The organism is Tropicimonas sediminicola, from assembly GCF_900188335.1.
Classification (GTDB): domain Bacteria; phylum Pseudomonadota; class Alphaproteobacteria; order Rhodobacterales; family Rhodobacteraceae; genus Tropicimonas; species Tropicimonas sediminicola.
The window spans coordinates 1-114678 of record NZ_FZOY01000008.1 but is presented as its reverse complement, the minus strand read 5'-3'; the positions used below and the strand labels follow the sequence as shown (position 1 = coordinate 114678).

Here is a 114678-nt window from a genome sequence, read left to right as displayed (position 1 = left end):
CACCTCGGGATCGGTGGGCGGCTTGCCGGACTTGTAGTCGTAGATCGTGAAGCAGCCGTCGGTCAGCCTGTCGATCCGGTCGGGTCGGGCGGTGAGCCGGAAGTTCAGACCGGGCAGCTCCACCGCGCCCTGCCGTTCGGTCAGAACCGGCGCGCCGGCGGCCAGCCGCTCCAGCTCGCCCTCGACGATCCGGTCCGCCACCGACATCAGCCGCGCGTGCCAGAGCGCCTGCATCGAGGGCAGCGGTGTCGCCTGCCTGAGTTCGGCCCAGGCAAGTTCCGACAGCCGCTCCCGCGCCGCGGCGGCATCGTCCTGCCACTCGGCGCGGCAGGCGAGGAAGGCCTCCATGATCCGGTGCAGCGTGGTGCCGCGCAGCCGTGCGTCCGGGCTTGGCGCGAGCGGCGCCAGCGGGCGCAGGCGCAGAATCTGGCTGGCGTAGACGGCGTAGGGGTCGCGGATCAGCTTCGTGATCCAGGTCACGGCCAGCTCGTGCGGGCGCTTCTCCACCGGCGGCATCGGCGAGGGGCGTGGCTCCGGGTCGACCCGGTCCGCGGGGCGGTCCACCTCCGCTGCCAGTGACAGCCAGTGCCGCCCGCGCCCGCGCATCGCCTCCAGCGCGGCCTTGCTCTCCGGCCCGATCCCGTCGAGCAGGTTCACCAGCCGGTTCAGCCAGCGGGAGGGCACGGTCTCGGCTTCCTCGTTGCGGGTGGCGCGAGTCAGCATGACCTCGGGGGCGGCAATCGCGATCTGGAAGTCATGGGCGGCCAGGCCGATCCGCCGGTCGGGCAGCAGCAGACCGGCGTCGGCCCGCATCTGCCGGTTGAGCCAGGTGTCGGGCCCCGGAAGGTCGGGCCAGGTGCCGTCGTTCAGGCCGGCGAGGATCGTCAGGTCGGCGCTCTGCACCCGCGCCTCCAGCGTGCCCCAGATCATCACGCCGGGATGGGAACGCGCCGGGTCCTGCACCGTGTAGCCGCCGAGGTGGCCGTTGAGCAGGCTGGCGAAATCGCGGGCGGCGAGCGTGCCGCCGCGCGCGCCTGCAGCGCCGAGCGCCTCGACGGCGGCCAGGGCCTGCTCACCGGACTTGCCCTGCCAGAGCCGTCCGCTGCCCGCCCCGCCGGGCCCGGCGGCGAGCGCCTCGGCCAGCATCCGAAGCTGCGCGACGTGTGTGCCCACCTCCATCGGCTGGCCCCGGTCGATCCCGTCGAGAAGCGTGCTCAGCCAGTCGGCCCAGGCAGCGCGACCGTCCTCGACGCGGCTCTTCGCCACCCATTCCGCGAGGTCGTCCCGCCCGGGCTGGGCAATCGCCCTGCGGCGCAGGCGGATTTCCAGCTCGCGGGTCCAGATCAGGTGCTGGCCGCGCGTCTCCGGCGCGGAATGCGCCAGCGGATGCTTGAGCAGCGACAGCAGCAGCGGCAGTTCGGCCGGAGCGAGGCGCAGCTCGTTGACCAGCCGCAGGAACCGGCCCGGCGCGCTCTGGTGCAACGGCTCGCCGGCGCTGTCGTCGGGCTCGATGCCCCAGCGTTGCAGCGCGGCCGCGACCCGACGGGTCAGCATCCGGTCGGGGGTGATGAGCGCGGCGACCTGGCCGTCCGCCACCGCCTGCCGCAGGCGCAGGGCAATCGCCGTCGCCTCCATCCGCTGGTTCGGCGCCTCCAGCAGCGTCATCGGGGCGGTGGCTGTCTCGATGCCTGTGAGGTGCCGGCCCTCGGCGCGCCACTGGTCGGTGACCGGCGCGGGGCGCAGGGCGAGCGAGACCAGCCGGTTGCGCTCGGGCGCCGGAGCGGGGGCCTCGGTCCAGGGGCGGATGTCGCCGGGAGCGAGGTCGAGCGCGCGCATCAGCGCGCGGAACCGGTACTGCGGGTGGTCCTCGCCCTCCATCGACCGGTCGAGCGCCGCCCAGACCCTCTCCGGCTGGTCGAAATCCACGCCGGGCAGCACGACGTAGCCCTGCGGCAGCCGCGCGACCGCTTCCATCAGCATCCGTGTCGGGCCGCGCGAGCCAGTGGAGCCGGCGATCACGATGGAATCGGTCGGCGGCTCGGTCTGCCAGCGCGCGATCAGCGCCTCCACCACCCGCCGTTGCCGCGCCTCCGGCCCGGCCAGTGCTTCCGCCCGCGCGCCGAAATGGGCAAAGGCGGCCTCGACGATGGTGCGCCCGCGCTTCCAGTGTTCGGCAAAGGCGCCGACGTCCAGATCCGCGAGCGCCTCGGCATCGACGCCCTCGCCGTGCATCTCGTCGATCAGCGCGGAGAGCGAGTCGGCCAGGTCGAACGCCGCGCCGCGCGGGGCAAGGCCCGCATCCCGTTCGATCAGGGTGAGCAGAAGCTCCGCGAGGTCGAGCTTCTGGTAGAGCGGCGGCAGGACCGGCGGGATCTCGGGAAAGCCCGGATCACTCGCCAGATCGCCGACCAGCCGCAGGCGTGGCAGCAGGCGAGGCGGGCCGGCGTCGAACACCTCGCGGATCCGCCGCCGCATCCGTCCGCTGTTGGCAAAGATCGTGACCCGCGCCCAGGCGAGCGGATCGTCGGAGGCTAGCCGCTCGGCCAGCCCCTCGACCAGCGCCTCCGCATGGGCCACGCCCGGTGCCAATCCGAACAGGCGCGCCTGCGCCGCCTCAGGCATCCGCGGCCTCGGCCAGAAGCGCCTCGGCGGTGGCAATGCTCTCGGGCCGGCCCACGTCGCACCAGGCGCCGGAATGCAGCACACCGTGCAGGCGGCCGCGCGCCAGCATCCGGTCCCACAGCAGGTTGAGCGAGAACGCCGTCTCGGGGATCTCGTGCAGCATGTCGGTCCGCAGGATCTGCGCGCCGGTATAGATCGCGCCGGGCCCGCGGCGGATGCGGCCATCCTCGCCCTGCAGGAAATCGCCCTTCCCGGCATGGCCGTGGGCGCTCTCGGGCCGGACCAGCAGCAGCAGCCCGTCCATGCGCTCCGGCTGCCAGGCGGCGCGGAGCGTGTCGAACGGGTTGGCGCCGGTCCAGATGGCGTCCGTGTTGAGGGTGAAGACCGGACCGTCGCCGAGCAGCGGCAGTGCCTTGCGCAGCCCGCCGCCGGTTTCGAGGATCTCCGGCGCCTCGTGCGAGATGTCGAGCCCGGGCCGGCCGGCCAGGTGCGTGGCGATCTGGTCGGCCAGGTAATGCGTGTTGACCACCTGGCGCGACGGGCCGGCGGCCTCCACCAGGTCCAGCGCGTGATCGAGCAGGCTGCGCCCGGCGACGGGCAGCAGCGGCTTGGGGCGGGTTCGGGTCAGCTCGCCCATCCGGGTGCCGAACCCGGCGGCAAACAGCATCACGGCGTCGGGCATGTCCCGCATAGGCTCTTGATCCTTTCGAGTCGGTCCGGGTCGGGTGCCGGCAGCACCCCGTCGAGGAAGTCGCGCAGGTCTGCGAGGGCGGGATCGGCGAGATCGGCCTGCAGATGCGCCCAGACGCGGGGAATGAGCGCCACGTACTGCGGCTTGCCGAAATGCATCGAGAGCCGCGCAAAGACCCCGAGGATGCGCAGGTTGCGCTGCGCGCCGCTGGTGGCGAAGGCGGTGCGGAAGGCGGCGGCGTCGGTGCCGCTGCCCGCGATGTAATGGGCGACCATCGCCTCGCGGACCTCGGGGTCCACGTCGCGGCGGGCGTCCTCGAGCAGCGAGACGAGGTCGTAGGCGGGGTGGCCGGCGAAGGCGTCCTGGAAATCGAGCAGCCCGACACGCGCCGCGCCGTCGCGCTCCGGCAGCCAGATCAGGTTCTCGGCATGGAAATCGCGCAGCGCCAGCACCGGGCGGGCCGGGGCCATGGCGTCCAGCGCCGTGCGCACCAGCGTCTCGCAGCGGCCGACCGCGTCGGGGCCGGGGGGCATGCCGCAGCCCTCGGCGTACCACGTCAGGGCCAGGTCGACGGCCTTTGCCATCTGCGGCGGGCCGAAGGCGGGCAGGCGGTCGGGGGCGGGGTGGCGGTGCAGCTCCAACAGCGCATCGGTCGCGGCGCGGTAGAGGCCGGTCTCGCGGCTCGGGTCTTCAGCGATCAGCCGGGCAAAGAGGGCGTCGCCCAGATCCTCCAGCAGCAGGAAGCCCGTGGCCTTGTCCTCGGCCAGCACCCTCGGGGCGGAGAGGCCCAGGCCGGACAGATGCGCGCCGATCCGCAGGAAGGGGCCGACATCGTTGCCGGCCTCGGGCGGGGCGTCCATCAGCACGGCGGTCCGGCCATCGGCGCGGGTGAGCCGCTCGTAGCGGCGGGCAGAGGCGTCACCCGCAAGCGGAACGGTGGTGGCCGCGCCCCAGCCGGCGCGGTCGAGGAACGCCTGGCGGTGATCGGCGCGGCTCACCGGCTCGCCCCTGCGTCGGCGAGGCGGCGCGCGAGGGCGGTCCAGCGCGGCCCGGTTGCGGTGAGCTTCGCGATCCGCCCGTCCGATGCCGGGTCGGCCGAAAGCGCGATCTCCAGCGCGCCCGGCGGCGTCGCTTCGCCGAGCCGGTCGGGCCATTCCACGAGGCAGATCGCGGTTTCGAAAGCCGCGTCGAGGCCAAGCTCGAACACATCATCCGGCCCGCCGAGGCGGTAGAGGTCCGCGTGCCAGACCTCGGTCTCGCCCAGATCGTAGGTCTGCACGAGCGTGTAGGTCGGCGAGGGGATGTCTTCCGGCGGCCGGTCGTGCGCCGCGAGCAGGGACCGGATCACGGCGCGGGCGAGGTGGCTTTTGCCGGCGCCGATCGGGCCGGACAAAAGCACCACGCACCCCGGCCCAAGCGCCCCGGCAAGGGCGGTGCCGAACGCCTCCGTCGCCTCGGGATCGGCGAGGGCGAGCGACAGGTCCAGACGGGGAGGGGCGGGGCTCTGCATGCCCGCACACTAGCGTTCTCGCAACCGCCCGCAACCGGAACAGTGCGCCTTGCACTACGACATCCGGGCGGGGACCTTGGGCCAGACCTTGGTGGGAGTGCGGAGCGTTGCAGCGTTCACCTTCGTTGCGAAAGCCGCAAGCGTCGCATGGCCGGCAAGAGGCGAGAACCGGCAGGCGAGCAACCGGCCGTCCACCAGCTGCACCTCGGCCGTCCATTCGGCCCTTTCGCCGTCCTGGTGCACGAAGTCCCGCAGATCGCCCCAGACCGGCGTCGGCCGGCAGCGGATCTGCCAGATGCCGGTGGCGTCGGTCACTGCCGTCTCGCCCAGCTTGGCCTCGGGGTCGTGCTGCCAGAGCTCGCGGTAGCTGCGGTTGCAATAGGCCAATGCGCCGGACGCGTTGAAGACGACGATGGCATCGTCGAGCGTGTCGAGTACGGACCGGCCGAGGTCCAGCTCGGCCCGGAACCGCCTGGTGGCCGAGATCTCGGCGCTGATATCCTCGAACAGGAACGCGATGGCGCCATTCGGGTGCGGCCGGCCGGTGACGCGGTACGTCTGGCCGGAGGGCAGCGACCAGGTTTCCTGGAAGGTGCCCGAGGCGGCGGCGCTTTCCAGTTCGGTGATTTCCTTGCGCCAGCTCCGGTAGTTCTTGGGCTCCGGCATCCGCCGGTGTTCCCGCAACTGGTCGAGGAACTCGAACAGCGTCGGCTGGGCGCTGAGGAACGAGGGCTCCAGTGCCGACAGGTCAGTCATCGCCGGGTTGAACAGCGCGAGCCGGCGCTCCTTGTCGAAGATCGCGAGGCCGGTGGGCAGGTGGGCGAAGGTCTTGGTGAGGGTCTGGACGAATTCGCGCAGCGATCCTTCCGCGCGCACCAGCTTGTCGGCGGGCAGGGCAAAGACCAGCGTGTCCTCCTCCTGCGCCTCGTCGTAGCTGTCGAACCAGAGCGGCGCGCTCTCGCCCGGCACGGTGATCGACAGCCGTCGCGGCGGTTCGGCCATGTCCGGCCCGACGGGACGCTGGTGGAACAGGCGGGGCAGCGGCCAGCCGACCGTGTCCGGCGTCTCGGACATCCGCCGGACGAGGTTGACATAGGCGGCGTTGGCCCAGCGGACGGCGCCGGTGGCGTCCTCCTTCCAGACCAGCATCGGCGCATCGTCGATGACGCCGCGCAGGGTCGCCAGCTCCTCCGCGATCGCGGCCTGGCTGAAGCGGTCGGGCACCGGGCCGGTTTCTGGGACAGTGTCGTGGCCCTCGCGGAACACGATCCGGGCCAGCCCGCCGCGCCACTCGGCCTCCACCCGGTTGCCGGACAGCGGGTCGCAGAGCTCGATCCGCTGGCGTTCCGCAAGGTCGCCGACCTCGGCGGCGAAATCCGGGAAGCGGGCGCTCAGGACCGCCACGGTGCGCGGCCAGTCCTCGAGAAAGGTCGGCCCGGTCTCGAGCATGGCGCGGGCGTCGGCGGTGGCATCGACGAGCCGGGTGTCCTCGAAGAGGAAGACCACCCTGTCCCCCATCTGCTCCATCGGCGTCCAGCTCACGCGGCGGGACGGGAGGAACGTGCCCATCGCGACGAGTGCCAGAAGCGCCGTTCCCATGGAGGAGATTGCGAGGACCAATCCCAGCGATAGGTCGAATGTCTGCATGGGCTGCTCGGTCCCCTTGACGCTGACTGCGTCGGGAAGCGTGAGACCCAAATGGTTAAGCGGGCGTTAACCGTGCGATGTTCAACCGACGGGAATCTGGAGGTTTTCGCCCAATCCGGCGCTGGTTTCGTCGTCTTCTGCGGCGATGAGGTTTCTCGGCCACACCACTTCGACAATGGCGCCGCTGCGGGCGGGGCGTTCGGACTCGGTCAGGAAGGGGTCTGCGCCGTTGGAAAAGGTCAGCTGCCCGCCGGAGCGTTCGAGCAGCGTCTTGGCGATGAAAAGGCCGAGGCCCATGCCGTCGTATTCCGGCCGGCTGGCCCTCTCGGCCTGCGATTTCCGGATGCGCATGAACGGGTCGCCGATACGGCCGATGGCATTGGGCGGAAACCCACGGCCGTCGTCGGAGATGCGGATGATCACCTTGTCCTCGGTCCACTTGGCATCGACCCAGACCGTCGAGACCGAGAAATCCACCGCGTTCTGCACCAGGTTGCGCAGGCCGTGGATGATCTCCGGACGCCGCCGGATCGAGGGCTGCCGGCTGCCACCGCCGGAGCCGGGGGCGACGTCGAATTCGATCTGCTTGCCGCGGTCCTCGTGCGGCTCGGCGGCTTCCCGGATCACCGTGTCGAGCGGCGCGTGCCGCATGTGCAAGTCGTCCTTCCCGGCCCGGCCCATGGAGCGCAGGATGTCGCGGCACCGGTCGGCCTGCTCGCGGATCAGCTCTGCATCAAGGCGGAGGTCCTCGTCGTCTTCCAGCTCCTCGATCAGCTCCGAGCTGACCAGCTTGATCGTCGCCAGCGGTGTCCCGAGCTCGTGCGCTGCCGCGGCGACGACGCCGCCGAGGTCGGTCAGCTTCTGTTCCCGGGCCAGCGCCATCTGCGTGGCGACCAGGGCGTCGGACATCGAGTTGATCTCGCCGGCGACCCGGCGGGCGTAGAGTGCGAGAAACGCCACGCCGATCACGATCGCCACCCAGAACCCGAAACGGAAGATCTCGGGCATCTGCAGCAGCTCGCCGCGGTCGGTCTGCAGCGGGATGTGCACGAAGAGCAGCATGGTGATGAACAGCACCGCAAGCCCGCCGAGAATGAGCGTCGAGCGCGCGCCCAGGGCCGTTGCCGCGATTGTGACCGGCGCGAGGACCAGCAGCGCGAAGGGGTTGTCGAGCCCGCCGGTGAAGTAGAGCAGCATGGTCAGCAGCGTGAGGTCGAACGCCAGCGTCAGCAGCGTCTCGTTCTCGGAAAGCCGCTTGTTCTGCGGATAAACGAACACTGCCAACAGGTTGGCGATGATCGCGAGCCCGATCGCCGCGAAGCAGGGGCCAAGCGGCACCTGCACGTGGTAGACCGACATCGCGATGAAGATCGCCGCAATCTGCCCGCTGACTGCGACCCAGCGTAGCACGATCATCGTGTGCAGACGGACCCAATGGCTCCTCGACATTCCGTCAAATACCGGAAATGAAGTGTCGGCCATGCGCGCTCCTGAATCTGGACTGGGCAGTTCGACCGCCTTGATAACCCGGGTTCAAAGCCTCGGCAAACGACACCGCACCGGAGGATTGGATAAATGCCCAAGCGAACCCAAGTCATTGTCGCGACTGCCGTGGTCGCTGCCGTCCTCGCCGGCGCCGCCGCTTTCATGCTGGGTCAGAGGGGTGGGCAGGACGATCGCTTCGCACAATGCATCGGAGGTCAGGTCGCAGGCGGCACGGACGTGATCGGCGGGCCGATCGAGCTGGTGAGCGAGACCGGCGAGACCGTGACCGACAAGGAGATCTTCACCCGCCCGACGCTGCTCTATTTCGGCTATACCTACTGCCCCGATGTCTGCCCGCTCGACACGGTGCGCAACGCCGAGGCCGTGGACATCCTCGCGGAGCGCGGCTTCGACGTGCAGCCTGCCTTCGTCTCGGTCGACTGGGGCCGCGATGATCCGCAGACGATGGCCGATTTCACCGAGAACCTGCATCCCGACATGCTCGGGCTGACCGGCTCGGAAGAGCAGATCCGGGCCGCGTCCAAGGCCTACCGGACCTATTTCAACATTCGTGACCCCGAGGACGAGTATTACCTGATCGATCACTCGACCTTCACCTACCTGGTGGTGCCCGAAACCGGCTATCTGAGCTTCTTCCGCCGGGAGCTGACGGGCGACCAGCTGGCCGACCAGGTGCAGTGCTTCCTGGAGAAGCTCTGATCCGGGTGTTGCGCGGAAAGCAATGCCGCAACGCAACCGTTTGACGCTGCGGCGCAGTGACACTAGGCTCCGTCGAAACCGAGTGGATTTTTCCGGAGGACGCCCGTGGCGGAGCGAGAATTGCAGGATATCGGGGAAGACAGGTCGCTTCTGATCGTCGATGACGACGAGCCCTTCCTGCGCCGTCTGGCGCGGGCGATGGAGAAACGTGGCTTCGAGCCCGAGATGGCCCAGTCCGTGGCGGCCGGCAAGGCCGTGGCGACGGCGCGGCCTCCGGCCTACGCTGTGGTCGATCTGCGGCTCGAGGACGGCAACGGCCTCGATGTGGTCGAGACGATCCGCGAGAAACGCCCGGATGCACGGGTGGTCGTTCTGACCGGCTATGGCGCCATCGCCACGGCGGTCGCCGCGGTCAAGATCGGCGCCACCGACTACCTTTCCAAGCCGGCGGATGCCAACGACGTGACGGCCGCCCTGCTGGCCGATGGCGATGCCCTGCCGCCGCCGCCGGACAACCCGATGTCGGCCGACCGGGTGCGGTGGGAACACATCCAGCGGGTCTACGAGCTCTGCGACCGGAACGTCTCCGAGACGGCGCGGCGGCTCAACATGCACCGCCGGACGCTCCAGCGCATCCTCGCCAAGCGCAGCCCGCGCTGACGCCCGTGCCGGGCCTGCGCATCTGCCTCTACCAGCCGGCCCTCGTGGCCGGTTGTGTCGTTCTGGCGGCCTGCGGTGCGCCGCGAGGGCCAGATGCCCCCGCCAGCGCGACGGGCGGCGGCCCGGTCGTGAAGGTCGCCGATCCGGTTTTCGCCGCCGATCGCATCCGCGCCGGCACCACGGGGCAGGAGATCGATTTCGGCCGCGCCGAACCGGGCGCCGTCGCCGCGATGGCCAAGCTGATGGGGAGCCACGCTTCCTCGGTCGGGCCGGCCTGTCCCGGGCTCAGGGCCGCGCGCTGGCCGGACGGCACCACGCTCTTCTTCGCGCCCCAACCCTACGACCCTCCGGCGCTCGTCGGCTGGCAGACCAGCGACGCATCCTCGGGCCGGACCTGCGGCGCCTGACCAGATCCTGCCGCGACGATGCCCAAGTCTTGTCCTGACCGCATCCCGAAATCAGTCGCAAATCGTTCGTAGATCACGATTGCCGGCGTGAGCCCGCATTCCGCTTGAAGCCCTTGCGGAGCGGTGCGAAAGCCCGCTGCCTGCCGCAACTCCGGCATGGCAAAGGTCGCAGGATTCGAAAGGCGCATGATGGCTGTCAAAGCCCGCACGACACTTATGATGACCCTGATCGGGATGATCGCGGCCGCGTTGCCGGCGGTGGCGCAGACGGTTGCGTTTCCGTCCAATAGCGAGCGCCGGGCGTGCAATTACAACAATCCCGCGCTGGACGCCCTGAATGCCCTCAACAACCTCTACCAGAACCAGGCGCCGACTCCCGAGGACAAGAACCTCATCGCCAGCTACGCGAACACGCTGATCGCCTGCTGCGAGTCCGACAAGGCCGGTGGCATCAGCAACAACAACTGGAAAGAGTCGACCTGTCTCTGCAACAGCCCCACCCAGGCCAGCGCGGTGACGACAGCCTGCGGCTGACGCGGGCACCGGGTCGGTTCCTTGTCAGAGCCCCTGCAACAGGGTGGCATGGCGAAGCGTGAAGGCGCGGCGCACCTCGACCGGGGGGCGCAGGTGAAGCGTCAGCCCGTCGATCAGCTCGGGTTTCGGCTTTCCGAAGAACCGGTTGGATTCCGCCACGGAGAAGCCCGCGATCTGCGTGGCCTCCAGCCAGGCGCTCACCTTGTCGGCCTTCTTGATCTGCTTCTTCACCGTTGCCGGGATCTGGGCGGGCAGACCGAAACGCAGGTGGATCGCTGCGGTCAGACGCTCGTCCAACGCGCCGTAGTTTGGGCCGACCGCCGCCTTCACGGGTGAGATCATGTCGCCGATCACGTATTCCGGCGCGTCGTGCAAGAGCGCCGCGAGGCGCCATTTCGTCGCCGCGCCGGGCTGCATCCGCCCGAAGATCTCTTCGACCAGCAGCGAATGCTCGGCGACGGAATAGGCGAAATCCCCCTTCGTCTGGCCATTCCAGCGCGCGACGAAGGCGAGGCCGTGGGCGATATCCTCGATCTCGATGTCGACCGGTGTGGGGTCGAGCAGGTCGAGCCGCCGCCCCGAGAGCATGCGCTGCCAGGCGCGTACCGGTTTTGCCACCCTCAATCCCTCCGATTCTTTTCCGGTGCCTGTCCTTGCCGGAGTGCACCCGCGGTGCTACGTCACCGCGCATCGAAAATCTACCTCTTGGAATACCCCTGAAGGAGCCGACCATGTCGCAGGACTATATCGTAAGGGACATCGCCCTTGCCGACTTCGGTCGCAAGGAACTGGACATCGCCGAGACCGAAATGCCGGGTCTGATGGCCCTGCGGGAGGAATTCGGCGCGGCGCAACCGCTGAAGGGCGCGCGGATCGCCGGGTCGCTGCACATGACGATCCAGACCGCCGTGCTGATCGAGACACTCGTGGCGCTCGGCGCGGATGTCCGCTGGGCCTCTTGCAACATCTTCTCCACCCAGGATCACGCCGCAGCCGCGATCGCCGCCGGCGGCACGCCGGTCTTTGCCGTGAAGGGCGAAACGCTGGAGGAGTACTGGTCCTACACCGACCGGATCTTCCGCTTCCCCGAGGGCGGCGCCAACCTGATCCTCGACGACGGCGGCGACGCCACGCTCTACATCCTGCTCGGCGCACGCGTCGAGGAAGGCGAGGAAGACCTGATCGCGGTGCCGAAATCGGACGAGGAGATCGCGCTCTTCGCCCAGATCCGCAAGCGCATCGCCGAGACCCCGGGCTGGTTCGTCAAGCAGCGCCACATGATCCGCGGTGTCTCCGAAGAGACGACGACCGGCGTGCACCGGCTCTACGAGCTGATGAAGAAGGAGTTGCTCCCCTTCCCGGCGATCAACGTCAACGACAGCGTCACCAAATCGAAGTTCGACAACAAGTACGGCTGCAAGGAATCGCTGGTCGACGGCATCCGCCGCGCCACCGACACGATGATGGCCGGCAAGACCGCCGTCGTCTGTGGCTACGGCGACGTGGGTAAGGGCTCGGCCGCCTCGCTGCGCGGCGCCGGCGCCCGCGTGAAGGTGACCGAGATCGATCCGATCTGCGCGCTTCAGGCCGCGATGGACGGCTACGAGGTGGTCCGCCTGGAAGACGCGGTGGCCACCGCCGACATCTTCATCACCACCACCGGCAACAAGGACGTGATCCGGCTCGAGCACATGCGCGAGATGAAGGACATGGCCATCGTCGGCAACATCGGCCACTTCGACAACGAGATCCAGGTCGCCGCGCTCAAGAACATGAAGTGGACGAACATCAAGGACCAGGTGGACATGATCACCATGCCCAATGGCAACCGGATGATCCTGCTGTCCGAAGGCCGTCTGCTGAACCTGGGCAACGCCACCGGCCACCCGTCCTTCGTGATGTCCGCCTCGTTCACCAACCAGGTGCTGGCGCAGATGGAACTGTGGCAGAACGGCGATAGCTACGCCAACGAGGTCTACATCCTGCCCAAGCATCTCGACGAGAAGGTCGCGCGGCTGCACCTGGAGCGGATCGGCGTCCGCCTGTCGGAGCTGTCGCCGGAGCAGGCCGAGTACATCGGCGTGACTGTCGAAGGCCCGTTCAAGCCGGAACACTACCGCTACTAACCGGCCAGAGAGCCCGAGAAAGAGGCCGCTGGGGAGCGATCCCCGGCGGCCCTTTCATGTCCGGCGTGTTCAGCAGCCCGGTCGAAACCGGGGGAAGGGTTGCTGCGCGAGAATGATGACTCACGGCGGGAATCCGGGGATAAGGACATCATTGATCGTGACGGGGAGCGGGGAGACCCGTCGCCCCACAGATAGGGGAAGTTCGAAATGGGTTTGTTCAGTTTTCTGAAGGGCAAGGGAAAGAACCTCGGTGCTGCCGAGGCTTCGGAAGCGCCGCCGGTCGATGCGCTGAAGAAGGAAGTCGAGGATCTTGGCCTTGACGCAAAGGGCGTCGAGATCGCGGTCGAGGGGGACAAGGTCACCCTGTCCGGCGAGGCCGCGGACCAGGAGACGAAGGAAAAGATGATCGTCGCAGTCGGCAACGTGCAGGGGGTGGCGACCGTCGAGGACCAGACGGGCGGCGACGACCCGATCCTCCACACCGTCGAGGAGGGCGACACGCTCTGGGCCGTGGCCGAGAAGGCGCTCGGCAGCGGCAGCCGCTACATGGAGATCTTCGAGGCCAACCGGCCGATGCTCTCCGATCCCGACAAGATCTATCCGGGCCAGGTGCTGCGCATTCCCGCCGCCTGACCGCGATGCAAGGATCGAGCGGCGCCCCGTCCGGGTGACGGGGCGCCGATGCCGCGATCAGGCGATCGACAGGGTCACGTCGATGTTGCCGCGGGTGGCGTTGGAATAGGGGCAGACGGTGTGGGCCTTCTGGACCAGCGCCTCGGCCACGTCGCGCTCGAGCCCCGGCAGGGAGATCTCCAGCGCCACTTCGAGCGCGAAGCCTTCGCCGTCGCCCGGGCCGATACCGACGGTGGCTTCGATGGACGCATCATCCGAGACGTCGATCTTCTGCAGGTTCGCCTGGTATTTCAGGGCGCTCAGGAAGCAGGCGGCATAGCCGGCGGCGAAGAGCTGCTCGGGGTTCGTGCCGGAACCGCCCGGCCCGCCGAGCGCCTTCGGCGGGGTCAGGGCAACGTCGAGCGCGCCGTCGGACGAGGTGGCGCGACCGTCGCGCCCGCCTGTGGCGGTGGCTTTCGCTTCGTAGAGGGTCTTGATCGGCATGGGAGGACTCCTTTGATCTTTTCCCGAACAGCTATTGTCAGTGCCACGAATGTCAATCGCTTGATAAAAGATCGTGCGATAATTATTCTGGGGGCATCCCGCTGGAAAGCCCATGACCCACGCCACCGACACCCCGAGCCTCGACCTGTCCGACCTGCTGTGCTTCGCGATCTACTCGGCGAACCACGCGATGAACCGGACTTACAAGCCACATCTGGACCGGCTCGGGCTCACCTATCCGCAATATCTCGTCCTTGTTGTGCTGAATGCGCAGGATGGCCTGTCGGTCGGCGCGATCGGGCGGCAGCTTGACCTCGAGAGCTCGACGCTCACACCGCTGCTCAAACGGATGGAGGCGGCGGGGCTGGTGACGCGCCGGCGCGATCCCGAGGATGAGCGCCAGGTCCGGATCGCGCTGACCGCGGACGGGCGGCGCACCTGTGGCGAGCTCGCCGACGTCACCCGCTGCGCCTTTGCCGCGACGGGCCTGTCGCTGGAGGAGGTCGTCGATCTGAACCAGAAGATCCGCGACATGACCCGCAGGCTTCGCGAGGCGTCGACGCCCGACGACCCGGTATAGGCAGGTTTGCCCTTGTTTATCGGGGGATGCGCGGTAACGTGACCCGCACGTTCGCGTCATTCCAACACGGCGCGGGAAAATCGCCAACACGTTGCAGGGGAGAGCCAATGAGCAAGCGTGACGAGCTGATCCAGAAATACGCCGAGGATCTTCGTGGGAAATGCGGTGTCGAGCCCGACATGGATCTTCTGACCAAGGTGGTCATCGGCTGCGGGCCGTCCATCTACAATGACGATGCCGCGACGGTGGCCAGCAGCCAGGAGAGCGAGCTGGAGACGGTGAAGGCGAATTTCCTGATCAAGAAGCTCGGCCTTGCGGACGGTCCGGAACTTATGGACGGGATCAACAAGGTGGTCGAGACCTACGGCAAGTCCGAGCGCAACAAGTATCGCGCGGTGGTCTACTACCTGCTCACCAAGCATTTCGGCAAGGAAGCCGTCTACGGCTAACCTATTCCCCGGAACTCCCGGATTTTCCTCAAATGCCAGACACTTGGAGTTTGCAGGGAATCGGATGCCCGGCTAGTCATGGGCTTGCGGGCCAGGAGGGCCCCGGAGTTTCTGAGACACACGTGTGGTGCGACTAGGGCACGTGGGGCAATGGAGGGTTCCGGGGTGGGACCCTCCATTCACGTTCTGGGCGTGCGACGTGCCAGGCACCCGCGCAATTCCCGACATCCTTGCCAGGCCAGTCCTGAAGCGCTCCGCGCCGGCATCGATCCGGCGCGCGGCACAGAGCGTTCGGGCACGGACCCAGGCTGTCGCCGGTTGCTGCGTCTCCTGCAGGCAAATGAGGGCGCAGTGCCCTCGGTGTGGCGCCTGACGTCAGAACAGCCCGAGCACGCCGCCGATCAATGCGCAGCCGACGGCCGCGTAGATCCCGTCGATCACAATGAGTGCCGGCCGGCGTTGCGCGAATAGGTAGTTCGTGGCGATCCATGGGCAGGCGATGAAAAGCCCGAGCCCGAGACCGGACACCAGCCCGCCGCCAAATCCCGTCACACCGGAACTGGCGAGGATATGGCGGGTCATGCCGGCCACCAGAACCGCGCAGAGGAAGCTGAGAACATACGGAACCGGGTTTGCCCGGTCGATGCTGTCCTCGGTCAGCCCGGCGGCATCGAGCCATTGCTGCGACATGACGCTGTACCACACCGCGCCAAAGATCCAGGCGGCCGCGGCGGCGATCAGAACGGCGAGAATTCCCATGGTCGTCTCCTCAGGTCAGGGCGCGGTGCCGCCCATGTCGCACACGATCTTCCACTCTGCCTCGGTCACCGGCTGCACGGAAAGGCGCGTGTTCTTCACCAACGCCATCTCGGCCAGTTCGGGATGCTCCTTGATTTCGGCAATCGTGACGGCGCGGGCGAACGGCGCCACGGCGCGGATGTCCACGCATTCCCAGCGGGGATCGTCGGTGGTGCTGTCGGGGTGGCTTTCGGCGCAGACCTCGACGATGCCGACGACCGCCTTGTCCTTCTGCGAATGGTAGAAGAACCCGCGGTCGCCCAGCTTCATCAGCCGCATGTTGTTGCGAGCCTGGTAGTTGCGCACGCCGTCCCATTGCTCGCCGGCCGCGCCCTTCGCCACCTGGTCCTCCCAGGACCAGGTCGAGGGCTCCGACTTGAAGAGCCAGTACGCCATCAGCCGACGACCTTCTTCCAGGCCCGGATCTCGACGCTCTCGAACAGCCCCGCCTTGGCATAGGGGTCGTTCGCCGCCCAGGCTTCGGCGGCGGCCAGCTCCTCGACGTCGAGGACGACCAGCGAGCCGCACATCTCGCCGGCGGCATCGAGGAACGGGCCCGCCTGCAACACGACGCCGGTGGCGGCGATGTAGTCGAGATGAGCGGTCCTGTTCGATTTCCGGGTCTCCAGCGCGCCGGGCTTGTCCTGGCAGATCAGGGCATAGAGCATGGGGGTCTCCTTGTCGGTTTTGCTGGCACAATCTTGTGCGCGGTCAGGCCTGACAAGTCCCTAAACGCCCAATCAGGCCTTGGCGCCCTTCTTTCCCGAGCCGAGCATCCCGGCCTGCGAGGTGTCGAGCGGCCAGCGCGGGCGGGCGGCGAGCGCCATGTCGTCCGCCGGCCCGACCAGCCCGCGTTCGATCCCCGCCCAGGCGATCATCGCGGCGTTGTCGGTGCAGAGCCGGAGCGGCGGCGCGGTGAAGCGCAGGCCGGTTTCGTCGCAGAGTGCCTGCAGCCGGGTGCGGATCAGCCGGTTGGCGGCGACCCCGCCAGCCACGGCGAGCGCGGGGTCTGCGGGGGCGCTGTCGAGATAGATCGCGATGGCGCGCCGGCTTTTCTCCTCCAGCACGTCCGCCACGGCGGCCTGGAACCCGGCACAGAGATCGTCCCTGTCGCGGCTCCGCAGGCCTGCGCCGCCGGTCTCGGCGATGCAGGCATCCCGGGCGCGCAGCAGCGCGGTCTTGAGGCCCGAAAAGGACATGTCGCAGCCCGGACGGTCGAGCAGCGGGCGCGGAAAGGCGAAGCGGGCCGGGTCCCCGTCGGCGGCGGTGCGCTCCACGTGGGGCCCGCCGGGCTGGGGCAGGGCGAGCAGGCGCGCCGTCTTGTCGAACGCCTCGCCCGGGGCATCGTCGATGGTGCCGCCAAGCCGGCGGAAGCTGTCTGCGCCCTCCACCAGCAGGAACTGGCAATGCCCGCCGGAGACCAGCAGCATCAGGTAGGGAAAGGCCAGACCGTCGGTGAGACGCGGGGTCAGCGCATGGCCTGCGAGGTGGTTGACCCCGATCAGCGGCAGGCCGGCGCCCGTCGCGAGCCCCTTGGCGCACATCACGCCCGAAAGCACGCCGCCGATCAGCCCCGGCCCGGCCGTCACCGCGATCCCGTCGAGCGCATCGAGCGTCAGCCCGGCCTCGTCCAGTGCGGCCTCGACGATGATGTCGAGCTTCTCGGCATGGGCGCGCGCGGCGATCTCGGGGACGACCCCGCCAAAGGCCGCGTGCAGCTCGGCCTGACCGGCCACCCGGTTCGACAGGATCTCGGCCCGCCCGTCGGGGTGCCGGCGCACGACGGCCGCGCCGGTGTCGTCGCAGCTGCTCTCGATCCCCAGCAGGGTGATCGGCCGGTCGGCGGAGAAGGCGGGCGGTTGCAAGGCAGAGGTCCCTGGGGCAAGGAAGATCAGGCCCAGATAGTCCCGCAGGCGCGAAAAGTGAACATCTCCCGCACCACACTGCTGCTGACGCGCCCGGAAACCGCGTCGTTGCGGTTTCGGGACGAGGCCGAAGCGCGCCTTGGCGCCTTTGGCGCGGTGGTGGTCTCGCCGCTGATGGAGATCGTGCCGGTGGCCTTCGATCTGCCCGAGCCCCTGCCCGCGAACTGGGTGTTCACTTCCGCCCATGCGATCCCGGAGATCGCGGCACGGATCGACGTCCGGGGCCGGAAGGCGTGGTGCGTGGGCGTCCGAACTGCCCAGACAGCGGACAGCGCAGGGTTCGAGATATGCTCTGTGGAGCCTGACGTGACGTCGCTTTGCGCCCGGATCCGGGCGGCGCGTCCGGCTGGCCTGATATTGCACGCGGCGGGCCACCACCGGCGGGGCGATCTGGCCGGCGACCTGAACGCCGCCGGTCTGCAGGCGCAGACGGTGACGGTCTATGACCAGCAGGCACGCGCCCTGTCGCAAGCCGCCCGGGACTGCCTTATGACCCCCGGAGACGTGCTGGCGCCCCTGTTTTCCCCACGTTCGGCGCGGCTGCTGGGGAACTCGGCCAGCGGCCGCGTCGCCCGTCTGCACGCGGTCGCGATCAGCCAGGCGGCGGCAGAGGAATGGGAGGCGATGCCCGGCGAGAGGCTGGCCACCGCCCGAACACCGGATGCCGACGCCATGCTGAAAGCAATGGTCAGTCTGTTTGACGCAGATCGCTCCGCTTGAGGCATTGCATTCCCCAAGCTAAGTTCCCTGCGGGATAAGTTCCGCTGCGTTTGCCCAGATTCGGGGAGTGATTTCATTGGCCGACAAGAAAAAGTCCGAAACGGCTTCGAACCAGACCGATCCTTCAGACGAGAAGCCGGTCGACGAGTCCCGGGTTCCGGAGGACATTGCCGCCGAAGAAACGGCGGAGTCGGTCGAGGCGGACGCCACAGAGGAGGTGGCGGAGCCGGTTGAGGAAACACCCGAGGCGGAGGATCTGCCGGAGGTCGATGCGACGGAGCCGGAGGAGGCGCGGGAAACCGGCCCTGCATCCGACGAGATCGTCGATGCCGAGGTGCTCGAAGAGATCGCGGCGGCCGAGGATACGGCAGACGCCCCAGAGGCCGACCCCGATTTCACCGACGAAGCCGGCGAGACGGATGCCGCGCCGGCGGAGGAGGTCGAACCGGACTCGGTCACAGACCAGGATGTTGCCGATCTGGAGGCGCTCGACGGCGCAACTCCGGAGCAGGTCGAAGAGGCCTCCGGCGAGCGCAGCCGTTTCACCTTCGAGCCGGACCAGATCGCGGAAGAGCAGCCGCTCCCGCTGGCCGGGAAGGAAACCATCGTCGTCGAGAAGCGCGGTGGCGTGCTCCCCGGCTTCCTTGGCGGCGTGATCGCGACCCTTGGTCTTGCCTTCGCGGCGCCCTTCGTGATCCCGCAGAGCATGATGCCCGATTTCGGCACCACCGAGCTCAAGGAAGAACTTGCGGCGCTCGAAGGCGAGGTCGCGACCTTGCAGGGCAATCTGGCCGAGGCGGTGAAGCAGGCCGATCTCGAAGCCGCCCAGGCCGAGACCGGCAGCGCCCTGACCGCGCTTGAGGAAACGATCTCCGGCGTGCAGTCCGAAACCGCCACCTTCGGGGAGACCCGCTCCTCCGTCCAGTCGCTGCTCGACGAGACGGCGGCAATGAACGGCCGCATCGATGAACTGGAGAAGCGTCCGATCGCCGAGGCCACGGATCCCGCCTCGATCGCCGCTGTGGAAGCCTATGGCCGCGAAGTCGCGCAGATGCGCGAGGAGCTTCAGGCCATGCTGAGCCGGTCCGAGGAGATGGTGGCCCAGGCCGCCGCCGCCGCGGAAGAGGCCGTGCAGGTGGCCACCAGCGAGTCGCAGGAAGCGATTGCTGCCGCTGAGGCGGAGGCCGCCGCCGCCGCCGAGCGCGCGGAGCGCGCCGCCCGGGCGCAGGCGATGGTGGACATCCAGGCCGCGTTGGAAACCGGCGCGCCCTATGCCGAGACCCTTGCGGAGCTCGAGGGCATCGAGATCCCCGGCGCGCTCAGCGCCGCGGCGGAGAACGGTGTCTCGACTCTGGCCGAGCTGCAGGAAGCGTTCGCACCGGCCGCCCGCGCCGCCCTCGCCGCCTCTCGCCAGGTGTCCGAGCAGGAGAGCATGGAGGGGCGTCTGACGACCTTCCTGAAGGCGCAATCGGGTTTCCGTTCGCTCGCCCCGCGCGAGGGGAACGATCCTGACGCGGTACTGAGCCGGGCAGAGGCCGCCACCCGCGAAGCCCGCCTGGTGGACGCAATCGCCGAACTTTCCGCCCTGCCCGAGGTTGGGCAGCAGGAAATGACGGATTGGGTGGCGCTCGCCACCGAACGTGCCGAGGCGGTCGCCGCCGCAGATGAACTTGCCGCCACCCTGGCCACCAACTGAGGACGCCCGCGATGCTTTGGTCCCTAATCAAGATTTTGTTGTTTGTTGCGGTGGTTGTGGCCCTGACCATTGGCGCCGGATACATCATGGAGACCGGACCCAGTGTCCTGATCTCGGTCGGCGCCTACGAGTTCGAACTCGGCCCGCTGCAGGCGGTCCTGGCGGCGTTGGCCGGTCTGGGGCTGCTCTGGCTGATCTTCAAGCTGGTTGGCCTGCTGCTCGCTTTCTTCAAGTTCCTGCTCGGCGACGAAACCGCGCTGTCGCGCTATTTCGACCGCAATCGCGAACGCAAGGGCTACCGGATGCTCGTCGACTCGCTGCTGGCGCTGGCCGCCGGCGAGGGCAAGGAAGCGATGGCAAAGGCCGCGAAGGCAGAGAAGTACCTCCAGCTTCCGCAGGTGACCAACGTGATCACCGCCGAGGCCGCCGAGATGATCGGCGAGCGCAAGAAGGCCGAGGAGGCCTACAAGGCGCTGCTGACCAACGACAAGACGCGCTTCGTCGGCATCCGCGGGATCATGAAGCAGAAGCTGTCCGAAGGTGACACCGACACCGCGCTGGCGCTGGCCCAGAAGGCCTATGCGCTGAAGCCGCGGCACGAGGAGGTTCAGGACACGCTGCTCAAGCTCCAGGCCGAGAAGCACGACTGGAGCGGCGCGCGCAAGACGCTCGGCACCAAGCTCAAGACCGGCACCATGCCGCGCGACGTGCACCGCCGCCGGGATGCCGTCCTGGCCGTCTCCGAGGCCAAGGACATCCTGGATGCCGGCAAGTCGATCGAGGCGCGGGAAGCGGCGATCGAGGCCAACAAGCTGTCGCCGGACCTGATCCCGGCGTCGATCATGGCCGCGCGCGGCTACATCGACAAGGGCAAGCCGCGCCACGCGGCCCGGGTGCTCAAGAAGACCTGGGAAATGAACCCGCATCCGGAACTGGCCGTGGCCTTTGCCGAGATCGTGCCGGACGAGGATCCGAAGGCGCGTCTGAAGCGGTTCATGGAGCTGACCAAGATCCAGCCCGAAAACCCGGAAACCAAGATGCTCCTCGCCGAGCTGAACATCGCCGCCGAGGATTTCCCCGCCGCGCGCCGTGCCCTCGGTGATCTGGCCACCACCACGCCGACCGCCCGGTCGCTGTCGATCATGGCGGCGGTGGAGCGCGGCGAAGGCGCGGACGACGCCATCGTGCGCGGCTGGCTGGCCCGCGCGGTTACGGCGCCGCGCGGCCCGCAGTGGATCTGCGACAATTGCCAGCACACCGAGCCGACCTGGACGCCGGTCTGCTCCCATTGCGGCGGCTTCGACACGCTGAGCTGGCGCGAGCTGGAGACCTCCGAGCTGACCATGCCCACCGGCAGCGAGATGCTGCCGTTGATCGTCGGAAAATCCGCTGAGGAAACCGTCGCCGAAGCGGAAACCGAGGCGTCGGATTCAGTCGAGCCGCCGGTGGAAGCGTCGGCGGACACGGTGCCTGACGGATCTCCGGAGGACGAGACCGTTCTCGAGGGCAAGGTCGCAAAATAGGGCTACACACCGCCCGAAATGCGGTGTATGCCACGCCGGCGTTCCGGGGAGAGGCGTCACGCCCCCCGCCGGAACGCCCCGCCAAGCTCCCTCGCGGGCTCGCGAACCCAAGTGTTCGGGCGGTTCAGAGAAGGATGCCGGTGTAGCTCAGCTGGTAGAGCACGTCATTCGTAATGATGGGGTCGGGGGTTCGAGTCCCTTCACCGGCACCATCCTTCTCAACAACTTGAACGGCTTACGCTGTTTCGGTTTGTGACAATAAGCAGAACATCCCAGACCAACACGGATAGCGCGGTGAGTCCTCGCGGGCTTTCCTTGGCGCATCCCCTTTGCGGCGAGACAGGACCCGGCGGCAGCGCCCGACGGCTCCTGCTCATCGATCTCCGCGACAAGAGGCGCGTCCCGGTGGTCAGGGCGTGTCTGCTCCGCGCTGAGGCGGAAGGGCTCGTCACCAGCGCCCCTCTTCCGATCGCACGCCCAGCCCGGTTGTCATCGGTAGAACATCTCCGGCAGGAACAGGGCGATCTGCGGGAAGAAGACGATCAGCATCAGCACGGTGATGAGCGGCACGAGGAACGGCATCGTGGCTTTCACGCATTTCTCGAAACTCACGCCGGAGACCTCGGCCAGCACGTAGAGGACCATGCCGATGGGCGGGGTCAGCAGACCGATCATCAGGTTGAGGATCACGATGATGCCGAGGTGAACCGGATCGATGCCGACCTGGGCCGCGATCGGCAGGAGCACCGGCACCAGGATGGTGATCGCGGCGATCGTCTCCATGAAGAGTCCGATCACCAGCACCATTGCCATCATGATCAGCAGCACCATCTGCTTGTTCGTTGTCAGCCCCAGCAGGGCATCGCCGAGCGTTGTGGCGACCTGGTTCGCGGTCAGGATCCAGGCGAAGATCGCGGCTGCCGCGACGATCATCAGGATCGCCGCCGTGGTTTCGATCGTGTCGATAGAGACCCGGACAAGGTGCCGCCAACTCAGGGAGCGATAGACGACGAGGCCTAGAAACAGCGCATAAACCACCGCCGCGACGGCGGCTTCGGTCGGCGTGAAGGCACCGGTGACGATGCCACCGATGATGATGCCGGGGGTCAGCAGCGGCAGGAAGGCCTCCTTGAACGTGGTCCAGAGCCGACAGAGCTCGAAACGCTCGTCCTTCGGATAGTTCCGTTTCCTGGCGAGCCAGGCCACCATGACCATCAAGGAAACGGCCATCAGCAATCCGGGCACCAGCCCCGCCGCGAACAGCTCGCCGATCGAGACCGAGGCCATGACCCCGTAGATCACCAGCGGCAGCGAGGGCGGGATGATCGGGCCGATCGTCGAGGACGCGGCGGTGATCCCGACCGAGAAGTCGGTGTCGTAGCCCGCGTCCCGCATCGCCTTGATCTCCACGTTGCCAAGCCCGCCCGCATCGGCGACGGCGGCACCGGACATCCCGGCGAACAGCACCGAGGCGCCGACGTTGACGTGCCCGAGCCCGCCGGGCAGCCAGCCCACCATCGCGCGGGCGAAGTTGAAGATCTTGGTGGTGATGCCGGCGGTGTTCATCAGGTGTCCGGCAAGAATGAAGAACGGGATCGCGAGCAGCGGGAAGGAGTTGATCCCGTTGGTCATGTTGTGGAACACCACCACGTCCGGCAGGTCCGACAGCAGGACATAGATGAGGGAGGCCAGCCCGAGCGAGACGGCCACCGGCACGCCGATGACCAGCATCACCGCCAGCGAAACGAACATGATCGTGAGTTCCATCGGGCCTGCCTCAGAAATTTTCGAGTTTGTTGTGGGCGACATCCTCGGCATCCGTATGGATCAGCCGGACGATGTTGCGGATCGTGTAGAGAACCATGGCCACGCAGGCCGCCATGACGACGTACCAGATGATCGCCTTGGGCCAGGGCACGGTGATCATCTTCTGCCCGGCGGTGCGCTCGACCATCGCCAGCCCGAGATAGCCGAGGTAGCCGAAAAAGAAGCCGGTGATGATCTCCACCGTCACGGCCATCGGCTTGATGGCTCCGCGCGGGACGTAGCGGTAAAAGAATTCCAGATAGATGTGCGATCCCTTGCGCACACAGGTGACCGAGCCGACGAACCCGAGGACGATCAGCAGGTACCGGGCCATTTCCTCGGTCCAGCCGAGGCTGTCGTTCAGGACGTATCGGGTGAAGAATTGCGTTGCCACGATCAGGATCAGGACGACGAAGAGGATGATCACCGGAATGTCGAGCGGTGAAACGTCCGACAGATCTTCGCTCGCGGTGTCCATCTGGCTGAGGTCGATCTCCGGATGGGAGAACTCTGGGGAATCTTGCATGTAGGCCAGCTTTCAAAGGGCGTCCGCCCCCGTCGTCTTGCGGGAGCGGACGTGTGGCGGGCGGATCAGTTGTTGCCAGGCAGGGCCTGCAGCGCCTCGAAGTCTTCCTTCGAGAACGGCACCCCGTCGCCGGTCAGCGCCGGCGCGACGGCTTCCATGAACGGGCCGCGGTCGACCACGTTGACGGTGATGCCCTGGTCCTCGAACCAGCTGGCCAGCTCGTTCTCGGCCGTCTCGATCGTGTCGGTGACGTAGTCGGCGTTGTCCTTGAGCGCCTGCAGAAGGATCTCGCGGTCACCTTCGGAGAGCTTGTCGAGCTTGGCTTTGGAGACCAGCGTCAGTGTTGAGTTCATGATGTGGCCGGTCAGGTTGATGTTCGACTGGACCTCGTGGAACTTCTTGGCCTGGATCGTCGTCAGCGGGTTCTCCTGCGCATCGACCACGCCTTGCTGGAGCGCGAGGTAGACTTCCGAGAAGGCCATCGGCGTCGGGTTGGCTCCGGTGGCCTCGGGGAAGATCAGGTAGGCCGGCGCGTTCGGGACGCGGATCTTCAGCCCTTCCATGTCTGCCGGTTCGAGGATCGGCTTGTTGGAGGTGACGTGACGCGAGCCATAGTAGCTGAGCGCCGCGACGACGTTGCCGTTCATGTTCTCGGAGAGCTTGGCAGATTGTTCCTTGAACAGGTCGCTGTCACGATAGGCGCGCCAGTGGTCCATGCCGCGCAGGGTGAACGGGTAGTCGGCCATGCCGATGGGTGCGTAGAAGGCCGAGACGAAACCGATGCCAGTATAGATGATGTCCACGGTGCCGAGCGACAGCCCTTCGGACAGTTCGAGCTCCTTGCCGAGCGAGGAGGCAGGGAAAACCTTGATCTCGACACGGCCCTCGGTCTTCTCCGCCACGTCCTTCGCCACCTGTTCGGCGCCGATATGCAGCGGGTGGTTCACCTCGTAGACATGCGCGAACTTCAGCGTCTCCGCGGCCTGCGCAACACTGGCGGCCGCCACGGCCATCGCCGAGACCGCAATCCCGCGGAACAATCTGTCGAGCTTCATGGTCTTCTCCCTTTTCTGGTTCGGGGCACCTGCCCCACACCGTGCCCGGCACGGCATTGGAAGGCGGACCAGGTCGACCCGCCCGGGGTACTTGGGCGCTAGATCGCGCCCAGGATCATGTCGGCGCAGCGATCGGCGATCATCATGGCCGGTGCATTGGTGTTGCCGGCCACGATGTCGGGCACCGCCGACATGTCGCAGACCCTGAGGCCATCGATGCCGCGCACCCGGAGGCGCGGGTCGAGAACGGCCATGGGGTCGTCGTCGTGGCCCATCTTGGTGGTCGCGCAGGGGTGGTAGTTCGTCTTCACGAAGCGCCGGCAGTGTTCGCGGATGCCTTCATCCGTCGCCCGCGCCTCCGCATCCGGCAGAACCAGCCGGTCGATCTTCGACGCCAGCGGCTCCCTGGAGAAAACCTCGCAGAAGAATTTCTGCCCCGCGACCATGGTTTCCATGTCGTCTTCGTGGCTCAGCAGATTCGGGTGGACCAGCGGCATGTCGCCGGGGTTGTCCGAGGCAAGGCGGACCCAGCCGCGCGACTTGGGCTGGATCACCACGGTCGTCACAGTCATCCCGTGCCGGTCCTGCACCAGGTGCTGCGCGTCGCGGTCGATATAGACCATGCCGACGCAGAAGGTCTGGATCGACGGCGGCGCATCGCGATCGATGGGATTGACGAAGGCGCCGCATTCCACGCCGGTCGAACAGACCCGTCCGGAGCCGAAGAGCTTGAACTGCACCCCGTTCAGGATCATCCGCCAGCCCTCGCCCTGCTTGAAGTAGCCGTAAGGGCCGTTCGTGTAGGCGGTGATCGGGACTTCCGGGTGGTCGATCAGGTTGTTGCCCACTCCCGGAAGGTCGAGCTCGACATCGACGCCGACCTCGCGCAGGTGGTCCGCCGGGCCGATGCCGGACAGCATCAGGATCTTCGGCGTCACTAGCGCGCCGGCGGTCACGATCACCTCGCCCTCGGCGCGGACCTCGTGCAGGGAGCCCTTGCTGTCGGCATAGACGACGCCGACGGCGCGGCCGGCGTCGATCAGCACCCGATGCACCTCGCTTTGCAGGCGCACCGTCAGGTTCGGATTTTTCTTCAGGGGCTCCACGTGGGAATAGGCCGAGGAGGACCGTTTCCCGTCGCGGTTCATGAACTGGTAGTAGCCCGCGCCGCGCTGCGAGGGGCCGCAGAAGTCGCAGTTGAACGGTTCGCCCATCGCCTGAACCGCCTGCACCCAGTCGCGTGACAATTGGTCGATGTAGCCCGGGTCGGACACCTTCAGCGGACCGCCGACGCCGTGGTACTCGTTCAGAAGCCGGTTGTTGTCCTCCATGCCGGTGAAGGACGGCAGGACATCGTCAAACCCCCAGGGCACGTAATCCTGGCTGCCGCGGAGCGCGGCGTCCCAGCGGTCGTAGTCGGAAGGACGGCCGCGCATGTAGACCTGTCCGTTGACGGTCGATCCTCCGCCCAGCACGTGGCCCTGCGGGATATCGTGCTGGCGGCCGTGGAAGTGCGCCTGCGGCACCGTCTTGTGGTACCGCATGTACTTCGAGCCGTTGATCATCTTGAAGATGCCCGGCGGCATGTCGAGCAGCGGATGGTGGTGGGAATAGCCCGCCTCCAGCAGCAGCACGCGTGCGCCCCCTTCACTGGCCAGCCGCGCCGCAATCACGCAGCCGGAAGCACCACCGCCGACGACGATGTGATCGAAGCTCTCCATCGATGTTCCTCCCTGCCCGGGGCCCTAGCCCACGTCGCCGAACGTCTGTCTGACGTGCTCCCAGGCTGTGTTCAGGTGATCCACGAGCGCCTCCTCCGCGGCATCGGGATCGCGTTCTAGAATGGCCATGTAGATCGTTTCATGGCTGGCATAGTTGACGCGGTTGCGTTCCGGCGATCGCAGCATCCGACTCCAGTGCGGCGCCAGCCAGGTGGCGTAGGCGTTGTGAAGGGTCGGAAAGATCGGGTTGCGCGGGATCTGGTAGAGAACCGCGTGGAACGCCACGTCGGTCGCGTAGAAGACGTTGGAATCCTCGATCGCGTCCTGGTTCCTCTGAAGGGCGTCCTTCAGGTTGGCGATGTCGCTCTTGCCGGCCGAGACCGCAGCGTCACGCACCAGGCCGCGCTCGACGAACACCCGGCTTTGAAACAGTGACCCGACGCCGCCCTTCTGCTCCAGAAGCAACTCGACGATGCTTCCGACCGATGCCAGCGCCGTGTCGTAGCCGGGCTTGCGGACGATCGGGCGAAAGCGCGGCTTGGCATCCAGCAGCCCGCGACTGGCCAGCGTCGCCACGGCCTCGCGAATGACGGTACGGCTGGCCGAGAAACGCTCCATCAGGTCGCGCTCCGAGGGGAGTGGCGACTTGTCGGGCAACTCGCCCGACAGGATCTGGTGCTGGAGCCTGTCGACGATGGTGTCCGATGCGCGGCCACCCGAGTGCGCGGCCTCCAGAACACCCCGGCTGTCCTCCTGACTCACGCCGGCCTCCCATCATTTGGTCTAATCATAATACAGCCACTACTCGCGATTCGCGCCATTTTCAATCCAAAATCTTTCGTTTCTGACCAATTATCAGCAATTCTGCAAAATTTCTTGACGATCGGTCTGAGCAAGGAGTAGCGTGCCGAAAAGTTTGGTCCGACCAAGAGGAATTCTGAATGGACTTGTTCGACCTCAGCCCCGGCACGATTTCCAACGCCAGCATGCTCATCGATGGCGCCTGGGTTGCAGGTGGCGGTGATCGGATCGAGGTCGACAACCCGGCGGACGAATCGATCATCGCGACGATCCCCGACGGGACCGCCGAAGACGCGATCGCCGCGCTTGAGGCCGCTCGGCGGGCGCAACCTGCCTGGGCGGCGCTGCCGGCGATCCGCCGTGGCGAGGCGGTTCTGGCGCTTGCCGCCGAGGTCGAAGCACGCGCCGAGGAGCTGGCGCGTATCATCACGCTCGAACAGGGAAAGCCCATCGGCCAGGCCCGCGGCGAGGTCGGCGCCGTGCTCACCTTCCTGCGCCATGCGGCCGGCGGCGTCCGGCGTATCGAGGGCGACATCGTCGCCTCCGACAATCCCGACGAGGAGATCCACGTCCGACGGCACCCGCACGGCGTCGTCGTGGGGCTGACGGCATGGAACTACCCCGCCGCGCTGTGCGCACGAAAACTTGGCCCGGCCCTCGTTACCGGAAACACCTTTGTCCTGCTGGCGCATGAGATCACGCCGCTCTCCGGGCTCTTCATATGCGCCCTGGCGGAGCGGGCAGGCATTCCGAAGGGCGTGGTGAACGTGGTGACGGGCCGGGGCGCCGTCGTGGGACAGGCGCTGGTCGAGAGCCCCTTGTCCGACCTCGTGACGATGACCGGCAGCACCCGCGCAGGCAAACAGATCTACACGACCGGTGCGCAAACCATGAAGGTCCTGCGGCTGGAACTGGGCGGCAAGGCCCCGTTCATCGTGATGGACGACGCCGACATCGACGCCGCCGTCGAGGCGGCGGTCGTCGCGCGCTACACCAATTGCGGCCAGATCTGCACCTGCAACGAGCGGATGTACCTTCACAGCGCGATCGCCGAGGAGTTCCTCGAGAAGTTCGTCGCGCGCTCGCGCGCCCTGACGATCGGCGATCCGATGACGGATCCGGACATGGGGCCGAAGGTCAGCGCCGTCGAGGTCGACAAGGTCGCCGCGATGATCGCGACGGCGCGCGAGGAAGGTGCGGAGGTTCTTCTGGAGGGCGGACCGCTTCGGGACGGCGCCCATGCCAGGGGCTACTGGATGGCGCCGACCGTCCTTTCGGTGAAGGACAACGCCTCGACTCTGGTTCGAAACGAGGTCTTCGGACCCGTCGTCCCGGTGCTCACGGTCGACAGTTTCGAGCAGGCCGTCGCGCAGGCCAATGACACGGACTACGGGCTCTCCGCCTATGTCTTCACGCGCGACTACAAGCGCATCGCGCAGACGCCTTACGCGCTGAAATTCGGCGAGATCTACCTGAACCGGGCCAATGGCGAGCAGGTCCAGGGTTTCCATACGGGATGGAAGGAATCCGGGCTTGGCGGCGAGGACGGCAAGTACGGCTTTGATGGGTACCTGCGGAAGCAGACCACCTATCTCAACTGGGGTTGACCCCAATACCGTTCCGCTCCGGGAGGACGTGGCGGACATTTACAGTGGAGGAGACAAAATGAAACGCAGAATTCTCATGGGAACGGCCATCGCTTTCGGCCTCGCCCTGACGACGGTATCGGCGATCGCCGAGCCGCCCCCGCTCGCTCAGAAGGACCGTTACAAGGTCGGCTTCAGCCAGATGGAGTCCAACAACCCCTGGCGGATCGCGGAAACCAAGTCGTTCCACGACACGGCGGAAGCCTGCAACTGGGATCTCATCGCCACCGACGCCGCCGGCTCCGCCGCGAAACAGGTTGCCGATGTCGACTCGATGATCGCCCAGGGCATCGACGTGCTCTTCCTGCCGCCGCGCGAGGAGAAGCCCCTGATACCCGCCGTGATGAAGGCCAAGGCCGCCGGTATCCCGACCTTCCTCGTCGACCGCTCCGTCGACCCGAACGTCGCCAAGGCCGGCGAGGACTACGTCGCGTTCCTGGGGTCGGACTTCATTGACCAGGGCCGTCGCGTGGCGGAATGGACCATCGAGAACTTCAAGGGCGACAAGGGCATCATCGTCGAGCTCGAAGGCACCACCGGATCCTCGCCCGCCAACGACCGCAAGAAGGGCTTCGACGACCGTATCCTGCAGGACGACCGCTTCGAGATCGTCGCCAGCCAGACCGGCGATTTCGCCCGCGACCTCGGTCGCCAGGTCATGGAGACCCTGCTGCAGGCCCATCCCGACGTGAACATCGTCTATGCCCACAACGACGAGATGGCCATCGGCGCGATCCAGGCGCTGGAACTCGCCGGCCGCAAGCCGGGCGAGGACGTGCTCGTCGTATCCATCGACGGCACCCGCGATGCGCTCCAGGCGATCATCGACGGCAAGATGGGCGTGACGGTGGAGAGCTCGCCGTTCTTCGGTCCGCTGGCCTGCGAAGTGATGAAGCGCTACGCCGCCGGCGAGACGATCGAGCCGTGGGTGCAGGTCAAGGACCGCATCTTCACCCAGGAAAATGCCGCCGATCACATCGACGAGGCATACTGATTCCTCCCTGCCGGGGGACGGCTTCGGCCGTCCCTCGTGCGGACCTGGCGAAAGGCCTCAGATGCAACCGCTCCTGAGAATGCAGGGCATCAACAAGTCGTTTGCGGGCGTCGTGGCGCTCTCATCTGCCGGACTTGAGATTGCCGCTGGCGAGGTTCATGCCCTCATCGGGCAGAACGGCGCCGGAAAATCCACCCTGATCAAGATCCTGACCGGCGTTTATCGCAAGGACTCGGGAGACATCGAATTCGAGGGCGCTCCGCTCAACGCCCAATCCCCTCGCGAGGCGCAGGACAACGGGATCGCGACGATCTACCAGGAACTCAGCCTGGTTCCTCTGCGCTCGGTGACCGAGAACGTCATCATGGGCTACGAGCCCCGAACCCGGTTCGGCTTCATCGACTGGAAGGCCGCGCATGACCGCACGCGCGAGATCCTGTCCGGTTTCGGCATCGACATCGACGTGACCCGGCCGCTCGGCAGCTATTCCACCGCGATCCAGCAGCTCACCGCGATCGCGCGCGCGGTGTCGCTCAACGCCCGGCTGGTGATCATGGACGAACCGACCTCCTCGCTCGACGACCGCGAGGTGGAGACGCTCTTCGGCGTGGTGCGTGGCCTGAAGGCGCGCGGCGTGTCCGTGATCTATGTCTCTCACTTCCTCGACGAGCTGTTCCACATCTGCGACCGCGCCACGATCATGCGCGACGGTCAGACCGTGGCGGTGCGCGAGATCGCGTCCACCACGAAGCTCGGACTGATCGCCGACATGCTCGGTCGCGACCCGGAAGAGATCGCCGCGGCCGGCATGACCGATCTCGGCGGCGGCAAGGGCGAGGCCGGCGAATTGCTGCTCGACGCACGGAACCTCTCGACCCGGCGGATGCTGCGGGACGTCTCGGTCTCCGTCCGCAAGGGCGAGATCGTCGGGCTTGGCGGGCTGCTCGGGTCCGGACGGACCGAAGCCGCACGGGCGATCTTCGGCCTCGACAGGCTGAGCGCCGGCACCGTCAGTACGCATCGCACGCCGGCCGGTTTCTCCGATCCCGCCGAGGCGATCCGCGGCGGCGTCGGCTTCCTGACGGAGGACCGCAAGGCCGAAGGGATCGTGCCGGAAATGTCGGTCCGCGAGAACATGACGCTCGCCCTGTTGCCGGCGCTGGCCGGGAAATTCTCGCTCGACCGCGCCCGCGAGGAGGAGATCGTCAAGAAGTTCGTCGACGCGCTCGGCATCAAGCTTGCCAGTATCGAGCAACCGATCCGCGAACTGTCGGGAGGCAACCAGCAGAAGGTGCTGCTCGCCCGGTGGCTCGCGCTGGAACCGGACCTGCTCATCCTCGACGAGCCGACGCGCGGCGTGGACGTCGGCGCCAAGTTCGAGATCCAGTCGATCATCCGGGAATACGTCGAGAAGGGCGTCGGCGTGCTTCTGATCTCCTCGGAGTTCGAGGAACTCGTCGAGGGTGCGGACCGCATCGTGGTGCTACAGGACGGCGTCTCGGTCACCGAGCTGCGCAACCCGGGCATCACCGAGGAGAAACTGATCGGCGCCATCGCGCAATCCCACGAGGGGGCGGAGGCATGACCGATCAGGCCCAGACGCCCTCCCCCCAGAGCAGGAGCCTCGCCATGAACGGGTTCGACTGGAAACGGCTCTCGAGGCATGGCGGCCTCATTGCGCTCGCGCTGCTTCTTCTCATCAACATCCTGATCACGCCCAACTTCCTGCAGCTGCAGACCCTGTTCGTGAACATCAGCCAGGTGGCCACCATCGCCATCGTGGCCGTCGGCATGACACTGGTGATCGCGACCGCGGGGATCGATCTCAGCGTCGGCGCGGTGATGGCCGTGGCCGGCGCGCTGGCGCCGCTCATCTTCCTGTCGGACTTCGCCCAGGCGAACCCGTCGCTCGGACTGGCGCTGTCGATCGCCGTACCCATTCTCGTGGCGCTGGTCTGCGGGCTCTTCAACGGCGTGCTCGTGGCCTATCTCGGCGTCCAGCCGATCATCGCCACGCTCATCTTCTTCATTTCCGGGCGCGGGATCGCGCAGGTGCTGACCAACGGCAACCTGCAGACCTTCAGCCACCCGGGCTTTTCCTACATCGGCACCGGAAAGATCCTGGGGCTGCCGTTCCAGGGCTGGCTGGTGCTGGTGATCGCGGTTGTCTTCTGGTGGGTCGTGAACCGGACGATGTTCGGCCGCCGCATCCTTGCCGTAGGGGGCAACGAAAAGGCGGCGCGGCTGACCGGAACTCCGGTGCGGCGCGTGAAGATCGGCGTCTATGTCATCTCCGCCGGGCTGTCCGGGATCGCCGGGCTGATCGTCGTTGCGATCAACTCCGCCTCCGACGCCGCGCGGATCGGCAACCTGATGGAGCTCGACGCCATCGCGGCGGCCGTCGTCGGCGGCACCCTTCTGATGGGCGGCAAGGCCCCGATCTTCGGGGCGATCCTCGGCGCGATCATCATCCAGCTGGTGAAGTACACACTGCTGGCCAACGGCGTTGCCGACGAGGTCGCGCTCATCGCCAAGGCAGGCATCATCGTGCTCGCCGTCTACGTCCAGCAAGGCCGGAAGGAGTGAACGGCATGCTCGATACCAACGCGTTCGATCTCCGGAAATACCTGCAAGGCAATGGCCAGTCCGTCGGCGTCTGGATCGCGCTCGTGGCGATGATCCTGTTCGGTGCGCTGCGCTACGACAACTTCACCGGCGCCTACAACATCAGCTCTTTCCTGAACTACAACTCGATGTTCATCGCCATCTCGCTCGGCATGTGCTTCGTCATCATGACCGGCGGCATCGACCTCTCGGTCGGGTCGGTGGTGGCCTTCACCTCGGTCTGCGTGGCCTACCTGTCGCCCTACGGCATCCAGGTGGCGCTTCCGGGCGGCATCCTGGCCGGCATGGCGATCGGCGCGCTCAATGCGTTCTTCGTCATCAAGATGCGCATTCCGCCATTCATCGCCACCCTGGCGACGATGCTGGGCGCCAAGGGCGGCGCGCTGGTGATTTCCGGCCGGCAGACGATCTCAGTCGACTGGGGGTCGAACTTCACCAAGTTCGGAATGGGCAATGTCGGCGGGCTTCTGCCTTGGTCGATCATCGTGGTCATGGTGCTAGCCGTGGGCCTTTGGGTGGTGCTGGAAAAGACCTCCATCGGACGCACGGTCGAGGCAATCGGCGGCGGCGAGGACGCGACCCGGATGATGGGCCTGCCCGTCGACCGGGCCAAGGCCTTCGTCTACATCCTGTCCGGCGGCTGCGCCGGGCTTGCCGGCGTGATCCTCGCTTCCGGCTTCGGTGCAGGCCAGCCGCTCGAAGGGGTGGGCTGGGAGCTTTCGGCCATCGCGTCGGTCGTGGTCGGCGGCACGCTGCTGACCGGCGGCCTCGGTTCCGTTCCCGCAACGGTCGCCGGCGCGCTGTTGCTGGGCCTTGTTTTCAACATCCTCAATTTCGAGAACGGACGCGGCGTGATCAGCTTCTCCGCCTATTGGCAGATGGTCGTGCGCGGCATGTTCCTCTTCGTGGTCATCCTCCTGCAGTCCCGCTTCTCGCGGGCCGCGGCGAAACAGGGAGCCTGAGATGCCAGCAATCAAGTCGCTCGACGCACGGTGCTTCGCGGTTCCGCTCGACGAGATCCTGACCGACGCCAAGCACGGCGATCATTCCCATTTCGAGCTGATCACCGCGACCGTCACGCTTTCCGACGGCACGGTGGGCACCGGCTACACCTATACCGGCGGGCGCGGCGGGCGGTCGATCCTGGCGATGATCGAATACGACCTCGCGCCGTTCGTGCTGGGCCGGGACGGGGACGACGTGGAGGCGCTCTACGACGCGATGCAGTGGCACATGCATTACGTCGCGCGCGGCGGCATCGCCTCCTTCGCGATCTCGGCGGTGGACATCGCGCTCTGGGACGCCCGTTGCAAGCGTCTCGGCAAGCCGCTGTGGCAGGTCGCAGGCGGTGCCTCCGACCGTTGCAATGCGTATTTCGGCGGCATCGACCTCAACTTTCCCCTGCCCAAGCTGCTCGACTCGATCCGCGGCTATCTTGCGGACGGGGCCAACGGCGTGAAGATCAAGATCGGCCAACCGACGCTCGCCGAGGACGTCGAGCGCATCGCCGCGGTGCGCGACCTGATCGGCCCCGAGGTCGCCTTCATGGTCGACGCCAACTACTCGATGAGTGTCGAGCAGGCGATCGAGGCGGCGCGCGCCTTCGAGCCATTCAACCTGATGTGGTTCGAGGAACCGACCATTCCGGACGACTACGCGGGTTTCGGCCGGATTGCCGAAGCGACGGGCATGCCGCTGGCGATGGGCGAGAATCTCCACACGATCCACGAGTTCGAATACGCCTTCGAGCAGGCCAGGCTGTCGTTTGTGCAGCCCGATGCGTCGAATTGCGGTGGTATCACCGGGTGGCTCCGCGTCGCCGACCTGTCCCGCCAACACGGAATCCCAATCTGCAGCCACGGCATGCAGGAGTTGCACGTGAGCCTCGTCTCCGCCCAGCCCAACGCGGGATGGATCGAGCTGCATTCCTTCCCCATCGACCACTACACGACCCGCCCCGTCGTGCTGCAGGACCATCTGGCGGTGGCGCCTGGCACGCCGGGCATCGGCGTCACCTTCGACTGGGACAAGCTTGAAGCGGCTGCGGAGCAGGAGGCCTCGAGAGCAAGCGCATGTCGAGCGTGACGCGTACTTCCCACGGAGCCGGGAGGGGCGCGGCGGCTTGTCGGCGGATCAAGGAACAGGCGCGTCCCCGATGCGCAGGATCAAACGAACATGCGATGGGTCGACGCGATGCCGGCTGTCGTTTCCAGAGGAGTGAGTAAAGATGAAGGCGCTGGTCTACACGGGCCCGAAGAAGGTCGAGGTGCAGGACGTTCCGGTCCCGGAAGGTCGCAGCGGACAGGCAAAGGTCAGGATGCGTTTCTGCGGCGTTTGCGGGACGGACATCGGCATCTTCGCCGGCAAGCACCCGCGCGCCAAGGCGCCGCTGGTCCTCGGGCACGAGTTCGTCGGTGCTGTCGAGGAGATCAAGGACGGCTCCGGCCGCTTTGCCCCCGGCGACCGCGTCGTCGCCTATCCGCTGCTGTCCTGCGGTCACTGCCTGCCCTGCCGGACCGGCCAGCCGCATGTCTGCGAGACGCTCAAGCTCATAGGCATCGACCGCGATGGCGGCATGGCCGACTATGCCTGGATCGACGAGGACGTGCTCTTCAAGGTTCCGGACACGGTCTCCGACGAGATCGCCGCGCTGGTCGAGCCGCTGGCCGTCGTGGTGCGGTCTCTGCACCAGGCCCGGTTCAACCTGCTCGACACGACGGTCGTCACCGGCGCCGGGCCGATCGGCGTCCTGACCGCGATCGTGCTCAAGCATTCCGGCGCCTCGAGCATCGTGATCTCCGATGTCGACGAGGCGCGCCTCGGGCTCTGCCGCGAGTTCGGGTTCGAAACGGTGAATGTCGGGCAGACCAGCCTTGTCGACTACATCGGCGAAAGCACCGGAGGCGAGGGCGTCGACATCGTGTTCGAATGCTCCGGCGTCGCGAACGCGGCCGCGGAGATGACGAAGATCGCCCGCGTCGGCGGCACGATCTGCATGACCGGGATCCACAAGGAACCGCGGGCGGTGGACCTGCGCGACATGAACTTCAAGGAGCAGATCCTGGTCGGCTCCCGCGTCTACACGCTGCGCGAATTCGGGATGTCGGTGGCCTATGCCGAGACGCTTGCGGCGGATCTGGAGAAGGTGATCACCCAGAAGGTGCCGCTCTCGGGATCGGCAAGCGTCTTCGACATGATCGCCGATCCGGACGTGAACGCCGTCAAGGTGCTCGTGGACTGCCAGGCGTGACGCAAGAGGGGTTTGCGGCGATGAACATGTTCGACCTCGAGGGCCGGAAGGCGATCGTGACCGGCGGGACGCGCGGCCTTGGCAAGGGCATGGCGGAGGCCCTGCTCGAAGCAGGCGCGGAAGTGGTGATCTTCGGGTCCGGCGACAGCGTGCACAACGTGGCGGGTGCGTTTCGGGAGCGGGGGCTGGCCTGTCACGGGCTCGTCGTGGACCTCTCTCACGCCATTGCGCGGGGCCGGGGCTTTGACGAAGCGCTAGCGCTTCTGGACGGGCGGCTGGACATCCTCGTCACCGCCGCGGGCGTCCAGCGCCGCCACAAGAGCGAGGAATTCCCGCTCGAGGACTGGTCCGATGTCCTGGAGGTGAACCTGACCGCCGTGTTCGATCTTTGCCAGCGCGCGGCGCGGGTGATGCTGCCGCAGGGCGGCGGCAAGATCGTCAACGTCGCCTCGCTCCTCAGCTTTTTCGGCGGTCTGACCGTGCCGGCCTACGCGGCGAGCAAGGGCGGCATCGCCCAGCTCACCAAGGCGCTGGCCAACGAATGGGCAGGACGCGGTATCTGCGTGAACGCGATCGCACCGGGCTACATGGCGACCGACATGAACAGCGCCCTGCTCGCCGACGCCGGGCGCAATGCGGAGATCTCCGCACGCATCCCGGCGCACCGCTGGGGCACGGCCGAGGACATGAAGGGCCCGCTGCTGTTCCTCGCTTCCGGAGCGTCCGACTACGTGAACGGCGCAATTCTTCCGGTGGACGGCGGCTACCTCGGCCGCTGACCCCCGACACAAAGCAACTGAAAGAAGGTCTGATGAAGATTGTAGTCTCCGATTGCGACCACGAGTCGATGAGCATCGAGCAGAAGGTTCTCTCCGACGCCGGACTCGGGTTCGAGCACTACGCCTGCCGAAGCGAGGACGACCTGATCGCCCAGTGCGAGGGCGCCAACGCCATTCTCACGCAGTACGGTCCGTTCACCGACCGGGTGCTGGCGGCGCTCAGGCCGTCGCTCGGGATCATCGTACGCTACGGCGTGGGCGTCGATACCGTCGATCTCGAGGCCGCTACGCGCCACGGCGTACAGGTCTGCAACGTGCCGGATTACGGGATGTACGAGGTCTCCGACCATGCGCTCGGGCTGATGCTCGCCCTCGTGCGCAAGATCCCGATGATCTCGGCGGCCGCGCATCGGGGGGAGTGGGACTACCGGCTCACGATCCCCGTTCGCAGGGTCAAGGACATGACGGTCGGCGTCCTCGGGGTCGGGCGGATCGGACGGCTTTTCGCCGAGAAGGCCTCCGCGCTGGGCTGCCGCGTGGTGCTCTGCGATCCGTACAAGCCGGGGGTATGCCGCCAGCTTCCGGGTACCGACGAGGTCGACTTCGACGAGTTGCTGCGCGAGGCCGACGTGATCTCCGTCCATTGCCCGCTGTCGAACGAAACCCGCGGCATCCTCGATCGGGGCGCTATTGCGCGGATGAAACCCGGCGCGATCCTGATCAACACGGCCCGCGGCGGCATCATCGACGAGGAGGCGCTCGCCGAGGCGCTTGCCTCCGGCAAGCTAAGCGGGGCGGGCATCGACGTGGTCGAATCCGAACCGCTCGCGGCAAGTTCGCCGCTGCTTCGATTCGACAACTGCATCGTGACGCCGCACATGGGCTGGTACTCGGAGGAATCCGCGCAGGAACTCAAACGCAAGGTCGCCGAGGAGGCCGTTCGCTTCGCCAGGGGCGAGGCGCCGCGCTATCCGGTCAACACGCCGGTCGCGGGCGAGCGGCGCACCGCCACCAGCCTTGCAGGTGGCGCCGAGAGCTGACCGGCGGCGTGAAAGCCTGCCGTGGATCAATGTTACCGAGTTGAGACAACGAACGGCGCCTGCGGATCGCCGGTGCTGCCTAAACAATGGGGATATGAGAAATGGCCCGGATCGAGCGCGTCGAGATCTTCATGGTGGATCTGAAGCCCAAGGTGCTTCGTACGGACGCCATCCAGTCCTTCCAGAGCCAGGAAACGCCAATGATCCGCATCACGGATGCGGACGGTGCCGTGGGGACCGGCTATACCTACACGATCGGAACCGGTGGCCCGTCCGTGATCAAGCTGTTGGAGCGCACCCTCGTGCCGTTGCTGATCGGGCGGGATGCGGAGGCGATCCAGGGGATCTGGCACGACATGCTCTTTGCCACCCATGCGACCGCTGTCGGAGCGATCACGTCGCTGTCGATGGCGGCCGTGGACGTGGCGCTCTGGGATCTCAGGTGCCGGCGCGCGGGGTTGCCGCTGTGGCTCATGGCAGGTGGCGCGCGCGAGACCATTCCGCTCTACTCCACCGAGGGCGGCTGGCTTCACATCCAGCCGGAGGCGCTCATCGAGGACGCTCTCGCGGTTCAGGCGCGCGGTTTTCTCGGCTCCAAGATCAAGATCGGCAAGCCGCATCTGTCAGAAGATCGCGCCCGGCTGTTGGCGCTCCGCGAGGCTGTGGGACCCGGCTACGAGATCATGGTGGACGCCAACCAGAGCTTCACCCTGCCGGAAGCGATCCGGCGGTCCCGGGTCCTGGAGGAGGCGGGCATCGCCTGGTTCGAGGAACCTCTTCCGGCCGACGATGTCACCGCCCATGCCAATCTGGCCGCGCGGACATCGGTGCCGATAGCGGTGGGCGAGAGCATGTACTCGCTCTCGCAGTTCAAGGAATATCTCGAGGCCGGCGGCGCCAGCATCGTGCAGGCGGATGTCGCGCGCGTGGGCGGCATCACGCCCTGGCTGAAGATCGCCCACCTGGCCGAGGCCTACAACGTCCCGATCTGCCCGCATTTCCTGATGGAGCTGCACGTCAGCCTGGTCTGCGCCGTGGAGAACGCGCGCTGGCTCGAGTACATCCCGCAACTCGACGTCATCGCCCCCGAGGGGATGACCATCGAAGGCGGGCTGGCACGGCCCTCACCTGAACCGGGGATCGGAATCGCCTGGGATTGGGACGCCATCCTGCGCGAGGGCGTGATGACGCCGATTGATATCTCGGACTGAAGGACGCGCGGAGAGGCGGCCGCGCGTTCTTGTGCCCGCGTTCTCAGTGGCGATTGCTGATCCAGCGGCACTGGTAGGGGGCGAAGGTCACGTCTTCGCCGAGCGGGTCGATGGCTTCGCCGCTCAGCAGATCCACCCAGGATTCGCCGCCGATCAGGTTGATCGCATGAGGCGCCATCGTGACGGGCTCGCGGGTCACGTTGTGGATGGCAAAGATCGACTGCTCCCGGTTGATGCTCTGCCGCCAGAAGCCGAACAGGGATTCCCCGAGGTGCAGGGTGAACTGCGTGGCGTTGGGGTGGAATCCCTTCTGGCGGATGCGAATGGAGATCCGCCGCTTCATCTCGGCCAGCACGCGGGCGTGGATCGTCTCGGGATCTGCCAGCGCCTCGCGCAGGGTCGGGTAGTCCCAGCGGTGCCGGTTGATGGCGCGGTTCACCCCGGTCTTCTCGACGCCGGCATGGTCGTTCGGCGTGCCGAGCAGGGAGTGAATGTAGAAGGCCGGCAGCCCCTCCAGCGCCATCACGATGGTCTGGCTACAGAGGAAACGCTCGAACTGCAGGTCGTCCGGCCCGTCGACCGTGCCCTTCATCGCGTCGAACCAGGTGATGTTCAGCTCGTAGGGTTTCTGGCTGCCGTCCGGCATCGAGCGCATCGAGACCAGCCCGCCGAAATCCCGCACGGCCTTGACCATGGATCCGATCTCGGTGTCGGGCAAGAGCCCCTCGGCGCCGCGCACGCCGATCCCGTCATGGGAGGCGGTGAAGTTCAGGTAGGCGCAGCCGAGCTGGGCCGGGGGCATCGCCATCTGCCATCGGCTGAGCGCGCTGCTGGTGCCGTTGAGCATGGCGTGCAGGATCAGCGGCGGCAGCGAGAAATTGTAGATCGAATGCGCCTCGTTCATGTTGCCGAAATAGGAGAGGTTCTCGGCATTGGGCACGTTGGTCTCGGTCAGCAGGACCACGGGCTCGGAGGCATAGTCGAACAGCAGCCGCATCAGGCGCACGATGGCGTGGGTTTGCGGCAGGTGGATGCAGGAGGTGCCGATCTCCTTCCAGACGAAGGCCACGGCGTCGAGCCGGATGATCCGCACACCGTTGTCGATATGCAGCCGCATCACCCGCAGGAACTCCAGCAGCACCTCGGGGTTGCGGAAGTCGAGGTCGACCTGGTCGTGGCTGAAGGTGCACCAGACCCAGCGGGGGCCGTTGGCGGTCTGAACCTCGCGCAGCAGCGACGACGTGCGTGGCCGGACCACCGCGCTCAGGTCGTCCTCCGGCGAGGCCTCGAAGAAGAACTTGTCGTAGGGCGGGTGCCCCTGCAGGTATTCGTGAAACCAGATCGAAAAGCTGGAGACGTGGTTCAGAACCAGGTCCGACATCAGCTTGAATTCGGAGGCGATGCGGTTGATGTCCGACCAGTTGCCGAGGTTCGAGTTCACGCTGCGGTAGTCGGTGACGGCAAAGCCGTCGTCCGAGGTGAAGGGGAAGAACGGCAGGATGTGCACGCCGCTGATGACCCCGGACACGTTCTCCTGGAGGAAATGACGCAGCAGGTCGAGCGGGCGATGCTCGCCGTCGACGATGCTGTTGCCATAGGTGATGACCAGCGTGTCCGTCTCGTCCCAGAGGTTGTTGCCAGGCGGCCGGGTACGGCTGCGCGAGGCGGTGCCCTCGGGCCAGAACGCCGCGATCGTGTCCTCCCGGAGCTGCGGGATATCCGCGTCCGGATAGATCTGCGCCAGCAGCGCCGCCAGCTTTTCGTTGAACTTCGGACTCTTGAGGGTCATGGGCCGGTTCCCCGTGTTTCACACCGGTAAAGCGGCTTCCGGGGCGAATTTCAAGTTCGACCCGGTCGGAGGCTCAGCCGAAGGAGGCGGCGGCGGCGATCAGCAAAATCATGACGCCGCAAATGCGGCTGGTGCTGTCTTTCAGGGCAAAGACCACCGGATCGTCGTGCATCTTGCCCCTGTGGGTGAGCATGACGACGCGACTGATCCAGTAGAGTAGGATCGCACAAACCGCGCCGAGCAGCTTCGGGCGTTCGTAGATCAGCGAGACCGACGGTGTGCTGATGTAGAGCGCGAGGACCAGCACGGATACGTAGCCTGCGGTCAGCGCCATGCCCGAGACGACGGGAATGTCGGAGGTGACATAGGCACGCCCGGCGGAGCCCTCGCGCCCTGCGGCGACGTCGCTGATCAGTTCGGCCTGCCGCTTGATGGCCGCCAGCGACAGGAACAGGAAGCCGGAGAAGGCCAGCAGCCAGGGAGAGATCAGGATGCCCGTCGCCGCCCCGCCGGCGATGATGCGCACCGTATAGAGCGTGGCGAGGGTGCAGATATCGATCACCAGCCGGCGCTTGAGGTTGAGCGAATAGGCGGTGGTGAGGATGAAATACCCCAGCAGGACGAGAAAGAAGTCGAATGGCAGGAGCAGCAGGGCCAGCAGCAGCCCGCCAAGCAACAGTGCCGGCGCCAGCAGCGACCCGTGCAGCAACGCCATCTCGCCCGAGGGCAGCGGACGTTTCGACTTGCGCGGGTGCGCGCGGTCGGCGGACAGGTCCAGCAGGTCGTTCAGCAGGTAGACACTGGAGGCGATCATGCTGAACACGACGAAGGCCAGCACCGCAGCCACCCAGTCGCGCGGATCGTGGCTGTGCGCCATCAGAACCGGCAGGAAGATCAGGACGTTCTTCGCCCATTGGTGCGGACGGACCGCGCGCAGCCAGGACTTGTTCGGGCCGGCGAGCTCCGCGCGCCCCAGATGTTCCGCACCTTCGGCGGCCGCAGCTTCCGCGCCGGTGCGCAGATCGTCGGGCGCATTGACGGTGATCGCCTTGCGGGCGCCTTTCCAGACCTCGAGATCGGCCTCGTGATCGCCGATGTAGTCGTATTCGCCACGGCCGAACCGCTCGATCAGGAAGGCCGCCTTGCGGTCCGCCTTGAGGTTGGTCTCGCCGTCGGAGCCATGCACCTCGTCGAAGATGCCGAGATGGTCGGCGATCTGCTGCGCGACCTGCTGGTCAGAGGCCGTCACCAGCGCCACGCGGCCACCGGCGTCGCGGTGGCTCTGGATACGCGCCAGCACCTCGTCGTTGTAGGGCAGCTTGCTGACATCCACCTTGGCCGTATCCGCCAGCGCCTTCTTGAAGGCTGCCTTGCCCTCCGGCAGCGCCCTGAGCGCCCGCGCGGCGGCAGGAATATCGCGGGAGACCACGTTCCACCAGTTTTCCAGAAGCATGTCGCTGCGGATCAGCGTGCCGTCGAGATCGACGGCAAGAAGCGGCGGGTGGTCCACCGGCTGGTCGGCGGAACTGGTGGTGTCTTGCACGGGTTACGTCCTGCTCGTCGGGCACGTCTTTTATCGGGGGCGGCGCACCGCCCCGCGCTGTCTGGCGGGAATCTAGGACGCGGGCCGCTGCGGTGGCAAAGCGTGTCCGGACTCAGTCGGCGGTTTTGCCCCGATGGTGGTGATGCTGTCACAGGGCGGTGGTTGGAGACGCCACCATAGACGCTGCGTCGCAGCATGTTCTGGCGCGACATGCGATATCCTGCAGGTGGACACAGGTCGCGTCAGGACGGATCACGATGCACACCACAGCTAGCCCCTCCGAAGACATCACGCTCGACAGCTACCAGGGCTGGTCCCTGACCCGCCACGAGGCGGCAGGCGCGGGAGATCTGCCCGACCTGCTGTTCCTGCACGGCATGTCTGCGGGCGGCTGGGTCTGGACGGAGCGCTGGCTCGGCCATTTCACCGAGGCAGGGCACCGCTGTTGGACCATGAGCCTGCCGGGCCGCCCCGTTGGCGCGACCATGGCCACGGATCCCGGCGTTCTGGACCGCGTGCTGTCACAAGCGATGCAGGGCGGCGATGCGGGCGCGGCGCTCGACGCCCTCGCGGCGGCGCTCCCGGGCGCATCGCTCTTCGACGGGCCGGGTCTCGACACGCTCACCGGCGCCCTGGCGGAGGCCCTGGCCGCCATTGGCCGGCCCACGGTCGTCGTGGGTCATTCGCTGGGCGGGGCCGTCGCGCAGAACCTGTTGCGGCGCGGCGGGCGCCCGGCGGCGACGGTGCTGCTCTGCTCGGCGCCGCCCTACGGGCTCTGGCGCGCGTCGATGGAGATGGCCACGACCAACCTTGCGCTCTGGAAGGCGATGTTCGACCTGTCCTTCTTCGGGGTCGCCGCGACCGACCCGCGGGTGATCCGGGACAACATGTTTCCGAATGGCATCTCCGAGGCGGAGTTCCGCACCGTTCTCAGCCGCCTGACCGACGAGGCGCTCGCCGCGACGGCGCGCACCTCGGGCTTCCCGCCCTTCGCGCCGCTGCCCGGCCCCCGCTCCGACCTGCTGGTGATCGGCGCCGGAAAGGACCGCTTCGTGCCGCCGCTCGATGTCCACCTGACCGGTCTCTACTACGGCAGCCGACCCCGGATCGTCGCGGGCGCGGGGCACATGCCGATGTACGAGCCTGCGTTCCTGTCGGAGACCGCCGGCCACATCCTCGACTGGCTGCCCGGCATCGCGGCGGGTGACTAAGCGGGATCAGCCCTCGGCGCCCAGATGTTTCTCGCCGCGCTCTCCGGCGAGACGCACCTGGCGTTGCCGCTCCCGGAACCTCTCGCGATCCGCGTCGGAGAACTCCTCGATGCAGCGCGGGCAGGAAACGCCCTCCTCGAAAGCATCGGAGCGGCGGTCGTCTTCGGACACCGGGCGGCGGCAGGCATGGCACATCGCGTGGCTGCCCTGCTCGAGCCCGTGCTTCAGCGCGACCCGCTGGTCGAAGACGAAACATTCGCCGTGCCAGAGGCTGTCTTGCTCCGGCACCTCCTCGAGGTACTTCAGGATCCCGCCCTTGAGGTGGAACACCTCGGCCTCGCCAAGCCCCATCAGGTAGTTGGTGGATTTCTCGCAACGGATGCCGCCGGTACAGAACATCGCGATCCGTTTGTTGTGGAACCGCTCGCGGTTCGCCTCCCACCAGGCCGGGAAATCGCGGAACGACCGGATCCCCGGGTCCTCCGCTCCCTCGAAGGTGCCGATGGCGACCTCGTAGTCGTTGCGGGTGTCGATCACCGCGACATCCGGCGCGGAAATCAGCGCGTTCCACTCTGCCGGGTCGACATAGCGGCCGACGGCGGCGGTCGGGTCCACCTGCGGCTGGCCCATGGTGACGATCTCGCGCTTGAGCCGGACCTTCATGCGGCCGAACGGCATGGCCTCTGCCTGGCTCTCCTTCCATTCCAGCCCGCCGCAGCCGGGGAGGGCGCGGATATGGGCGAGGACCCGGGCGATCCCGTCCGGCGGTCCGGCGATGGTGCCGTTGATCCCCTCGGCGGCCAGCAGCAGGCTGCCGCGCACGCCTTCGGCCTCGCACAGCGCCTTGAGCGGCGCGCGCAGGGCGTCGGGGTTGTCGAAACGGGTGAAGTGATAGAGCGCGGCGACGGTCAGCATGGCCGTTTCCCTAGGCCGGAACGCCCCGCAAGAACAAGCCCGATTGACCGCGGGCCCCAGCTTGCCTAGCCAAGGGGGCAGGAGGTGTCTGCCATGACCGAAGCCCTGATCGTGATCGATGTCCAGAACGACTTCTGCCCCGGCGGCGCGCTTGCCGTGCCCGGCGGCGACGAGATCGTGCCTGCGATCAACGCCATGCTCCCCGACTTCCCGGTGCGGGTCTTCACCCAGGACTGGCACCCGGCGGATCATGGCTCCTTCGCCTCCCGGCATCCGGGCAAGAACCCGTTCGAGGTGACGGAGATGCCCTATGGCGCGCAGGTGCTCTGGCCCGACCATTGCGTGCAGGGCAGCAAGGGCGCCGAGTTCCACCCCGATCTCCTGACCGATCCGGCGGACCTGATCATCCGCAAGGGGTTCCGGCGCGAGATCGACAGCTATTCCGCGTTCTTCGAGAACGACCACGAAACCCCCACCGGTCTCGACGGCTACCTGCGCACCCGCGGGGTCGAGCGGCTGCGGATGGTCGGCCTGGCCACCGATTTCTGCGTCCACTATTCCGCAGTCGACGCGGCACGGCTGGGCTACGCGGTAACGGTCGACCTTCCCTGCTGCAGGGCGATCGACCTCGATGGTTCCCTGGAAGCGGCCCTCGATTCCATGCTCGACGCCGGAGTCGTGCTGGACGGCCGCTGATTGCCCGGGTCGGCGGACATTAAGCAAACGGGAACCAGTTTCTGGTTTCCTGCCTGCCGTGGCCGCAGCCAGACCGCTGCGCTTTGACCGGACGGAGAGGGAATGGACCCGAGAACCGAGGCTGCAGACCGAAGCCTTGCCGAATTTCGCGCCAGCCGTAGCGTCGAAGGCCGCTTCCTGTCCTATTGTCGCGGTCGCTCGCGGCACTTCTGGACGCGCCAGATGCTCGTGGTCGTCTGCTTCCCGATCTTCCTGACAATGGCCGACATCGGCACGACACTGCTGATCGCGGCGATCGTCGTTCTCGGCGATGCGCTGGATTGCGCGGTCCTCAGGCACTACGGCAAGCGCGGCACGATGGGCGCCGATTATGCCCGGGCCGAGGCCGTCACCACCCTGACGGGCGGGTTTCAGGCCCTGACGCTGACCCTGTTCGTGGCGCTGGTGCACCGGCTCGGCGGACATGACGCGCAGACCCTGGCGGGCGCGCTCTGCATGGCGGCGCTGCTGGATGCCTCCATGCTCTACGGCCTGCACGGCAAGGCTGCGCTGGTCCGGATCGCGACCTACAGCGCGACGCTCGCGCTGATCCTGATCTACGCGATCATTGGGCCATTCGGGGGCGACAGGGCAAGCTATTACGACGTGTCCGCCGCCTTGCTCATAGGCTATGTGGTCTGGGCCTTCTCACGGCACCTGCACAAGACACGCCAGCGCCGAAGCGTCATGCAAATGGCCACTCTGGAGAGCGCGCGCGACCTTGCCCACGCCAACGTCGCCCTGGAAAGCTCCCGGCAGACCACCCGCCGCCTCGCCCACGTTGCGGAGCGCGCCAACGACAGTGTCATCATCAGCGACAGCGACGGTCTCATTTCCTGGGTGAACCGCGCCTTCACCGAAGTGACCGGGTACAGCTTTTCCGAAGCTGTCGGGCGCAACGTGAACTTCCTCAACGGCCCGGAGACCAGCGAAGCGGCGATCAGGAAATTGAACACCGCGCGGGCGGAGCGCCGGCCCGTCCGGGTCGAGATCATCAACCGGCACAAGGGCGGTCATCCGATCTGGGTCGAGGTCAGCATCGCGCCGGTGTTCGACGATTCCGGCGAGCTGGAACACATGGTGAGCGTGGAGCGGGACATCAGCGAGGCGAAGCGGCGGGAGCACGCGGTGGCGGCAGCCCGGCAGGCGGCCGAGGACGCCGTACGCGCCCGCCACAATTTTCTCGCCACCATGAGCCACGAGATCCGCACCCCGATGAACGGCGTGATCGGAACGGCCGATCTGCTGCTCGAGACCCCGCTCGACGAGGCGCAGCGCACATTGGTCCGGACGATCACCTCCTCCGGGGAGGCGCTGCTCGCGATCGTCAACGACATCCTCGATTTCTCCAAGCTCGAATCCGGCCGGCTCGACGTGGTCGCCGAGCCGTTCTCGCCGGAGCAATGTCTGCGCCACGCGGTCGAACTGGTGTTCCCGCTGGCCGAGGCCAAGGGGCTGGAGCTGAGCCTGGTCCTGCCGCAGAACCTGCCGGCGCGCGTGATCGGCGACGACGGGCGGTGGCGGCAGATCCTCCTCAACCTGCTGAGCAACGCCATCAAGTTCACCGAGGACGGGTTCGTCCGCGTGGAGGTCAGCCTGCGCATGGACGGCACCCAGTGCCATTTCCTGATCTCGATCCGCGACTCCGGCATCGGGATCGAGATGGAGCGGATCGACCACATCTTCGACAGCTTCACCCAGGCCGACGCCAACGTCGCTGGCCGGTTCGGCGGCACCGGGCTCGGGCTCTCGATCTCGCGCCTTCTGGCCGAGGCGATGGGCGGCGAGATCTCGGCGGAGTCCCGGCCCGGCAAGGGCTCGGTCTTCCACGTCTCGCTGAGTGTGCCGGTCGCCACCACGGTCGAGACGACCGCGCCGAGGCTGCCCGAAGCGCCCCCCGTCCCGGATGCGGCGGAACTTGCCGGGCTGGTCGTGCTGGTGGCCGAGGACAACAGGACGAACACGCTGCTCATCGACAAGATGCTCTCGGCCATGGGCCTGGAGACGGTCTTTGCCGTGAATGGCCGCGAGGCGGTGGATCTGTTTGTCCTGCGCCGGCCGGATATCGTGCTGATGGACATGCACATGCCGATCCTCGACGGGCTGGAGGCAACCCGAGAGATCCGGGAGAGGGAGGCGCAGGACGGCGACGTCCCGACCCCGATCATTGCCCTGACCGCGAACGCCTTTCCCGAGGACCGCTCGATGTGCCTTCTGGCCGGGATGGACGACGTCGTGACCAAGCCGTTCCGCAAGCACGACCTGCACATGGCGCTGCTGGAAGCGCGGGGGCGCCGGCGTGCCCGGACAGCACCGCAGGAGACCGGCGACATCCAAAACGTTGCCGCCACGGCGCGTCGACCCGAACCGGCAAGGGAGGCTTCCGACGCGAAGGTCGCAGGCTCGGCCGGCGCGGCTCCACCGGCTCGCGTCGGATCGCTCCGCTAGGCCGAATGGCCGCGGCAGGCACCGGGTGACGGCCCCTTTTCTTCGGCGCCCTCGAAAGATAGCCTGCACCGCAGCAGCGCAACGGGGGCTTCATGATCGACATCGCCACGCGGGTGTGGAACCACAAGTGGAAGATCGACCCGATTGTCCGGTCGATGATCGACACCGATTTCTACAAGCTTCTCATGTGCCAGTCGGTGTTTCGCAACAAGCCGGACGCGCGCGTCACCTTCTCCCTGATCAACAGGACCAAGGACGTGCGGCTCGCCGAACTGATCGACGAGGGCGAACTGCGCGAGCATCTCGATCACATCCGGTCGCTGTCGCTGTCCCGGGGCGAAAGCACCTGGCTGCGCGGCAACACCTTCTACGGCAAGCGCCAGATGTTCCGCCCCGACTTCATGGAGTGGTTCGAAGCGCTGCGCCTGCCCGACTACCACCTGGAGAAACGCGACGGGCAATACGAACTAACCTTCGAGGGCAGCTGGCCCGAGGTCATGCTGTGGGAGATCCCGGCGCTCACCGTCCTGATGGAGTTGCGCGGCCGCGCGGTCCTGAACCGGATGGAGAAGTTCGAGCTGCAGGTGCTCTACGCCCGCGCCATGACCAAGCTCTGGGAAAAGGTCGAGCGCCTGCGCAAGGTGCCCGCGTTGCGCATCGCCGATTTCGGCACCCGCCGCCGGCATTCCTTCCTGTGGCAGGATTGGTGCGTGCAGGCGCTGATCGAAGGCCTGGGCGACACCTTCATCGGCACCTCCAACTGCCTGATCGCGATGCGCCAGGAGGTGGAGGCGATCGGCACCAATGCGCATGAACTGCCGATGGTCTACGCAGCGCTCGCCGAGACCGACGAGGCGTTGGCAAAGGCGCCCTACCGGGTGCTCGAGGACTGGCAGGAGGAGCACGAGGGCAACCTGCGGATCATCCTGCCCGACACGTTCGGCACCAAGGGCTTCCTGAAACGCGCGCCGCATTGGCTGGAGAGCTGGACCGGCATGCGGATCGACAGCGGCGACCCGGCGACCGGCGCCGAAACCGCCATCGAGTGGTGGAAATCCCGTGGCGAGGATCCCCGGAAGAAATTGGTGATCTTCTCCGACGGGCTCGACGTGGAAAAGATCCTCGAGCTGCACCGCCAGTTCGAGGGCCGGGTCCGGGTGAGTTTCGGCTGGGGCACCCTGTTGACCAACGATTTCCGCGGGCTGGTGCCGAACGACGCGCTGCGCCCGTTCTCGCTGGTCTGCAAGGCGGTCAGCGCCAATGGCAATCCGACCGTCAAACTCTCCGACAATCCCAACAAGTCGATGGGCCCGGCCGACGAGGTTGCGCGTTACAAGCGGGTCTTCGGCGTGGGCGAGCAGGAAGCGCTCGAGGTGATCGTCTGACCGCCTACCCGCCGAGATAAAGCCGCGCCGCGGCAAGCGCCCGCTCGGCATAGAGCCTCTGGCGCGGGTCATCGTGCGGCGCCCGGTCGACGATCCAGCCGGCCGTCGCCAGCCCACGGATCAGCACGAACATCGCGAGGTCGCCGCGCAGCGGCGCGGCGTCGGGTCGGCGGGACAGGTAACCCTCCAGCAGCGCCTCGGCGCGCCTCTCCCATCCCGGTAGGTCGATCTGCTGGATCAGCGCGGTGGCGAGGTCGTAGCCGCGATATCCGAACCCGCTGTCGTCGAAATCGATCAGCCACAGCAGCGCACCGTCGTCGAGCACATTCTCCCGCAGCGTGTCGGCATGGATCAGTCCCACATCCGGATGCGAAACGGCGGCGAGCTGCCGGCGCGCCGCATCCCGTGCTTCCGCGAGCAAGGTGCGCTCCGCGTCGTCCAGGGCGGGATTGAGCCAATGGCCGCCCCACCGTGGCACCTCGCCGATCAGGTCGTCCCGCTTCCAGGTCCGGCGCGGCACCGGGCAGAGGCGGAGCCTGTCGGCGGCCGAATGCAGGTCGGCGAGGGTGGCGCCGAGCCGGTGATGCTGCTGCACGGGGTCGCCCGGCGCCTCGGAAAGAGGCGGTGCATCGATCCAGGCCACGGCCGAAACGAGCTGCCCCTGGCAGTCGACCGCCAACTCTCCGGCAAGGGTGCGACGCGGTGCGGGGCAGGCGACACCTGCCTCGGCAAGCGCCTCCGTCCAGGCCAGTTCCGCGCCGACCGCGACCGGATCGACGTTGCCTTGCCGGTGCAGCCGCAACGCCACCCGGGTACCGTCCGCGAGCCGAAGGTCGAACACGGTGTTCTCGCGCTGCGCAACCAGCCTCGGCGTGCCACGGCATCCGCCCCAGGCCACCGCCGCCGCCTTGGCAATCGCGGTCATCCGATCAGCGGTCACGCGGGCATCCCGTCCAGCACGTCCGCCAGCGTGGCGGCGAGCATCTCTGCGTTGTCGCGGGCAAAGACCATCGGCGGGCGCATCTTGAGGATGTTCATCTTCCGCCCGATCCGGTTGAGAAGGACCCCTCGTTGCCGCATCCGCTCCACGACCTCCTCCGCAAAGTCGGTCGCGGGCGCGCCGTCTTCCAAGACGAATTCCACGGCTAGGAACAGCCCGAGTCCGCGCACCTCGGCGATCCGTGGGTGAGACAGGCCCCGCAGCAGGCCGAACGCATGGGCGCCAACGTCCCGCGCGTTTCCGACCAGGTCTTCCGCCTCGATCACCTCCAGCGTTGCCAATGCGGCCGCCGCCGAAACCGGGGTCCCGCCAAAGGTGTTGAAATAGCCGAAGGCGCCACGGAAAGCTGCCATCACGTCGGGGCGGCAGACCACCGCGGCCACCGGATGACCGTTCGCCATCGGCTTGCCGAGCGTCACCACGTCCGGCGCGAACCCCATGTGCGCATGTCCCCACCACGCGCTCCCGAGCCGCCCGAAACCCGGCTGCACCTCGTCGCAAAGCACCAGGCCGCCGGCCGCGCGGACCACCGCGATTGTCGGGTCGAGAAACCCCGGCGGCAGCACCGGCAGCCCCTCGTTGGCAAAGGCCGGGCAGAGCATGAAGCCCGCGAACCCGTGCCCCGCCTCCTCCAGCTCCGCGATGGCGCGGGCAACTTCGGCGGCGAAAGCCTGCGCCTGCCCTTCCGGCGATCCGCCCACCGGATGCAGGCTGTCGGGCGCAGGCACCAGCCGCACGTGGCCGGGATAGCCACCGATGGGTGGCCGGCGCGTGGAGAGCTGGCTCGTGGCGCGGGTGTTGCCGTGGTAGGTGTTGTCGGTGGCGATGATCCCGGTCTTGCCGGTCACGGCCTCCGCCATCCGCAACGCGACGTCGTTGGCTTCCGACCCCGTGCACACCAGGATCGTCTGGGTCAGCCCATGATCGAACCGCGCCGTGAGCCGGTCGAGGTAGTCCAGGATCCCCTCGTGCAGGTAGCGCGTGTGAGTGTTCAGAATGCCGGCCTGACGGCTGATCGCCTCCACCACGCGCGGGTGGCAATGCCCGACATGCGGCACGTTGTTGTAGCAGTCGAGATAGCGCCGGCCGTCGGCATCCCAGAGCCAAACGCCCTCGCCGCGCACGATGTGCACCGGGTCGCGGTAAAACGTCGGCACGTTCGGCCCCATCAGCCGAAGGCGGCGCTCGGCAAGGCTCTCCATCTGCGTCATTCCTCGTCCGACACCTTGCCGCGCAATGCCTTGACCGAGCCGCGCCGGGTCTTGGCGTCGACCCGCCGGCGTTTCGATGCCAGCGTCGGCCGGGTCGCGATGCGGCGTTTCGGCCGTTGCGTCGCCTTCAGGATGAGCTCTGCCAGCCGTTCGCGGGCGATCTCCCGGTTGCGGGCCTGGCTGCGCGTATCCTCCACCCGCAGGATCAGCGCGCCATCGGCTGTCCACCGCCGGCCGGCGAGCTTGCGCAGCCGGGTCTTCACCGGATCCGGCAGGTTCGGGCTGCGCGCGGCCTCGAACCGCAGCTCGACGGCGGTCGAGACCTTGTTAACGTTCTGTCCGCCGGGGCCCGACGACCGGACGAACTGCTCCGTCAGCTCCCAATCCTCGATTGCGATGTCGTCCGTGACCCTGAGCATGGCACCGTCCTTTCCAGTGCTTCCTTAGGCCAGAATGCCGATGACGCGCCAGTCTCGGAAAAGGGGCCTCCGTTGGCGCGGGGGCAAACGCGCCAGGTCCGCGACGTCCGGCAGGCGTTGCCCGGACACGAAAAGAGCCGTCTCCCGGTCGGGAAACGGCTCTCCGAGCTATCTTGGAGGTGAGGTGTCATGGGCGCATAAGCCCGTCGGAAGACTACCTCGAAGGCTGCCTCAGTGGCGCGTCCTTCCGAATTTCACGACACCACTCTCCAGCATTACTCTCGACACTGGATCACCTCCTTTCAGTTGTTTCTGTCCCCTTCAGCGTGACACAGAACGCTTACCTGTCAATGAATTTCCGCGCGGGCAGGCGACAAGCGCTGAACGATGAGGCGAAACGGGATCAGGGCGATCAATGCGAGGGCAAGCTTGACAGACCAGTCGGCGATGGCGAGCGAAGCCCAGAGCGGTGCAACCGGTCCGGCGCCCAGCAGCGGCAGCGTTTCCTGGGCCCAGAGCGGCGGGTTGGCGGGCTCCATGCCGTTCAGGGCGGCGGAAAAGGCGATGCTGAAGAACAGGGCGGTGTCCAGCGTGGAGCCGACGAGCGTGGAGGCCAGCGGCGCACGCCACCAGCGCCCTTCGCGCATGCGGTCGAAGATCGCCACGTCCATCATCTGCGCGGCGAGGAAGGCTGTGCCGGAGGCGATCGCCACCCGCAGCGTCACCAGCGGACCGAATTCGCCGTGGATCTGGCTGCCGATCAGCGAGCAGACCACGCCCACCACGAAGCCCGCGAGGACGACCCGGCGCGCCGCGGAGGGGCCGTAGAGCCGGTTCATCAAGTCGGTCACGAGGAAGGCGAACGGATAGGTGAGCGCCCCCCAGGTCAGCCACTGGCCGAGGAGGTGCTGCACGAGGATGTTGGAGGCCACCACGATGGCGGCCATGGCAAGAATGCCGGGAAGATGTTTGCGCGTCATGAATCGGATGCCCGTTTTGACAAGGTTGCGGCGACTTGTCCCCGGTGGGGAAAGACCGCCTCTTAGCGGTCCGGCGCCTGTTCGGCAAGATCAATCGGGCAGGATGGCTTCGACGATCTCGCTGCGCAGGAAGGGCAGGAAATTGTCGTCGGAGACCATGACCGCCCGCAGCCGGCCGTCGGGATCACGCCAGATGCCGATGCCTTCGAGGTTGTCATGCCGCCCGACCGGCGAGGAGAAGATCGTCTCGCCCGGCTTCACCTCCGCCGGGTCGGAGAGGTCGAAACGGCGGATCCGGCTCGCGAAGCCGATGGCGACGAACTTCCGTTCGAGGAGGTAGAGCCGGCCGTCCGGCCCGAAATCCGCCCCCACCGAGCGCCAGAGCCCCTCCTGCTCCAGCGCGAACGGCTGGTCCCAGCGGTCTCCGGCATGGCGGAAGACCGGGTAATCCTCCCAACCTTCCGGCAGGTTCTCGGGGATCGCCAGAAGCGCGCCGTCCGGGGCGGTGGCGACGGCCTCCAACCCCTTGTTGTTCTCGAGCTCGAGAAACGCACCCGCCTGGTCCAGCCGCGTCGCCCGTGCATGGGGATCGTCGTAGAGCCAGACCCGGTTCATCCCCTCGTAGGATATCGCGAGCGAGCCGTCGGACGCGATCGAGATCCCCTCGGAATCCGAACCGAGAAACAGGTTCTCCGGCGTCCGCTCGCCGGCGATCGTCCAGGGTGCCTCGGCCTCGATACCAACGAGCTGACCGTTCTGTCGGAGCAGCCGGCCGCGGGTGATCAGGCCCGCGTCGCTCACCGCCCAGAAGGTTGCCCCGTCGTCGGACACGTCGATCCCGGACCAGCCGCCGAAGAGCTCCGCATCGCCATGCCAATCCACGCGGGTCACCGTCGCGGGCGCGTGGCTGCGCGCCGCGACGCCTGCGACACCGGCCAGCGCGACGAGCAGCGTCAGCGCGAGGCGAGGACGGCGCCGCATTGGTTGGGCAGATCGGCCATCGTGAAGTCACGCGCGCCGCGTTTCTTCGGTGCGGGCGCTGCGGGCTTGGTGGATTTCGGCGGGTTCAGGTAGTCGGTCACCCACCACTGGAGCGAGGCATCGCACCCGGTCCCGCCCTTGGAGAGCTCGTTGACCGAGGGGCTCTGGGTGACGCAGCCGCGCGCCCCTTTCGGGCACTTCAGACGCACGTGGAAATGGTAGTTGTGGCCATAGATCGGCCGGATCTTCTGCAGCCATTTCGCGTCGCTGCGCTTCGCCGTCTTGCAGAACTCGATCTTCACCGGCGGCGTGACGAAAATCCGGTCGACGCGCGGGTCCATTGCAGCGCGCTTCAGGATGGCGGCATGGGCGGGCGTCCAGTTGCCGTTGACGCTGCGCTGGTCGGAGGAGCGCACATCGATGGAAGAGATGTTCTCCCGGTCACGGCGGCTGAGGCGCAGGTTGGTGGCCGGCTTCATCCAGATATCGGCGTCGAGCCCGATCTGGTGCGAGGAATGCCCGGAGGTCATCGGCCCGCCGCGCGGTTGCGAGATATCGCCGATATAGAGCCCCTGCCAGCCAACCTTCGTCGCAAAGGCAGAGAGGTCCTGGAGGAATTCGATCATCACCGGCTGGCCCCAGTTGCGGTTGCGCGACAGCCGCATCGCCTGCCAGGTCGGGCCGGTCTCGGGCAGCTCGACGTTTCCGGCGGCGCAGCCCTTGGAATAGAAGCCGATCGGTTGCGACTTCTGCTGCGAAGCGGTCGGCTTTGCGCCAAACAACTGATTGGCCTTGGGTTCTGCGGCCGCAGGCAACGCCAGAAGCCCGATCAGGGCGCCGGCGAGGATTGTGCGGATGGTGGACATGCTGCTCTCTCCCCATCTGGTTTTACCCAGTGTAGCAGGATCAGCCCCAACAAAAAAAGGACTATCAGCGGGCTGATTCCCATTTGTTGGGAGCCGCTGACGTCGGTGACGAGGCCGATGGAGAGGGGGGCGAGGAACGAGGTCGCCTTGCCCGCCAGTGCGTAGAGCCCGAAGGCCTGCGTCATGCGTTCCGGGTCGCCCTGCCGACACATCATGGTCCGGCTGGCCGACTGGAGCGCGCCGCCCGCCGCCCCGATGGCCGCGCCGAGGGCGTAGAAGGCGACGTCCGGAAGGCGCGAGTCCGGTGCCAGGGGAACACCGAACAGCTCCTCCCGCGAGACGAAGACCATCGACACGCAGATCGCGGTCAGCAGAAGGACGCAGATCGTGATGACCGGTTTCGGCCCGAAGCGGCTGTCGGCGCGGCCGCCGATCCAGGCAAAGACCGCGGCGCTGATGACAGCGAGGATCCCGAAGACGCCGGTGTCGACGACGCTCCAGCCCAGCACGCCCGCCGCGTAGAGGCCGCCAAAGACGTAGAGGCCGTTGAGCGCGTCGCGGTAGAACATGGAGGAGCCGAGGAAGGCGAAGAGCGAGGGCGCCGATGGCAATTGCCGGAGGGTCGAGCGAAGCTCCGGCCAGGCATCGCGCGCGGCCTGGCGAAGCGGTTCGCGGGCGTGTCCCGGCAGTTCGCGCACCCAGAGGAAGAACGGGACCATGAAGACGACGTACCAGAGCGCCGTGAACGGGCCCACGAAGCGCGTGCCCTCGCGGGCCGCGGCGTCCAGCCCGAACGCGGGCGCCCATCCCAGAAGCGTCGTTCCGGCGGCGCTCTCGGCGAAGAATAGCAGCATGATCACCAGCGAAAGCAGCCCGCCGACATAGCCGAAGGCCCATCCGCTGCCGGAGATCCGCCCGATCTCGTCGTGCTCTCCAAGGTCCGGCAGCATCGCGTTGGTGAAGATCGTCGCGAATTCCATCCCGACCAGCCCGAGGCCGAACAGGAGGAGGACCAACGTCAGGTTGGTGGTGCCGGGTTCCGCCAGCCAGATGCCGCTGGCGCCGAGGACATAGAGAACCGAGAAGGCCGCGACCCAGGCCAGCCGGTGCCCGCCCTTGTCGGCCATGGCGCCGAGAAAGGGCGCGAGCAACGCGATCAGGGCGCCGCCAAGGCCGATGGTATAGCCCCACGCGGCCTGCGCGGCGGCGCCGTCGTCCAGCAGTTCCTTGACGTAGGGCGCGAAAATAAAGGTGAGGAGCAGCGTGTTGTAGGGCTGGCTGGCCCAATCGAAAAAGAACCATCCCCAGATGCGTTTCCGATGGGAGGTGGTGACCATTCGCTGTCCTGCCCTGCCGCTGGCGCCAGCCTTCGGCTTAGAACAACCGGCGATCACCGGCAAGCTGGCCCGCGTCCGCCGCCCGTCGGACCGCTATCAGCGCGTGATGCGGAGCACCTTGCGTTCGGCAACCGGCGTACCGAAGGTTGCCTGGTGCGGGTCCGCATCGGATTGCTCGGGAAACACGCTGGCGATTTCCGGTGTGGTGACATCTGCCACGCGGAGGATGCGGGGTTGCCGTGCGGGTTCCGGGGGCGTGGCGACGGCAACCTTGCGTTCCACGGTTTTGGAACGCAGGAGCACCCGCTGGGGAACTGTCGGGGCAATGTCCGCCTCCGGAAGCGACGGGCGGGCGCGGAGCGCGCGATGGTCCGACGCGGATGCGCGCACATCGACCGGCGCCGCCTGCGTCGGGACTTGGCCGGTGGCGGAGCTGGCAAGCGCCAGTTCGGCCGGTCCGTTCGCAGGGTTGGCCTCCGATCTGGCCGGGGCATCCATGACGGGATCGGGCTCCGACGCGTTGGAAGGATAGTAGTGGGCCAGATCGATGTCGGCGGGATCCGTGATGGCGACGGGGAACAGGAACAGGGTCAGTCCGAGAAGTCCCGTGGTCACGACGCCGCCGCCGAGAAGGGCATATGCGAGATTGAATGGGCGCATCTTGAGCTCCGAGGTTTCGGTTCCCGTCAAGCGTGACACGCGCTTTGGGCAGCAATGGGGCACCAAGCCGAACCAATGCGGTCACGGCGCCATACTGTTGCCATTCGGGTTAAAAGCCGCTTACCGGCCCTGAAACCTGGGCGAAAAACCGCCGGATCAGTCGAAGAACGGGGTCATCTGGGCCACGATGACCGAGTTCTCGGCCAGCGCCCGGGCCATGAGCTCGCGTTCCTCGTCCGGCACCTCGTGGCCGTCGGCCAGCCGCTCTTCCAGCGTCCCGTAGCCGGTGACGTCGAGCGGCGCCAGGTCGGCCTGTTTCAGGATCGCAACGGTCTCGCGCACCGCTTCCGCCTCGTCGACGCCCGAGGCGTAGCACATCAGCGCCGCGCCGCTCGCGCCCTCGGGCAGGCCGTCGCCGTCGTGCCGGCCGACCTCGACCAGCAGCGTGTACACCTCCTGCGGGCGTTTCTTCTTCTTCGGTGTATCGGGGCTCGTGTCGCTCATGTTGCGCGGCTTAGGCGCTTTGGCGGCGGTTGCCAAGCCCCGCTAGAGCCGGGGTCGCCGGCCCGCACCATCGGGGCGGCGCGGCTGGTAGGAGGCGTCGAGCACCGGCAGAAGAGGCAGGCGGCCGGCGTTCTCGGGACTGGCGTGGATCTGAGGCATCGGCACCCAGTGCGGATCGGTCTCGTAGAGGTGCCGGAGTCCACCGAGGATCGCGCGCCCTTCGGTCTCGGGAAGGGCGAGCCAGACAGGGGCCATCTCGGACCAGAGCGTGATGCCGAACCAGCCTTCGTCGTCGCCGGTCATCAGGGCCTCGGAGAGAAGGAGCGCCGTAGCGGCAGCCAGGAGCGGCGTTTCGGAGTAGCTCGCGAGCGCCAGCAGCGGCGGAAAGAGCGGGCTGTCGCCCGTGAGCGGCTCGACGGAGATGCCGGCGAGCAGGGCGTGCAGGTGTCGAAGCGCCGGTTCCGCCCCATTGCCCGGCAAGGTCCGTTCGACCGCCTCCGCCAATGCCGTGGCCTCGGTGCGGGACAGCCCGATCAGGTCGCGGCGCAAGGCGTCCAGCCCCAGGGTCACCCGCATCTCGGGCGGCGGGAGATCGGCGCAGCGCACCCGGCCGATGGCACTGCCGGCCAGGAAACCCTGCACGATGGCCGCCCGGTCGGCCGGCTCCATCGCGAAGTAGACGGTCCGAAAGGCGTCCCAGTAGGAGCCCAGGTCGTCATGGCCGAGCCCGTCCTGCAAGCGGTCGGCCAGCAGCACGGCGGTCGCGCAGGCAAACGCCCGGAGGTCGCGCTCCGGCTGCGTCGCGGTCAGCAGCAGGGCGTCGCGCAGGGGCAGGTCGTCCGCGGTTTCCAGCCGGCACCCCTGTCGCAGGATCACCCGGCTCAGGGCACGCGCGTCGGCACCGCGTTCGCTGTCGCTCGGCGGCAAATGCGCGACGATCCCGCGGATCGCCGCTTGCGGCTGACGTCCGGCAGCCGCTCTCAGGTCCATGATCGCCTGGAGCGCACGGAAGCCGAGAAGGGGTGGGTTGGGTGCCTGCATGATTGTCTCGAATGCAAGGCAAATTCGCCGGAAAGATGGCGGATTATCTTGGAATAAAGGTCATTTTCGGGAAGCGCCCCGGATTGAACGTGATCGCGCGACAATCTCGCCGCATGCCGCACAAAATGTCGAAAAGCGGCCCATTGTGTAAACACAAGAAACAGCGGGCCAGTCGTGGTCGGCTGGCCCGCCGCAATATCCGGGGTCAGTCCCGCAGCAGCTCGTTGATGCCGGTCTTGGAGCGGGTCTGGGCGTCCACGCGCTTCACGATCACCGCGCAGTAGAGGTTCACGCCGTTCTTCGACGGCATGGAACCGGCGACGACGACGGAATAGGGCGGCACTTCGCCGTACATCACGTCGCCGGTCTCACGGTCGACGATCTTGGTGGACTTGCCGATGAAGACACCCATGCCGAGCACCGAGCCCTCGCGGACGATGCAGCCCTCGACGACCTCGGAGCGGGCGCCGATGAAGCAGTTGTCCTCGATGATCGTGGGGCCTGCCTGCATCGGCTCCAGCACGCCGCCGATGCCGACGCCGCCCGACAGGTGCACGTTCTTGCCGATCTGGGCGCAGGAGCCGACGGTGGCCCAGGTATCGACCATCGTGCCCGCGTCGACATAGGCTCCGAGGTTCACGAAGGAGGGCATCAGCACAACGCCGGGCGCGATATAGGCCGACTTGCGGACGATGCAGTTGGGCACCGCGCGGAAGCCGCTTGCCTTCCACTCGTTGTCGCCCCAGCCCTTGAACTTGCTGTCGACCTTGTCCCACCAGTGACCGCCCTGCGGGCCGCCGTCCTGCTGCTCCATGTCCTTGACGCGGAAGCCCAGCAGAACCGCCTTTTTGGCCCACTGGTTGACGTGCCAGTCGCCGCTCTCGAGCTTCTCGGCCACCCGCAGCGTGCCGCTGTCGAGCGCGGCGAGCGTGTCCTCGATCGCTTCCAGCGTCTCGCCGCCAGTGTGCGGATTGATCGTGTCCCGGATCTCCCAGGCAGCTTCGATGGCAGCTTCGAGCTGTGCGTTGGTCTGAGCGGTCGACATCGGCGGCCCCTTTCGCGTTGATCTCGTATGTCGGGCCGAGCCTATACGTGGCGAAGCGCCTTGAGGCAATCGCCGCGGACACCCCGCCCCGGACCGCCCGGGCATTTGACTTTCCACTCCCGCGCCCGCGGGCTAGCCTTGGCCCGTTCATACAGGAAAAGGCGCAATGAAAGACGACCAGTCCAAACGATCCTTCCGCGATGCTCAGGAGGACATGCGCTCCACCTTCGGGCAGCCGGATACCGAGCAGACCCTCTCCCCCGCCTATCGCCTCGCCTATGACGATCTGGATTTCATCCTGCGCGACGAGCTGCGCCCGGTGCGCCTGCAGCTGGAGCTGCTGAAACCCGAGATCATGATGGCCGAGCAGAACGTCCAGTCGACCATCGTGTTGTTCGGCGGCGCCCGCATTCGCCCGCCGGAGGAGGCCGACAGCGCCCCCACGCCCCAGATGGCCGCGATGAGCCATTTCTACGACGTCGCGCGCAACTTCGCGCGGATCATGACCGAGCGCAGCCTGGCGAACTCCGGCGGCCGGGAGGACATCATCGTCACCGGCGGTGGCCCCGGCGTGATGGAGGCGGGCAACCGCGGCGCGGCCGATGCGGGCGGCAAATCCATCGGGCTCAACATCGTTCTGCCGCACGAGCAGGCGCCGAACGAGTGGGTCACGCCGGAGCTCTGCTTCAACTTCCACTATTTCGGCATCCGCAAGATGCACTTCCTGATGCGCGCCCGCGCCATCGCCATCTTTCCCGGCGGTTTCGGCACCATGGACGAGCTCTTCGAGGCGCTCACCCTGATCCAGACCGGCCGGATGCGGCAGGTTCCGTTCCTGCTCTTCGGGCGGGAATTCTGGGAGCGGGTCATCGATTTCGAGGCGCTGGCCGAGGTCGGGACGATCAGTCCCGAGGATCTCGACCTGTTCCGGATCGTCGAAACCGCGGAGGAGGCGGTGGCGGCGATCGACAGCTGGAATGGCGCCGGGCTCAAGAGGGATGTCGTTCCGGGGAGGTAGGAGTGGCCGGCAGGCGCGGACATTGGGAGGAGATCTACCGGTCCAGGGCCGAAGACGACCTGGGCTGGTACGAGGCGGAGGCTGCGCTTTCGCTGGAGCTGATCGCGGCACATGCGCAGCCGGGCGAGGCGATCATCGATGCCGGCGGCGGCCGGTCGCGGCTGGTGGACGGCCTGCTCTCCCGTGGCCTTGGCCCGGTCACGGTGCTCGACCTCTCGGCGACGGCTCTGGAGGGCAGCCGGACGCGGCTGGGCGCGCGCGCCTCGGAGGTCGAGTGGATCGAGGCCGACATCACCGAATGGCAGCCGACGCCCGACCGCCACTGGTCCATATGGCACGATCGGGCCGTGTTCCACTTTCTGACAGAGCCCGCGGATCGCGCGCTCTACGTCAACGCCATGCGTGCCGCCCTGACGCCCGGAGGGCTCGCGATCATGGCGACCTTCGCCGAGGATGGTCCGGAACGCTGCGCCGGCCTCGCGGTTCGGCGATGGTCGTCGGAGGGTCTGGCCGCCGAATTGCACCGGATCGCCCCCGATCGGTTTGCCCTGATCGAGGGCCGGCGCCACGTGCACCTTACGCCCTCGGGGGTGGAGCAGCCCTACCGGATCACCGTGCTCCGACACCACGACGGTGGGCGGATTTCCTGAATCCAACGGGAATTGTTGATTTTTTGGGCGTTTCGGCGCACGACTTTGACAGGTTTCCAGATTGGGGAGGGAATAGATGACCAATCGAATCCTGTGGATCATCATGGCGCTGCTGGCCATCGCCGGCGGTATCTTCGCACTGATGAATCCGTTTGCCGCGAGCCTTGCAGCGACGACGATCGCTGCCTGGATGTTCCTGATCTTCGGCGTGCTGCAGGTGATTGCCGGGTTCCGCGTGCCCGGCGCCGGGGCCAAGATCTGGACGTTGCTGATGGGCGCGCTCGCGATCTACCTCGGCATCACGATCCTGGGGCATCCGCTGCGGGGGATGGTGACGTTGACCGTGATGGTCGGCATCCTGTTCCTGGCCGGGGGTATCACCAAGATCATCCTCGCCTTCTCGCTCGAGGACCGGCGATTCTTCTGGGCGATCCTGCTGTCCGGTGTCGTGTCGGTGATCCTCGCGGTGATGGTCTTCACCAACTTCCCGCAATCCGCCGCGGTGGTGCTCGGCATCCTTCTGGGCGTCGAACTGCTGTCGGACGGTGTCTGGTCGCTCGCCATGGCGTTGAGCAGCGACGGCCAGGAAGCCGAGAGCTGATCTTCCAGCCCGCGTCGCGGGCCCTCGGGCCCGTGGCTCAGGTGTTCAGCCCGGCCTCCGCCGCGATCTCGGCGCGCGTCTTGCGTGCCCGGTCGGTGGCGGATTTCAGCTGGCCGCAGGCGGCCATGATGTCCTCGCCGCGCGGGGTGCGGATCGGGCTGGCGTAGCCGGCCTTGTAGATGATGTCGGCAAAGCTCTCGATCCGCTCCCAGTCCGAGCGTTCGTAGGGCGCGCCGGGCCATTCGTTGAACGGGATCAGGTTGATCTTGGCCGGGATGCCCTGGATCAGCTTCACCAGGCGGCGGGCGTCCGCGTCCGTATCGTTCACGTCCTTGAGCATCACATACTCGAAGGTGATCCGCTCGGAATTGGACAGCTTCGGATAGGCGCGCAGCGCGTCCAGCAGCTCGGCGATCTTGTACTTGCGGTTGATCGGCACCAGCTTGTCGCGCACCTCGTCGGTGGTGGCGTGGAAGCTGACCGCCAGCATGCAGCCGATCTCCTCGGCGGTGCGCGCGATCTCCGGCACGATGCCCGAGGTCGACAGCGTGATCCGGCGGCGCGACAGCGAAATGCCCTCGCCATCCATCACGATGCGCATCGCGTCCCGGACCGATTCGAAATTGTAGAGCGGCTCGCCCATGCCCATCAGCACGACATTCGAGATGAGCCGCGTCTCGTCCTTCGGGTTGCGCCCCGGCTCCGGCCATTCGCCCAGGTCGTCCCGCGCCAGCATGACCTGGCCGACGATCTCGCCGGCGGTCAGGTTGCGCACCAGCTTCTGCGTGCCGGTGTGGCAGAACGAACAGGTCAGCGTGCAGCCGACCTGGGAGGAGATGCAGAGCGTGCCGCGATCGGCCTCCGGAATGTAGACTGTCTCAACCTCGTGGCCGCCAGCGATACGGACAAGGTACTTGCGCGTGCCGTCCGCCGATACCTGCCGCGACACCACTTCGGGGATCTCGATGGTGAACCGCTCCGCCAGCTCGGCCCGGTAGGTCTTGCCGAGGTTGGTCATGGCGTCGAACTCGCGCACGCCCTTCTGGTAGATCCACTGCCAGATCTGGTCGACCCGCATCTTCGCCTTGTTCTCGGGCGTCCCGCCCGCGATCAGTGCCTCTCGCAACTGCGGACGGGTCAGCCCGACCAGGTTGATCCGGTCGGTCTCGGGCAGCTTGCGGGCAATGGTCACAACGTCCTGCGTGATGGGGGCGCTGGCGGGCATGGGGCAGATCCTTCGGGGTTGAAGCCTCGCATATACATAATCCGGCGATCCATTCCAAGAGGCAGGCCGCGCCCGGCTTTCGCACGGCAGTCCTTCCCGATCCGGCGGGTCTTGGTATTTCTGCCAAGAAGATCTGAAAGCCTGCGCCTTCTTTCTGGCAACAAATACCCCGCATCCCCGCTGCACTGTCCGCGCAGGCGCTCCGGCCCTTGCATCGGCTCTGAGCCGGCGTGTCCGGCAGCCGCGTCGGGCCGGGTGCGGTCTCAGGCGAAATAGCGCTCGAGGATACCGGTGTAGATCGCCTTGAGCTGCCGGATCTGCTCCACGGGCACCCGCTCGTCCACGGCATGCATGGTCTTTCCGACGAGGCCGAATTCGACGACCGGGCAGTGGTTCTTCATGAAGCGGGCATCCGACGTGCCGCCGGAGGTCGAGAGGGCGGGGCGGCGGCCGGTTCCGGCTTCCACCGCTTCGGCCACGATCTCGGAGAGCGCGCCGGGCGGTGTCACGAAGGCGTCGCCGGAGCTCTGCGCTTCCATGTCGATCTCGACACCGGTTTCCTCGGCGACACGATCCGCTTCCGATTGCAGCCAGCCGGTGAGGCTCGCGGCGTCATGAAGGTCGTTGTAGCGGATGTTGACGGTGGCGCGGCACGTGGCCGGGATCACGTTGGTGGCCGGGTTCCCGGTGTCGATCGTGGTCAGGGCAAGCGTCGAGGGATCGAAATGCGGCGTCCCCTCGTCCAGCCCATACACCGAGAGGCGGGCGGCCAGCATGGCGATGGCGGTGACCGGGTTCCTTGCCCGGTGCGGGTAGGCGACGTGCCCCTGCACGCCGCGCGCGGTGAACCGCGCGGTGAGCGAGCCGCGGCGGCCGATCTTCATCATCTCGCCCATCTCTTCGGGGCAGGTGGGTTCGCCGACCAGGCAGACAGACATGGCCTCGCCGGTCTCGGCCATCCAGTCGAGCAGGGCCGTGGTGCCGTCCCGGGCGTCGCCCTCCTCGTCGCCGGTGATCGTCAGCAGGATTGCCCCGTCCGGCGGCGCATCGCGGACGAGGTCGACCGCCGCGGCGACGAAGGCCGCCACACCGGATTTCATGTCGACCGCGCCGCGCCCCCAGAGCACGCCATCCTTGATCTCGGCGCCGAAGGGATCGGCGCTCCAGGCGCCGGCATCGCCGACCGGGACCACGTCAGTATGGCCGTTGAAGCCGAAGCTTCGGGCGTGGCCCTTTGCACCCCAGCGGGCGAAGAGGTTGGGGGTGCCGTTGCGGTCGACGCGGGTGCAGTCGAACCCGGCCTCGCGCAGCAGCTCTTCGAGCAGGACCAGCGCGCCGCCTTCCTCGGGGGTCACCGAGGGGCAGCGGACGAGAGCGGCGGTGAGATCAACGGGGTCGGTCATGGAAGGTCCTCGGGGCAGTGCCTCGCTGGCCTAGCCGCTTTGACCTCAGGCTGCAATCTCGCGGGCGGCGGGTTCGGCCTGCATGGGCGGCCAGGGCCGCTCCGCCTCGGCCGCGATCCAGGCCCGGATCCAGTCCGGCAGCGGCGGGCTCTCGGGCGCGGCGTCGAGCGCGGCGGCGACCTGGGCGGTCCGGACCAGCCCGTTGCGGTCGGTGATCGCCATGCGCAGGAGCCCGTGCGAGCAGCACTCGCCATTCCGCCACATCGCCTGCTCGGCATAGAAGAACTTGTCGTCCCATCCGACCATCCGCGTGCGCAGCTCGTAGCGGTCGAAGGCGCGCACCCGCTTGCGATAGCGGAACGAGGAGCCGGCGATCGTCCCGCCCCAGCGGTTCTCCCGCATCAGGGGCACGATCCCGATCCGCTCGAACAGGACCACCCGCCCGAGATCATAGAGCGTCAGCGTGCGGCCGTTGTTCAGCTCCATCCACGGATCGATGTCCCACGGCCAGCAGATATGTTGGGCCACATGCGTGCCGGTCAGCGGCAGCCGGGGCGCGTTGCGGTGGCGGATCACTTCCTTGACGAGGCGGATGACGGGATACATGCGCGGCTCCTTTCTCCGCCCCGTGTCAATCCAATCTTTACGCGAACGTCAACTATTACATGGGGGCAGGACGGTTGCGCGCGCGGCCGTCGGGCCTTACATCCTGCGCGCGGATAACCCGGAGCCCGACCCCATGATCGCGATCATCCAGTTCATCGACCTGCTGCTCAGCGTGGCCTTCTTCATCATGATCGTGCACATCATCATGAGCTGGCTGCTGAACTTCAACGTGCTGAACTACAACCAGCCGCTGGTGCGCGGGATCTGGGACGGGCTGAACAAGCTGCTGGAGCCGATCTATGGCCCGATCCGGCGCATCCTGCCGGACACCCGTCCGCTGGACCTGGCGCCGCTCGCGGTCTTCGTGTTGATCATCGCGGCGCGCGACATATTCCTGCCGGCCCTCGCCCGCTCGGTCTACTGAGGTCCCCCGGGGCCTTGTGCACCGATTCCCGGTGTGGGATGTTCCAGGCCATAACGAGCAGCTGAACACAATCCGCAGGATCGGCCATGGCCGCGCCCTCCCCATCTGACCTCCTGTCGTCGGTCTTCGGATTCGGCGCGTTCCGCCCCGGACAGGCGGAGATCGTCGAGGCCGTGACGTCGGGCGAGAACACGCTCGCGATAATGCCCACGGGCGGCGGCAAGTCGCTCTGCTTCCAGCTCCCGGCGCTCTGCCGCGAGGGGGTGACCATCGTCATTTCGCCGCTGATCGCCCTGATGCGCGACCAGGTTCGGGGGCTGCGGGAGGCCGGCGTCGCCGCCGGTGCGCTCACCTCGGGCAACACGCCGGAAGAGACGGACGCGGTTTTCGAGGCGCTCGACCGTGGCGAGCTGAAGCTGCTCTACATGGCGCCCGAGCGGCTGGCCTCGGGGGCGGCGGCGAACATGCTGCGGCGGGCCGGCGTTTCGATGATCGCGGTGGACGAGGCGCATTGCGTCAGCCAGTGGGGCCACGATTTCCGGCCGGATTACCTGCGGATCGGGGAGCTGCGGCGGGCGCTCGACGTGCCGCTGGCCGCCTTCACCGCCACCGCCGACGAGGAGACGCGGGGCGAGATCGTCACCCGGCTGTTCGACGGCCAGGTGGCACGGGTGTTCCTCCATGGTTTCGACCGGCCCAACATCCACCTGGCCTTCGAGGCCAAGAATTCGCCCCGCAATCAGATCCTGAACTTCGCGGCCGCCCGGAAGGGGCGCTCTGGGATCGTCTACTGCGGCACCCGCGCCAAGACCGAAAGCCTCGCCCGCGCGTTGGCGGAGGCCGGGCACCTGGCCTGCCACTACCACGGCGGCATGGAGCCGGACGCGCGGCGCGCAGTGGAGCACCGTTTCCAGACCGAGGACGGGCTGATCGTGGTGGCGACGGTCGCCTTCGGCATGGGCGTCGACAAGCCCGATATCCGCTGGGTCGCCCATGCGGACCTGCCCAAGAGCATCGAGGCCTATTACCAGGAGATCGGCCGTGCCGGCCGCGACGGCGCGCCGGCGGAGACGCTGACGCTCTTCGGCCCGGATGACATCCGCCTGCGCCGCGCCCAGATCGACGAGGGGCTGGCGCCACAGGAGCGCAAGGCGGCCGATCACGGGCGGCTCAACGCGCTGCTGGGGCTTGCCGAGGCGCTTGGTTGCCGGCGTCAGGCGCTGCTGGCCTATTTCGGGGAGGAGCGCGCGGACCCCTGCGGGCATTGCGACCTCTGCGACCGGCCGCCAGAGCTGTTCGACGGCACAACCGCGGTGCGCAAGGCGCTCTCGGCCATCCTGCGGACCGGGGAATATTTCGGCAGCGGTCATCTGATCGACATCCTGCTCGGCAACGCGACCGAGAAAGTCCGGGAGCGCGGCCACGACGGCCTGCCGACCTTCGGGGTCGGCACGGAATACGACAAGCGCCAGTGGCAGGCGGTGTTCCGGCAGATGATGGGCCATGATCTGGTGCGCCCCGATCCCGAGCGTCATGGCGCCCTGCGGATGACAGATCCGGCCCGCCCGATCCTGCGCGGCGAGGCCTCGATCACCCTGCGCAAGGACAGCGTGCAGCGCGCCAAGGACCGGCCCGTGGTCAAGGCGCTGGTGCGCGAGGAGGATGCGCCGCTGCTCTCGGCGCTGAAGGCGAAGCGGCGGGCGCTGGCCGAGGCCGCGGGGGTGCCGGCCTATGTCGTTTTCAACGACCGGACGCTGATCGAGATGGCGGAGACCCGCCCCGGAACGCTCGACGAGATGGCGCGGATCGGCGGCGTAGGGGCGAGCAAGCTCGAGCGCTATGGCGCCCTGTTCCTCGAGGTGATCACCGGCGCTGGCGAGGCGCCGATGCATCCCGCCCGGCGGCGGCTGGCCGGGCGCGCGGCCGGTGGCGTGTTCGACCGGCTCCAGGAGGTGCAGAGCGACCTGGCGCGCGGGCCCGACGGGGTCGACAAGTATCTCAGCTGCACCCAGTCCACGCTGCGCCAGATCGCCGAACGCCGTCCGGGGTCGCTCGACGACCTCGCCCGGATCCCGGGAATGGGCACGCAGAAGGTCGAGCGTTTCGGCCCGGCGTTCCTCGAAGTCCTGGCCGAGGCGTCCTGAAGCGCTGGAACCCGCCGTCACGGGCGCTATGATCCGCGCTGCTGCAAACCACAAGGGGATCCTCATGCTCGTCGTCATCTCGCCCGCCAAACGGCTCGACTGGTCCGAAACCGACGGCATCGACATGACCGAACCGGCGCTCCGCGACGATGCGAACGCCCTTGCCGCCGTGGCGCGCAAGTTGTCCGGGCCGAAGCTGCAGACGCTGATGGGGATCAGCGCGGATCTCGCCAAGCTGAACCGGGAGCGGTTCGCGGCCTTTTCCGACGCGCCCGGGACGGAGGATCTGCGCCCCGCCGTTCGCGCCTTTGCCGGCGACACATATGCCGGACTGGAAGCGAAGTCGCTCGACGCGGAGGAGCTGGCCTGGGCGCAGGAACATTTGCGGATCCTCTCGGGGCTCTACGGTGTGCTGCGCCCGCTGGACGGGATCCAGCCCTACCGGCTCGAGATGGGCAGCCGTCTCAAGACCCGCCGGGGCGCCAGCCTCTACGACTACTGGGGGGATACGCTGTCCCATGCCCTGCGCGAGGCCGCCGAGGCCGCCGGGACCGGCGTGCTGGTGAACTGCGCGAGCCAGGAATATTTCGGCGCGGTGAAGCCGGAGGCCCTCGGGCTGCGCGTGGTGACGCCGGTCTTTCTCGAGGACAAGCCGGGCGGGCCGAAGATCGTGAGCTTCTTTGCCAAGAAGGCGCGGGGCGCGATGGCCCGCTTCATCGTGCAGCGCAGGCTGACCGACCCCGAGGGCCTGGCCGGGTTCGACCTTGGCGGCTATGCCTACCGGCCCGAACTTTCGGATCCGGACCGGCCGGTGTTCCTCCGGGCGGAGGCGAAGCAGAGCGCCGCCTGACGTAGGGTCGCGGGCGCCAAATGGGAAAGGCTCCCGCCCACCAGTACCCCGCCAGAGGCGGGGCGCTGGCGGTTGGGCGTGGCACCTTCGGTGCAGGGTATCCTACTCGGCCGCGGCGGGAAGGGCCTCCAACGGGGGGCGGCAGCTTTCCGGGCAGCCGGCGAGGATCGCCTCGACGATCTCGGACTTCCTCAGGGGTTTGGTGAGGTAGGAATCCAGCCCGGCGGCGAGGATTTCCTCCCGATCCCCGGCGAGCGCGTGGGCGGTGAGCGCGATGATCGGGATACGCGTGCCGGCCGCCTCCTGCGCCCGGATGCGCCGCGTGGCCTCCTTGCCGTCCATCTCCGGCATCGAGATGTCCATGAACACGAGATCCGGTGCGAAGGACCGGAACAGGTCCACCGCTTCGCGCCCGGTGCCGGCAAAGGCGAGGTCGATGTCGAGTTCCTTGACGATCTTGCGGAAGACGAACTGGTTGGTGCGATTGTCCTCCGCTGCGAGCACCCGCATCCGGGGCGGATGAACCGGGGGGAGCGGCGTGGCCGCCGGGTCGGCATGTGAGGCGTATTGCGTGAGCGCATCGCGTTGGGCGTTCGATCCAATGACCCCGGGGCTCGGCTCCTGCCGCGCGGCCAGCCTCGTAAGGGTGTCGAAGAGCGCACTTCTCAGGATGGGGCGGACCAGCGTGGCGTCGACGCTCTCCTGCCCGGCGGTCGCTGCGGCGTGATGCGGATCGGCGCAGAGCAGCACGGTCGCGGAATGCAGGCCGGCCTCGCGCATCGCGGCGGCGAGGTCCAGCCCGAGCAGGTCCGGCAGGCGCTCGTCGATCAGGACGATCTGCGGGAGCGCCTCGGACCGGAGCGCTTGCATCGCCTTGGCGCCGGTGTCCACCTGTCGCACCTCCAGTCCGAGCTGCCGCAACTGCCGGGACAGGATCACCTGGTCGAGATCTTCGCCGCTGCCCACCATCATCGCGCGAACTTCTCCGGGCTTGAGGCCCCGCGGCGCGGGGTGACGTTGCTCGGCCCCGGGCAGGGTGACGCGGAAACCGAAACACGCGCCCTTGGCCTTCTCCGACTCGACCCAGATCTGCCCGCCCATGCGCGCGACGATTTCCCGGCTGATCGCCAGCCCGAGCCCGGTGCCTTCGAAACTGCGGTTCCTGTCCTGCTCGACCTGGGCGAAGGAGGCGAAGATCTGCTCCTGCATGTCGGGATCGATGCCGATTCCGGTATCTTCGACCGTGACGTGGATCTGCCAGGCGTTGTCGGCGGCCTCCATGCCGACGACGCGGATCAGGACGTGCCCCGCGTCCGTGAACTTCACGGCATTTCCGATCAGGTTGGTGAGCACCTGCCGGATGCGCCCGGGGTCGCCGACCAGCCGCGTGGGCAGGAACAGGTCGTAATCCACGTGGAGGTCGAGACCCTTTTCCCGCGCTAGCGGGGCCACGAGGGTCAGCACCTCGTGCAGCATCCGCTCCATGTCGAAGGGCTCGGGGCGGAACGCCATCTGGTCGGCCTCGATACGGGAGAAATCCAGCACGTCGTTGATGATCGCGAGCAGCGCGTCGCCGGAGCTGCGGATGGTGCGCAGATAGAGCCGCTGTTCCTCGTCCAGGTCGCCCTCCAGCAGCAGGTCCGTCATCGCCACCACGCCGTTCATCGGTGTGCGAAGCTCGTGGCTCATGTTGGCGAGAAAGGCGGACTTGGCCCGGCTGGCCGCCTCGGCGCGCGCCCGCGCATCGCGCAGCTCCGCCTCCCGGGCGATGGTCGCGGTGACATCGAGCGCAAGGCAGACCATGTCGCCATCGCGCGAGCGGCGGTCGAGCAACCGGTAGTGCCGACCGTTCCAAAGCTTGACCGTGACTTCCGAAACCGGGGCGGCGTCCCAGCGGTCCAGCATGGCGCCGATCCATTCGCTGGGCGCGGCATCGCCGATGTCGACGATCCCCTGTTCGGTGGCGAAGCGCAGGAGCTCGAGGTAGGAGAGTCCCGGCTGGATCAGGCCCGCATGGTCGAAGAGCGAGAGCCAGGCGCGGTTGGCGGCGATCAGCCGGTCCTGCGCGTCGAAAACAGCGAAGCCGTCGGCGATGGTCTCGACCGAGTCCCACAGGCGCCGCTCCACGATACCCACCTGCGCCTCGGCGCGCCTGAGGTCGGCCTCGGCACGCACGTTCCTGTCCTTCAGCTCTGCGGCCTCTTCGCGCTGCTCCACGATCTGCCCGGAAAGTTCGAGCGCGTGTTGCGAGAGCTTGCGGTTGGCCTCGAACAGCTCCCGGCTCTTGAGCTCGAGGAGACGTTCCGCGGCAAGGCGTCCGCGGCGTTCGGCGGCCAGTCGCTCGGTGATGTTCATCGGTGCACGCTCCCTGGAAATGAGCCGACGGGATCTGGCGAGCATCCTGCCGCCTGATGGTGAAGGGAGCTTTAACCGCAGCCCGGCACAGGCGTTGACGATGCGGCGGGGGAATCGTTGCCAAGCGAAAGCACGCTGTGTCACGCTCGGGGCGCCCGATCATTCACGGAGCCGCGTTCCGATGCGACAGCTTGTTCTGCTTTTCCTCGCTCTCGTTCTGTTTCTCGAACGTCCCGGCCCGGCGCTGGCGCAGCCCGTGTCCGATCCGGTGCCCGCGCGCCGCGTGATCGTCGAGCGCGACATGGATTACTACGGCGCGGACCTGCGGGCGCTGTTCGACACCAGCTACGAGGCCTGCCGCACCGCCTGCCTGACAGATGCCGAATGCGGGGCCTTTACCTTCAACGCGCGCTCGGGGAGCTGCTTTCCCAAGCGGGGCATGACCCGGCGGGAGCCGTATCAGGGGGCGATGTCCGCGGTGGTGCTGGAAACGCCGCCGTCGATGCTGGAGGCCGCGCGGCAGCGGGCGGCGGAGCTCGATTTCCTGCGGACCGAGGACCTCGACGCTGCACTTCGGGAGGCGGAGGCGTTGCCGCGCCGCCATCTGGCCGGGGGTGTCAATCTGGACGAGATCGAGGCCGCCATTCGCGGCGCGGGCTCTGCCACTGAGCGGATGCGCTGGGTCGGTCTGGCACTGGTCGTCACCGACGGCGCAGACCACTGGCGTGCCTATGCCAGCGAGGCTCTGGCCGCCGAGGGGAACTCCCGGCAGGAGACCGAAACCTACCGGGGCCGCGCCCTGCCGGCCGCGGTAAACGCCTATCTCCGCTCCGCCACACCAGCGGCGCAGGCCGATGCGCTCATCACCCTGTCGGAGGCGCTGGAGGCAGCCCGGCGCGGGGGCGACATGCTGCCCGCCCTGCGGCTGGCCGAGCGGCTTGCGCCCGGCCCGCGCGTGGCCGGGGCGCTCGATGCCGCCATCGGGAAATACGGATTCCGCATCGTCGATCACCAGGTCAACAGCGACCTTGCCGTGCCGAACCTCTGCGTGACCTTCAGCGAGCCGCTGGCGAAGGGCGTCGAGTTCGAGCCATATGTGCAGCTTCCGGCGGTCAGCCTCGCGGTGGAGCCCGACGACCGGCAACTCTGCATCGAGGGCGTGGAGCATGGCTCGCGCTACCGCGTGACCTTCCGGGCCGGCCTGCCGGCGGCGTCCGGCGAGGGACTGATCCGCGACATGCCGCTCGACATCTACGTACGCGACCGTGCGCCGTCGGTCCGCTTTCCCGGCCGCGCCTTCGTGCTGCCCCGCACCGGGGACGCCGCGCTGCCGATTGTGACCGTGAACCTGCCCGAGGTGGAGCTGGCCCTGCGGCGGGTGAGCGACCGCAATATCCTGCAGATGATCCAGGAGAACATGTTCGGCCAGCCGGTCTCCGAATGGGAGGATCGCCGGCTCGACGGCACGCTGGCGGAAGAGGTCTGGAGCGGCATGGGCGAGGTCGTCTCGGAGTTGAACCGGGATGTCACGACCCTCCTTCCGATGGGCGAGGCCATCGCCGGGCTGGCGCCGGGGCTCTATGCGCTCAAGGCGGGCATTCCGGGTGCCGACCCCTACGACGCGCCGCCCGCGACCCAGTGGTTCGTGATTTCCGACATCGGCCTGGCGAGCATGAGCGGGGCCGACGGACTGCATATGTTCGCGCGAAGCCTAGCCAGCGCCGAGCCGTTGGACGGCGTCGAGCTCTCTTTGCTGTCCCGTTCCAACCGGGTGCTGGCCACCGTGAAGGCCGATGCCGAGGGCTATGCCCGGTTCGCGCCCGGCCTGACGCTGGGACGCGGCGGTGCCGCACCGGCGCTGGTGCTGGCGAAGCTGGGCGAAGAGGATCTCGGCTTCCTGCCGCTGACCGATCCGGAGTTCGACCTGTCGGACCGCGGCGTAGAGGGCCGGCCGGCCGCCGGACCGATCGACGTGTTCCTCGCCACGGACCGCGGCGCATACCGGGCGGGAGAGACGATCCACGTCACGGCACTCGCCCGCGATGGCGAGGCGAAGGCCATCGACGGGCTGCCGCTGACCGCGATCCTGACCCGGCCCGATGGCGTCGAATACAGCCGCCTCGTCAGCGATGGCGGCATCGCGGGTGGCCATGTCTTTGCCATGCCGGTGGGTGGGACGGCGCCGCGCGGCACCTGGACGCTCGCGCTCCACGCCGACCCGGAGGCGCCGGCGCTGGCCAGCCAGACGGTGCTGGTCGAGGATTTCCTGCCCGAGCGGATCGACGTGGAGATGCACCTGCCCGAGGGCGAAATCCGGCTGGAGGACACGCCGCCGCTTCGGGTGGAGGCGCGCTATCTCTTCGGTGCGCCGGGGGCCGACCTGCCGGTCGAGGGCGAGGTGCAGCTGCGCGCGGCCGAGGGGCTTGCGGGGCTGCCCGGCTACCGCTTCGGCCTCCACGATGCCCCGTTCGAACCGCGGATGGAGGTGCTGGAGACCGCGCGGACGGATACGGCAGGTATGGCTGTGCTTCCGCTCGCCTTCCCCGAGATTGCCGACCCGGCGCGGCCTTTGGAAGCCCGGGTCACCTTGCGCGTCTCCGAAGGCTCCGGTCGCCCGGTGGAGCGCCGCCTTACCCGCGCGCTCACCCCGTCTCTGCCGATGATCGGCATCCGCCCGGCCTTTGACGGCGTTGTCGCGGAAGGCACCGAGGCGGCCTTTGACCTGTTGGGGGTCGGTCCGGATGGCGCGGCCATGCCGATGCGGGTGAAATGGGTGCTCAACCGGATCGAGACCCGGTACCAGTGGTATTCCCAGTACGGCAGCTGGGACTGGGAGCCGATCACCCGCCGCAGCCGCGTGGCTTCGGGCGACGTGGCCCTCGGCGCAGAGCCGGCCCGCGTCGCCGCACCGGTCGACTGGGGCCAGTACGAGCTGGTGGTGGAGCGGATCGACGGGCCCTACGCGGCCAGTTCGACCGATTTCAACGCCGGTTGGTATGCGCCGGCCGATGCCAGCGCGACGCCGGACGTTCTGGAGGTCTCGCTCGACAAGTCCGCTTACCTTCCGGGCGAAACCGCCCGCCTGCGGGTGGTGCCGCGCGAGGCCGGCAAGGCGTTGGTCACGGTCGTCTCAAACCGGCTGATCGCCATGAAGACACTGGACCTGCCCGAGGGCGAGAGCGTCGTGGAGCTGCCGGTGACCGATGACTGGGGCGCCGGCGCCTATGTCACAGCCACCCTGATCCGGCCGATGGAGGGCGCCGAGGGGCGCGGGCCGACCCGGGCCCTCGGGTTGGCACATGCCGCGGTGGACCCGGGCGATGCCCGGCTCGCAGCCGCTTTCGACGTGCCGGAGACCGCACGACCGCGCGCGCCATTGGACGTTGCGCTCAAGGTCGACGGGCTGGCGGTGGGCCAGCGCGCCTATGCCACCATCGCGGCGGTGGATCAGGGCATCCTGAACCTCACTGGCCACCAGCCGCCGGACGCGCCGGGCTATTACTTCGGTCAGCGCAAGCTCGGCATGGGGCTGCGGGACATCTATGGCAGGCTGATCGACGGCCAGACCGGCGCACGCGGGCTGATCCGGTCCGGCGGTGACGCGCTGGCCGAGATGCGCATGGAAAGCCCTCCGCCGACCGAGGAGCTGGTCGCCTATTTCTCCGGCCCTGTGGAGGTCGGGGAGGACGGCTACGCCCGCGCGCGTTTCGACCTGCCTGCCTTCAACGGGCAGGTGAAGCTGATGGCGGTGGTCTGGTCCGACAGCGGGGTCGGCAAGGCCGCTTCCGACGTTTTGGTGCGCGACCCGGTGGTGCTCACCGCGTCGCTGCCGCGGTTCCTCGCGCCGGGCGACGAGAGCCGGTTGCTGCTGGAACTGGTTCACGCCGAGGGGCCCGTTGGTCAGGCCGGCCTCGCCATCACGGCTGAAGGGCTGACACTGGACGGCGCGGCCGTACCCGCCGAGATCGAGCTTTCCGAACAGGGGCGGCGGAGTTTCGAGGTGCCGATCCGGGCGGATGCGCCGGGCCTTGCCACTGTCGAGATCGCCCTGACCACGCCGGGCGGCGAGGTGCTCGACAAGACGCTCGCGCTTCCGGTGCAGGTCAACGATCCGGAGGTCGCCACGACCCATCGCTTCCCGCTCGCCGCGGGCGACAGCTTCACGCTCTCGCGCGATGTCTTCGCGGGGCTTCGGCCCGGCACCGGTACCGCCACGCTGGCGCTCGGCCCGGTGGCGCGGTTCGACGCGCCGGGGTTGTTAAACGCGCTCGACCGCTATCCCTATGGCTGCACCGAACAGGTCACGAGCCAGGCGCTTCCGCTGCTCTATTTCGACGAGATGGCGCAGGCGCTCGGCCTCGGCGACCGCGAGGCGGTGGACGCCCGGATCGGGGAGGCGGTCGACCGGGTTCTGTCGCGGCAGTCCGGCACCGGCGGCTTCGGCCTCTGGCGGCCGGGGGACGACGATTTCTGGCTCGACGCCTATGTCTCCGACTTCCTCAGCCGGGCGCGGGCGCAGGGGCACGAGGTGCCGGAGCGCGCCTTCACCCAGGCGCTGGACAACCTGCGCAACAAGCTCAACTACGCGCCCGACTTCGACGAGGGCGGCGAGGATCTGGCCTATGCGCTGCTGGTGCTCGCGCGCGAGGGCGCGGCCCCGATCGGCGACCTGCGCTACTATGCCGACGTCAAGGGCGCGGCCTTTGCCACGCCGCTCGCCACGGCGCAGATCGGCGCCGCGCTTGCGCTCTACGGCGATCAGAAGCGGGCCGACACCATGTTCGCCCGCGCCGCGGCGCAACTGCTGCCGCGTCTGCAGGACGAGACGGAGCAGCTCTGGCGCGCCGATTACGGCACCAACCTGCGCGACAGCGCCGGCGTTCTGGCGCTTGCTGCAGAGGCCGGCAGCATGGCGGTGGACCGGGAGGCGCTGAGCCAGCGGGTCGCCTCCGCGTTGCGCGCCCGCTCCACCCAGGAATCCGCCTGGTCGCTGCTCGCCGCCCATGCGCTGGTGGACAGCGCCGGCGAGGGCTTCATGATCGACGGCCAGCCGGCCACGGGGCCGCTCGTCCGGGTTCTGCAGGATGACGCGAGGGCCGAGCCCGTCGTGGTCGCCAACACCTCCGGCCGCGACACGGAACTCACGTTGACCACCTTTGGCGTGCCCTCCGATCCCGCAACGCGCCGCAGCAACGGCTATGCGCTGACCCGGGAGTATTTCACCACCGAGGGCGCGCCGGCCGATCCCGCGCAGGTGACGCAGGGTACGCGGCTGGTCGCGGTGCTGACGGTCACGCCCTTCGATCAGGGGGGGGCGCGGCTGATGGTCGACGACCCGCTGCCCGCCGGGTTCGAGATCGACAATCCGAGCCTCGTGCAGGGCGGCGACATCCGTGCGCTTCCCTGGCTCGAGACGGCCGAGACCCGCACCGCGGAATTCCGGCAGGAGCGCTTCCTCGCCGCCGTCGACTGGCGCTCCGACGATCCGTTCCGCCTCGCCTATGTGGTGCGGGCGGTCTCGCCCGGCAGCTACCATCACCCGGCGGCGAGCGTCGAGGACATGTACCGACCGCAGTTCCGCGCAAGCACCGAGGCCGGCCGGGTGACGGTGACGCCGTGAAGCGGCGTGGCCTGCTTCTGCTGGCGCTGCTGCTGTTTCTGGGTGCGGCGGCGCGCGATGGCTTCGACGCCTGGGTCGACGCCACCGACCTGCCGGCGCTGGTCAGCGAGACCTCGGTGGAGGTGCTCGACCGGGAGGGCCGGCTGCTCCGCGCCTTCACCGTCGGTGATGGCCGCTGGCGCCTGGCCAGCCGGCCGGGCGGCGTGGACCCGCTCTACCTGGAGATGCTGGTCGCGTTCGAGGACAAGCGTTTCTACCGGCACGGCGGGGTGGACTGGATCGCGATGATGCGTGCCGCCGGACAGGCGGTCCGGAACGGCGAGGTCGTCTCCGGCGGTTCGACCCTGACGATGCAGGTGGCGCGGCTGCTGGAGGACGGCACCACCGGCCAGATGAAGGGCAAACTGCGGCAGATGCGGGTGGCGCTTGCGCTGGAACGGCGCCTTTCCAAGGAACGGATCCTGTCGCTTTATCTCGACCGGGCACCCTTCGGCGGTAACCTCGAGGGCGTGCGCGCCGCGACGCTGGCCTATTTCGGAAAGGAGCCGAGGCGCCTCACCCCCGCCGAAGCGGCGCTGCTGGTGGCGATCCCGCAGGCGCCGGCGAGCCGCCGTCCGGACCGCGACACGGGCTCGGCGACGATCGCCCGCGACCGGGTTCTGTCGCGGATGGAAGGCGCCGGCGTGCTCGCGACAGAGGCCGCGGCGGCGGCACGGACCACGCCGGTTCCGGCGATCCGGCGCAGCTTCCCGGCCTTCGCGCCGCATCTGGCCGAAAGGCTGCGCGCAGACCAACCGCTGCGGGGAAGCCACGATACCACGCTCGACCGCAACCTGCAGGCGGCGCTGGAACGGCTGGCCGCCGAGACCGCCGGGACGGCCGGCGAGCAGCTTTCGGCGGCGATCCTCGTGGCGGATCATCGGAGCGGCGAGGTGCTGGCCAGTGTCGGGTCGGCCGGCTACCTCGACGAGCGGCGCGGCGGCTGGCTCGACATGACCCGCGCCCTGCGCTCGCCCGGCTCGACCCTGAAGCCGCTGATTTACGGGCTCGCCTTCGACCTCGGCCTCGCCCATCCGGAAACCCTAATCGAGGATCGCCCGACCGCGTTCGGCGGCTACGCCCCGGTGAATTTCGACGGCCTTTATCGCGGCACGATCCGGGTCCGGCAGGCGCTGGAGCTGTCGCTCAACATTCCCGCCGTGGCGCTGACCGAGGCCATAGGCCCGGCGCGGCTGATGGCGCGGCTGCGGCGGGCTGGGGTGACGCCGGTGCTGCCGGAGGGCGCGCCGGGCCTCGCGGTCGCGCTCGGGGGCGTGGGCGTGACACTGGAGGATCTGGTGCGGCTCTACGGGGCGCTGGCCCGCGGTGGGGAGGCGATGGCGCTTCGCTATGCCTCGGACGTGCCGTCCGCACCCGTGAAGCAGGTGCTCTCCGAGGAAGCGGCCTGGGAGGTCGGCCATATCCTTGCTGGCATCGCCCCCCCGCCGCACGCCGCGCGGGTCAAGCTCGCCTACAAGACGGGCACGAGCTATGGCCACCGGGACGCCTGGGCGATCGGGTTCGACGGGCGGCATGTCGTCGGCGTCTGGCTCGGGAGGCCGGACGGAACCTCCGTTCCCGGCGCCTTCGGCGGCGGGCTGGCCGCGCCGCTGCTCTTCCGGGTCTTCGACACCATCGCGCCGCGCGCCGAGCCCCTGCCGCCGCCACCGGACGGGGTCCTGCTGCTGCCGACGGCCAGCCTGCCGCAGCCGCTGCAGCGCTTCCGCTCCCGTTCCGCCGCCTTCCAGCCGCCGCCGGAAGCGCCCAAGCTCGCCTTTCCGCCCGATGGCGCCGAGATCGAGGCGCCGGACGGTCTGGTGCTCAAGGTGCGGGACGGCACGCCGCCGTTCACATGGCTGGTCAACGGCGCGCCGCTGGTGCTGCAGGCGCGCAGTCGGGAGAGTTTCGTCGAGAGCCCGGGCAAGGGCTTCGTCACCCTCTCGGTGATAGACGCGCATGGCATGGCCGCGCGCGCCTCCGTTTTGCTGCGCTGAGCCTCAGATCCGTTCGAGCGCCAGCGCGATCCCCTGGCCGCCGCCGATGCACATGGTGACGAGCGCCTTGCTGCCGCCGATCCGCTCCAGCTCGTAGAGCGCCTTGACGGTGATGATCGCGCCGGTGGCGCCCACCGGATGACCGAGCGCGATGGCGCCGCCGTTGGGGTTCACCTTGGCCGGGTCCAGCCCGAGCCCCGCGTTCACCGCCAGCGCCTGCGCCGCGAAGGCCTCGTTCGATTCGATCACGTCGAAATCGGCGATCGAGAGCCCGGTCCTTTCCAGCAGCTTCTGCACCGCCGGAACCGGGCCGATGCCCATCACCTCCGGCCGCACCCCGGCATGGGCATACCCCAGGAGCCGCGCCACGGGCTTCAGGCCCGCCGCCTCCGCAGCCGCGGCCCGCGCCAGCACCAGCGCCGCCGCGCCGTCGTTCAGCCCGCTGGCGTTGCCGGCGGTGACGGAGCCCTCCTTTCGGAAGGCCGGGCGCAGGGCGGCGAGCTTGTCCAGCGTGGTCGCCTTGGGGTGTTCGTCGGTGTCGAAGGCCACCGTGTCGCGCTTCACCCGCACCTCCACCGGCACGATCTGGCTCGCGAAGCGGCCCTCGGCGATGGCCCGCGCGGCGCGGGTCTGGCTTTCGAGCGCAAAGGCATCCTGCGCCGCGCGGTCGATGCCGTTCTCGTCGGCCACGTTCTCCGCCGTCACGCCCATGTGCCCGGTGCCGAACGGGCAGGTCAGTGCGCCCAGCATCATGTCGACGCCGCCGGCATCGCCCATCTTCGCGCCCCAGCGGGCGGCGGGCACGACATAGGGCGACCGGCTCATGCTCTCGGCGCCGCCGGCCAGCGCGAAATCCGCGTCTCCAAGCATCAGCGACTGTGCCGCCGAGACGATGGCCTGCGCGCCCGACCCGCAGAGACGGTTGACGTTCATCGCGGGCGCGGTGTCGGGGATGCCCGCTTCGATGGCGGCGGCACGGCTCAGGTACATGTCGCGCGGCTCGGTGTTGATGACGTGGCCGAAGACCACCGCGCCGATCTGCCCGGGTTCCACCCCGGCCCGCTCCATCGCCGCCCCGGCGACGACCTTGCCGAGCGTGATCGGCGGCGTGCCGGCGAGCGATCCGCCAAAGGTTCCGATGGCGGTGCGCGCACCGCCCAGTATCACGATATCGTCCATGGAATCCTCCCTCATCCAGCCGCCAGCATAGCCCGCGCGCGCCGATGGTGGGAGGGCTCTCGCCGCCCCTCAGTCCTCGCTGACGTAAAGTTTCTGCATGGCGAGGTCGAGCTGCTCGGCCTGCGGGCCGAGGCGTTCGGTCAGCTCGGCCTGGTAGGCGCGGGCCATCTCGCTCAGTTCCTGCATCATCGCCCGCCCCGCCTGGGTCAGCCGAAGGGTCACCAGGCGGCCGTCGGTCGGGTGCGCGTCCTTGCGGATATAGCCCGCCTGCTCCAGCCGCGTCGCGGCGCGGGAGACGCGCGACTTGTCCATGTCGACGCGCTGGTGGATCTCGCCGACACTGGCCGGCCCCGACTGCGCCAGGTGCGCAACCACCCGCCATTCCGGGCGCGAGATGCCGAAGCGCTCGTTGTAGCGGCGGGAGAACTCGCGGCTGACCTGTCCGGCAAGGACCGCCAGCCGGTAGGGCAGGAAGCTGTCGAGGTCGAAGTCGCTCATGCCGTGTGCCTTTCGTCTGTCGCGCCCTAGCTGCGTCAAGCGGGCGAAATGGTCAAGCGGGCTCGCCTTCCGGTGCGAAACCGGACACGATGCGCCAGACTGCCGCCAACCCGCAGGAGGCCTCATGACGCCCGACTTCGCCAGCCACCTTTCCCGGACGCTTCAGGATATCGAGGCCCAGGGCCTGCTGAAGCGCGAACGTCCCATCGACTCGCCGCAGGGTGGGCATATCGACGTCGCCGGGCGCGACATGCTGAACCTCTGCGCCAACAACTATCTCGGCCTCGCAGACGATCCGCGGCTCGTCGCCGCCGCCAAGACGTCGCTGGACCGGGACGGTTTCGGCATGGCCTCGGTGCGCTTCATCTGCGGCACCAAGCCGCTGCACCGGGAGCTCGAACAGGCGCTCGCGCGGTTTCTCGGCAAGGACGACGCGATCCTCTTCGCCGCCTGTTTCGACGCGAACGGCGGGCTGTTCGAGCCGCTTCTGGGCGAGGAGGACGCGATTGTCTCCGACGCGCTGAACCACGCCTCGATCATCGACGGCATCCGGCTCTGCAAGGCGCGCCGCTATCGCTACGCCAATTCCGACATGGACGAGCTGGAGGCGCAGCTCAGGGCGGCGCGTGACAGCGGCGCGCGGCACATCATGATCGCCACCGACGGCGTGTTCTCGATGGACGGCTACCTCGCGAAGCTGCCCGAGATCACCGCGCTCGCCGAACGCTACGAGGCGCTGGTGATGGTGGACGATTGCCATGCCACCGGGTTCATGGGGCCGCAGGGCCGGGGCACGCCGCATCACCACGGGGTCGCCGACAAGGTCGACATCCTGACCGGCACGCTCGGGAAGGCGCTTGGCGGGGCGATCGGCGGATATATCGCGGGGCCGCAGGCGGTGGTGGACCTTCTCCGCCAGCGGGCGCGCCCCTATCTCTTCTCCAATTCGCTGCCGCCGTCCGTGGTGGCGGCCGGGCTGGAGGCTCTGAGGATCGTGGAGGAAGGAGACGCCCTGCGGGCGCAACTGTTCGACAATGCCGCCTACTGGCGGGCGGGGCTCGAGTCCCTCGGCTTCGAGCTGTTGCCCGGCGAGCACCCGATCGTGCCGGTGATGCTGGGCGATGCGAAGCTCAGCCAGGACATGGCGGCGCGGCTCTACGAGCACGGCGTCTACGTGGCCGGATTCTTCTTCCCGGTCGTGCCGCGCGGCACGGCGCGGATCCGGACGCAGATGAACGCCGCCCTGACCCGCGCGGACCTCGACCGGGCACTCGACGCTTTCGGCAAGGCCGGGCGGGAAACGGGCGTGGTCCAGTGAGCGATCACGCGGCCATCGGGATCTACGAAGCCCATTCGGAGGCGTTGCGCCATCGATACGACGCCGTCTCGGCGGACGACCTCTTTGCGCCCGTGGCCGACCTTCTGCCGCCGCCCCCGGCGACAGTTCTCGATATCGGGGCAGGCAGTGGCCGTGACCTCGCCTGGTTCGCGGCGCGCGGCCACCCGGTGACGGCGGCGGAGCCGGTCGTGGCCTTCCGGGACGCCATCTCGGCACGGGTGCCCGATGCGGTCTGTCTCGCCGCGCAGCTCCCCGAGCTGGCGGGAGTCGCGGGGACGTTCGACATCGTGCTCGCGGTCGCGGTCTGGCACCACCTGCCGCCGGAGGCTCGCCGCGCCGCCTATGGTCGCGTCGCCGCGCTGTTGGAACCGAACGGGGTTCTGGTCCTGTCGCTCCGGCACGGGGCCATCCACGGCGGCCAGCCGGTCTACACCCTCGATCCGACCGAGGAGATCGAAATGGCGGAGGCCGCAGGTCTGTCGCTCGCTCGGGAGGCGGCCGCGCCCTCGCTCCAGCAGGAAAACATTGCCGCCGGGATCACCTGGACCTGGCTTGCATTGCAGAAGAAGGGCCCAGGGTCATGAGCAAAAAGATGAAGGCGCTGGTCAAGGCGAAGCCCGAGGTCGGGTTGTGGATGGAGCAGGTGCCGGTGCCCGAGATCGGCCCGGACGACGTGCTGATCCGCATCCGCAAGACCGGGATCTGCGGCACCGACATCCATATCTGGAACTGGGACGAGTGGGCGCAGCGCACCGTGCCGGTGCCGATGGTGACCGGCCACGAATTCGCCGGCGAGATCGTCGAGATCGGCCGCGACGTGGAAGAACTTCGCATCGGTCAGCGCTGCTCGGGCGAGGGCCACCTGATCGGCCACCATTCGCGACAGGTCCGTGCCGGCAAGTTCCACCTCGACCCGGAGACAAAGGGTGTCGGCGTCAACGTGCCGGGGGCCTTCGCCGAATACCTCTGCCTGCCGGCCTTCAACGTCGTGCCGCTGCCCGACGGGATCGACGACGAGATCGGGGCGATCCTCGATCCGCTCGGCAATGCCGTGCACACGGCGCTCTCCTTCGACCTGGTGGGCGAGGACGTGCTGATCACCGGCGCCGGCCCGATCGGTATCATGGCCGCCGCCGTCGCCCGCCACGTCGGCGCGCGCCACGTGGTCATCACCGACGTGAACCCCGACCGCCTCGCCCTGGCCGTGCAGGTGGCCGACGTGCGCCCGGTGAACGTGCTGGAGGAGGATCTGGCCGACGTGGTCCACGAACTCGGCATGAAGCAGGGTTTCGACGTCGGTCTGGAGATGTCCGGCAACCAGGCGGCGCTCGACCAGATGGTCGAATCCCTCACCATGGGCGGGCGGATCGCGCTGCTCGGCATCCCGCCGGGCAAGTCGCCGGTGGACTGGTCGCGGATCGTCTTCAAGGCGATCACAATCAAGGGCGTCTATGGCCGCGAGATCTTCGAGACGTGGTACAAGATGATCGCCATGCTGGAGAACGGGCTCGACATCCGCAACGTCATCACCCACCGCTTCGGCGTGGACGACTTCCGCGAAGGGTTCGAGACAATGCGCGGCGGTTCTTCCGGCAAGGTCGTGCTCGACTGGAGCTGAGCGGCCGCGTGCTTTGCAGCGTCATCGCCACTGCGGATCGAGACGGCTGGCCACGGCCTACTGCTCGCCGTGGTGGCGGCGGGCAATCAGCGGCGTGGGATCGAGGCGGGCCGCCCGAAGCAGGTTCTTGAAGCGCCAGATGAGCGTCCATTCCAGCTCGTCGAGCGTCGGGCTGTGTGCTTTCAGCAGTCGCCGGCGATGCAGCAGGGCGCCGAGCCGGGTGCGTTTCCTGCCGGGGGCGAGCGGGAGGCCGAGCAACTCGTCGGCCATGCGGGACTGCAGTTCGAGCGCCAGGTCGAACTTCCAGTGCGCGCACTTGGCCTCGATCCAGGCGCGGTCGAGGGGGGCCGTCTCGTCGGTGGACAGGTCGACGAGGTCCAGCAGGTAGCGCAGGCTGACCCGCCCCTTCGACAGCACCTCGTCATGCAGCATCTCGTGGGCGATGTTCATCACGAAGAGCAGGCTTGCATCCGGGATCCGGATGCGGGCGTTGCCGAAGGGAACGTCCCGGGTGCGCGTCGCGAGGTCTTCCGGCGTGATCACCTCTGCAATACGGTCCGCGAGGCAGAAATGAAGATCCACTGCGCCGACATCGCGATTGCGGTAGTAGCTGCCGGAGGAATGCTCGTCCTCGCTGTCCTCGAAAATCTTGTAGCCGATCCCACGCAGCGCTTTGTCGGCAGCGGTGACGTCCGAGGGCTCTACCAGAATGTCGAGGTCAACCAGCATCCGGGTGCAGTGCTCGGGGCGCGGCGCGCCGGCGAGGATCGCCGCACCCTTGATGACGATCGGCGTGACGCCGACCTCGTTGAGGGCGCGGGCAAGCTCGGCGAGCTGGTCTGCAAGGCGGCGGTTGCGCTCTCCGTTGAGCGTCCGCAGATCTTCCAGGTATTGCAGCGCCTCCGGATCGAGCTCCTCGGAGGCCAGCCTCAGCTCAAGCGACTTGCCGAGCGCCGGGGCGACATAGTGCAGGTTGGCCGCCTCCAGGCAGGTGTGCCAATCGGTGCTCGCACTCACTTCGCCACGCAGGCAGGCGGCAAGCTGGCGTAGGGGCGAGGGGTCCGGCGGGAACCGGGGGAGGCGCAGAGGGCTCATCGCGCCGTCCCCGAGATCCGCCATGCCTCCTCGACCAGCGACAGCGCGGTCGGGAGGTCGGGATAGGTCGCCCGGAAAAACGCAATGCCGTCGGCGCAGGCGGCGAGGCCGTCGAAATCGTCCGGCGTCAGCCGGTGATCGCCGGACCATCCGCCCGCGATCATCGCGGCGATGAAGTCCTTCGCGTCCAGCGGCTCAAGACCCGGCGGCGCCGCGTCGTCCCTGCGGAGCGAAAGCGCGCAGCGCGCCCGAAGCACCGGGGCCTTGGTCGCAGGCGGCAGGGGCAGGTACTTGACGGTCTTGTCGTCGGGCCGCACGAAGGCTTCGCCCCCCTCCAGCTCCGGGTGCAGGTGCGCGAGCATGGGCCAGGCGCCATCCTTGAGCGTTGCCGGCAGGGGAAGGGCCTGAACCCGGCCATCGGGCCGCAGTTCCGCCAGATCGTCCCCCCACAGCTCGAAATCACCGCTTCCCAGGGCGACCGACAGCGTCGACTTCCCGGCGCCGGGCTCGCCGACAAGCAGCAGCGCCTCGTTGTCTCTCTGAAGGGTGCCGAGATGGAGCGTCATGCCCATGGCAGCGTCCAGCGCGAGCTCGGTGATCAGCAGTTTCAGCGCAGGTCCGGCTTCGTGCCATGCGTAGGATTCGGGCGCGTCACCCGAGAACGCGATACCGACTCCGTCTTCACGTTCGACGATCACGACCTCGGCGTCCGGCAGGGCAGGAGTCTCGAGATGCCGGAACACGCACCGCAGCCTCGCGAGGGCGATCGGTCCGGAGAAGCTGAGACCGATCGCCGTGTGCCCGACCGAGATCGTGACCCGTTCGTGAACGTCGAGGGGCTGCTCGTCCGTGGCGATGTACTGTACCGCTCCGATCGCGACGAGTTGGTCGATCACCGCGAACCCGTCGTCGCCCAGCTCTGCGGCCCTGGCGGCGAAATCCGCCGTCTCGATGCCCGACTGCAGCAACGGCCAGAGCTGTTCCGTCGTCGGGCTGACCCCGAACAACTCCTGCCGTTCAGGGACGAAGAGAAACCGGGAATCCTTGACGCGCGAGATACGAACGCCCGTGCATGCGACTGCCAGGAAATCGGCAGGACACGTCTCAAGCGATTGTTGCGCAGTGTGTATCACGGGGTTCTGCCTGGAATCGTTACCAACATGTCTCTGGCGTGCTTCAGGGCTTCGTCGTCCTGAAGCACGCTTGGTCAGAATTTTCCAGGCATCAGACGGCGTCGGGACACCGTCACCCCAGACTCAGTTCTTGGCGGCCTTGCGAGCGGCCTTGCGGGCCGCCTTGTTTGCAGCCTTCTTGGCTGCGCGCCGGGCCTCCTTGTTCGCGGCCTTTCTGGCCAGCTTCTGCTGCGCCTTGCGCTCTTGCCAGCGCTGCTTCCAGGGCTGGTCCCCGCCGCCGGATTTGGCGACACTATCGCCGGCCAGAGCCGTCGACAGCATGAAGGACACCGCCGGCGGCGTGACCACCGCGTAGGTGCCGGCTTTTGCAAGAAGGCGTCGCCGTGCCGGCGAAACCAGAGCTTCATTCTTTTCGATGCTATGATCTTCCATGACTTCCCCCTACTCGTATTAAATCAATCGCGAATCACGCCCGCACGTGTAATCGCGGAACGATGATATCCCATTCTGATTTTTGCCGGCGTCCGGTCAAGTGGGATCGGGGGGTGCCCTCGGGTGAGGGGCGGTCGGGTTAAAAATTCATTAATTTTATCAGTTAGATAAACAATAGTAGCAAGTTGTTACGGGCTGTGTCGGTTGTTCACGAATGGCGACAGTTCGGAGTATATCCACCAATTGGTGCGAAGTTTGCCTTTTTTTCGCCCAGATTTTCTTCCTGTGCGCTTTCCGTGGGGGAATGGAGGCGTATTGAAAAGAGCCCGGAATCAGTCGCCATGGAGGAAAAGGGGAGCGTTGCGAAAGACCCTGCCCGAGTGTTTTGTCCGGTCCGGATCGCCGTTCAGACGCCGCAGGGCAGCACCGGCTGCCGCCCGTCCTCCGAGAGCAGCCAGACCTCGCGCCCCTCGATGACCACGGTCGACAACGCCTCGCCATAGCCCGCCCCGGTGTCGAGGTTCAGCCGGTTGCCGCAATGCATCACCTCGTCCACCGGTGTGTGGCCGTGCACGATCAGCGGGCCATGATCACGGGTGTCGGACAGGAAGGGTTCGCGGATCCAGACGAGGTCGTCGAGGGTTTGCCGTTCGAGCGGCACGCCCGGCCGAATTCCCGCATGGACGAACAGGCACGCGCCCTCCGCATAGGGCGTCGTCAGGTCGTCGAGAAAGGCGAGGTGGCTGGCGGGGACGGCGTCCAGCGCGTCGGCGTGGATGTCCAGATCGTCCCGGCCGGCCGAGACATCGACTCCGTAGGAGGCGAGCGTGGCCCGTCCGCCGAGTGGCTCCCACAGCCAGTCGAGGTCATGCCGCAGGTTGTCCTTGAGTTTCTCCGGATGCAGGAAGCGCCGCATCATCCGGTCGTGATTGCCCAGCAATACCACATGCGGCGCGCCAGTGTCCCGGCATTGGATCAGGTGGTCGATCACGCCCTTCGTGTCCGGGCCGCGATCCGGCAGGTCGCCGAGATGGACGACGGTTGCACCCGGATCCCCCACGGTGGCCTTGTCGGCCTCGATCAGCGCATGGGCGCGCCTCAGCTTTTCGAGCTGCCCATGAATGTCGCCGATCGCATAGGTACGCATGATCCCGTTCTCTCCAGATGCCTGCGGGCGCCCCGTGCCGGGACGCCCGCAGATGTCTCTAGTCCATCATGGCCGCTCAGGCGACGGCGAACTCCAGCGGGCTGACGTTCTGGAACAGGCCCGTGTCCTTGAGCTTGCCGATCACCACGTCGTTCACCGGCTCGTCGACATAGAGCAGGGCGATCGCATCCTTGCCCGGCTCGGTCCGACCGAGGGTGAAGTTGGCGATGTTCACGCCGTTCTCGCCCATGGTCCGGCCCAGCGTGCCGATGATGCCCGGTACGTCCTTGTTGGTCGTGTAGAGCATGTGCTGCCCGATCTCGGCATCGATGTTGATGCCCTTGATCTGGATGAAGCGCGGCTTGCCGTCCGAGAACACGGTCCCGGCGATGGAACGCTCGCGGGTGTCGGTGACGACAGTCAGCTTGACGAAAGCGTCGAAGACGCCCGACTTGGCCTGCGTCGTGCGCGACACCTGAACGCCACGCTCGGCGGCCTGGATCGGGGCGGAGACGAGGTTCACGTCGGGGTTGGAGGCCTTCATGACGCCCGCGATGGCAGAGCAGCCGAGCGCGTCGAGGTTCATCTCCGCAACCTTGCCGTCATAGAGGATGTTGATCGCCTTGATCGGCTCGTCCGTCATCTGGCCGATGAAGGCGCCGAGATGTTCGGAGAGCTTCAGCCACGGCCCCATGACCTTGGCTTCCTCGGCGGTGACCGACGGCATGTTGAGCGCGTTCTCGACGGCACCGGTGTTCAGGTAGGCCGACATCTGCTGCGCCACCTGCAGCGCGACGTTCTCCTGCGCCTCGGTCGTGGAGGCGCCGAGATGCGGCGTGCAGACCACGTTCGGCAGGCCGAAGAGCGGGTTCTCGGTTGCCGGTTCCTTGGCGAAGACGTCGAAGGCGGCGCCGGCGACATGGCCTTCCTTGAGCATGTCCGCCAGCGCTTCCTCGTCCACCAGGCCGCCACGGGCGCAGTTGATGATCCGGACGCCCTTCTTGGTCTTCGCGAGGTTCTCGCGGCTCAGGACGTTGCGGGTCTTGTCAGTCAGCGGCACGTGCAGCGTGATGAAATCGGCGCGCTTGAGCAGCTCGTCGAGTTCCACCTTGGTCACGCCGAGCTTGGCGGCGCGCTCGTCGCTGAGGAACGGGTCGTAGGCCACGACCTTCATCTTCAGGCCGACCGCGCGGTCGCAGACGATGCCGCCGATGTTGCCCGCGCCGATCACGCCCAGCGTCTTGCCGGTCAGCTCGACGCCCATGAACTTGGACTTCTCCCACTTGCCGGCATGGGTGGAGGCGCTGGCCTCAGGAATCTGGCGCGCAACGGCGAACATCATCGCGATGGCGTGCTCGGCGGTGGTGATCATGTTGCCGTAAGGCGTGTTCATCACGATCACGCCCTTCTTGGACGCGGCCGGGATGTCGACGTTGTCGACGCCGATCCCGGCGCGGCCGATCACCTTGAGATTGGTGGCGCGCTCGAGGATGGCCGGGGTCACCTTGGTGGCCGAGCGGATCGCGAGGCCGTCGTAGTTGTGGATCAATTCCAGCAGCTTCTCGGGTTCCTTGCCGAGGGTCGGCAGGAAATCCACCTCGATGCCATTGTCACGGAAGATCTGGACAGCGGTTTCGCTGAGCTTGTCGGAAACGAGAACCTTGGGGGCCATGAGAGGCACTCCTGTCTGAATAGGGGGAGTACGGGGGCCGGCGGGCCCCCGAATTTTCGTACGAAAATTCGCGGTCAGGCGAGTTCGGACTGCGCCTGGATCTCGGCCTCGAAGGCCCAGACCAGCCAAGGAACCAGAGCCTCGAGATCCGAGGTCTCGACCGTCGCGCCGCACCAGATGCGCAGCCCCGCGGGGGCGTCGCGGTAGGCGCCGATGTCATAGGCCACGCCCTCGGCGTCGAGCCGCTTGGCCACCGCCTTGGCAAAGGCCGCGCCGTCCTTGATCCGCGCGTCGGTGAACTTCAGGCAGACGCTGGTGTTGGAGCGGATCGCCGGGTCGGCGGCGAGGAAGTCGATCCAGTCGTTCTCGGCGACGAAACGCGCGATCACGGCGGTGTTGGCGTCTGCGCGGGCGATGAGGCCCTTGAGCCCGCCCACCGACTTCGCCCAGTCGAGCGCGAAGAGGTAGTCCTCGACCGCCAGCATCGACGGCGTGTTGATCGTCTCGCCCTTGAAGATGCCCTCGATCAGCTTGCCGCCCTTCGTCAGGCGGAAGATCTTGGGCAGCGGCCAGGCGGGGGTGTAGCTCTCGAGCCGTGCCACCGCGCGGGGGCTGAGGATCAGGATGCCGTGTGCGGCCTCGCCGCCCAGCACCTTCTGCCAGGAGAAGGTGGTGACGTCGAGCTTGTCCCAGGGCAGGTCCACCGCGAAGGCCGCGGAGGTCGCGTCGCAGATGGTCAGCCCGTTACGGTCGGCGGGGATCGCGTTGCCGTTGGGCAGGCGCACGCCGGAGGTGGTGCCGTTCCAGGTGAAGACGACGTCCTTGTCGAAGTCGACCTGCGTGAAATCGACGATCTCGCCGTATTCGGCGGTCCGGACGGTGGCATCGAGCTTGAGCTGCTTGACCACGTCGGTCACCCAGCCGGCGCCGAAGCTTTCCCACGCCAGCATTTCGACCGGGCGCTGCCCCAGCAGCGACCACATGGCCATCTCGACCGCGCCGGTGTCGGAGGCGGGCACGATGCCGATGCGGTAGTCGGCGGGCACACCGAGCACGTCTCGGGTGATCTCGATCGCGTCGGAAAGCTTCGCCTTGCCGATTGCGGCGCGGTGCGACCGGCCGAGGGCGGCGTCCTTCAGGGCGTCGAGCGTGAATGAGGGGGGTTTGGCGCAGGGGCCAGAGGAAAAACGAGGGTTCGCCGGCCGCGCAGCCGGGGATTGAGTCGCCATTGCTGGTATCCTTACAGATATATGCCCCTCATTGGGGAGGGGTGTCCCACGGACGCCTCTACGGAAAGCCCAACAAAATAACAAGATCCGTTTCGCTCCGTCTGGAACACGAGTGCGAACTTCTGCGGAACGGATCGGAAACCCGTGCCACCGATTGGCACAAATCTGACACAGGCCGCGGCTCGGCTGTTCCTGATCCGTTCAACGAAAACGCCGCTGCGGTTGGGAGCCGCAACGGCGTGGATTGCTTACAGGACGCGGAGAAACGTCTAAGCGAACATAGCACGATCTGGGCTGAATCCGCAAAGGTTTCGCCCTCGCAATTCGCACGCCGGCTGCACGCCAGCACCGCCTATAAGCGGGGGTTGGTGTGATGCAGAGCGAAGCAATTTTCACCGAGATCGGCAGAGCGGCCATCGAGTATGCCAAGCGCGGCTGGCACGTGTTTCCCGCGCCGCCGAGCGGAAAGCTATCCTACGAGAACGCGGCAAATAACGACGGCCGGCGGTGGGGAGCGTCCGACGACCCCGAGACAGTCATGGCGCTTTTCGCCAGGCACCCCCGCGCCAATCTCGGTATCGCAACCCAAGAAAGCGAGATCTTCGTTATCGACTGCGACATCAAGGGTGGCGTGGATGGCGTGTCTTGGCTGGCCGAGCAGATCCAGGAACACGACAATTGGCCTGACACAATCGAGGCGCAGAGCCCAAGCGGTTCCTGGCACGTCTACTTTAGATATCCCGAAGACTTCGACCCGAAAACGTGCCAGGGCGAAGTGGCGCCGGGCGTGGATATCCGCGCACATGGCGGAATGGTCATCGCGCCCCCGAGCGTGAAGGCCGGCGCCAGCAAACCGTACCGGTGGAAAAACCCGCCGGGGATGTTCGAGGTGGCCGAGGCGCCGCAATGGGTTCTAGATCTGCTGCCTCGCCGGAAAGAGCAGAAAGGCAATGCCAACGCCGGCCCGTCCAAGTTCAACATGGGCGGCGTCTGGCGGGGCGCCGAGGATTATCGCCAGCTCGTGTTGGCGGCGAGCACCGACGGACAGAAGCACGCAGCAACTCGGGACATTGCGGCGTCTCTGCGCGGGCAGGGCGTCAGCGAACGTTTCGCAACCGGGCTGATCCAGGCGATTTGCCCGGTCTGGGATCGCAACCTGCAAAATAGCATCGAAAGCGCATATGCGAAGTTTTCCGCGCCGACCTTCCGGCACGAGGGCTTGCAGCTCGTCCGCGACGACAAGGACCGGCCGATCTGGAACATCCACAATGCCGAGACGCTTCTGACGCAGCACCCGCAATGGCAGGGGGTGTTAGGCTTCAATGCCTTCACCGGCCGGCGGATGATCCTCGCTCCGATCCCTGGCACGACCGAGGGCGAGCGGGATCTGAACGACGACGACTACACCGCGGCAACCGGGTGGTTTAACTGCAACGGGTTTCCAAAGGCGGGCGCGTCTATCGTGGTCCCCGCTCTGCGGCGGGCTTGCAGGAGCAACACCTTCAATCCGCTGACCGACTATCTCGAAGGGCTGCAATGGGATGGCGGGAAACGGATTGGCCGTTGGCTGATCGACTACTGCGGCGCCGAGGACACGCGGTTCAACCGTGAGGCGGGCGCTCGCTGGATGATCTCGGCAGTTGCACGGGCGTTTCATCCGGGCGTGAAGGTCGATCACATGCTGGTACTGGAAGGCGACCAGGGCGCCGGGAAGTCTTCGGGCATCCGGGCGCTTGCCGGCGGTGACGACTGGTTCGGTGACAACCTGCCCGACATGGGACGGAAGGACGCCCAAGAATATGTCGCCGGAAAATGGATCATCGAGGTTGCCGAACTGGTGGCGGCGCGGCGCGATATCGACGCGGTCAAAGCTTTCATCACTCGGCAGACCGACGAATTCCGCTGGTCCTATGACAGGGAAGTGGACAGGCGCCCCCGGCAATGCGTCTTCATCGGCACGACCAATGACGACCACTATTTGCGCGACGAGACCGGCAACCGGCGCTTCTGGCCGGTGCGGATCGACCGGATGGACGTCGAGCGCATCAAGCAAGACCGGTCGCAACTCTGGGCTGAGGCGGTCGCGCTCTACCGGAAGGGCACCAAGTGGTGGTTGCCGCCCGAGGTCGAGACGCTTGCGAAGGAAGCGCAGGCCGCGCGCCTCGACACTGACCCCTGGCAGGAAGACGTGGCGGCATACATTGCGGACAAGGATGCCGTGACGCCGCGCGAAGTGCTGGTGTGGGGGCTGTCCAAGGACGCGGCCAACTGCACCCGCCAGGACAGTAACCGGGTGGTCGGCATCCTCCAGACGCTCGGATTCGAGCGCGATGCGCGGCTTACCGCCGGCGATCTCAAGGGCCATTGGAATTACCGGCGGAGGGCATCGTGATGTGGTGTGCCGCCGGTGAACAGCGAGTGAATAGCAGGGTGAATGGCGTCGCCGCGCGCGCCTCTGTTCACCCTCGGATGCGCCTGAGTGAACAGGTGAATAGTATTCCCACGAAACTCAAAAAAACACCTAAGTCACTGACCTGTATAGGGTGCTTGGCAGGTGTGGTGAATAGGAAGCCTGTTTTCAGAACTTTATGGAAACCCTATTCACCCGTTCACCGCAGCACCGCGCGCGCGACGCCCAGTTTGGTCCCAATGCCCCGCCTTCCTGGCACGGCCGGAACCGCCCACCCGACATTTCCCATCTCTCCCCCAGCCATTGAGGCACCCCATGACCAAGTTTGAATGCATCCCCCGCCTCGGCACCGAGCGCGAAGGCGCCACGCTGACCCGCATCGAGCGTTGTTCGGTTCTGCCGAGCGCCCGCGGCGCGGTGGTTCTGCACTGGCAGCGGCCGAACGGCTCCGGCTTCGCAACTGCAATCGCCATCCACCCGCGGAGCTGTCGTCAGTCCGCCGACCGCAACATGGATTTCTAACATGCACTACACCGGTACTTTCATCACGGAACTAGAACAGTCCGTCGCCCTTTGCGGTATGTATGGCCCCCCGGTTCGCGGGCCAGCGGTCTCTGTCTGGAGTGGGCAGGTGGACAGACACCCCGAAGTGCAGGTCCGTCATTCCATCAGAATTGGAGCTGAGCCATGAACGATAAGGTCCCTGAGAACGTGAAGGCCAAGACGAAACCGAAGAAGCCCGACCAGCCGCGATATGACCTGTTCAGCTTCACCAACGATGGCAATACCGTCGCCGTAACCCAGCACGGGAAAGACGCCCTGGAGCGGATCTACGGTAGCAAGAGCCCGGCCGTGAACGACGGTCTCTTCAACCAGGGGTATATGACTCTCAATCCCAAAGAGGTTGAACCAGGCGCAAACGACGTGAGAGGGTTTTTCCCGGCAATCGTTCGCGACATTGAACCCCGCGACGGGATAGAGCGCATGTTGGCGGTGCAGATGGCGGCAACCCATGTCGCCTTGATCCGTCAGGGCGGCCGAATGGCGAATGCCGAACAGCTTCCGCAGTTCGAAGCCCACGAGCGGGCTTTCAACAAGCTGGCCAGGACATACACCGCACAGATGGAGGCCCTGCGGAAGCATCGCAGCGGCGGCAAGCAGACGGTCACGGTTCAGCACGTCAACGTCAGTGACGGCGGACAGGCAATTGTCGGCAATGTCGATACCGGGGGGAGGGGTGGCAATGAAAGGTGACGACAACCCCATGCGCGCGGCCAATGCGTCTCCAAGATGCACGGCGCACTCGAAGCGAACAGGAGAGCGATGCAAGTCGCCAGCAGTTGCCGGCTGGACCGTGTGCAGGATGCATGGGGCCGGTGGTGGTCATAAGGCCGGGCCGACACATCCGTCCTGGAAGCACGGGATGCGGTCCCGACAGTGGATCGAGACCCGGAAATACATCAACGATTTGGCGCGAGAGATGCGTGAGATCGACGCGATGGTAGAGCTGGAGCAGGAACAGTGAATGGGCCGCGTTTCTTGAGCGCCAGGCAGTGCCTTAATCGTGTCCGGTCACGGGAATTGGAGGCTGACACTGGAGCAAGGTCTATTGGCAGGCCCCGGACTTGCAACTCTGACCCGCCAAAAGGGTCGCTTTTCGCATTTGGCGGACCCACTGACACAAAGTCTCAGATTTGATTGGCCGATGGAGGCAACGAAGATGCTTATAGGATACGCCCGGACCTCAACGCTCGAACAGAAGCACTCGCTTGCAGCACAGGTTGAAACCCTGAAAGACCATGGCTGCGAACGAGTGTGGTCGGAACAGGTCTCCTCGGTCGCAATCAGGAAGGCTCTCACGGACGCACTGGAATTCGTTCGAGAGGGCGACACACTCGTCGTGACGAAGCTGGACAGGTTGGCACGGTCCGTCCGCCACCTGGGGGAGATCGTTGAGTTGATGGAGGCTCGGAAGGCCAACCTTCGCATCATGGACCTCAATCTCGACACCTCGACTCCGACGGGACAGCTCATGTTGAATGTCCTTGGATCGGTGGCGCAGTTTGAGCGGCAAATCATGCTGGAGCGGCAGCGGGAAGGTATCCAGAAGGCAAAGGAGGCAGGCCGCTACAAGGGGCGCAAGCCAACAGCACGCGCCAAGGCTGGCGAAGTAAAGGCCTTGCTGGAAGCCGGTAGGACCAAGAGGGCCATTGCTGCAGAACTGGGCATCTCCGAGCGGTCAGTGTACCGGATAGCTACTCAGGCTCCGTGCTGATTTGTGGCTCGAGCCGAATTCCGGCATTCGCGCCTCGCAGGTGGTGTCACCGACGAACAGATTTTGGCGGCGTCTTGGTACCTTTCCAACGAGGCCGGCGCGCATTGTGCGATGGGCAATCCCCTTGTGAGGAAGCGAGCGCAAAGGTGCTTTCCCATCTGCCGCCAAATGACCACAATCGCTGACTACGCTGCCCACACCAATCAGACCGGGTTCAACAGATGAGCAAACTCCTGATCGGCGCGCTGATTGCGGCTGCAGCGTTCTACTTCATTGGCAGTTCCGGAGGGGTGATGCGGCATTCTGGCAGTGGCTTCGGAACTGGCGGTGCAGGCATCGGCGGCTATGCCAAGTCCTCTCATGGCGCGGTCAAAGGCATCGGCACTGCCGCGAGCGGCATCCTGAAGTAGCCTTGCGCTAGCGCCGGTAGGCAGGCGTGAATGACTTCAACCGGCTAAATCGCTCGAAAGCCGGCAATCCCGTTAAACTATTTGAACCCATAGCAGGACAGAATGCGTCGGCTGGGCGACGGTTCAGCTTCCTGCGCTTTGCGGACATCGGTGCTGCAAGGGCAAGGTCCGGTGTGGCGACCAGCGCGGACCCTTGCCAAAAGTCGTTCAACCGTCGCTTTCGGCCCTGAACAGACATTCGCCAAGATGATCATCGCAGCGGCGCGACTTCGTCGAAGCCGATGTTCATTGCTCTGTGCGGCATCGTCCGGCGCGAGTCGATACCCGCAGTGCGCACATATCTGCCATTCATCGCTTATAGGCGAAGCTCTGCTTTGGGCAGACGTGACCAGATAAATCCAATGAGAAACACCATGAACACAGCCAAGGTCGTGAGAACGGATTTCACGACTGAGGCTGCGCTGGCTGCATGGATCAGATGCGCTGGTGGGTCGGGCCAGGTCCCGATCATGGCGACGATTCCAAGGTTTTCGCCATAGTCGAACAGAGCGGTGCCGACCGAAAAGATGATGCCAAGGCGAACAAGCCTGCTGTCTGGCATACGCCGTCCAAACAAGCTCATAGAGGCGATCAAGGTCAATGCAAGCATTGCCGGATAGAAGGTATCCAACGGGATCTGGTGGCCAAGATAGTAGTGGCGTCCCTCCACGCCCAACGCGTCAAGCAGTGCTACGGCGTCGGCGGGCCCGTATCCGAACGGACGCATGTCAAACGGTACCTGTCCCGAGACCGCTTCGATATGAGCGAGCGTGACATTGATCATCACCAAGTAGATCGCCGTAGCTATCAAGCCTGAGCCAATCGCGATCACTCTGGCATATCTGAACGAGATTCCATGCATCGTTTTCAAACTCCCTGAACTGTGCCAGACATGCCCTCTGACAAAACCTCGCGCATTATCATTTGATAAGGCATCCGAACATGGATCTGCGGACGTTTCTGGCGCAATCGGCTGACTGGCCAGACATGTCGTGTCTGGCTGCATTCGCGTCCGCCTGGACACCGATGCGCCTGAGCAAAGGTGCGTGGCTTGCCCAGCAAGAACAGGCCGATACTGATGAGTTCATCGTTTTGGAAGGGTGCCTCGTGAGTACGATCTGCGACCATGAAGGCAAGGAGGTCTGCGTCGGGTTCTATGCAGGGCCCTGCGTTGTCACACCGAGTATCGCCCGCACGCGGGACGGTCTGTCTCTCGTGTCCATGACCACAACAACCGATGCTTCGCTTGTTCGGATCGACTGTGAACGACTTTCAAATCTAATGATTTCATCTGAGCCGGTCCGAAATTGGGCCAATGGTATTCTGCGAGATGCGCTCAGCGACAAAGCGGATCGAGAATGGTGCCTCGCGGCTCTCGGCGGAGCAGAACGGCTAAGCTGGTTTCGGGAAGCATTTCCGGGCTACGAGGACATCTTTGTCCATTCGTTGATTGCTTCGTATTTGGGTATATCGCCTGTCACAATGAGCCGCTTACGCGCCAGCAGCAAAAAGGGATAGGAAACGGACATTCGTGAAGGGTGCAGGATTCGGGAAATTGGACTCGAAGCGGCCTTGCGGCACTGCGGCAGGGCCAAGATCCGACGGGGACATCGACGCGGGGCGCGACCGGCCCCGTGCCGCCGTTCAAAGCATGCGCTTGTGCTGCTCCTCGGCAGCACCAAACGAGCCCTTTGTTGATTGCGCCGCATCCGATGCGAAGCTGAAATGGTTACCAGCGGTGTTCGACGCCCGTCAGTCTCCATCCTTTTGGGGAGACTTGTCGACTCCAGCCGCTGCGCGCAGGTCATCGATGTTGGCCACGCTCATCCGGCCGTAACTGCGCCGGATGATGCCGTTGCGTTCCATTTCCTCCAGGTGACCTCCGACGACCGAACGGGAGAGGTTTGCCATCTGAGCGAGGTCGGATTGTGTGACATCGATTTCCAACGAGACAGATTCTTCTGCGGTTCCGAGACGCGCTCCGCAGAGGCGGACCAGCACTGCAGCGAGACGCGCTGAGGACGAACGGATCATCGCATCGTCGAGCGCCGCGACCGCCAGGCTCAGGTGCTCAAAGGCGAGCAGCCCGATCCCGCGCCAGAGTTCCGGCCTTTCTCGTACAATTGTTTCGATGGTCTTGGCTCCGATGAACAGGTACTCGCACGGGCGCAACGCGGACATCGAGGTGATCCGTGGCGAGTCCGCGAGAAACTCTGCCTCCCCAAGCCATGAACCGGCGTGAAATGTACTTAACATCGATGGTCCGTGATGAGACCAGATCGTATCCATCCGCACGCTGCCGGAGATCAGTCCGTAGAGGCCGTCGGGCTTATCGCCATAGGTCCAGAACACTGTACGGGAACGACATTTGTGGCGCACAGCGGCATCGCGGACACGTTGCGCCAGATCCCCGGGCAGGACGGACAACCAGTCAGCGCGTGAAAGAAGCGATTCGGCGCCATCAGGTGGCGAATGCATGTGATCAATCTCCCCGCGTCAAATGCCTGAAACCGGCATTCCTTGATGCCTATGCGTGCTACTTTGCCGTTGCGGCAGGTGTCCAGATCTGACCGGTCATTTTTCGTATGGGGTGTCGGCATACATGTGCCTTCGTCTCTCCATGGGGGGATATTCATGCGTTCTGTTGTACTTGCAGCTACCTTGGGCTGCGCACCTCTCTTCGCAGCAACGGCTCAGGAACTTCCGGGGCTGAGGCCCGGCACGGATATCGAGTATTCGCCCTACCTGCAGGAGGACTTTCCGAACCAGGTCTTCTTCGGTGACACACACTTGCACACATCGTTCTCGGCCGATGCCGGGTTGGTCGGTGCAACGACGACGCCAGACGACGCGTTCCTTTTCGCGAAGGGCGAGGAAGTGATCTCCTCCAATGGCATCCCGGCGCGTCTTCAACGACCGCTTGACTGGCTCGTGGTGACGGATCATGCGGAGAACCTCGGCATTCCCGCCGCCCTCGCGGCCGAAGACCCTGTCCTGACCGGCACCGAGTGGGGCGCACAGCTCGCCCAGATCGCCGCGCCGGGCACGGAGGAATCTATGGTCGCCTCCTACGAGTTCTGGATGCAGGCGACCTTCAAGGGCGAGGACCCTCTGGCCGGGACTCCCTTCGGCCAGACCATGTGGGAGAAGGCGACCGAGGCCGCCGAACGCCACAACGACCCGGGCGCCTTTACCGCCTTCATCGGCTTCGAATGGACCTCGCAACCCAACGGCTCGAACATGCACCGGAACATCATCTACCGGGATGGCAAGGATCTCGCCGATCAGAAAGTACCAATCAGTTCCTATGACACTGACGATCCTGAGGCGCTCTGGAACTGGATGGCCGACTACGAGGAAACAACGGGCGGCCGGATGTTCGCGATCCCTCATGGCGGCAACCTCTCCAACGGCCTGATGTTCGATGACATCAGCCTGTCCGGTGAGCCGTTGACGGCGGACTACGCGGAGCGCCGCATGCAGTACGAACCGCTCTACGAGATCACGCAGATGAAAGGCGATGGCGAAGCTCATCCGATGCTCTCGCCCGACGACGAGTTCGCGGACTACGGCACCTGGGACAAGGGCAGTTTCGGCCCCGAGCCGAAGACGCCCGACATGCTGCCGAGGGAATATGCCCGCTCCGCCCTGAAGCGTGGCCTACAGTACGAAGCCGAACTGGGCACCAACCCCTTCAAGTTCGGCGTCGTCGGCTCGACGGACGCGCACACGGGGCTGTCGACGGCGGCGGAGAACAATTTCTTCGGCAAGGTCGCGCTCGTCGAACCGACGGGCAATCCGATCCGCTACGAGGAAACGATCACCGGACGCGCGACACCCGATCCAGTCGACGACCTGACCCATGCGGATGCGATCGCCTCGGGGATCGCCGCGATTTGGGCGCGGGAGAACACGCGCGAGGCGCTCTGGGACGCGATGGAGCGGAAGGAAGTCTACGCGACGACGGGAACGCGCCTGCGGGTCCGTGTCTTCGCCGGCTGGGATTTCGAGGAAGCGGACATGACCCGCTCAGACTTCGCCGCCCATGGTTACGAGGCCGGCGTGCCGATGGGCGCTGATCTGGGCGCTGCTCCCGAAGGCGCTGCGCCTAAGCTCCTCATCCGCGCGCTGCGCGACCCCGACGGGGCCAACCTCGACCGGATCCAGGTGGTCAAGGGATGGACTACATCCGAGGGGCCACAGGAGCGGGTCTACGACGTGGCCTGGTCGGACGACCGCCAGCCCGACGCCGACGGAAAGCTTCCCGCGGTGGGCAATACTGTCGACCCGCAGACGGCCACCTACACCAACGCGATCGGCGACCCCTATCTCGACGCCTTCTGGGAGGACCCGGAGTTCGACCCCGTGCAGCGTGCATTCTACTACGTGCGCGTGCTGGAGATCCCGACCCCGCGTTGGACGACCTATGACAGCGTCTTCTTCGGGATCAACCTGCCAGAATCCGTGGACGCGAGCCAGCAGGAGCGCGCTTACACGTCGCCGATCTGGTACACCCCGGGCTGACAGATCACTTCGTCCCGCTCGATCGAGAAAAATGCTCGATTGCCGTGACAAGGGCGGTGCTACCCTCGTGGCGCCGCCCTAGCTTGTGGCCGCGCCCTTCCTAAACGTCGATCTCCTCTATGGAATGCTGCCAACGGAGCCAATTCTGGTGACCGCAAAGGCCATTCACGAAGGTCGGCTTCTCAGGCCGACCAGCGGGCGTTTTGCGTCTGCGGCGAATTCAAACTCCCTTCCCTCTTGATGAATGCCGCAAACAGCATCAGCCGCAGGTTCGAGCCCGAAGCCGCCATCTGAGTGTTGTCAGAAGATGTCCACAAGGTCGGCAAAGCTGCTGGGTTTGTCACAATGAGCGCCCAAACTGACGTGTTGGGCGGCTGACTGCGCAATCTTGCCGTTGATGTTGGGTGAGTGCTTCGCAGGTGCAGCATCGTCCCGTGAACCGGAAGCCGCCGTTTGAAGTCAGCGTAGCGATTGGCGTTGAAGAGCCCGTTCTTGGCGATTTTCAGTCTCATAGCGAATGCCTGGTTTCGAGCAACTGACCAAATAGCGTCCGAAATTTCAGCCCTACAGCGCTTTTGAAACAGCAGGGCAATTGGCGATCGCCTCGCTGCATCGATTGCAATGGCATTTCGATCGCAGAAATGGCCGCGGCGTCATTTCAGCGGCGCAAGCCAATGTCTCTGAGGAAATGCTCATTGGCGTAGCGAAGGTCGACACGGGAGTTGGGGCGTGGCCAGAAGAGAGACTTCACGAGTGTCAACGGAAGGCGCAGGGCGCGTGCGAGTGGCGAGGTCGGCGCTTGGGTCTGTAGCGGTGCCGAAAGATCGGTCATGTCTGGTATCCTTCTAAAGAACCCGCCGGAATGGCCGGTTTATGAAGCCAGGTTGGCAGCCAGAAGGTTGGATGTCCTGAAACAGCCCTAACCTTTCCGAAAACTTCGGAAACGTTCCGAAAGGCCGACAGATTGCCTGATGACGCCCAGGAGTTGATGGCAACCAGATACGGCGATGGCCCGAGCCCACAAGGCTAGTTCGCGTGGCTACGCCCTTGCGGCAGCCGCGCGCGCATCAAGATCGCGAACGAGGCGCTGAAAGCGAGGGAGATCGCGCAGGGTGTCGAGGTCGTTGTCCCGTCCAACCCAAACAAAAAAAGTGACTGGGTCGACCCGCGGCAGGCAGGCTTCGAGCGTATCCAGTGCGGCCTCTGTTTCGCCGAGCAATGCCATTGCGCAAGCGATGTTGTAGTCGATGCTTGGATCACCGGGATCAACGGCCTTGACCCGCACGGCCCATTGCTTGGTGCGTTCGGTTTCGCCCAGTTTCGCAAGGGCATTCACACCGCTGATCAATGCGTAGGAATCCGACGCGTTCTCTGAAAGCACGCGTTCCGCCCGAATAAGCGTGCGGCGGGCTGTGTCCAGCACCTTCTCATGCTGGCCTGTTGCCCTGTAGCACATGGCGACGTGCGAGGTGGCCGCCAAATCCGCTTCTGAAAGTTCGGTTGCGCGTTCCCAGTGCAAAATGGCTTCCTCGTGCCGACCGGTCTGGAAACACGTTCGCCCGTATAGAAAGCGAACATCGTAGGAATTCGGGTCGAGTTGAAGCGAGCGTTCGTGAAGCTCGAAAGCCTCGTCGAAGCGACCAAGGCCGGCCAGGACGAAGGCCTTTGCCGCAAGCGCCTCTGCAAGGTCGGGATTCAGAGCGAGTGCGCGCTCGGCTGCCTGCAGGCCATGTTCGGTCGAGCCCGAAAGACCAAAAAGCCCCGTCCGACTGATGGCCAGAAGCGCCCATGCCAGGCCAAAATCGGGGTCGATATCGAGCGCCTGTTGAGCGAGGCGGGCGGCAATCTCGAAGTTGCGCCTGTCCAGACGTGTGTGGTGGTAGCGCGCCTGGAGATAGAGTTCATAGGCTTCGGGGTTGTCGGTTGGGCGCGATTGGATTGCCACGCGCTCGGCCGGGACAAGCCTGACTTTGAGCGCGGCAACGATGGCCTCGGTAATCTGATCCTGAAGATCGAAGATGTCGGTCAGGTCGCGGTCGAAGCGCTCCGCCCAGATCGGATGCCCGGTCGCGCCGTCGACAAGCTGGGCGTTGATGCGAATTCGACTGCCGGATTTTCGAACACTGCCCTCCACAACATGGGTCAAGCTCATGTCCCGCGCTGTTTGCGCAACATCGACGGCGCGATCCTTGAAGGTGAAGGCCGTGCTTCGGGCGACGACAGACAGGGCCGCTACCTTGGAGAGATCGGTAATGACATCCTCGGTGATCCCGTCGGAGAAATAGTCTTGATCGGGATCGTTCGAGGTGTTGGTGAAAGGGAGTACAAGGACTTTGGGTGAAGCGGTTTGGCGCCTGTCTCCTTCTGGGGCAGGGACAAGCGTGTGCTCCTCTACAGGGAGCACGAACTGGTAGCCCCGGCCAGGTATCGTCGCAAGCGCCTTGGAGCCGAGCACCTTTCGTAGGGCCGAGACATGGACGGTCAAGTTACTTTCCTCTACCGAGACGTCCGGCCAGATGGCGTCGAGTATCTCTGCCTTGGTCAGGACGCGGTGACGGTTTGCGACCATGAAGCTCAGCATGTCGAAAGCCCTGGCGCCGAGAGGCAATTCGATACCGTGGCGCGTGAGCTTGCGCTCTCCCGTCGCCAAGAGGAAATCGCCGAAGCGGAAGGATGACAATTATTTCGCTCCCGGATCTGCCTTCGATTGACCGCAGTATCAGTCTTGCATCTTAGATACGAACGTGACGATGCTTCCTAGCAAATTTCGGTGCCTGATGCTCTCTCAAACGAAGCTTCATCTGTGCCAAACGCAATAGCCGTCCGAAAAAGGGCCGTGGAGCACAGAGCAGCAGACTTTCTTTATTCAACCTTGGCGCATTTCACGGCAGCTGCTGTACATCGAAAGCTGCCACTGACCGTTGGGGTTGTACCGTCCGCTTCGTCCGCTTTGATGACCCGCATCCGGGGCGCCGCGAAAGTCCGGTCTGATAGCCGACGCCGGGTTCCGCGGGAGCGTGTCGCGGAACTGTTGCCGATGCGGCGAATGCCGGCAAGGTCGGCAAAGCTGCCGGGTTGGCCCCAGCGAGCGCCCACACTGACGTGTTGGTCGGCTGACTGCGCAAACCAGCAGTTCTCCGGTTTCTGCCCAATGCCCGGAATGGGAAAACAGGCTTTAGTTGATTGGCGGCCTGAGCCGTCCAGGTCCTTTGGCGCGTCTGTGAATGTTGACCGGGTGCGCTCGACGGAGGAGTAATTCCGGGAGCCGCCTGCAATGGAGAACGACACTCCGCCGCAGACATGGGGTTTCGCGATTCGTCGCCCGCGTGGGAAGCGAATTCTGCACAATTCTTGGTCGGATAGGCGCTACCCAGACCCGAAAATCACAAAAACTTGACAGGATGCAGCTTCGTTTGAGACGCTGGGAGACAGGGAATCTGTGAAATCGGTCGATTTTTTAGAGATTTTTTTGGGAGGGCCGCAGTCACTTTTCCCGGGGGGGACCAGTGACAATGCGCGGACCAAAGACTGCAAGATTGCAGCCAGAAAAGACTTATCCGGTCTTTCGCTATGCAACAGAGTCAGAATCTGAAAGCCGACGTCCCGCTGGGTGCGTGGCCCTCGATCCGACGGCCTGCGGTCTACGGCGGAACGCTCTGATGGCGACGCTGGCTCCGGCCCTGGTGGCGGGGATTGACCTGCATGTGGTTGGTGCACGACCACAGCCACAGCCGGACGACAGGCCTCCTTATGGCGTGCACATTTCCTTTCACATGCCGGAATACCGGCTCGGGCGCAGACGTCTGGAATCAATCAACGCGGGTCTTGGGTTTGCGTCGCATCCCAAAAGAGCCCCTTTCGCTTCGCGAACAGGGCGACGGCGCATCGAGGGTTTTCACAACTGAGTATCCAAAGTGCCGGCGCAGTTCGGCCAAACTTGTAGCAACGAGGGAGAAAAGAAATGCGGTCACTTGAATTCACGGTCCCCGGTCTGGTCAACACGATCTTTCTTGTGGAAGAGGTTGGTGATGGCTCCCTTCGTGTGACGGTTTCAGTCGACGACACCGATGGCGACATCGGCGACATCCGCGCGGTCTTCCTGGATCTCTACGACGACTCGCTTCTCGAGGGCATTACCATCACCGGCGACGACGTCACGGATAGGAAGGTCAAGGTCGATGCGGTCGACAGCGTCGGTCAAGACGCGAACGTCAAGGGCGAAGTCTCGAACTCCTACGGAAGATACGATATCGGCGTCGAGATCGGCACGATGGGGATGTCGAATGACGATATCCAGACCACCACCTTCATCATCGATCATGCCACGGAAGACCTGACGATCGACGAGATCAACTGGCAGAACTTCGCGGTGCGCATGACGAGTGTCGGCAAGGCCGGCGGACCGAGAAGCGACTCCCTCAAGGCGGGGATTACCGCAACGGCCGCTCCCGATGCCCTGGACGACACGATCAACGTCGACGAAGACAGCGTGCTCACTCCGGGTGGTGCGGGGACCGACTACCCGAACCTGCTCACCAATGACATGCTCAACTGGGTCGATCCCGACGATGTCTATGAGGTCGAAACCGTCGAGGGGTTAGCGACGAACGTCGGAACACCGATCACTGTCGAGTCCGCGGGCGGGGTATCGACGCAACTCACCGTCTACGACGACGGGAAAATCGCCTTTGACCCGACGACGGACTTCAACCACCTCGCCCAGGGCGCGAGTGACACCATCACCGTCGACTACGGAATCTTTGACAACAACGGCGGCCGCGACACCGCGCAGTTCACGATCATCGTCGGGGGCGTGAACGATGCGCCCGTGATCGGCGCCGGCAGTGTCCTCAGCGGCAGGGTCGACGAGGACGGGGAGGACGCCCCCACGGTGGTCGACGGCCAGATGCAGGCCTCGGACGTCGACGACGGGGCGACACGTAGCTGGCAGGTCGACGGCACCGGACACGGGCTCTATGGCAAGCTGACGATCGACGGAACCGGCAAGTGGACCTACACGCTCTTCAACGACAGCCTGCCAGTGCAGTCGCTGACCCAGGCCGACAGCAAGACCGAGACCTTCACTGTCCGGGTGATGGACGAGTTCGGCGCTTCCGATACCGAGACGGTGACCATCACCGTGACTGGCTCGGACGACGGACCGGAAATCGACAACACCTTCGTCGGAACCGACTTCAATGACCAGTTCCTTGGCTACGAAGAAAATACAGGGATCGACGGGCTGGGCGGCAATGACTTCCTGGTCGGGGATTACTACCAACTCCGGAGCGATTACACCACCGTCTGGAATGGGTCGTCCTATGAAGGGGCGTGGTTTGTCGACAACCAGGCCACCCGAACCGACGGCATTGGTAGCTACTACGCCCTGGAGCCCGAATCCACCTTCACACCCGCCTTCGGGGACGACGTGATCAACGCCGGGCCCGGCCACGATCAAGCGGCGGGCGACGCGTATGGCCTGTACCTCTCTTCTTTCAACTCCGACCATTCGGTGGAGACCGGCGATGATATCATCGATGGCTCGACTGAAAACGATACTCTCTACGGTGAGGGCTACTACGCTTATGCCATCGCACAGTATGGATACGACTCCACGATCGTTGCCGGGGACGACACTGTCACTGGGGACAGCGGGGTCGATACGATCTACGGCGAGGCGTATTATCTCCGTTCATTCAATTACCATTTTGGCAGTCAGAGCGGCAGCGACGCCCTTATTATTGGGGGCAGCGATAACCTCAGCGGTGGCGAAGACAGCGATACGATCTACGGCGAGGGCTTTTCCGTCGAGGCATCTTCCGATCAATACAATACCACCAGCGGGACGGCACAAACCTCTACCGTGCTTGCCGGCGCGGACATTATCTCCGGCGACGGCGGCAACGACACCGTCTATGGCGATGGTTACAGCCTCATCGCTTGGAGCTATGGCTACTACAACACCAGTTCCAGCAGCACGAATACCGTGGTCGCGGGAAACGACGACATCGCCGGCGGCGATGGTACGGACACGCTCTATGGCGACGGGTATCTGGGCCAAGCCTATGACTACAACTACAACTCCAGCGGGGGTTCCGAAACGAACGTCATCGACGGTGGGGACGACACCATCAGCGGCGGCAATGACGGCGACACCATCGTTGGCGACTTCCGGACTGCAGTCTGCGATGTCGACTACGAGTCCAATGGCACCTTCCGCGTGACCGGCGGCGACGATGACCTGTTTGGCGACGCGGGCAACGACTTTATCTACGGCGATTTCATCGGCACCACGGCCCGGTCGTACCTGACGACCAACAGTGCCGAAGTGATCGCCGGCAATGACACGATCACCGGAGGGACTGGCAACGACGAGATGTGGGGCGATTTCGCATCTGCCGCGGTCTTCGGTGGCGGCAACGCCAGCATCGTCACCGGCGCCGATACCTTCGTGATGGGGCCGGGCAGCGGGCTCGACACCATCAACGATTTCGAACTTGGCAAAGACCAGATGGATGTCTCGGGCTATGGGATCACCAACTTTGCCGGCCTCGACATCAGCGATGACGGGACCAACACCACGATCGATTTTGACGGCACCGCCGCGGACGTCGACGAGGTGGTCCTGGTGAACGTTGTCGGTCTGACGACAGATGACTTCAGCTATGCGTAGGTCCTTCCCCGTCGTCAGATAGGGCCACGAATGTGTTTGTCCCGACGCGGCCTGCAACACGTCGCGTCGGGCACCTGCATAGAGATGGTTGCCCTGCGCGACGTCGAAAAGATTCAGCGAAGCTGTGCATCGTCCGGTGGCCACGCCATCCACAAACGCGACCGAACCAATGGAACCGCGGCCAAGTGGAATGGCACATCAACGATCGCCAAGACGCTAATACGCAAGCGATGCGAATGGCCATTTGGGGCCTCGTCTCGTGCATCCGAGCTTTACCGCCGGATGTCCGCGAGGTCGGCAAAGCTGCCGGGTTTGTCACGACAAGCGCCCACGCTGACGTGTTGGTCGGCTGGAGGCGCGGCCTTGATGTCCTGCTCGGCCGCCGCGAGCGGGGCCTAGTAGCTCAACATGCACAAGTGCGCCTGGCCGATTTTTTCCATGCGATCGTCGTGGAGGTCGCCGGCGACAGCGCGGGGATCGGCGGTGCCAAGGTTCCCGAATTCGCCGGCCACAGTGCCGCGATCAAGGCCGCCGAGGAGCTCAGTCGACTATCTCCGGACGGATGCGCGGCTTGCCCGGCCTGACCTGAAGGTCGAGATTATCGTGGCAGCGGCCTGTTGAGAGCCGGGACAGGTGGCGGCCGGGGCAATGCCACCCCGGGCCCGGATTGCGGACATTGGTTCGGGAGCCAAAAACTCTGAGCCAGATGGTATTTCCGTTCCCGTCCCCTCGAAAAAACGCGCCCCGTTGCCTCCCGCCACGGTCATTGGGCTGAGGAACGAGAGCAAGCACCCCGATTCGCTTCGGATGCCACCGGCCTGATCGGCGCCGGATCGTGTCCGGTCCTACGGGTCCACCCCATGGGCCGGTGGCATCATGGGAACCATTTGCACAGGATTCGCATCTCATTGCCGCTCGACATTGAGCCGGCGCGCACCCATCGCGACGCGGCAGGCGCCATCATGGCTGCGAGAGCCGCGATTTCTGCTCAAATTCTGAGCGTATGGCGGTTTCAAGTGCGCCAAGAGGGCGGTGAGTGTTGCCCGACTTGTTGACAGGGTGGGGTCGCAGTGCCGACACTGAGGTGGAAATAGTCGGCAAAAGCGCCTCGCGATCCTGTGTTCCGTAGAACGGTAAGAAGGGATCTGTGGGGCCTTTTTTGTTTGGAGAGTGCCGTGACGCGCGAAATCGACCTCGGTATACTGTTCTCCCGCTCCGGGACCTACCGCCTGCTCAGCGAAGCGAGCAGGACGGGGGCACTGAAGGCGGTCGAGCAGGTGAACGCGGACGACTCGCTCGATGTGCGCTTCAATCCGATCGAACGCGATCCGGCAGGCAATATCGATGCCTACGCGCCGCTATGCGAGGAGATCCTTCGTGACAGCAGCGCGCGCCATGTCATCGGCTGCACCACCTCTTGGAGCCGCAAGGAGGTCATCCCGGCGCTGGAGCGCATGGATGGCGTGCTCTGGTATCCGACCCCGTACGAGGGATTCGAGGCCTCAGACCGCATCGTCTATTCCCATGCATGCCCGAACCAGCACCTCCTTCCGCTGCTCGACTACGCCTTCTCCCAGTTTGGCCGGCGCAGTTACCTGACCGGCTCTAACTACATCTGGGGCTGGGAGATGAACCGGCTGGCGCGGGAAATCGGCGCACGCAACGGCGGCGAGGTGCTGGGCGAGCGCTACCTTCCGCTCGGCTCCACCGAGATCGAGCGCATCGTCGAGGAAATCGCCGATCTGAGGCCGGATTTTGTGCTGAACCAGTTGATCGGGCCTTCGCAATACGCGTTCCTCGCCGCCATTGCAAAGCTTCGTCAGCTCGACCCGTTCTTCCGGGCCGGTCACTGCCCGGTTCTGTCGTGCAACCTGACGGAATGCGAATTGCCAACCATCGGGCCGAGCGCGGAAGAGGTCATCTCGGCCGGCCCCTGGTTCCGCGGCCTGCATCCGGCGCTGCCAGGCAACGGGGAGCGGGAGGACTTCGGCTCCTCTCTCGAAGCCGCGGCACACGCCTCGGTAATGATGTTGGCCGGGCTGTTGTCAAGCAATCCCGGCGCCGAGTACCTCTCGCTGCAACAGTTGCTTGCGCAGCCGCGGGCGGCGCGGATCGGGATCAGCGCGCGCACCCACCATGTGAGCCTGCCGGTCGCCATCGCACAGGTGCGCGAGGGCGCCTTCGTGCCCCTCTGGACCGAGCAGCCCGTGGAAGGCGACCCCTACCTGACCCGTGAGCGGGAGCCGGCAGCCGTGTCACTCAGGGTGGTGAAATGAGACGCCGGCTGCGAATCCCGAACCTGGGTGGCGCGCGGGCGGCGATCCTGCATCGCCCCCATGAAACGGTCACCGCGCTGGAGCGCCAACTCCTGGCGATCGGTCTCGAGGTCGATTGCCACTGGCCGGACCTTCCGGCCTCGGCCCGGGCCGCGGACTATCTCTTCATCGATGTCGACACGGCCTTCGACGACCAGTTCCCCTGGGAGCCGGGCGAGGCGCCGATCCCGACAATTGCGCTCGTGGGTTCGGAGGCTCCCGGGCGGATCGAGTGGTTGATGAATTTCGGGGCCGACGCCCAGATTCTCAAACCGGTTGGCGACAGCGGCGTGTACTCGGCGCTTCTGATCGCCCGCGCGACCTTCGATGCCCGCGTGGATCTGGCTGGCGAGATCGACAGCCTGCGCAGACGGCTCGGCCAGCGTCAGACCGTCGTTCAGGCTGTGGCCATTCTCGCCGAGCGCGGGAAGTCCGAAGACGAGGCCTACGAGCAGCTGCGCGGAATGGCGATGGCTTGGCGCGTGAGTTTCGAGGAGGCCGCCAGTCGGATCGTGAACTCCGGCAAGCCCTTGCAGAAGAGCGAGAGCGACCATGGCTGACGTCGCGGACCTCTCCTCACCTCGGGCTGCCACCGCGGGTGCGCTCCGCCGCCTGATGCGGCGCAAGCTGGCGCTTCTAGGCCTCGCAATCATCGTCATCGTGGTCGGCGGAGCGGTTCTTGCACCGTGGATTGCGCCGTTCGAACCGGACGAACAGCTATTCGATGGGTTGACCCTCTACGGCGAGCCGATGCCGCCGGGAGGCGCCTTCCTCATGGGGACCGATCTGCTCGGGCGCGACCTGTTCACACGGATGCTCTACGGCGCCCGGACCTCGCTCGTTATCGGGGTCGTGGCCAATGGCGTGGCGCTTGTTATTGGCACGTTGGTCGGGGTGCTGGCCGGTTTCTTGCGGGGATGGGTCGGGGCCGTGCTCATGCGCTTCACCGATCTGATGATGGCATTCCCGGCGCTGCTGCTGGCTATCTGCCTCGCCGCGGTATTCCAGCCTTCACTCTGGATAGTCGCGATGGTGATCGCGCTGGTAAACTGGGTCCAGACCGCACGGGTGGTCTACACCGAGACAACCAGCCTTTCGGAGCGCGAGTTCATCGCCGCAGAGAAGACGCTCGGCGCCTCGAGCGCGCGCATCCTGTTCCGTCATATCCTTCCGCACCTCGTCCCGACGCTGATCGTGTGGGGGACGCTCGGCATCTCGGTGACGGTCCTGCTTGAGGCGACGCTGAGCTTCCTCGGGGTCGGTGTGCAGCCGCCGACGCCATCGTGGGGCAACATCATCTTCGAGAACCAGACCTACTTCCAGGCCGCGCCGTGGCTGGTCTTCATTCCCGGCGCCGCGATCCTGCTTCTGGCGCTCGCTTTCAATCTCGTCGGGGACGCGCTGCGCGACGTTCTGGACCCAACGCAGAGGGGCAACGACTGATGCTGGGATACCTAACCCGTCGGCTGGTCCAGTCCGCGCTGATCCTGCTCGGCGTCAGTTTCATCACCTTTTTGCTGCTCTACGTGCTCCCCGCCGATCCGGTGCGGCAGATTGCGGGGCGTTCGGCCACGGCGCAGACGGTCGAGAACATCCGCCATCAGCTCGGCCTCGATCAGCCCTTGCTGGTGCAGTACTGGCGCTACCTGTCCGGTCTGGTCCAAGGCGACATGGGACGCAGCTATCTGCAAAAGACGGAGGTTGCCACGCTGATCGCTTCGCGCCTGCCGGCGACACTTCTTCTTATGCTGGGTGGCATCGTTTGCGAATTGCTGATCGGGCTTACCCTAGGCGTCGTCGCCGCGGTGTTCCGCGGCCGTCCGCTCGATCAGGGGTTGATGGTCACAAGCTTCGTTGCGGTTTCCGCTCCCCAGTTCGTGGTGGGACTCCTGCTTCTCTACCTGTTCGCGGTGCAGCTTGGGTGGTTCCCGATCGGGGGCTACGGGACTTTCGCCCATCTCGTCCTGCCGGCGATCACGCTGGGGATCATGGGGTCGGGCTGGTACAGCCGGATGATGCGCTCGTCGATGGTCGATGTGCTGCGTCAGGATTACATTCGCACTGCCCGCGCCAAGGGCCTGACCCGGCGCCGCATCCTGCTGCGCCACGCGCTGCCCAACGCCATTCTTCCCATCATCGCGATGATCGGAATCGACATCGGGATCTTCATGGGCGGGATCGTCGTGGTCGAGAGTGTCTTCGGCTGGCCCGGCATCGGCCAGCTCGCGTGGCAGGCGATCCAACGCGTCGACATTCCCGTGATCATGGGCGTCACGATGGTCTCGGCCACGGCCATCGTGCTCGGCAATCTGCTGGCCGACCTTATCACCCCTATGATCGATCCACGCATCAAGTTGCGCTGACCCTTATTACCACCACCCCCGCGAGCAAGTCGGGGGCAATTTCCACCCCCACCAACAGGGAGAATGAAATGAAGGCACTTCTCACATCGACCGCAATTCTGGTCGCTTCGGCGATCCCCGGTCTCGCACAGGAATACACGCCCGATCCGAACGCCACCCCGGGCGGCATGATCACGATCACATACAAGGATGACGTCGCCACGCTCGACCCGGCGATCGGCTACGACTGGCAGAACTGGTCGATGATCAAGTCGCTGTTCGACGGGCTGATGGACTACGTCCCCGGAACCACCGAACTGCGCCCGGGCCTGGCGGAAAGCTACGAGGTGAGCGAGGACGGCACCGTCTTCACCTTCACGCTGCGCGAGGGCGTCACATTCCACAACGGCCGCGAGATGACTGCGGAGGACGTGAAGTATTCGCTCGACCGCGTGACCACGCCGGAAACGCAATCGCCGGGCGCGGGCTTCTTCGCTTCGATCGCCGGTTTCGACGCGATTTCCTCGGGCGAGGCCGACACCCTATCCGGTGTCGAGGTGGTCGATCCGAAGACCGTCAGGATCACCCTGTCGCGGCCCGACGCCACCTTCCTGCACGTCATGGCGCTGAACTTCGCCTCGATCGTACCTAAGGAAGCCGTCGACGAATTCGGCACCGACTTCGGCAAGAACCCGGTCGGCACCGGCGCGTTCAAGCTCGGCGAGTGGACGATCGGCCAGCGTCTGGTTTTCGAAAAAAACGCGGATTACTGGCGTGAGGGCGTGCCCTACCTGGACGGCGTGACCTTCGAGGTCGGCCAGGAACCGATCGTCGCGTTGCTGCGTCTTCAGCAGGGCGAAGTCGACGTGCCCGGCGATGGCATCCCACCCGCGAAGTTCCAGGAAGTCATGGGCGATCCGGCGCAGGCCGCCCGCGTGGTCGAAGGTGGCCAGCTTCATACCGGCTACATCACTCTGAACGTGGGCATCGAACCGCTGGACAAGCTCGAAGTGCGTGAGGCCATCAACATGGCCATCAACAAGGAGCGCATCACCCAGATCATCAACGGACGCGCCGTGCCCGCCACTCAGCCGTTGCCGCCGTCGATGCCGGGCTATACCGAGGGCTATGCGGGCTTCGCCTTCGACGTCGAGGCGGCCAAGGCGAAACTGGCCGAGGCGGGTCTTGCCGACGGCTTCTCGACCGAACTCTACGTCATGAACACCGATCCCAACCCGCGCATCGCTCAGGCGATCCAGCAGGATCTCAAGGCAATCGGCGTGGACGTCGAGATCCGCTCCCTTGCGCAGGCCAACGTGATCGAGGCCGGTGGCGCGGGCGAGGCGCCGATGATCTGGTCCGGCGGCATGGCCTGGATCGCGGACTTCCCCGATCCCTCCAACTTCTACGGCCCGATCCTCGGTTGCGCTGGCGCCGGCGAGGGCGGTTGGAACTGGTCCAAGTTCTGCGACGAGAGCATCGACGCTATGGCGACCGAAGCCGACAGCTTCACCGATCCGTCGGCGTCCGAGCGGCTCAAGATGTGGTCCGACGTCTACATGAAGGTGATGGAGCAGGCGCCCTGGGTGCCGGTCTTCAACGAGCAGCGCTACACCATGAAGTCCGAGAGGATGGGTGGCGATGACGCGCTTTATGTCGATCCGGTCTCCATCCCGGTGAACTACGACTACGTCTTCGTGACCGAGTAAGGCCATGTGCAAGAACTGCGACTACACGATTCACGGGGCGCAGCACCATTTCGGCTGGGACAATTCCATTGCCCCGGCCGAGACGGTCGCTCCGGGAGCCACGATCCTGTTCAACTGCATGGATTCTTCGGCGGGCCAGCTTGGCCCGTCGAGCACCATCGCCGATGTGAAGGCGCTGGATTTCGGCAAGATCAACCCGGTTTCGGGGCCGATCTACATTGACGGCGCCGAGCCTGGAGATGCGCTAAAGATCACCATCGAGGGGTTCGCGCCCCGCAAGGACGCAGGCACGGCCTGGGGCTGGACCGCCAACATCCCGGGCTTCGGCCTGCTGGCAGACCAGTTCACGGAACCGGCTTTAACGATTTGGAAATACGATGCCGAGACCTTGGAGCCGGCGCTCTGGGCCGATCACGGGCGTGTACCGCTCAAACCGTTCACCGGAACGATCGGCGTGGCCCAGGCCGAGCCGGGGCTGCACTCGATCGTGCCGCCGCGGCGCACCGGCGGCAACCTCGACATTCGCGACATCGCCACCGGCACCGAGCTCTATCTGCCGGTCGAGGTGCCGGGGGCGCTCTTCTCGGTCGGGGATACCCATGCCGCGCAGGGTGACGGAGAGGTCTGCGGAACGGCCATTGAAAGTCCGATGGACGTGACGCTCACTCTCGACCTGGTGAAGGGGGCGAACCTCAGGATGCCGCGTTTCACCACTCCGGGGCCGGTGACACGGCATCTCGACACCAAGGGCTACGAGGTGACCACCGGGGTCGGCCCCGACCTGATGGCCGGGGCCCGAGAAGCCGTTTCCGGAATGATTGACCTTCTCTCCGCCCGCTACGCCATGTCGCCAGTCGATGCTTACATGCTGGTGTCGACCTGCGGCGATCTTCGGATTTCCGAGATCGTCGACATGCCCAACTGGGTTGTGTCGTTCTATTTCCCACGCGTGGTGCTAGAATGACGGCAGCCGCCAAGACCATGGTCGCCCCCGACAAGGGGGCGGCCAACGATACACTGCTCGCGGTGCGAGACCTGACCGTCACGGTGCGGGACCGAGGCGTCGTGCGCCCCCTCGTCTCGGGATTGAGCTTCGATCTGCGCGCTGGCGAGACACTGGCCATCGCCGGTGAGAGCGGGTCGGGCAAGTCGATCACGTCGCTGGCACTGATGGGTCTTTTGCCGAACAACGTGTCGGTTTCCCGGGGGCAGGCACTGCTCGACGGGACGGACCTGCTGTCGCTCTCCGAGCGGCAGATGCGCGCCTACCGGGGCGCGAAGGTGGCGATGATCTTTCAGGAGCCGATGACCTCGCTCAACCCGGTCCATTCGATCGGCAACCAGTTGGTCGAGGCAATCCGCGCCCATGAAGCCCTGGCGCTGCGCGAGGCCCGCGCCGCGGCTGTCGAAGCCTTGCGCCAAGTGCGGATTTCCGAGCCGGAGCGTCGGATGGCGCAATACCCGCACGAGCTCTCGGGCGGCATGCGTCAGCGCGTGATGATCGCGATGGCGCTGGCCATGCACCCGTCGCTGCTGATTGCCGACGAGCCGACCACTGCGCTCGACGTGACGGTGCAGCGCGAAGTGCTGGACCTTCTGCGCGACCTGCAGGAAAGCACGGGAACCGCCATCATCCTGATTACTCACGACATGGGTGTCGTGGCCGAATGTGCCGACCACGCCGTGGTGATGAAGGCTGGGCGCATGATCGAGGCCGGCCCGGTTAGCACCCTCTTCACGGCCCCGCGCGAGCCCTACACCCGCGACCTGCTTGCGGCCGTGCCGCGGCTTGGCGCCGGGGCCGAACGCAATGCACCATTGCCCCCCGCGGCTCCCGTTCCGGTCGCCCGGCTGGTCGAGGCGTCGGTGCATTTCGACATCGGTACTAACTTCTTCGGACGACACACTCACCGTGTGCATGCGGTCGAGGGCGTGAGCTTCGATATCCGCCCCGGCGAGACCTTTGGCCTTGTCGGCGAAAGCGGCTGTGGCAAGTCCACAATCGCCAAGGCGTTGGCCGGGCTGGTCTCGCACGAGGGCCACGTCGAGGTTGCGGGAAAGCCATTGGCGACGCTTGCGGCACAGGGCCGCAAGGACATCTGTCGCGATGTGCAGATGATCTTTCAGGATCCAATGGCTGCCCTCGATCCGAGGATGACGGTCGGAGATGCGGTGATCGAGCCTCTTCAAATTCATGGCATCGGCAGCGTCTCCGAGCGCCGTGCGCGCGCGGAAGAACTGTTCCATCGCGTCGGGCTGACTTCGGAGCAGATGAGCCGCTACCCGCACGAATTCTCTGGCGGGCAGCGTCAACGCATCTGCGTGGCGCGCGCCCTCGCCCTGCGACCGAAACTCATCATCTGTGACGAGAGCGTTTCGGCACTCGACGTCTCGGTACAGGCCAGGGTGCTCGAGCTTCTCAAGGAACTGCAGGAGGAAACCCACGTATCCTACCTCTTCATCAGCCACGACATGGCGGTTGTGGAGAACGTCGTTGACCGGCTTGCGGTGATGTACCTCGGCCAGATCGTCGAGATGGGCACCAGGGATGCGGTCTTTGGCAATCCGCGCCATCCCTATACAAGGCGCCTACTGGACGCGGTTCCGATACCCGACCCTGCCCGCAAGCGGCCACCTTATGCCCGTCCGGTCGGCGAGATCCCGTCACCGATCTATCCGATCGGAGTGGTTCCGCAGAGGGTCAACCTGCGCGACCTCGGCGACGGTCATCTTGTTGCGGAGTCAGATTAGATCGATCCGCCGGATCGGTCATTTTAGTAGATTGCAGCGCCAGGGCGTCGGAAAAGGCCAGCCGGCAACGTTCCGCAAGACGGGCGGGGCACAGCGCGGCGATTGCGCCATCAGTTGCAATCCGCCAGGCGTGAGAACGGCGGTGAGAAAGTCGGCCACGGTAGCGGCGGGATGACCCTGCTGCGGGCGGCGTAAAAGTCGTCCACCTTTGCCCTTCTTGATTTGA

Annotated in this window: 101 protein-coding genes and 1 tRNA gene (1 of these 102 only partly in view); 53 read left to right on the top strand and 49 right to left on the bottom strand. The window is 66.3% G+C overall.

Annotated elements, in window-relative coordinates:
* From addB to regB, 6 genes are all read right to left on the bottom strand, one after another.
* Window positions 1-2622 carry the 5' portion of a double-strand break repair protein AddB gene (gene addB, locus CHB86_RS18590; RefSeq protein ID WP_089234602.1) on the bottom strand. It extends 363 nt beyond the left edge of the window, so only the first 2622 of its 2985 coding nucleotides appear in the window; it begins with the start codon at window positions 2620-2622; the stop codon falls past the left edge of the window.
* On the bottom strand, window positions 2615-3313 hold the full coding sequence (locus tag CHB86_RS18585; RefSeq protein WP_089234601.1) for a nucleotidyltransferase family protein: 699 nt from the start codon (window positions 3311-3313) through the stop codon (window positions 2615-2617). Before CHB86_RS18585 ends, addB begins: the two co-directional genes overlap by 8 nt.
* Window positions 3289-4311, bottom strand: a complete 1023-nt coding sequence (locus CHB86_RS18580) for an aminoglycoside phosphotransferase family protein (protein WP_089234600.1) — start codon at window positions 4309-4311, stop codon at window positions 3289-3291. The genes CHB86_RS18585 and CHB86_RS18580 overlap by 25 nt, the downstream gene beginning before the upstream one ends.
* Complete coding sequence (gene tsaE, locus CHB86_RS18575; RefSeq protein WP_089234599.1) at window positions 4308-4823, bottom strand: tRNA (adenosine(37)-N6)-threonylcarbamoyltransferase complex ATPase subunit type 1 TsaE; 516 nt, start codon at window positions 4821-4823, stop codon at window positions 4308-4310. Before tsaE ends, CHB86_RS18580 begins: the two co-directional genes overlap by 4 nt.
* Window positions 4824-4877: 54 nt before the next feature.
* Window positions 4878-6470: a PAS-domain containing protein gene (locus CHB86_RS18570; protein ID WP_089234598.1), complete on the bottom strand. Its 1593-nt coding sequence runs from the start codon at window positions 6468-6470 to the stop codon at window positions 4878-4880.
* Between the two features lie 81 nt (window positions 6471-6551).
* Window positions 6552-7952, bottom strand: a complete 1401-nt coding sequence (gene regB / locus CHB86_RS18565; RefSeq protein ID WP_089234597.1) for a sensor histidine kinase RegB — start codon at window positions 7950-7952, stop codon at window positions 6552-6554.
* Between the two features lie 93 nt (window positions 7953-8045).
* Between regB and CHB86_RS18560 the strand changes: the two genes are divergently transcribed.
* The 4 genes from CHB86_RS18560 to CHB86_RS18545 all read left to right on the top strand — a co-directional run bounded on the left by CHB86_RS18560 (window position 8046) and on the right by CHB86_RS18545 (window position 10276).
* Entirely contained in the window at window positions 8046-8675 is a 630-nt protein-coding gene (locus tag CHB86_RS18560; protein WP_089234596.1) for an SCO family protein, read from the top strand.
* Window positions 8676-8780: 105 nt separating this feature from the next.
* Window positions 8781-9335 (top strand): ActR/PrrA/RegA family redox response regulator transcription factor, encoded by a 555-nt coding sequence (locus CHB86_RS18555; RefSeq protein ID WP_089234595.1) that lies wholly within the window; start codon window positions 8781-8783, stop codon window positions 9333-9335.
* Window positions 9336-9340: 5 nt separating this feature from the next.
* The gene (locus CHB86_RS24730; protein WP_089234594.1) at window positions 9341-9742 is read left to right on the top strand and encodes a hypothetical protein; all 402 of its coding nucleotides are present in this window, start codon (window positions 9341-9343) and stop codon (window positions 9740-9742) included.
* A 219-nt stretch (window positions 9743-9961) separates the two neighbouring features.
* Entirely contained in the window at window positions 9962-10276 is a 315-nt protein-coding gene (locus CHB86_RS18545; RefSeq protein WP_176442930.1) for a hypothetical protein, read from the top strand.
* Between the two features lie 24 nt (window positions 10277-10300).
* On the opposite strand, the gene CHB86_RS18540 is transcribed toward CHB86_RS18545, so the two are convergent.
* Window positions 10301-10894 (bottom strand): HD domain-containing protein, encoded by a 594-nt coding sequence (locus tag CHB86_RS18540; RefSeq protein WP_089234592.1) that lies wholly within the window; start codon window positions 10892-10894, stop codon window positions 10301-10303.
* 113 nt (window positions 10895-11007) lie between these two features.
* Here CHB86_RS18540 and ahcY point away from each other — a divergent pair, with 113 nt between their 5' ends.
* Together ahcY and lysM are read left to right on the top strand one after the other, a co-directional pair.
* On the top strand, window positions 11008-12402 hold the full coding sequence (ahcY, locus tag CHB86_RS18535; protein ID WP_089234591.1) for an adenosylhomocysteinase: 1395 nt from the start codon (window positions 11008-11010) through the stop codon (window positions 12400-12402).
* 207 nt (window positions 12403-12609) lie between these two features.
* A complete protein-coding gene (lysM, locus tag CHB86_RS18530) occupies window positions 12610-13035 on the top strand; it encodes a peptidoglycan-binding protein LysM (RefSeq protein ID WP_089234590.1) in 426 nt (141 codons plus the stop codon).
* A 57-nt stretch (window positions 13036-13092) separates the two neighbouring features.
* Here lysM and CHB86_RS18525 read toward each other — a convergent pair whose 3' ends face one another.
* Window positions 13093-13518, bottom strand: a complete 426-nt coding sequence (locus CHB86_RS18525; RefSeq protein ID WP_089234589.1) for an organic hydroperoxide resistance protein — start codon at window positions 13516-13518, stop codon at window positions 13093-13095.
* 112 nt (window positions 13519-13630) lie between these two features.
* Here CHB86_RS18525 and CHB86_RS18520 point away from each other — a divergent pair, with 112 nt between their 5' ends.
* Both CHB86_RS18520 and CHB86_RS18515 read left to right on the top strand, forming a co-directional pair.
* Complete coding sequence (locus CHB86_RS18520) at window positions 13631-14098, top strand: MarR family winged helix-turn-helix transcriptional regulator (protein ID WP_089234588.1); 468 nt, start codon at window positions 13631-13633, stop codon at window positions 14096-14098.
* A 107-nt stretch (window positions 14099-14205) separates the two neighbouring features.
* The gene (locus CHB86_RS18515) at window positions 14206-14547 is read left to right on the top strand and encodes a DUF2853 family protein (RefSeq protein ID WP_089234587.1); all 342 of its coding nucleotides are present in this window, start codon (window positions 14206-14208) and stop codon (window positions 14545-14547) included.
* 375 nt (window positions 14548-14922) lie between these two features.
* On the opposite strand, the gene CHB86_RS18510 is transcribed toward CHB86_RS18515, so the two are convergent.
* The 4 genes from CHB86_RS18510 to tsaD form a co-directional block, all read right to left on the bottom strand.
* Window positions 14923-15306: a DUF1761 domain-containing protein gene (locus CHB86_RS18510; protein WP_089234586.1), complete on the bottom strand. Its 384-nt coding sequence runs from the start codon at window positions 15304-15306 to the stop codon at window positions 14923-14925.
* A 15-nt stretch (window positions 15307-15321) separates the two neighbouring features.
* Window positions 15322-15741 (bottom strand): EVE domain-containing protein, encoded by a 420-nt coding sequence (locus tag CHB86_RS18505; RefSeq protein WP_089234585.1) that lies wholly within the window; start codon window positions 15739-15741, stop codon window positions 15322-15324.
* Window positions 15741-16013 carry a YciI family protein gene (locus tag CHB86_RS18500; RefSeq protein WP_089234584.1) on the bottom strand — a complete coding sequence of 91 codons (273 nt, stop codon included), beginning with the start codon at window positions 16011-16013 and terminating at the stop codon, window positions 15741-15743. The genes CHB86_RS18505 and CHB86_RS18500 overlap by 1 nt, the downstream gene beginning before the upstream one ends.
* 72 nt (window positions 16014-16085) lie before the next feature.
* Window positions 16086-17210: a tRNA (adenosine(37)-N6)-threonylcarbamoyltransferase complex transferase subunit TsaD gene (tsaD, locus tag CHB86_RS18495; RefSeq protein ID WP_245838154.1), complete on the bottom strand. Its 1125-nt coding sequence runs from the start codon at window positions 17208-17210 to the stop codon at window positions 16086-16088.
* 57 nt (window positions 17211-17267) lie between these two features.
* Here tsaD and CHB86_RS18490 point away from each other — a divergent pair, with 57 nt between their 5' ends.
* The 4 genes from CHB86_RS18490 (at window position 17268) to CHB86_RS18475 (ending at window position 21421) form a co-directional block, all read left to right on the top strand.
* Window positions 17268-17990, top strand: coding sequence for a uroporphyrinogen-III synthase (locus tag CHB86_RS18490; protein ID WP_245838152.1), 723 nt, complete (start codon window positions 17268-17270; stop codon window positions 17988-17990).
* Window positions 17991-18066: 76 nt separating this feature from the next.
* A complete protein-coding gene (locus CHB86_RS18485) occupies window positions 18067-19686 on the top strand; it encodes a COG4223 family protein (RefSeq protein ID WP_089234582.1) in 1620 nt (539 codons plus the stop codon).
* An 11-nt stretch (window positions 19687-19697) separates the two neighbouring features.
* The gene (locus CHB86_RS18480) at window positions 19698-21209 is read left to right on the top strand and encodes a heme biosynthesis protein HemY (protein WP_089234581.1); all 1512 of its coding nucleotides are present in this window, start codon (window positions 19698-19700) and stop codon (window positions 21207-21209) included.
* A gap of 136 nt (window positions 21210-21345) precedes the next feature.
* Window positions 21346-21421: transfer RNA gene (locus tag CHB86_RS18475), tRNA-Thr, on the top strand.
* Window positions 21422-21698: 277 nt separating this feature from the next.
* Here CHB86_RS18475 and CHB86_RS18470 read toward each other — a convergent pair.
* The 5 genes from CHB86_RS18470 to CHB86_RS18450 all read right to left on the bottom strand — a co-directional run bounded on the left by CHB86_RS18470 (window position 21699) and on the right by CHB86_RS18450 (window position 27079).
* The gene (locus CHB86_RS18470) at window positions 21699-22976 is read right to left on the bottom strand and encodes a TRAP transporter large permease (RefSeq protein ID WP_089234580.1); all 1278 of its coding nucleotides are present in this window, start codon (window positions 22974-22976) and stop codon (window positions 21699-21701) included.
* A 10-nt stretch (window positions 22977-22986) separates the two neighbouring features.
* A complete protein-coding gene (locus CHB86_RS18465) occupies window positions 22987-23541 on the bottom strand; it encodes a TRAP transporter small permease (protein ID WP_089234579.1) in 555 nt (184 codons plus the stop codon).
* Window positions 23542-23606: 65 nt separating this feature from the next.
* Window positions 23607-24596 (bottom strand): sialic acid TRAP transporter substrate-binding protein SiaP, encoded by a 990-nt coding sequence (locus tag CHB86_RS18460; protein ID WP_089234578.1) that lies wholly within the window; start codon window positions 24594-24596, stop codon window positions 23607-23609.
* 98 nt (window positions 24597-24694) lie between these two features.
* Window positions 24695-26317 (bottom strand): GMC family oxidoreductase, encoded by a 1623-nt coding sequence (locus CHB86_RS18455; RefSeq protein ID WP_089234577.1) that lies wholly within the window; start codon window positions 26315-26317, stop codon window positions 24695-24697.
* 24 nt (window positions 26318-26341) lie between these two features.
* The gene (locus tag CHB86_RS18450; RefSeq protein ID WP_089234576.1) at window positions 26342-27079 is read right to left on the bottom strand and encodes an FCD domain-containing protein; all 738 of its coding nucleotides are present in this window, start codon (window positions 27077-27079) and stop codon (window positions 26342-26344) included.
* 179 nt (window positions 27080-27258) lie between these two features.
* On the opposite strand from CHB86_RS18450, the gene CHB86_RS18445 reads away from it, so the two are divergent.
* The 10 genes from CHB86_RS18445 (at window position 27259) to CHB86_RS18400 (ending at window position 38663) form a co-directional block, all read left to right on the top strand.
* Window positions 27259-28725 carry an aldehyde dehydrogenase family protein gene (locus CHB86_RS18445; RefSeq protein ID WP_217898337.1) on the top strand — a complete coding sequence of 489 codons (1467 nt, stop codon included), beginning with the start codon at window positions 27259-27261 and terminating at the stop codon, window positions 28723-28725.
* 58 nt (window positions 28726-28783) lie between these two features.
* The gene (locus tag CHB86_RS18440) at window positions 28784-29758 is read left to right on the top strand and encodes an ABC transporter substrate-binding protein (protein ID WP_089234575.1); all 975 of its coding nucleotides are present in this window, start codon (window positions 28784-28786) and stop codon (window positions 29756-29758) included.
* 61 nt (window positions 29759-29819) lie between these two features.
* Window positions 29820-31343 carry a sugar ABC transporter ATP-binding protein gene (locus CHB86_RS18435; RefSeq protein ID WP_245838150.1) on the top strand — a complete coding sequence of 508 codons (1524 nt, stop codon included), beginning with the start codon at window positions 29820-29822 and terminating at the stop codon, window positions 31341-31343.
* Window positions 31340-32344 carry an ABC transporter permease gene (locus CHB86_RS18430; RefSeq protein ID WP_089234573.1) on the top strand — a complete coding sequence of 335 codons (1005 nt, stop codon included), beginning with the start codon at window positions 31340-31342 and terminating at the stop codon, window positions 32342-32344. Before CHB86_RS18435 ends, CHB86_RS18430 begins: the two co-directional genes overlap by 4 nt.
* A gap of 5 nt (window positions 32345-32349) precedes the next feature.
* Window positions 32350-33345: an ABC transporter permease gene (locus CHB86_RS18425; protein WP_089234572.1), complete on the top strand. Its 996-nt coding sequence runs from the start codon at window positions 32350-32352 to the stop codon at window positions 33343-33345.
* Window position 33346: 1 nt separating this feature from the next.
* Window positions 33347-34468 (top strand): mandelate racemase/muconate lactonizing enzyme family protein, encoded by a 1122-nt coding sequence (locus CHB86_RS18420; RefSeq protein ID WP_089234571.1) that lies wholly within the window; start codon window positions 33347-33349, stop codon window positions 34466-34468.
* 142 nt (window positions 34469-34610) lie between these two features.
* Complete coding sequence (locus CHB86_RS18415; protein WP_089234570.1) at window positions 34611-35633, top strand: zinc-dependent alcohol dehydrogenase; 1023 nt, start codon at window positions 34611-34613, stop codon at window positions 35631-35633.
* A gap of 20 nt (window positions 35634-35653) precedes the next feature.
* Window positions 35654-36412 (top strand): SDR family oxidoreductase, encoded by a 759-nt coding sequence (locus CHB86_RS18410; RefSeq protein ID WP_089234745.1) that lies wholly within the window; start codon window positions 35654-35656, stop codon window positions 36410-36412.
* A 32-nt stretch (window positions 36413-36444) separates the two neighbouring features.
* Window positions 36445-37452 (top strand): C-terminal binding protein, encoded by a 1008-nt coding sequence (locus CHB86_RS18405; protein WP_089234569.1) that lies wholly within the window; start codon window positions 36445-36447, stop codon window positions 37450-37452.
* 101 nt (window positions 37453-37553) lie between these two features.
* On the top strand, window positions 37554-38663 hold the full coding sequence (locus CHB86_RS18400) for a mandelate racemase/muconate lactonizing enzyme family protein (RefSeq protein WP_089234568.1): 1110 nt from the start codon (window positions 37554-37556) through the stop codon (window positions 38661-38663).
* Between the two features lie 43 nt (window positions 38664-38706).
* On the opposite strand, the gene CHB86_RS18395 is transcribed toward CHB86_RS18400, so the two are convergent.
* Both CHB86_RS18395 and CHB86_RS18390 read right to left on the bottom strand, forming a co-directional pair.
* The gene (locus CHB86_RS18395) at window positions 38707-40452 is read right to left on the bottom strand and encodes a sugar phosphorylase (protein ID WP_089234567.1); all 1746 of its coding nucleotides are present in this window, start codon (window positions 40450-40452) and stop codon (window positions 38707-38709) included.
* Window positions 40453-40525: 73 nt separating this feature from the next.
* Complete coding sequence (locus CHB86_RS18390) at window positions 40526-41995, bottom strand: UbiA family prenyltransferase (RefSeq protein WP_217898336.1); 1470 nt, start codon at window positions 41993-41995, stop codon at window positions 40526-40528.
* A gap of 257 nt (window positions 41996-42252) precedes the next feature.
* Between CHB86_RS18390 and CHB86_RS18385 the strand changes: the two genes are divergently transcribed.
* Entirely contained in the window at window positions 42253-43206 is a 954-nt protein-coding gene (locus CHB86_RS18385) for an alpha/beta fold hydrolase (protein ID WP_089234566.1), read from the top strand.
* Between the two features lie 6 nt (window positions 43207-43212).
* Here the strand turns inward: CHB86_RS18385 and trhO are convergent, their stop codons facing one another.
* Window positions 43213-44121 carry an oxygen-dependent tRNA uridine(34) hydroxylase TrhO gene (gene trhO, locus CHB86_RS18380; protein WP_089234565.1) on the bottom strand — a complete coding sequence of 303 codons (909 nt, stop codon included), beginning with the start codon at window positions 44119-44121 and terminating at the stop codon, window positions 43213-43215.
* A gap of 93 nt (window positions 44122-44214) precedes the next feature.
* Here trhO and pncA point away from each other — a divergent pair, with 93 nt between their 5' ends.
* The 3 genes from pncA (at window position 44215) to pncB (ending at window position 48689) form a co-directional block, all read left to right on the top strand.
* Window positions 44215-44817, top strand: coding sequence for a bifunctional nicotinamidase/pyrazinamidase (gene pncA / locus CHB86_RS18375; RefSeq protein WP_089234564.1), 603 nt, complete (start codon window positions 44215-44217; stop codon window positions 44815-44817).
* Between the two features lie 102 nt (window positions 44818-44919).
* A complete protein-coding gene (locus CHB86_RS18370) occupies window positions 44920-47304 on the top strand; it encodes a hybrid sensor histidine kinase/response regulator (protein ID WP_089234563.1) in 2385 nt (794 codons plus the stop codon).
* 92 nt (window positions 47305-47396) lie between these two features.
* A complete protein-coding gene (gene pncB, locus CHB86_RS18365; RefSeq protein WP_089234562.1) occupies window positions 47397-48689 on the top strand; it encodes a nicotinate phosphoribosyltransferase in 1293 nt (430 codons plus the stop codon).
* Window positions 48690-48693: 4 nt separating this feature from the next.
* Here the strand turns inward: pncB and CHB86_RS18360 are convergent, their stop codons facing one another.
* The 11 genes from CHB86_RS18360 to dapD all read right to left on the bottom strand — a co-directional run bounded on the left by CHB86_RS18360 (window position 48694) and on the right by dapD (window position 58733).
* On the bottom strand, window positions 48694-49629 hold the full coding sequence (locus CHB86_RS18360) for a phosphotransferase enzyme family protein (RefSeq protein WP_141134928.1): 936 nt from the start codon (window positions 49627-49629) through the stop codon (window positions 48694-48696).
* Window positions 49626-50891, bottom strand: coding sequence for an aspartate aminotransferase family protein (locus CHB86_RS18355; RefSeq protein ID WP_089234560.1), 1266 nt, complete (start codon window positions 50889-50891; stop codon window positions 49626-49628). Before CHB86_RS18355 ends, CHB86_RS18360 begins: the two co-directional genes overlap by 4 nt.
* Window positions 50892-50896: 5 nt before the next feature.
* On the bottom strand, window positions 50897-51319 hold the full coding sequence (gene arfB / locus CHB86_RS18350; RefSeq protein WP_089234559.1) for an alternative ribosome rescue aminoacyl-tRNA hydrolase ArfB: 423 nt from the start codon (window positions 51317-51319) through the stop codon (window positions 50897-50899).
* A gap of 347 nt (window positions 51320-51666) precedes the next feature.
* Window positions 51667-52299 carry a queuosine precursor transporter gene (locus CHB86_RS18345; protein ID WP_089234558.1) on the bottom strand — a complete coding sequence of 211 codons (633 nt, stop codon included), beginning with the start codon at window positions 52297-52299 and terminating at the stop codon, window positions 51667-51669.
* A gap of 90 nt (window positions 52300-52389) precedes the next feature.
* Entirely contained in the window at window positions 52390-53280 is an 891-nt protein-coding gene (locus CHB86_RS18340) for an esterase-like activity of phytase family protein (RefSeq protein WP_089234557.1), read from the bottom strand.
* A complete protein-coding gene (gene mepA, locus CHB86_RS18335; protein ID WP_089234556.1) occupies window positions 53253-54146 on the bottom strand; it encodes a penicillin-insensitive murein endopeptidase in 894 nt (297 codons plus the stop codon). The genes CHB86_RS18340 and mepA overlap by 28 nt, the downstream gene beginning before the upstream one ends.
* Window positions 54110-55483, bottom strand: a complete 1374-nt coding sequence (locus CHB86_RS18330) for an MFS transporter (RefSeq protein WP_089234555.1) — start codon at window positions 55481-55483, stop codon at window positions 54110-54112. Before CHB86_RS18330 ends, mepA begins: the two co-directional genes overlap by 37 nt.
* A 96-nt stretch (window positions 55484-55579) precedes the next feature.
* Window positions 55580-56143 carry a hypothetical protein gene (locus CHB86_RS18325; protein WP_089234554.1) on the bottom strand — a complete coding sequence of 188 codons (564 nt, stop codon included), beginning with the start codon at window positions 56141-56143 and terminating at the stop codon, window positions 55580-55582.
* Between the two features lie 156 nt (window positions 56144-56299).
* On the bottom strand, window positions 56300-56647 hold the full coding sequence (locus tag CHB86_RS18320) for a hypothetical protein (RefSeq protein WP_089234553.1): 348 nt from the start codon (window positions 56645-56647) through the stop codon (window positions 56300-56302).
* Window positions 56648-56689: 42 nt separating this feature from the next.
* A complete protein-coding gene (locus CHB86_RS18315; RefSeq protein ID WP_089234552.1) occupies window positions 56690-57688 on the bottom strand; it encodes a hypothetical protein in 999 nt (332 codons plus the stop codon).
* 205 nt (window positions 57689-57893) lie between these two features.
* Window positions 57894-58733, bottom strand: a complete 840-nt coding sequence (gene dapD, locus CHB86_RS18310) for a 2,3,4,5-tetrahydropyridine-2,6-dicarboxylate N-succinyltransferase (RefSeq protein ID WP_089234551.1) — start codon at window positions 58731-58733, stop codon at window positions 57894-57896.
* A gap of 166 nt (window positions 58734-58899) precedes the next feature.
* On the opposite strand from dapD, the gene CHB86_RS18305 reads away from it, so the two are divergent.
* From CHB86_RS18305 to CHB86_RS18295, 3 genes are all read left to right on the top strand, one after another.
* Window positions 58900-59751, top strand: a complete 852-nt coding sequence (locus CHB86_RS18305; protein WP_089234550.1) for an LOG family protein — start codon at window positions 58900-58902, stop codon at window positions 59749-59751.
* A gap of 2 nt (window positions 59752-59753) precedes the next feature.
* Window positions 59754-60401, top strand: a complete 648-nt coding sequence (locus CHB86_RS18300) for a class I SAM-dependent methyltransferase (RefSeq protein WP_089234549.1) — start codon at window positions 59754-59756, stop codon at window positions 60399-60401.
* A gap of 76 nt (window positions 60402-60477) precedes the next feature.
* Window positions 60478-61002 carry an HdeD family acid-resistance protein gene (locus CHB86_RS18295; RefSeq protein WP_089234548.1) on the top strand — a complete coding sequence of 175 codons (525 nt, stop codon included), beginning with the start codon at window positions 60478-60480 and terminating at the stop codon, window positions 61000-61002.
* 37 nt (window positions 61003-61039) lie between these two features.
* On the opposite strand, the gene rlmN is transcribed toward CHB86_RS18295, so the two are convergent.
* The 3 genes from rlmN to CHB86_RS18280 all read right to left on the bottom strand — a co-directional run bounded on the left by rlmN (window position 61040) and on the right by CHB86_RS18280 (window position 64236).
* Window positions 61040-62227 carry a dual-specificity RNA methyltransferase RlmN gene (rlmN, locus tag CHB86_RS18290; protein WP_089234547.1) on the bottom strand — a complete coding sequence of 396 codons (1188 nt, stop codon included), beginning with the start codon at window positions 62225-62227 and terminating at the stop codon, window positions 61040-61042.
* Window positions 62228-62490: 263 nt separating this feature from the next.
* Window positions 62491-63630, bottom strand: a complete 1140-nt coding sequence (gene dapE / locus CHB86_RS18285) for a succinyl-diaminopimelate desuccinylase (RefSeq protein ID WP_089234546.1) — start codon at window positions 63628-63630, stop codon at window positions 62491-62493.
* 45 nt (window positions 63631-63675) lie between these two features.
* Complete coding sequence (locus CHB86_RS18280; protein ID WP_089234545.1) at window positions 63676-64236, bottom strand: acyl-CoA thioesterase; 561 nt, start codon at window positions 64234-64236, stop codon at window positions 63676-63678.
* 133 nt (window positions 64237-64369) lie between these two features.
* Between CHB86_RS18280 and CHB86_RS18275 the strand changes: the two genes are divergently transcribed.
* The 3 genes from CHB86_RS18275 (at window position 64370) to yaaA (ending at window position 67654) form a co-directional block, all read left to right on the top strand.
* Window positions 64370-64660, top strand: coding sequence for a YggT family protein (locus CHB86_RS18275; protein WP_089234544.1), 291 nt, complete (start codon window positions 64370-64372; stop codon window positions 64658-64660).
* A gap of 86 nt (window positions 64661-64746) precedes the next feature.
* Window positions 64747-66804, top strand: a complete 2058-nt coding sequence (gene recQ, locus CHB86_RS18270; protein ID WP_089234543.1) for a DNA helicase RecQ — start codon at window positions 64747-64749, stop codon at window positions 66802-66804.
* Window positions 66805-66868: 64 nt separating this feature from the next.
* A complete protein-coding gene (yaaA, locus tag CHB86_RS18265) occupies window positions 66869-67654 on the top strand; it encodes a peroxide stress protein YaaA (protein ID WP_089234743.1) in 786 nt (261 codons plus the stop codon).
* Between the two features lie 102 nt (window positions 67655-67756).
* Here yaaA and CHB86_RS18260 read toward each other — a convergent pair whose 3' ends face one another.
* Window positions 67757-70009 (bottom strand): response regulator, encoded by a 2253-nt coding sequence (locus CHB86_RS18260; protein ID WP_089234542.1) that lies wholly within the window; start codon window positions 70007-70009, stop codon window positions 67757-67759.
* 181 nt (window positions 70010-70190) lie between these two features.
* Between CHB86_RS18260 and CHB86_RS18255 the strand changes: the two genes are divergently transcribed.
* Together CHB86_RS18255 and pbpC are read left to right on the top strand one after the other, a co-directional pair.
* On the top strand, window positions 70191-75629 hold the full coding sequence (locus CHB86_RS18255) for an alpha-2-macroglobulin family protein (RefSeq protein ID WP_089234541.1): 5439 nt from the start codon (window positions 70191-70193) through the stop codon (window positions 75627-75629).
* Window positions 75626-77662, top strand: coding sequence for a penicillin-binding protein 1C (gene pbpC / locus CHB86_RS18250; RefSeq protein ID WP_089234540.1), 2037 nt, complete (start codon window positions 75626-75628; stop codon window positions 77660-77662). The genes CHB86_RS18255 and pbpC overlap by 4 nt, the downstream gene beginning before the upstream one ends.
* Window positions 77663-77665: 3 nt before the next feature.
* Here the strand turns inward: pbpC and CHB86_RS18245 are convergent, their stop codons facing one another.
* Window positions 77666-78841 (bottom strand): acetyl-CoA C-acyltransferase family protein, encoded by a 1176-nt coding sequence (locus CHB86_RS18245; RefSeq protein WP_089234539.1) that lies wholly within the window; start codon window positions 78839-78841, stop codon window positions 77666-77668.
* A 69-nt stretch (window positions 78842-78910) separates the two neighbouring features.
* On the bottom strand, window positions 78911-79339 hold the full coding sequence (locus CHB86_RS18240) for a MarR family winged helix-turn-helix transcriptional regulator (protein WP_089234538.1): 429 nt from the start codon (window positions 79337-79339) through the stop codon (window positions 78911-78913).
* Between the two features lie 124 nt (window positions 79340-79463).
* Between CHB86_RS18240 and CHB86_RS18235 the strand changes: the two genes are divergently transcribed.
* Genes CHB86_RS18235 through tdh form a run of 3 tightly spaced genes read left to right on the top strand, consistent with a single transcriptional unit; the run spans window position 79464 to window position 82296 of the window.
* Window positions 79464-80657, top strand: a complete 1194-nt coding sequence (locus tag CHB86_RS18235) for a glycine C-acetyltransferase (RefSeq protein ID WP_089234537.1) — start codon at window positions 79464-79466, stop codon at window positions 80655-80657.
* Window positions 80654-81262 (top strand): class I SAM-dependent methyltransferase, encoded by a 609-nt coding sequence (locus CHB86_RS18230; RefSeq protein WP_089234536.1) that lies wholly within the window; start codon window positions 80654-80656, stop codon window positions 81260-81262. Before CHB86_RS18235 ends, CHB86_RS18230 begins: the two co-directional genes overlap by 4 nt.
* A gap of 8 nt (window positions 81263-81270) precedes the next feature.
* On the top strand, window positions 81271-82296 hold the full coding sequence (tdh, locus tag CHB86_RS18225) for an L-threonine 3-dehydrogenase (RefSeq protein ID WP_089234742.1): 1026 nt from the start codon (window positions 81271-81273) through the stop codon (window positions 82294-82296).
* Window positions 82297-82353: 57 nt separating this feature from the next.
* On the opposite strand, the gene CHB86_RS18220 is transcribed toward tdh, so the two are convergent.
* From CHB86_RS18220 to CHB86_RS18200, 6 genes are all read right to left on the bottom strand, one after another.
* Complete coding sequence (locus CHB86_RS18220) at window positions 82354-83391, bottom strand: nucleotidyltransferase domain-containing protein (RefSeq protein WP_176442929.1); 1038 nt, start codon at window positions 83389-83391, stop codon at window positions 82354-82356.
* On the bottom strand, window positions 83388-84398 hold the full coding sequence (locus CHB86_RS24725; protein WP_176442928.1) for a phosphoenolpyruvate carboxykinase (ATP): 1011 nt from the start codon (window positions 84396-84398) through the stop codon (window positions 83388-83390). Before CHB86_RS24725 ends, CHB86_RS18220 begins: the two co-directional genes overlap by 4 nt.
* A 249-nt stretch (window positions 84399-84647) precedes the next feature.
* Window positions 84648-84956: a hypothetical protein gene (locus CHB86_RS18215; RefSeq protein WP_089234534.1), complete on the bottom strand. Its 309-nt coding sequence runs from the start codon at window positions 84954-84956 to the stop codon at window positions 84648-84650.
* 406 nt (window positions 84957-85362) lie between these two features.
* Window positions 85363-86103: a metallophosphoesterase gene (locus CHB86_RS18210; protein WP_089234533.1), complete on the bottom strand. Its 741-nt coding sequence runs from the start codon at window positions 86101-86103 to the stop codon at window positions 85363-85365.
* A 76-nt stretch (window positions 86104-86179) separates the two neighbouring features.
* Window positions 86180-87775: a phosphoglycerate dehydrogenase gene (gene serA, locus CHB86_RS18205; protein ID WP_176442927.1), complete on the bottom strand. Its 1596-nt coding sequence runs from the start codon at window positions 87773-87775 to the stop codon at window positions 86180-86182.
* A 74-nt stretch (window positions 87776-87849) separates the two neighbouring features.
* Window positions 87850-89004, bottom strand: coding sequence for a phosphoserine transaminase (locus CHB86_RS18200; protein ID WP_089234531.1), 1155 nt, complete (start codon window positions 89002-89004; stop codon window positions 87850-87852).
* 373 nt (window positions 89005-89377) lie between these two features.
* Between CHB86_RS18200 and CHB86_RS18195 the strand changes: the two genes are divergently transcribed.
* From CHB86_RS18195 to CHB86_RS18175, 5 genes are all read left to right on the top strand, one after another.
* On the top strand, window positions 89378-91396 hold the full coding sequence (locus CHB86_RS18195; protein WP_089234530.1) for a VapE domain-containing protein: 2019 nt from the start codon (window positions 89378-89380) through the stop codon (window positions 91394-91396).
* A gap of 333 nt (window positions 91397-91729) precedes the next feature.
* On the top strand, window positions 91730-91936 hold the full coding sequence (locus CHB86_RS18190; protein ID WP_089234529.1) for a hypothetical protein: 207 nt from the start codon (window positions 91730-91732) through the stop codon (window positions 91934-91936).
* A gap of 165 nt (window positions 91937-92101) precedes the next feature.
* Complete coding sequence (locus CHB86_RS18185; protein WP_089234528.1) at window positions 92102-92668, top strand: hypothetical protein; 567 nt, start codon at window positions 92102-92104, stop codon at window positions 92666-92668.
* 466 nt (window positions 92669-93134) lie between these two features.
* Complete coding sequence (locus tag CHB86_RS18180) at window positions 93135-93689, top strand: recombinase family protein (protein ID WP_089234527.1); 555 nt, start codon at window positions 93135-93137, stop codon at window positions 93687-93689.
* Between the two features lie 221 nt (window positions 93690-93910).
* Window positions 93911-94099: a hypothetical protein gene (locus CHB86_RS18175; RefSeq protein WP_089234526.1), complete on the top strand. Its 189-nt coding sequence runs from the start codon at window positions 93911-93913 to the stop codon at window positions 94097-94099.
* A 355-nt stretch (window positions 94100-94454) separates the two neighbouring features.
* On the opposite strand, the gene CHB86_RS18170 is transcribed toward CHB86_RS18175, so the two are convergent.
* Complete coding sequence (locus CHB86_RS18170) at window positions 94455-95000, bottom strand: hypothetical protein (protein ID WP_089234525.1); 546 nt, start codon at window positions 94998-95000, stop codon at window positions 94455-94457.
* 80 nt (window positions 95001-95080) lie between these two features.
* On the opposite strand from CHB86_RS18170, the gene CHB86_RS24295 reads away from it, so the two are divergent.
* Entirely contained in the window at window positions 95081-95656 is a 576-nt protein-coding gene (locus tag CHB86_RS24295; RefSeq protein ID WP_141134927.1) for a Crp/Fnr family transcriptional regulator, read from the top strand.
* Between the two features lie 234 nt (window positions 95657-95890).
* Here the strand turns inward: CHB86_RS24295 and CHB86_RS18165 are convergent, their stop codons facing one another.
* Window positions 95891-96616: a Crp/Fnr family transcriptional regulator gene (locus tag CHB86_RS18165; RefSeq protein ID WP_089234524.1), complete on the bottom strand. Its 726-nt coding sequence runs from the start codon at window positions 96614-96616 to the stop codon at window positions 95891-95893.
* 156 nt (window positions 96617-96772) lie between these two features.
* Between CHB86_RS18165 and CHB86_RS18160 the strand changes: the two genes are divergently transcribed.
* A complete protein-coding gene (locus CHB86_RS18160; RefSeq protein ID WP_089234523.1) occupies window positions 96773-98662 on the top strand; it encodes a DUF3604 domain-containing protein in 1890 nt (629 codons plus the stop codon).
* Between the two features lie 182 nt (window positions 98663-98844).
* Here the strand turns inward: CHB86_RS18160 and CHB86_RS24290 are convergent, their stop codons facing one another.
* From CHB86_RS24290 to CHB86_RS18155, 3 genes are all read right to left on the bottom strand, one after another.
* Window positions 98845-99174 carry a hypothetical protein gene (locus tag CHB86_RS24290; protein ID WP_141134926.1) on the bottom strand — a complete coding sequence of 110 codons (330 nt, stop codon included), beginning with the start codon at window positions 99172-99174 and terminating at the stop codon, window positions 98845-98847.
* Between the two features lie 146 nt (window positions 99175-99320).
* Entirely contained in the window at window positions 99321-99494 is a 174-nt protein-coding gene (locus CHB86_RS24930) for a hypothetical protein (RefSeq protein ID WP_170844805.1), read from the bottom strand.
* Between the two features lie 207 nt (window positions 99495-99701).
* A complete protein-coding gene (locus tag CHB86_RS18155; protein WP_089234522.1) occupies window positions 99702-101342 on the bottom strand; it encodes a winged helix-turn-helix domain-containing tetratricopeptide repeat protein in 1641 nt (546 codons plus the stop codon).
* Window positions 101343-102623: 1281 nt separating this feature from the next.
* Here CHB86_RS18155 and CHB86_RS18150 point away from each other — a divergent pair.
* The 9 genes from CHB86_RS18150 to CHB86_RS18110 all read left to right on the top strand — a co-directional run bounded on the left by CHB86_RS18150 (window position 102624) and on the right by CHB86_RS18110 (window position 114452).
* Window positions 102624-105335, top strand: a complete 2712-nt coding sequence (locus CHB86_RS18150) for a VCBS domain-containing protein (RefSeq protein WP_089234521.1) — start codon at window positions 102624-102626, stop codon at window positions 105333-105335.
* A 185-nt stretch (window positions 105336-105520) separates the two neighbouring features.
* Entirely contained in the window at window positions 105521-105919 is a 399-nt protein-coding gene (locus tag CHB86_RS18145; protein WP_089234520.1) for a hypothetical protein, read from the top strand.
* A 591-nt stretch (window positions 105920-106510) separates the two neighbouring features.
* Entirely contained in the window at window positions 106511-107611 is a 1101-nt protein-coding gene (locus CHB86_RS18140; protein WP_089234519.1) for a transporter substrate-binding protein, read from the top strand.
* Window positions 107608-108210, top strand: coding sequence for an ANTAR domain-containing response regulator (locus CHB86_RS18135; protein ID WP_089234518.1), 603 nt, complete (start codon window positions 107608-107610; stop codon window positions 108208-108210). Before CHB86_RS18140 ends, CHB86_RS18135 begins: the two co-directional genes overlap by 4 nt.
* The gene (locus CHB86_RS18130; protein ID WP_089234517.1) at window positions 108203-109093 is read left to right on the top strand and encodes an ABC transporter permease; all 891 of its coding nucleotides are present in this window, start codon (window positions 108203-108205) and stop codon (window positions 109091-109093) included. Before CHB86_RS18135 ends, CHB86_RS18130 begins: the two co-directional genes overlap by 8 nt.
* The gene (locus CHB86_RS18125; RefSeq protein ID WP_089234516.1) at window positions 109093-110013 is read left to right on the top strand and encodes an ABC transporter permease; all 921 of its coding nucleotides are present in this window, start codon (window positions 109093-109095) and stop codon (window positions 110011-110013) included. Before CHB86_RS18130 ends, CHB86_RS18125 begins: the two co-directional genes overlap by 1 nt.
* Window positions 110014-110081: 68 nt before the next feature.
* Entirely contained in the window at window positions 110082-111701 is a 1620-nt protein-coding gene (locus CHB86_RS18120; protein WP_089234515.1) for an ABC transporter substrate-binding protein, read from the top strand.
* A 4-nt stretch (window positions 111702-111705) separates the two neighbouring features.
* Complete coding sequence (locus CHB86_RS18115; RefSeq protein WP_089234514.1) at window positions 111706-112665, top strand: acetamidase/formamidase family protein; 960 nt, start codon at window positions 111706-111708, stop codon at window positions 112663-112665.
* The gene (locus CHB86_RS18110; protein WP_089234513.1) at window positions 112662-114452 is read left to right on the top strand and encodes an ABC transporter ATP-binding protein; all 1791 of its coding nucleotides are present in this window, start codon (window positions 112662-112664) and stop codon (window positions 114450-114452) included. Before CHB86_RS18115 ends, CHB86_RS18110 begins: the two co-directional genes overlap by 4 nt.
* Before the next feature lie 18 nt (window positions 114453-114470).
* On the opposite strand, the gene CHB86_RS24925 is transcribed toward CHB86_RS18110, so the two are convergent.
* Window positions 114471-114678, bottom strand: a 208-nt coding sequence (locus CHB86_RS24925; RefSeq protein ID WP_217898335.1) for a hypothetical protein, incomplete at its 5' end; no start/stop codon positions are given.

Bases quoted from the DNA above. Each gene is read 5' to 3' on its own strand.
- CHB86_RS18110 (WP_089234513.1), top strand. From the start codon at position 112,662: ATGACGGCAGCCGCCAAGACCATGGTCGCCCCCGACAAGGGGGCGGCC.
- CHB86_RS18405 (WP_089234569.1), top strand. From the start codon at position 36,445: ATGAAGATTGTAGTCTCCGATTGCGACCACGAGTCGATGAGCATCGAG.
- CHB86_RS18255 (WP_089234541.1), top strand. From the start codon at position 70,191: ATGCGACAGCTTGTTCTGCTTTTCCTCGCTCTCGTTCTGTTTCTCGAA.
- CHB86_RS18515 (WP_089234587.1), top strand. From the start codon at position 14,206: ATGAGCAAGCGTGACGAGCTGATCCAGAAATACGCCGAGGATCTTCGT.
- CHB86_RS18560 (WP_089234596.1), top strand. From the start codon at position 8,046: ATGCCCAAGCGAACCCAAGTCATTGTCGCGACTGCCGTGGTCGCTGCC.
- dapE (WP_089234546.1), bottom strand. From the start codon at position 63,630: ATGACCGACCCCGTTGATCTCACCGCCGCTCTCGTCCGCTGCCCCTCG.
- CHB86_RS18415 (WP_089234570.1), top strand. From the start codon at position 34,611: ATGAAGGCGCTGGTCTACACGGGCCCGAAGAAGGTCGAGGTGCAGGAC.
- CHB86_RS18430 (WP_089234573.1), top strand. From the start codon at position 31,340: ATGACCGATCAGGCCCAGACGCCCTCCCCCCAGAGCAGGAGCCTCGCC.
- CHB86_RS18400 (WP_089234568.1), top strand. From the start codon at position 37,554: ATGGCCCGGATCGAGCGCGTCGAGATCTTCATGGTGGATCTGAAGCCC.
- CHB86_RS18585 (WP_089234601.1), bottom strand. From the start codon at position 3,313: ATGCGGGACATGCCCGACGCCGTGATGCTGTTTGCCGCCGGGTTCGGC.
- CHB86_RS18170 (WP_089234525.1), bottom strand. From the start codon at position 95,000: ATGCATGGAATCTCGTTCAGATATGCCAGAGTGATCGCGATTGGCTCA.
- CHB86_RS18395 (WP_089234567.1), bottom strand. From the start codon at position 40,452: ATGACCCTCAAGAGTCCGAAGTTCAACGAAAAGCTGGCGGCGCTGCTG.
- CHB86_RS18280 (WP_089234545.1), bottom strand. From the start codon at position 64,236: ATGTATCCCGTCATCCGCCTCGTCAAGGAAGTGATCCGCCACCGCAAC.
- CHB86_RS18320 (WP_089234553.1), bottom strand. From the start codon at position 56,647: ATGAGCGACACGAGCCCCGATACACCGAAGAAGAAGAAACGCCCGCAG.
- CHB86_RS18355 (WP_089234560.1), bottom strand. From the start codon at position 50,891: ATGGAGAGCCTTGCCGAGCGCCGCCTTCGGCTGATGGGGCCGAACGTG.
- pncA (WP_089234564.1), top strand. From the start codon at position 44,215: ATGACCGAAGCCCTGATCGTGATCGATGTCCAGAACGACTTCTGCCCC.
- CHB86_RS18410 (WP_089234745.1), top strand. From the start codon at position 35,654: ATGAACATGTTCGACCTCGAGGGCCGGAAGGCGATCGTGACCGGCGGG.
- CHB86_RS18505 (WP_089234585.1), bottom strand. From the start codon at position 15,741: ATGGCGTACTGGCTCTTCAAGTCGGAGCCCTCGACCTGGTCCTGGGAG.
- CHB86_RS18385 (WP_089234566.1), top strand. From the start codon at position 42,253: ATGCACACCACAGCTAGCCCCTCCGAAGACATCACGCTCGACAGCTAC.
- ahcY (WP_089234591.1), top strand. From the start codon at position 11,008: ATGTCGCAGGACTATATCGTAAGGGACATCGCCCTTGCCGACTTCGGT.
- tdh (WP_089234742.1), top strand. From the start codon at position 81,271: ATGAAGGCGCTGGTCAAGGCGAAGCCCGAGGTCGGGTTGTGGATGGAG.
- CHB86_RS18455 (WP_089234577.1), bottom strand. From the start codon at position 26,317: ATGGAGAGCTTCGATCACATCGTCGTCGGCGGTGGTGCTTCCGGCTGC.
- CHB86_RS18440 (WP_089234575.1), top strand. From the start codon at position 28,784: ATGAAACGCAGAATTCTCATGGGAACGGCCATCGCTTTCGGCCTCGCC.
- CHB86_RS18220 (WP_176442929.1), bottom strand. From the start codon at position 83,391: ATGAGCCCTCTGCGCCTCCCCCGGTTCCCGCCGGACCCCTCGCCCCTA.
- CHB86_RS18165 (WP_089234524.1), bottom strand. From the start codon at position 96,616: ATGCATTCGCCACCTGATGGCGCCGAATCGCTTCTTTCACGCGCTGAC.
- CHB86_RS18260 (WP_089234542.1), bottom strand. From the start codon at position 70,009: ATGAACATCACCGAGCGACTGGCCGCCGAACGCCGCGGACGCCTTGCC.
- CHB86_RS18295 (WP_089234548.1), top strand. From the start codon at position 60,478: ATGACCAATCGAATCCTGTGGATCATCATGGCGCTGCTGGCCATCGCC.
- CHB86_RS18480 (WP_089234581.1), top strand. From the start codon at position 19,698: ATGCTTTGGTCCCTAATCAAGATTTTGTTGTTTGTTGCGGTGGTTGTG.
- CHB86_RS18500 (WP_089234584.1), bottom strand. From the start codon at position 16,013: ATGCTCTATGCCCTGATCTGCCAGGACAAGCCCGGCGCGCTGGAGACC.
- CHB86_RS18245 (WP_089234539.1), bottom strand. From the start codon at position 78,841: ATGGACGATATCGTGATACTGGGCGGTGCGCGCACCGCCATCGGAACC.
- CHB86_RS18160 (WP_089234523.1), top strand. From the start codon at position 96,773: ATGCGTTCTGTTGTACTTGCAGCTACCTTGGGCTGCGCACCTCTCTTC.
- CHB86_RS18125 (WP_089234516.1), top strand. From the start codon at position 109,093: ATGCTGGGATACCTAACCCGTCGGCTGGTCCAGTCCGCGCTGATCCTG.
- CHB86_RS18215 (WP_089234534.1), bottom strand. From the start codon at position 84,956: ATGGAAGATCATAGCATCGAAAAGAATGAAGCTCTGGTTTCGCCGGCA.
- CHB86_RS18240 (WP_089234538.1), bottom strand. From the start codon at position 79,339: ATGAGCGACTTCGACCTCGACAGCTTCCTGCCCTACCGGCTGGCGGTC.
- CHB86_RS18185 (WP_089234528.1), top strand. From the start codon at position 92,102: ATGAACGATAAGGTCCCTGAGAACGTGAAGGCCAAGACGAAACCGAAG.
- arfB (WP_089234559.1), bottom strand. From the start codon at position 51,319: ATGCTCAGGGTCACGGACGACATCGCAATCGAGGATTGGGAGCTGACG.
- CHB86_RS18275 (WP_089234544.1), top strand. From the start codon at position 64,370: ATGATCGCGATCATCCAGTTCATCGACCTGCTGCTCAGCGTGGCCTTC.
- CHB86_RS18460 (WP_089234578.1), bottom strand. From the start codon at position 24,596: ATGAAGCTCGACAGATTGTTCCGCGGGATTGCGGTCTCGGCGATGGCC.
- CHB86_RS18305 (WP_089234550.1), top strand. From the start codon at position 58,900: ATGAAAGACGACCAGTCCAAACGATCCTTCCGCGATGCTCAGGAGGAC.
- CHB86_RS18520 (WP_089234588.1), top strand. From the start codon at position 13,631: ATGACCCACGCCACCGACACCCCGAGCCTCGACCTGTCCGACCTGCTG.
- CHB86_RS18465 (WP_089234579.1), bottom strand. From the start codon at position 23,541: ATGCAAGATTCCCCAGAGTTCTCCCATCCGGAGATCGACCTCAGCCAG.
- serA (WP_176442927.1), bottom strand. From the start codon at position 87,775: ATGGCCCCCAAGGTTCTCGTTTCCGACAAGCTCAGCGAAACCGCTGTC.
- CHB86_RS18525 (WP_089234589.1), bottom strand. From the start codon at position 13,518: ATGCCGATCAAGACCCTCTACGAAGCGAAAGCCACCGCCACAGGCGGG.
- CHB86_RS18325 (WP_089234554.1), bottom strand. From the start codon at position 56,143: ATGCGCCCATTCAATCTCGCATATGCCCTTCTCGGCGGCGGCGTCGTG.
- yaaA (WP_089234743.1), top strand. From the start codon at position 66,869: ATGCTCGTCGTCATCTCGCCCGCCAAACGGCTCGACTGGTCCGAAACC.
- mepA (WP_089234556.1), bottom strand. From the start codon at position 54,146: ATGTCCACCATCCGCACAATCCTCGCCGGCGCCCTGATCGGGCTTCTG.
- CHB86_RS18195 (WP_089234530.1), top strand. From the start codon at position 89,378: ATGCAGAGCGAAGCAATTTTCACCGAGATCGGCAGAGCGGCCATCGAG.
- CHB86_RS18175 (WP_089234526.1), top strand. From the start codon at position 93,911: ATGAGCAAACTCCTGATCGGCGCGCTGATTGCGGCTGCAGCGTTCTAC.
- pncB (WP_089234562.1), top strand. From the start codon at position 47,397: ATGATCGACATCGCCACGCGGGTGTGGAACCACAAGTGGAAGATCGAC.
- CHB86_RS18210 (WP_089234533.1), bottom strand. From the start codon at position 86,103: ATGCGTACCTATGCGATCGGCGACATTCATGGGCAGCTCGAAAAGCTG.
- CHB86_RS18435 (WP_245838150.1), top strand. From the start codon at position 29,820: ATGCAACCGCTCCTGAGAATGCAGGGCATCAACAAGTCGTTTGCGGGC.
- CHB86_RS18470 (WP_089234580.1), bottom strand. From the start codon at position 22,976: ATGGAACTCACGATCATGTTCGTTTCGCTGGCGGTGATGCTGGTCATC.
- lysM (WP_089234590.1), top strand. From the start codon at position 12,610: ATGGGTTTGTTCAGTTTTCTGAAGGGCAAGGGAAAGAACCTCGGTGCT.
- CHB86_RS18135 (WP_089234518.1), top strand. From the start codon at position 107,608: ATGAGACGCCGGCTGCGAATCCCGAACCTGGGTGGCGCGCGGGCGGCG.
- trhO (WP_089234565.1), bottom strand. From the start codon at position 44,121: ATGCTGACCGTCGCCGCGCTCTATCACTTCACCCGTTTCGACAACCCC.
- CHB86_RS24930 (WP_170844805.1), bottom strand. From the start codon at position 99,494: ATGACCGATCTTTCGGCACCGCTACAGACCCAAGCGCCGACCTCGCCA.
- tsaE (WP_089234599.1), bottom strand. From the start codon at position 4,823: ATGCAGAGCCCCGCCCCTCCCCGTCTGGACCTGTCGCTCGCCCTCGCC.
- CHB86_RS24290 (WP_141134926.1), bottom strand. From the start codon at position 99,174: ATGAGACTGAAAATCGCCAAGAACGGGCTCTTCAACGCCAATCGCTAC.
- CHB86_RS18120 (WP_089234515.1), top strand. From the start codon at position 110,082: ATGAAGGCACTTCTCACATCGACCGCAATTCTGGTCGCTTCGGCGATC.
- CHB86_RS18200 (WP_089234531.1), bottom strand. From the start codon at position 89,004: ATGGCGACTCAATCCCCGGCTGCGCGGCCGGCGAACCCTCGTTTTTCC.
- CHB86_RS18510 (WP_089234586.1), bottom strand. From the start codon at position 15,306: ATGGGAATTCTCGCCGTTCTGATCGCCGCCGCGGCCGCCTGGATCTTT.
- CHB86_RS18180 (WP_089234527.1), top strand. From the start codon at position 93,135: ATGCTTATAGGATACGCCCGGACCTCAACGCTCGAACAGAAGCACTCG.
- CHB86_RS18445 (WP_217898337.1), top strand. From the start codon at position 27,259: ATGGACTTGTTCGACCTCAGCCCCGGCACGATTTCCAACGCCAGCATG.
- rlmN (WP_089234547.1), bottom strand. From the start codon at position 62,227: ATGCCCGCCAGCGCCCCCATCACGCAGGACGTTGTGACCATTGCCCGC.
- CHB86_RS18370 (WP_089234563.1), top strand. From the start codon at position 44,920: ATGGACCCGAGAACCGAGGCTGCAGACCGAAGCCTTGCCGAATTTCGC.
- CHB86_RS18570 (WP_089234598.1), bottom strand. From the start codon at position 6,470: ATGCAGACATTCGACCTATCGCTGGGATTGGTCCTCGCAATCTCCTCC.
- CHB86_RS18235 (WP_089234537.1), top strand. From the start codon at position 79,464: ATGACGCCCGACTTCGCCAGCCACCTTTCCCGGACGCTTCAGGATATC.
- CHB86_RS18545 (WP_176442930.1), top strand. From the start codon at position 9,962: ATGACCCTGATCGGGATGATCGCGGCCGCGTTGCCGGCGGTGGCGCAG.
- CHB86_RS18130 (WP_089234517.1), top strand. From the start codon at position 108,203: ATGGCTGACGTCGCGGACCTCTCCTCACCTCGGGCTGCCACCGCGGGT.
- recQ (WP_089234543.1), top strand. From the start codon at position 64,747: ATGGCCGCGCCCTCCCCATCTGACCTCCTGTCGTCGGTCTTCGGATTC.
- CHB86_RS18330 (WP_089234555.1), bottom strand. From the start codon at position 55,483: ATGGTCACCACCTCCCATCGGAAACGCATCTGGGGATGGTTCTTTTTC.
- CHB86_RS18420 (WP_089234571.1), top strand. From the start codon at position 33,347: ATGCCAGCAATCAAGTCGCTCGACGCACGGTGCTTCGCGGTTCCGCTC.
- CHB86_RS18315 (WP_089234552.1), bottom strand. From the start codon at position 57,688: ATGCAGGCACCCAACCCACCCCTTCTCGGCTTCCGTGCGCTCCAGGCG.
- CHB86_RS18115 (WP_089234514.1), top strand. From the start codon at position 111,706: ATGTGCAAGAACTGCGACTACACGATTCACGGGGCGCAGCACCATTTC.
- CHB86_RS18340 (WP_089234557.1), bottom strand. From the start codon at position 53,280: ATGCGGCGCCGTCCTCGCCTCGCGCTGACGCTGCTCGTCGCGCTGGCC.
- CHB86_RS18190 (WP_089234529.1), top strand. From the start codon at position 91,730: ATGACCAAGTTTGAATGCATCCCCCGCCTCGGCACCGAGCGCGAAGGC.
- CHB86_RS24295 (WP_141134927.1), top strand. From the start codon at position 95,081: ATGGATCTGCGGACGTTTCTGGCGCAATCGGCTGACTGGCCAGACATG.
- regB (WP_089234597.1), bottom strand. From the start codon at position 7,952: ATGGCCGACACTTCATTTCCGGTATTTGACGGAATGTCGAGGAGCCAT.
- CHB86_RS18425 (WP_089234572.1), top strand. From the start codon at position 32,350: ATGCTCGATACCAACGCGTTCGATCTCCGGAAATACCTGCAAGGCAAT.
- dapD (WP_089234551.1), bottom strand. From the start codon at position 58,733: ATGTCGACCGCTCAGACCAACGCACAGCTCGAAGCTGCCATCGAAGCT.
- CHB86_RS18150 (WP_089234521.1), top strand. From the start codon at position 102,624: ATGCGGTCACTTGAATTCACGGTCCCCGGTCTGGTCAACACGATCTTT.
- CHB86_RS18345 (WP_089234558.1), bottom strand. From the start codon at position 52,299: ATGACGCGCAAACATCTTCCCGGCATTCTTGCCATGGCCGCCATCGTG.